The organism is Pseudomonas sp. MPB03, from assembly GCF_046605385.1.
Classification (GTDB): domain Bacteria; phylum Pseudomonadota; class Gammaproteobacteria; order Pseudomonadales; family Pseudomonadaceae; genus Aquipseudomonas; species Aquipseudomonas zanjanensis.
In genome coordinates this window covers 171,241-285,151 of sequence record NZ_CP176770.1, presented here as the reverse complement: position 1 = coordinate 285,151, position 113,911 = coordinate 171,241, and the positions used below count along the sequence as shown (strand labels likewise).

Sequence of the window (113,911 nt, the reverse complement as noted above, 5' to 3'; positions counted from 1 at the left end):
TCTTCGGCGGCATGGCGCTGCAAATCATCGTCGGCCTGTTCTTCGTCCAGCATCGCAAAATCGCCCACCAGGAACAGCCGTGTCATGTTCACCGCCTGCATGCCGGCGATCAGGGCATCCACCGCCAAGACCTGCTCCACCGGGCCGGGAATCAAGGTGCGCTCCACCTGTTCGCTGTTCATCGGCAACCCTGGCGCGTTCAACAGGCACACCACGGCGCTGGCGCCGGCGACACTTTGCTTGACCCGCTCCGGGTCGAACAGATCGCCGGTCTTGGTCCGCAGGCCCGGGCGTGGGGCCAGGGCGGTGAGGTCGTCGAGAATGGCGATGACCTCATGCTGGCGCCGTAGCAGTTCAGCCATCAACGCACTGCCGAGGCTGCTCATGGCACCATAGAGCACCACTTTGATGACCGGGGTTTCGGCGTTTTTCATGGCTGTTTTCCTCGTTGTCCCGCCTGTAAAGGCTCTGACCCGCGGCAAACGGCGAGGGTTCGGCCTCTTTTCAAGGAGAAACAGATGCAGCGGATCAAGGGCTACCACGCCCACGTGTATTTCGATGCCAACACCCTCGACCAGGCGCGGGCGCTGTGTGAGGAAGCGGCGCAGTTGTTCCCGCTGAAAATGGGCCGCGTCCATCAACGCCCGGTCGGCCCCCACCCGGACTGGAGTTGTCAGCTGGCCTTCGATCCGCAGTACATCGGCGTGGTCCTGCCGTGGCTGGCCCTGAATCGCAAGGGGCTGGTGATTTTCCTGCACCCGGAGACCGGCGATGACCTGGCCGATCACACCGACCATGCGATCTGGATGGGGGCGGTGCGGCCGTTGAATCTTTCAGCCTTTAAAGCAAAAACCTGACTGCTTTTGTGGCGAGGGAGCTTGCTCCCGCTCGGTTGCGCAGCGGCCGCAAAATCCTGGGGCCGCTGCGCAGCCCAGCGGGAGCAAGCTCCCTCGCCACAAAAGCACAGCAGCACAGCAGCACAGCAGCACAGCAGCACAAAACAACACCGCAACACAGCTCGCTTGGCCAGTCATCAACCATTGCAGCGGCGAAAGGCTGCTGAAAGCTTGCGCGATTAGGATCGCCTCACCTACCGGCAACAGACCGGTGGCCTACAACGAGTCTTTCTGATGCTCGTTCGGCCTTTTTAACAACAACAATGGTGATTCTGATGTCCGCTGCTACCCGTCCCGCTGCACCCACTCCATCCGTCCGCCCCGTGCTTTGCATCCTGCGCTGACCTGTCCGGTTCGCCTTCCATAGCCGCGCCACGCCTGGAGTATTTCCCATGCTGACTTTCCTTGGCTTCGCCATGGTCATCACGTTCATGTTCCTGATCATGACCAAGCGCCTGTCCGCGCTGATTGCCCTGATCATCATCCCGATCCTGTTCGCCCTGTTCGGTGGTTTCGCGCCGAAGATCGGCCCGATGATGCTCGAAGGCATCACCAAGCTCGCCCCGACCGGGGTGATGCTGATGTTCGCGATTCTGTATTTTGCCCTGATGATCGACTCCGGCCTGTTTGACCCGGCCGTGCGCAAGATCCTCAAGCTGGTCAAGGGCGACCCGTTGAAAGTTTCGGTCGGTACCGCCGTCCTGGCGCTCGTCGTTTCCCTTGATGGTGACGGCGCGACCACTTACATGATCTGCGTGGCCGCGATGCTGCCGCTCTACAGCCGCATCGGCATGAGCCCGCGCATTATGGCTGGCCTGATCATCCTCGCCGGCGGCGTGATGAACATGACCCCGTGGGGCGGCCCGACCGCCCGGGCGGCCAGTGCGCTGCACGTGGACCCGTCCGACATCTTCGTGCCGATGATTCCCGCCATGCTGGCCGGTGTCGTGGCAATCCTGGCAATCGCCTACATGTATGGCAAACGCGAGCGGGCGCGCCTGGGTGAATTGCACTTGGCGAGCGACGAGATCGACCACAGCGAAATCAGCGTGTCCCAGTTCCCGGACGCTCGCCGTCCGAAGCTGATCTGGTTCAACGGCGCGCTGACCCTGGCCCTGATGTGCACTCTGATCGCCGGCCTGTTGCCATTGCCGGTGCTGTTCATGGTGGCCTTCAGCATCGCGATGATCGTCAACTACCCATGCCTGCAACAGCAGAAAGACCGCGTCGCGGCGCACGCCGGTAGTGTACTGGCGGTGGTCGGGCTGATTTTTGCGGCAGGGATTTTCACCGGCATCCTGTCCGGCACCGGCATGGTCGACGCCATGTCCAAGAGCCTGCTGGCGGTGATTCCGGAGTTCCTCGGTCCTTACCTGGCGGTCATCACCGCACTGGTGAGCATGCCGTTCACGTTCTTCATGTCCAACGATGCATTTTATTACGGGGTGTTACCGGTTTTGGCCGAAGCCGCCAGTCATTACGGCATCACCGCCGTCGAAATGGCCCGTGCCTCCATCGTTGGCCAGCCCGTGCATTTGCTGAGTCCGCTGGTTCCGTCGACTTATCTGCTGGTGGCCCTGGCGGGAATCGAGTTCGGCGATCACCAACGCTTCACCTTGAAGTGGGCAGTACTGGTTTGCCTGTGCATAATGTTCGCCGCCTTGCTGATGGGGATTTTTCCGCTGTTCAGCACTCTATAAAAGCAACGCCCGCTGCGTCGCCCCTTTCGGGTAACCGAAGGCGCGGCGCGGCCTAACACTCGCTCAAAGGAACTCACATGGAATGGCTGACCAACCCGGAAATCTGGGTTGCCTTCTTTACCCTGACCGCCCTGGAAATTGTCCTGGGCATCGATAACATCATCATGATCTCGATCCTGGTCAGCCGCATGCCCAAGCACATGCAGGCGCGCACCCGGATTTTCGGTCTGGCGCTGGCCATGATCACGCGGATCCTGTTGTTGCTGTCCATCACCTGGGTCATGCGCCTGACGGCCGATTTGTTCGAAGTGTTCGGCCAGGGCATCTCCGGTCGTGACCTGATCCTGTTCTTCGGCGGCCTGTTCCTGCTGTGGAAAAGCTCCCAGGAGATGTACCACGCGCTGGAAGGCGAAGATGAAAGCAGCGACGCGCCTTCGGGCAAGGGCGGCAACTTCATCTACACCATCATCCAGATCGCGATCATCGACATCGTGTTCTCCCTGGATTCGGTCATCACCGCGGTCGGCATGGTTTCCCATGTGCCGGTCATGGTCGCGGCAATCATCGTCGCCGTACTGGTGATGATGCTGGCTTCGGGCACCATCAGCACGTTCATCGACAAGCACCCGTCGCTGAAAATGCTGGCGCTGTCGTTCCTGCTGGTGGTCGGTACCGTGCTGATCGCCGAGTCGTTCGACGTTCACGTGCCAAAAGGCTACGTCTACTTCGCCATGGCGTTCTCCCTGGCGGTGGAAGCAGTCAACATCAAGATGCGCACCGCGATGGCACGCAAGCGCAAGCAACAGGATCCGGTGAAACTGCGCAAGGACATGCCGGGTCAGTAAGGTAGAGGGCAGTGAATGAAAGGGGCTCTTGGAGCCCCTTTTTCATGCCTGCGGGAAAGCGGCCGGATGCAATACCTGTGGGAGCGAGCTTGCTCGCGATAGCGGCCTGACAGTCGAAGAAGATGTTGGATGTTATGGCCTCATCGCGAGCAAGCTCGCTCCCACAGGGGTGTTTGAGGAATTTATTTTCATGACAGTTTTGTTTCAATCAATTCTTTAGCTGTGCAATGCTGGCGCCCGTACCGTTCGCCAACTACAGCTTAAGTACAAGAACGAAGAATGTGGCATCACCCATTTGTTCCTTTGGGACGCTAACAGGGGGCCTCTCATGCTGACCCTGCTCAATTTGCTCTCCGCCGTGGCCCTGCTGATCTGGGGCACGCATATCGTGCGTACTGGCATCCTGCGGGTCTATGGCTCGAACCTGCGCCACGTCATCAGCCAGAACATGTCCCGGCGCTGGCTGGCGTTCATCGCCGGCATCATGGTCACGGCCATGGTCCAGAGCAGCAACGCCACGGCCATGCTCGTCACCTCGTTCGTCGGCCAGGGCCTGATGGCGCTGACCCCGGCCCTGGCGACCATGCTCGGCGCCGATGTCGGTACCGCGCTGATGGCGCGGGTGCTAACCCTCGACCTGTCGTGGCTGTCACCGCTGCTGATTTTCCTCGGGGTGATTTTTTTCCTCTCGCGCAAACAGACGCGCGTCGGGCAAATGGGCCGGGTCAGCATCGGCCTGGGCCTGATCATCCTCGCCTTGCAGTTAATCGTCGAAGCCGCCGCGCCCATCACCCACGCCCAAGGCGTGAAAGTGATCTTCGCTTCACTGACCGGCGACATCCTGCTCGATGCGCTGGTCGGCGCGCTGTTCGCGATGGTCTCCTACTCCAGCCTCGCTGCCGTGCTGCTCACCGCGACACTGGCCGGCGCTGCGGTGATCAGCCTGCCGGTGGCCATCGGCCTGGTGATCGGCGCCAACATCGGCAGCGGCATCCTGGCGTTCCTCAGCACCAGCATGCAGAACACCGCCGGACGCCAGGTGGCGCTTGGCAGCCTGCTGTACAAGCTGATCGGGCTGGTGTTGATCATTCCGGTGCTCGATCCGCTGGTGGGCTGGCTCGATAGCCTGGATTTCAGCCCCCAGGAAACCGTGATCGGCTTCCACCTGCTCTACAACGCCGTGCGGTGCCTGGTGTTGCTGCCCAGCGTCGGCCCGATGGCCAGGCTTTGTGCCTGGCTGCTGCCGGAGCGGCCCGAGACCAACGGCACGGCCAAGCCCCGCCACCTGGACGCCACCGCCCTCGCCACTCCGAGCCTGGCCCTGGCGAACGCGGCCCGGGAAACCTTGCGCATCGGCGACCTGATCGAAAACATGCTCGAAGCCATGCTGGACGTGCTGCGCGGAGCGCAAACGGCGGTGACCCAGGACGTCCGGCGCATGAGCGATGACGTCGAAGCGCTGTGCAGTGCCATCAAGTTGTACATGGCGCAAATGCCCCGTGAGGACCTCAGCGAACAGGACAGCCGCCGCTGGGCGGAGATCATCGAACTGGCGATCAATCTCAAGCTGGCCAGCGACCTCATCGAGCGCATGTTGCGCAAGGTCCAGCAGCAGAAAACCTCGCAACGTCGTTCCTTTTCCGAGGTCGGCCTGGAGGAATTGGCGGGGCTGCACAGCCACTTGATCGCCAACCTGCGATTGGGCCTGTCGGTATTCCTCAGCGCCGACCGGGAAAGCGCCCGGCAGTTGTTGCGTGAGAAACGTCGCTTTCGGGCGCAGGAGCGGCGCATGGCCCACGCCCATGTCAGCCGTTTGCAACGCAAAGTCGTACAAAGCATGGAGACCAGTTCCCTGCACCTGGAGCTGATCGCTGACATGCGACGCCTCAATTCGCTGTTTTGCGGCAGTGCCTACGTGGTGCTGGAAACGTCCGAGATCGGCGCCCTGGCGGCCGATGAAATTTCCGACATTACCCATTCGCCGTGAACGACTGGCGCATTGGTCAGTCAGTAACAATGTCAGTGAAAAACGTCAGTCAAAAACAATGGCTAGGGCCTGAAACCGTTCACCGGCCCGCCTGCTCCCGTTGTCATGAACACCGCATAGATTCGATAGGGGGAGCGAGCCGACTCCGGGCGACACTCCGCCGTTGACGGCCTGCCCGACACCATGGACCTCCACCCAGCCGCCAGGAAGCCTTTATGCGTTGTCTGTTGCTCGCCTTTCTTTTGCTCGGTTCATTGCCCGTGGTTGCCCTCGACCGGTTCCAGGTCGAAGGCTATACGCTGCCCAACGGCCTGCAATTGCTGCTCAAGCCGGGCACCGAGCGCGGGCACGTGGCGATCCGGCTGGTGGTGGGCGTGGGCCTGGACGACTTCAGTTGCGCCGACAAGGAACTGCCGCACCTGCTCGAACACCTGCTGTTCAGCGGCGTCGACGAAAGCGGCGAAGGCGGCCTGGAAGAGCGCATGCAAGCCTTGGGTGGCGAGTGGAACGCGTTCACCAGCAACGCCGACACCACGTTTGTCATCGAGGCGCCGGCACGCAATCAACGCAAGGTCCTGGACCTGCTGCTGGCGCTGTTGACCCGCACCCGCATCGATGAAAAAGCCCTGGAAGCGGCCAAGCGGGTGGTGGAGCGCGAAGACGGCGGCCACTACACCCACCTGCAACGCTGGCTCGATCGCCAAGACCTGGGCCACAAGGCCAGCAATCAGTTGGCGGTTGAGTTGGGCCTGCGCTGCGCGGAACGGCCCGAGGTCCAGCGCCATACCCTCGCCCGCCTCGAACAAGTGCGCAAGGACTGGTATGCGCCGAACAACATGACGCTGATCATCGTCGGCGATCTCGACCGACTGCTGCCGGCCTACCTGGAACGCGCCTTTGGCGAGCTCGAACCGGTGGAGCCCAGTGTCCACGAGGCGCTGCCGCAGATCCGCTACAAGGCGGTCACCAAGCGCAATCTGATCCGTGGCCTGGTCGGCGACAGCGCCAAGCTGCATTGGCTGTTCCCCGAGCCGGTGCTGGACGAGCAACATGACGAGACGTTCGACCTGCTCAAGGATTACCTGGATTGGGCGCTCTACCGTCAATTGCGCCTGGCCCGCAGCCTGTCCTACGGGCCGTGGACCGAGCGCGAAGTGTTCGGCGGCGTCGGCTTCTTCAGCCTGAACGCCGACCTGTCCCGCGAGGACCTGCCCGAAGCCGAACAAGCCCTCGAAGAACTGCGCAAGACCTTGCTCAAGGATGGCCTGGACCCGGCCAGTTTCGTGCGCATCAAACGCGCGGCCATCGCCCATCAGTCCTGGGCGGTTCAAGGCAACAGCGCCCTGGCCGATTACTACTGGAGCGCCCTGGGTGACTACGAAGACGGCCGCTTCGCCAACCCGGCGGTCCGCCTGCAGGGGGTGAGCCTGGAACAGGCCAACACGGCCCTGCGCGAACTGCTCAAGGACCCGGGGTATTTGCGCATCGAGAAGCCGTTGCTCAGTGATGATGAGCTTGTCTGGGGGCTGGCTGGTTTGCTGGGGTTGCTGCTGGTGGGGATTGGGTGGCGATGGAGTCGCAGGGCGCGACCGACGTCTGATTGAGCGAGCTTGCTCGCGATAACCCTCGCTCAGGAGCACTCAAATCCCGTGGCGAGGGAGCTTGCTCCCGCTCGGCTGCGCAGCAGTCGCACCCCCGGGCAATGCGGTCTGTCTGAGGAAATGCAGGGGCCTGCTTCGCAGGCCAGCGGGAGCAAGCTCCCTCGCCACAAAAGATAGCCACGGTAGGCGTCGCGCTCCTCGCCTTGTCATCGTCCTGGCGATACTCTGTCAGGGATATTTCCTACGACTTACTGTGAAACCACTGAATGCAAAACCTGACGGTCTATCTCCAGCGCATCCTTGAATTGATGAAGCGCTATCCAGGGGTCATTGCGCTCGGTGGTTTCATCTCCGGGGTCGGCAGTTTCATGCTGGTGGACCGCCAGCAGGGCCTGGCGACCTGGATCGCCATCATGATGCTGGTGAGCTGGCTCTGGCTGATGGTGGAGAACAGCATGACCCGGCTGTTCACGCGGATTTTCAAACGGGAAATCCCTCAGCCGCTGTTGCGCTATGCCACGCAGATGATTCACCAGGAAAGCCTGTTTTTTGTCCTACCGTTCTTTTTTATCACCACCACCTGGAACAGTAGCCAGCTGCTGTTCACCGGGCTGCTGACCATCGCGGCGCTGATTTCGATCACCGATCCGCTGTACTACAAATGGCTGGCGCCCCGGCGCTGGGCGTTCCTGGCGCTGCACACGCTGACGCTGTTCGCCGCCCTGCTCACCGCATTGCCGGTGATCCTGCACCTGACCACCGACCAGAGCTTCAAGCTGGCGCTGGGCACTGCCATGTTGCTGTCGTTTCCCAGCCTGGCCTCGATCTTCCCGATCCGCACCGTGCGCAACGCCCTGGCGATCCTCTGCATCACCGTGGGGATTGGGGCCGCTGGGTGGATGCTGCGCTCCTGGGTGCCACCGGCCACGCTGTGGATGACCGAAGTGGCCATCAGCACCCAGCTGGAGGACCGCACGCCGGGCGCCAGCCTCAAGCAGGTCAGCGCGGCGCAGATTCGCGGCAACGGCCTGTACGCCTACACGGCCATCAATGCGCCGCGAGGGCTCGATGAGCGGATTTATCATGTCTGGCAGTTCAACGGCAAAGAAGTCGACCGCATCGCCCTGGACATCCATGGCGGGCGCAAGGAAGGCTATCGCGCCTGGACCCATAAGCAGAACTTCCCGGAAAATTCGACCGGCAAATGGCAAGTGCGAGTGCTCACGGAAAACGGCCAGATGATCGGCGTGCTGCGTTTCGAGGTGACGGACTGAAGGTCCTTCGGACCTTATCGCGAGCAAGCTCGCTCCCACAGGGATTCGCGGCGTTCATGGCTTTGGGAGGAGCAAGCCAAGCTTGCTTGCCTTCACAGGGAATTGGCGGTGTTCATGGCTTTGGGCAGGACACTTGTCCTGTGGGAGCCGAGCTTGCTCGCGATGACGGTGTGTCAGCCAACCTCAATGCTGACTGATCCGACGCCATCGCAAGCAAACTCACTCCCACCGCTTAGCCAAAGAACCAGTAGCAAACGCCAATCGCCGCCACGACCCCGGCCAATTCCGCCAGCAGCGCGCAGCCCACGGCATGGCGCGCCCGCTGGATGCCCACGGCACCGAAATACACTGCCAGCACGTAGAACGTGGTCTCGGTGCTGCCCTGGATGGTCGCTGCCACCAGGGCCGGGAAGCTGTCCACGCCGGAGGTCTTCATGGTCTCGATCAACATGGCCCGGGCGGCGCTGCCAGAGAACGGCTTGACCATGGCGGTCGGCAAGGCATCGACGAACCGCGTGTCCAGGCCGGCCCACTGCACCAGGTGGCGGATACCGTCCAGGCCGAAATCCAGCGCGCCCGAGGCCCGCAGCACGCCGACGGCGCAGAGCATGGCCACCAGGTACGGCAGCAGGCTCTTGGCAACGTCGAACCCTTCTTTCGCGCCTTCGACAAAGGCCTCATACACCTTGACCTTGCGCAGTGAGCCCACCACCAGGAACAAGATGATCAGGCCGAACAGCGTCAGGTTGCCGAGGATCGATGACAGCCCCGCCAGCGCCGTGGCCGAGAGCGTCGCCAACAGCGCCATGAAGCCACCCAGCACCAGCGCACCCGGAATCAGGTAAGCCAGCACCACCGGGTCCCACAGGCGCAGGCGTTGCATGAACGCCACGGACAACAGCCCCATCAGGGTCGAGGCGCTGGTGGCGAGCAGGATCGGCAGGAACACCAGGGTCGGATCCGGCGCGCCTTGCTGGGCGCGGTACATGAAGATGGTCACCGGCAGCAGGGTCAGCGACGAGGCATTGAGCACCAGAAACAGAATCTGTGCGTTGCTGGCGATGGTCGGGCTGGGGTTGAGGTCTTGCAGGGCGCGCATGGCCTTGAGGCCGATGGGGGTGGCCGCGTTGTCCAGCCCCAGCCCGTTGGCGGCGAAGTTGAGGGTGATCAGGCCGATCGCCGGATGGCCGGCAGGCACTTCCGGCATCAAGCGCAAGAACAGCGGGCCGAGGGCCTTGGCCAGCCAGTCGACGATCCCGGCCTTTTCGGCGATGCGCAGGAAGCCCAGCCACAGGGTCAAGGTGCCGAACAGCAGGACCATCACCTCCACCGACAGCTTGGCCATGGCGAAAATGCTTTCCACCATGGCCGCGAAGATCCCGGCGTTGCCACCAATCAGCCACTGCGCCAGCGCCGATACGGCTGCCACGATAAAGAAGCCAAGCCACAGGCCATTGAGCATCGGTTAAGTCCCCCGGAAGATGCCGCGAATGATAGCGGGGCTGGCAGAAACGACAAACCCCGGATTGCTCCGGGGTTTGGTTGGCATCATGTACAAGTGCCGCGATTTTCGCGAGCAGGCTCGCTCCCACAGAAAATCATCCGTCATTGTGGGAGCGAGCCTGCTCGCGAAGGCGGTCTCAGCGGCTGGAAGTTTCCCCCGCTGGCAACGGCTCCTTGCTGCGCCAGTGCGGCAGGGAGTTCCAATAGCGCTGCCCCTTGGCATCGTCGTACATGCCTTCCCAACGCGCGATGACCAACACCGCCAGGGCGTTGCCAATAACGTTCAGCGCAGTACGGGCCATGTCCATGATGCGGTCGACACCGGCGATGAAGGCCAGGCCTTCCAGCGGAATGCCCACGCTGCCCAAGGTGGCCAGCAGCACCACGAACGACACGCCCGGCACGCCGGCGATGCCCTTGGACGTGACCATCAGGGTCAACACCAGCAGCAATTGCTGGCTGATGGACAGGTCGATGCCGTACAGCTGGGCGATGAAAATCGCCGCGATGCTCTGGTACAGGGTCGAACCGTCGAGGTTGAAGGAATACCCGGTCGGCACCACGAAACTGCAGATGGCTTTCGGCGCACCGTAGGCTTCCATCTTCTCGATCACGCGCGGCAGCACGGTTTCGGAACTGGCGGTGGAGTAGGCCAGCACCAGCTCATCCTTGAAGATGCGCATCAGCTTGAGCACCGAGAAGCCGAACAGGCGGGCGATCAGGCCCAGCACCACGAAGGCGAAGAAGGCGATGGCGACGTAAACCAGGATCACCAGTTTCGCCAACGGCAGCAGGGAGGCGAAGCCGAAGTTGGCGACTGTCACCGCGATCAGGGCAAACACACCGATCGGGGCGTATTGCATGATCATGTGGGTGACTTTGAACATGCTCTCCGATATGCCCTGGAACATTTTCACCAGCGGCTCGCGCAGGTCCGATTGCAGGCTGGACAGGCCCAGGCCGAACAAGACGGAGAAGAAAATGATCGGCAGCATTTCGCCACGGGCGACGGCGGCAAAGATGTTCGACGGGATCAGGTTGAGGATGGTCTCGATGAACGCATGTTCATGCTGGACTTCCGCCGCCGTGGCCTGGTACTTGGAAATATCCACCGTGCCCAGGGTGCTCATGTCGATGCCAGTGCCCGGCTGGAAGAAGTTGGCCAACAGCAAGCCGACGACGATGGCAATGGTGGTGACGATTTCGAAGTAAAGGATGGTCTTGAGACCGATACGCCCGAGCTTCTTGGCATCACCCACCCCGGCGATACCGACGATCAGCGAGGAAATCACGATCGGGATCACGATCATCTTGATCAGACGGATAAAGATATCGCCCGCCGGTTGCAGCACGTTGCTGATCCACCAGGCCTTCTCGGCACTGAAATGGTTGAGCAGCGCGCCCAATGCAATCCCTAGCACCAGACCGATGAGGATCTGCCAGGCGAGGCTTAGTCGTGCCTTCTTCATATCGTTACCCTTACTTCAGTTGGACTCGGGCAGGGGCGCGAATGCTCGTCGATGACGAAAAACATTCACGCCCCTGCCCCCGTATAAGGTCACCCCGAGCGCGCGCGAGCGGCTTACTGGCAGGCGAAAAAAGGCGCAACTATTGCGATGCCAGGGGGGATCGTCTAATGCCGTAAACGCCTACCCCATGCCGAATCGGCATGAGATTTTCCAAACGAAACCCGCCTTGCAAGCGGTTCGAATGCGCCATTTGTGCAGGCATAAGTGCCGTGAAGCGGCCATTTCAGCGTAGCTGGGCTGATTCCGCCTGGGTTGGGAAACCGATGAAATGGCGACGCAACGAGGCGCAGCCCACGAGACAATTTATCTCGGCATTCTCCGATATACGGTCGGGGAAAGGGCAATAAATTGGTGGGAGGAGACAAAATGCCGCATCGCGGCCGGCGTATGACGCCAGAAGAACCCAATCGCTCTGGCTCACGCATTGTGCGACACGAAGCTCTACGCAAGTTCGCCAAGCCGTGCGGCTTTGCGAACTTGCGTCGCAGCTTTTACCTGACCCGGCCCTTTCGCAGGCACCCCTTGTGCCCGTAGGTCACTCCGACGCTCATCCGTCAGAACATCCCGGCCCCTTGGTCATGCACCGGCCCTCCTCGGGCTGTGCAGCAGGGAAAAGCAGGGCTGCTTTTCCCATTTTCAGAATCAGTACCAGTTCGGATCTTTCTTGAGTTGTTCCATCAACAGTTCTTGCATACCTTCATTGGGATTACCGAGGAAACGGTAATCGGCATGACGGGTCGGGGACTTGTCGGCGGGCAGTCCGGCAGGGACTTCCACCAACATGGCATAGGCCTCGTCCTTGTCGAAACTGAAGGCAACGATCAGACGCTGATTAAGACACGACGCCTCAAGCTCACAGAGCGGGCCCACCAAATACTTCTCGCCGTCTTCCTCGACCGCATTCATCTGTTGTTCCGACTTGCCTGAGAGGTTCATCACCCATTCCGGCAAGCGTTCTTCTTTTTTCACGACGTGCTGCCAAGTCTCGCGGTATTGCGGGTCCGCCTGCAGCACTTGGTTGACGCGCATCTGTCCGTCATTGGCAGCCATTGCCATGGCACTGCCGCCCAGCAACAGGGCGGCGGCCAGTCCTTTGAATGAAACGCTCATGGTCAGCCTCGGCCACGACGGCCAAAGAAGAAGGAAGCAATGAACATCACCAGGAACACGACAAAGAGAATCTTGGCGATGCCCGTGGCGGTGCCTGCGATACCACCGAAGCCCAGTACGGCGGCGATGATGGCAATGATCAGGAAGGTAATTGCCCAGCTCAACATGGTGATTCTCCTTACGCTTTTCTATTTAGTGAGGGTCTGGCGGTGATGGTTCCGGCGCAGTGGACGACCGGTACATCGGGTTAAAACACCCAGCGCTCTTCACGCGGCATGTCGGTCACTGGTTGAACCTGATCGACATCCATCATGCGCATGGCAGCGGACGCTTCCTTGAGGTTGCTGACGGCGCTGAAGTGGGTTTGTGGGGCGCGATGAATCGAAACTTGCGGCGCTTCGGGTTGCTGGCGCTCTTGCCAGAGCAACCATTGCTGGCCAATCACGAGCGTGACCAACAGGGCCAGGGCAGCCCACAAGCCCTGCTGGAAGTGCAGAGAAGAGAGTCGAAATTGGGCGGCGCTTTTAAATTGGGCGGCACTTTGACGATTCATCCTGAAATTCCTCCCCACCCGGGTGTGGTGATCTGGTTTGAGGCGCTCTTACGCCACGTTGACCAGAACATTGCAGCCGGCGTGCCAGGAACTTTATTGATTTAAATTCCTTTAAAATCAACGTGTTATGAAATATTTGCGAAGCATGAGGAGCGCATCCTGCACGATGGCCCGCGCGCACGTCGTGCGTATTGCACGACGGGAAGGAAAAAGGCGTTAGGTTGTTTTGGAATGGCCTGTCAGAAACAGCCGTCGGAATCAGCGATACGAACCGTCCGACCCGTAGGAAGCAGAAAAAAAGGAACTCAAATCAGGCTTTTAGGAGTCAGACATCCACAGAGGCACGCTCGGTGGGTAATATCCCCTCAGAATCGACCATGCAACTTGCCCGATTTTTCTGACACTAACCAACATCATTCATTAAAGGAGCGTAGGAAAAATGGAATCCGCCACTGAGCACCAAGGCCGCATTCTGCTGGTAGACGACGAGTCCGCCATCCTGCGTACGTTCCGTTACTGCCTGGAAGACGAAGGCTATACCGTCGCCACGGCCAACAGCGCTGCCCAAGCCGACGCACTGCTGCAACGCCAGGTGTTCGACCTGTGTTTTCTCGACCTGCGCCTGGGGGAAGACAACGGCTTGGATGTCCTGGCACAAATGCGTATCCAGGCCCCGTGGATGCGAGTGGTGATCGTCACCGCCCACTCGGCCGTCGACACCGCGGTCGATGCCATCCAGGCCGGCGCCGCCGATTACCTGGTCAAGCCTTGCAGCCCGGATCAGCTGCGCCTGGCCACCGCCAAGCAACTGGAAGTGCGCCAACTGTCGGCAAGGCTCGAAGCCTTGGAAGGCGAGGTGCGTAAACCCAAGGACGGCCTCGACTCCCACAGTCCGGCGATGAAAGTCGTGCTGGAGACCGCGCGCCAGGTGGCCAGCACCGACGCCAACATCCTGATCCTCGGCGAATCCGGCACCGGTAAAGGCGAGCTGGCTCGAGCGATCCACGGCTGGAGCAAGCGCGCGAAGAAATCCTGCGTCACCATCAATTGCCCGTCACTGACCGCCGAATTGATGGAAAGCGAGTTGTTTGGCCATAGCCGAGGGGCGTTCACCGGCGCCAGCGAAAGTACCTTGGGCCGGGTCAACCAGGCCGACGGCGGCACACTGTTTCTCGACGAGATCGGCGATTTTCCGCTGACTTTGCAACCCAAGTTGTTGCGTTTCATCCAAGACAAGGAATATGAGCGGGTAGGGGACCCGGTCACTCGCCGCGCCGATGTGCGAATTCTCGCCGCCACCAACCTCAACCTCGAAGACATGGTGCGCGACGGGCGCTTTCGCGAAGACCTGCTGTATCGCCTGAATGTCATCACCCTGCACCTGCCGCCGTTGCGTGAGCGCGCCGAAGACATCCTGACCCTGGCTGATCGCTTCCTGGCCCGCTTCGTCAAGGAGTACGCGCGCCCGGCCCGGGGCTTCAGCGACGAGGCGCGTGAAGCGCTGCTAGGCTATCGCTGGCCCGGCAACATCCGCGAACTGCGCAACGTGGTCGAGCGGGCCAGCATCATCTGCCCACAGGAAAAAGTCGAAATCAGTCACTTGGGCATGGCCGAGCAGCCGGTCAACAATGCGCCGCGCATCGGTGCCGCTTTGAGCCTCGATGAACTGGAAAAGGCCCACATCGGTGCAGTACTGGCCACGGCCGACACCCTCGACCAGGCGGCCAAGACCCTGGGTATCGATGCTTCCACGCTGTATCGCAAACGCAAGCAGTACAACCTGTGAGCGACACCTTATGAAACTGGCGATGAAGCTGCGCACGCGACTGTTTCTCAGCATCTCGGCGCTGATCACCGTGGCCTTGCTGGGGCTGGTGCTTGGCCTGGTCAGCGTGATGCAGATGGCCAACACCCAGGAACAATCGGTACGCGACAACTTCATCCTGCTGGACCTGGGCCTCAAGCTGCGCCAGACCCTGGGCGATCAGTTGATAATCATGCTCGACGACAAGCCCGACCTGGCTGCGCTGGAGGCATCCAAGCAGCAATACCTGGCGTTGATCGACGAGGGGATTGCCCACGAACGGAAACTGGACGATGCAGCGGTCAGCTTCAGCCGGGCCAAGGCCGACTATGTCGAGTTTCTCGAGGCTTTCACCGCGGCTCGCCAGCAGGCGAGCCAGCTCACCGGCATCAAGGCGCTCACCGAGAAATTCAACGTGCTGCGTAACGGGTTGATCGAGGGTTATCGCGAGGCCTTGAGCAACATCAGTGAAACCCAGGACCGCGCCCGGAAACGTGCGTTGTGGATTTCCGGGCTGCTGGGCCTGGTGGGGCTGGCGGTGCTGATCATCGGCTTTATCACGGCCCACGGCATTGCCCGGCGTTTCGGCGCGCCGATCGAGGCGCTGGCCGCGGCGGCGGATGACATCGGCCAGGGCAATTTCGAGGTCACGCTGCCCATTTCTTCCGCCGCGGAGTTGAATCTGCTGACCCGTCGCTTCGGGGTCATGGCCCAGGCACTGCGCGAACACCAGGCCACCAATGTCGATGAACTGCTCGCCGGCCAGCAGCGTTTGCAAGCCGTGCTCGACAGCATCGACGACGGCTTGCTGATGATTGACCGCCAAGGCCAGTTGGAACACCTCAACCCGGTGGCCCAGCGCCAATTGGGCTGGGATGAGGCGCGCCTGGGCCAAGGGCTGGGCGAGGCCTTGGGACGCCTGGAACTGGATGAAGAATTGCACCTGGTATTGCGCGGTGGAACCCTGGAGCGCGCGCCGGAAGACCTGAGCATCGAGGTCGACGGCGAGTCGCGGGTGCTGACCTACAGCCTCACGCCGGTCAGTCATACCCAGGGCCACATCCTCGGCGCGGTCATGGTGCTGCATGACGTCACCGAACAGCGCGCCTTCGAACGGGTGCGCAGCGAGTTCGTCCTGCGTGCCTCCCACGAGCTGCGCACGCCGGTGACGGGCATGCACATGGCATTCGGCCTGTTGCAGGAACGCCTGCACTTCCCGCCGGAGTCCCGCGAGGCGGACCTGCTTAACACCGTCACGGAAGAAATGCAGCGGCTGATGCAACTGATCAATGACCTGCTGAATTTCTCTCGCTACCAGAACGGCCTGCAAAAGCTGACCCTGGCGCCTTGCTCCATCGACGACCTGCTGGAGGACGCCCGGTTGCGGTTCGCCGAACAGGCCCACGCCAAGGGTATCGAGCTGCTCGTGGCCATCCAGGGTCCGTTGCCACGGCTGCATGCCGACGCCGGGCAACTGGATCGCGTGCTCGACAACCTGATCGACAACGCCATGCGCCACACCGGCGAAGACGGCCAGATCCGCTTGCAGGCCCGACGCCATGGCGAGCGGGTGATCATCAGCGTGGAAGACAACGGTGAAGGCATTGCCTACGGCCAACAGGGACGGATCTTCGAGCCTTTCGTCCAAGTCGGACGCAAGAAGGGTGGCGCCGGCCTCGGCCTGGCACTGTGCAAGGAAATCGTCCAGCTCCACGGCGGCCGCATGGGCGTGTATTCAAGGCCGGGGCAGGGCACGCAGTTCTACATGGCGCTGACGGTCTGACTCACGGCTTAGGCTTCATCATCAAGGCGACGTCCGCGCAGGCGTCGGCCGCGGGTAATCAATTCGATGAGCTGCACCGCGCTAAGGGCATGGGCGAACAGCCAGCCCTGGCCGAACCTCACCCCTTCGCTGCTCAAATAGGAGGCTTGGGCTTCATGCTCGATGCCTTCGGCGATCACTTTGAGTTCCAGGGCGTGGGCCATGCGAATGATGTGCGGGGCCACACCGCTGCTGGCGGCGTCGTGGCCCAAGGCGTCGATGAAAGCCTTGTCGATTTTCAGGCAGTCCACCGGCAGAGTCTGCAGGTAGGCCAGGCTGCAATAACCGGTGCCAAAATCGTCGATCAGCACCTGATGCCCGACATCACGCAGCGATTGCAGGTTATCCCGGGCGACCAACACATCGATCAGCCCGCGCTCGGTCACTTCGAAAGCTATCTGGTTCGCCGAGACCCGATGCAGGGCCAACAGGCGCGCAATGACTTCGCCTATACGCGGCACCATTACATCGCAGGCCGCCAGGTTCACCGAGATATACAACTGCGGATTGGCTCGCAACAGCTGGCCCAATTGGTCGAACAGTCGTTGCAGCACGAAATCGGTGATCTGGCGGATCTGCCCGGTGTTCTCGGCCATCGGGATAAACAAGTCCGGGCTGGTCAGGGTGCCGTCCGGTCGTCGCCAGCGCAGCAAGGCTTCGGCGCCGACGCAGTTGCGGCTGTCGAGGTCGAAAATCGGCTGGTACAACACCTGTAGTTCACCGCGCCGAATGGCCCCATGCAGTTCGGCATCCATGGACTGGCGGTGGCGTGCCAGCAGAAACACCTGGAAACCAATCCCCAGGCCCAGCACCAGGCTGACGGGCAACATCCACCAAGCATAGGGCGGAACCTTGAAACCGTTGCGCTGGGCAATCAGCACTAGCTGATATTCCGGGCTGTCGGTGGGCATCCGATAGATCAACCGGGTCTGCGTCACCTGCAGGGCATTTTGGCTTTTCGGCGGCCAAGGCTCCGCGGGCGGCCAGCGTTGTTGGGTGCCCAACACGGGAATGGCTCGCTCGCCATGATCCAGGACCACTAGCAGGCTGCTGCCGGGTGGCAGGTCGACCACGTCGGCCAGATGTCCACGGGAGGTCGCGACGCGGAAATTGCCACGCCCTAGCATCAACGCCGCGCGGTCTTCATCGGGTTCGGTGGTGGTATTGAGCCAATAACTGTAGGTCGGGCCCCGGAGGTCGGGCGGGCGGGTCACCGACAATCCACTCGGGCGCGGGCGATTGGTACAAACGCCGCTGCCATCGATGTACACCGCTTCATAAACGAAACGGTAGTTGAAGCTGACCTCGCGCAAGGTCGCGATCATGTCATCGTCGCAGCCGCGCAAGGGCTGGTTTTGCAGGTCGTCGAGGCTTTCACGCAGTTGCCCGAAGAGCTGTTCCAGGCGGAGCAGGAAGCGCTCGCCCTGGGCATTCATCTGGTCGCTTTCACGCTGCTGGATCTGCTGCACGACCACGAACAGACTGCCCGCCAGCAGCAGGACGGTACTCAAGGCAGCCGCTATCATCGCCAGGAAAAAGGGGCGATGGAGCCAGCTCTGTAGGTTTTCGCGGGCAGCCGTCATCATCGGTAATCCGAAAGTTACCAATGAGTTATAGCCTCTGATTTGGATTTGGCCCGATTCGTCGGACGGGCGTCATTATTTTGTCTGGTTGAGCACCTGCAGAATCGCCGCGCTTTGCGCGTCCGGTGTGCCGTCGAAGCGGGTCGGACGGTAGTGCATCTGGAAGGCGGCCAGCACCTGCTGGGTGGCCACGTCCCATTCGCCGGTCCGGGGCGTTGGGTAGCCCAGGCGGGCCAGTTCGGCCTGGAACCAGCTGGCGGGCGGTAGCTGTGCTGCGAAGAGCACCTGCTGGCGCGCGACGGCCTGCTCGTCCGGCCATACTCCCAAGCCCGCCTGCGCCAGGCGCTTCCAAGGGAACAATGGCCCCGGATCGAGCTTGCGCAGGGGCGCGATGTCGCTGTGGCCGATAATGCTGCGCGGGTTGAGCCCGTTGCGCTTCAGGATGTCCTTGAGCAACACGGTCAGCGCTTGGACCTGGGCTTCGCTGTAGGGATACCAGAGACGCCCGGTGGGCGTGTCGATGAAACCCGGATTGACGATTTCGATGCCAATGGAACTGGAATTGAGCCAGGTCCGACCTTCCCATTCACTTTCCCCGGCGTGCCAGGCACGTCGGCTTTCATCCACCAACTTGTAGATGGTTGCGTCCTTATCGTCGCCAATCAGGTAATGGGCACTGACTTCGCCGTGGGTCAGCAGGGCCAGGGAACGTTCCAGGGAAGCCGAGGTGTAGTGCACCACCACGAATTGGATGCGGTTGTCATGGTTGACGGAAGGGTGACTGGTGTCGAACCGCGGGCCGCTGGTGCAGCCGGCCAGGACAATTAAAGCAACGATGAGCGAAAGAAATTTCATGGCGGAAGGCATTACGTGCTGGAAGTAATGCAACAGTGTAACGTATCGCCCCGCGATGATCCGGTGCGCGGGACGATAATAAACAAATTGGAACAATTAGCCCTCAGCCCAACTCCACGCGGTTGCGCCCGGCATTTTTCGCCCGGTAGAGCGCCTGATCGGCTCTTTTAAGCACTGAATCGCTGTGTTCGCCCGGCTTGAAGGCCGTCATGCCCACCGATACCGTCACGGTCACCGGCTCGCCCTTGAAATGGAATGGGCAAGCTTCGATGGCCAGGCGCAGCGCCTCGGCCAGCTTGGCGCCAGCGGCCAGGGGCGTATCCGGCACCAGCAGGACAAACTCTTCGCCACCGAAACGTGCAATGAAATCGCCGCCACGCAGGCGCTTGCGCAGGACTGAAGCGATCAATTTCAACACCCGGTCGCCGGCCAGATGGCCGTAGTTGTCATTGATGCGCTTGAAATGATCGAGGTCGAGCATGGCCAGCAGCAAGCTGTTGCCGTGTTGCTGCCACTGGCCAACTTCATGTTCCAGCCGCTCGGACCAGGCAGCACGGTTGGGCAACCCGGTGAGCGGATCGACCAGCGCTTTTTGCCGTTGCTCTTCGAGATTTTCCCGCACGACCTGGGCATCCTGCTCCATCAGCGCGACACGATCGGCCAGGCTTTTCAGGCGCGTCGAAACTTCCTGCTCGCGCTGATCCCGTTGTTGGCGGTGTTGGTCCATTGTGCCGAGCAAGCCTTCGAGATGATTCTCCAGCACCTGCTTGAGGCCTTCCAGGTCATCGGCTTGTTGCACGCTGCTTTGCAGCCCGTCCACCTGTTCGCGAATCTGGGTGTCCATTTCCCGGGAGGCCGACAGGTTGTCGGCGTGGTCTTCACTGGCGGCTTGCAGGCTGCTCTGGAAGGACTCCAGCCGATCATTGAGGCGCTGCAAGTACGCTTCGAATTCATGCTGGCCGGTGTCGGTGATGGCCAGCATCAATACCGCCAGATCATCGAGGATCGGCAGCAGTTCGTACCAGTTCAGCCCATTTCGCAGCCGCTCACGCATGGCTTCGGCTTGTGGGCGATGGCGTTCGGGCAAGGTCAGGTCGCCCAACAGGCCCAACAAGGTGTCTTCAATGTGTTTGGCGACCGAGCTGTAGGAAGGTTCCGGCGAGTCGGGCAGGGCGTACTGGGCGTCTACGATATCGGCTGCGCCCAGGGGTTCGTCGGGCTCGACTTCTGTTGGAGGCGGCGAGGGGGCGGCGAGGGCCTGTGGCTCCTCCTCGGGCATCAGTTCGTCGGGATTCTCCGGGCTGGACGCCGCTACCGGGAGCTCGTGGGCGACCGGGGTTTGCGGCGGGACGGGCTCGGTTGCTTCGTCCAGCTCGCTGGTTGGCTGAATCACTTCGGCTACAGGCGTCGGAGTGGGGGACGGCGCGACTTGGATCAGCGGCGCAACCGGGCCGACCGGTTCGGGCATCGCCTCGGGTGCTTGCTCCGCGACCAATGGCTGCGGTGCTGGTGCTGGTGCTGGTGCTGGTGCTGGTGCTGGTGCTGGTGCTGGTGCGACGGAGGCTGCATCATCTGCCGGCTCAACGACTACCGGCAGAGTCGTTTCTGACGCAGGCGCCACGCTGGCCTGGGCGGGCTCGTGGGACTGGGGTGCCGCTTCCTCATGGCCTTGGCCGCCAAACAGTCGTTGCAGCAGGCCGGGGCGATTCGGTTCGACAGGGGCGTCCAGGGCGCTCAGTGCCTTGCCTTGCAAACCGCTCAATTCGCTGAGCAGCAGCGGAATCTCCCGGGCCTGGCCGGCCCGCTCCTCCAGTTGCTTGGCAAACTTCTTCAGCGGCCGGCTGACTTCTTTGGGCAACGGCAGCCTCTGCAACTGGGCGACCAGGGCCGTCAACGCAGCGCTCGTCTGCTCGACCCGGGTTTCGCGGCGTTGCTCGGAATCGAGTACGGCTTTCTCCAGGCGCGGCAGCAGGGCAGCGAGGCCGGCATCCATGTCATCGGTGCGCACCACCTCGCGCATCTCTTTCATGCATTGATCGACAGCTCGGTCAGTGCCCTCGGCGGCCAGGGTGCTGCGCACCAGGCCACGACGCAGCAAGTCGAGCCGGGCATCCCAACGGCGCTCGAGCTTTTCCTGCTGTTCGATGCTCTTGAGGTATTTCTCTCTCCAACGTTCGGCGTCGTCGCTCATTCATTCGGATCCGCGAGGGCAGTACTCAGCGCGGGGAATGCATCGGCCGTGAGCGAACCCGGCAAACGAATGTCTACCGCGACCGGCAGGTGATCGGAAATGGGTTGGGCCAGCACCTCGACGCGTTCGAGGGTCAGGGTCGGGCTCAATAGAATATGGTCCAGGCAGCGCTGTGGGCGCCAGCTGGGGAATGTCGCTTCCAGTTGCGGGGCGAGCAAGCCGAGATCGCGCAAGGGCGAGGTCTGCAGCAAGTCAGTGGCGTGAGTGTTCATGTCACCCATCAGGATCTGATGTTTGTAGCCGCCGATCAGCTCGCGAATATAGGCCAGCTGCATTGTCCGGGTACGCGCCCCGAGGGCCAAATGCATCATGACCACGACCAGCGCCTCCGGCCCTTCGCCGAAACGCGCCAGGATCGCCCCGCGGCCCTTGGGGCCCGGCAGCGGATGATCTTCGATCGCCCACGGGCGCAGGCGACTCAACACGCCATTGCTGTGCTGGCCGAGGCGTCCGAGGTTGCGATTGAGTTGCTGGTACCAGTAGGGAAAAGCGCCCAGTTGGGCCAGGTGTTCCACCTGATTGACGTAGCCTGAGCGCAAGCTTCCGCCGTCGGCCTCTTGCAAGGCCACCAGGTCGAAGTCCTTGAGCAGGTCGCCGATTTTCTGCAGGTTGCCGGCACGCCCGGTGTGCGGCAGCAAATGTTGCCAGCCGCGGGTCAGGTAATGCCGGTAGCGTTCGGTGCTGATGCCCACCTGGATATTGAAGCTGAGCAGCCGCAAGCGGCTGTCGCCAGGCAGGCCCGTGGACGTGACATGATGCTCGTTGACCCGTGGTTCATGCAGGCCAACGATGCGTTCGGTACTCCAGCGGGCCATGGGCGTGGGCCGCGCTTAGTTGGCAGCAGCCTTGGTGGCCGCTCGCTCTTTGGCGATCAACTGGTCGGCCAGTTGCAGGGCTTGTTCGGCACCGCCGGCAGAGCCGATGTCAAAGCGGTATTTGCCGTTGACGACCATAGTCGGTACGCCGGTGATTTCGTATTTCTTCGCCAGCTCGCGGGCCTTCTTGATCTGGCCCTGGATAGCGAAGGAATCGAAGGTGGCGAGGAACTTGTCCTTATCGACGCCCTGGGTGGCGAGGAAGTCCGCCATCTCATCTTTCTTGACCAGCTTCTTGCCTTCTTTCTGGATCGCGTTGAATACCGCCGCGTGAACCTTGTGCTCGACACCCATCGCTTCGAGGGTCAGGAACATCTGGCCATGGGCGTCCCATGGGCCACCGAACATGGCAGGAATGCGGACGAAATTGACGTCCGAAGGCAGTTTTTCAGCCCATGGGTTGATCACCGGTTCAAAAGCGTAGCAATGCGGGCAGCCGTACCAGAACAGCTCCACGACTTCGATCTTGCCAGGCGCTGCCACCGGAACGGGGTTGGTCAATTCGACATAGGGGGCGGCGGGATTTTCAGCCGCTTGGGCAGTCATGCCGAACAGGCTGGCGGCGACGAGCGCGGCGCTGATGATCAGATTACGCATGCTTTACTCCTGGACAATGAGGGGGCCTGGCAAGGCCTGTTTCTAAGACAGACCGTGGCGGGTTCAAGTTCTCTAGTGTAACGGCAGCGGCCACAAAAAAGGGCGGCCAAAGCCACCCTTTTGATGCTCGCATCGACAGATTAATCGAGCGTTAACGTTGCAAGAGGTGTATCCCCTCGCAACGGCCTTAGTGCAGGCCCTGGATGTAGCTGGAAACGGCGGCGATATCTTCGTCGCTCAACTTGCGGGCAATGGTGCGCATGGTCATCGCGTCACCGTCGTTGGCACGACCGCCTTCTTCCTTGCGGAAATCGGTCAGTTGCTTGGTGATGTACTGGGCATGCTGGCCGCCCAAGTGTGGGAAACCGGCAGCGGCGTTGCCCTTGCCGTCAGGGGAATGGCAGCCAGTGCAGGCTGGCAGGCCTTTTTCCAGGTTGCCGCCGCGGAACAGCGCTTCACCACGAGCCACGAGTTTTGGATCGGCGGCGCCAACGCTGCCCTTCTGGCTGGCGAAGTAGGCCGCGATGTCCTCCAGGTCCTGATCGCTCAGGTTGGTCAGCAGGCCGGTCATTTCCAGCACGACACGCTTGCCGTCCTTGATTTCCTTCAGCTGCTTGGTCAAGTAGCGCTCGCCCTGGCCCGCCAGTTTCGGAAAGTTGGGCGCCATGCTATTGCCATCCGGGCCGTGGCAGGCCCCGCATACGGCCGCTTTCGCCTGACCGGCAGCGGCGTTGCCAGCGGCGTGGGCTACGCCGGATATCCCCAAGGTCAACAGCAGACTCACGATCAGTTTGTTCATCAGCTAATCCAACTACGGCTAAGGGTTAAAGAGTTATGGACCGGGTTCACTCGCTCATCCACTGGATGATGGCTCGGTAATCCTCGGCACTGCAGTCCATGCACAAACCACGCGGCGGCATCGCCTTGAAACCCTGGGTCACGTGTTGCACCAGCGTCTCCATACCTTTCGCCAACCTCGGCGTCCAAGCTTCCTGATCGCCCTTGCGGGGCGCCATGGGGAGTTGGCCGGAATGACAGGCACCACAAACACGGTTGTACACAGCTTCCGGATCCTGTGTAGCCTGAGCGCTGTAAAGCGGCATCAAGACACCGGCAGCTAGCAGCCATTTCGTCATAAAACGACCTTTTCAGGGTTGGGAACGAGCTGCGTTCTAATGCGCAATTTCGGTCGGTCGCTCCCGTGAGCTTCATCCTACGCTGGGACAAAGCGCACACAAAATCTGCGGCATTATATACTGGCGTCACTGAAACGGAAACGACACAGCTTGCCGCGTCCATTCCCGACGCCGCCCACATCGGAAATCCCATGCAACTGAAGAACCCTATCCTTGGCCTGTGCCAACAGTCCACCTTCATGCTCAGCGCCGCCAAAGTCGATCAATGCCCAGACGACGAAGGCTTTGAAGTGGCGTTTGCCGGCCGTTCCAACGCCGGCAAATCCAGCGCGCTGAACACCTTGACCCATGCGAGCCTGGCACGCACCTCGAAAACCCCGGGTCGTACGCAGCTCTTGAACTTCTTCAAGCTAGACGATGAACGGCGTTTGGTCGACCTGCCCGGCTACGGCTACGCCAAGGTACCGATCCCGCTCAAGCAACACTGGCAGCGTCACTTGGAAGCCTACCTGGGCAGCCGCGAGAGTCTGAAAGGCCTGATTTTGATGATGGATATTCGCCATCCGATGACCGACTTCGACCTGTTGATGCTCGATTGGGCGGTCGCCAGCGGCATGCCGATGCACATTCTGCTGACCAAGGCCGACAAGCTCACCTACGGCGCGGCGAAAAATACCTTGCTCAAAGTGCAATCGGAAATTCGCAAGGGCTGGGGCGACGCGATCACCATCCAACTGTTCTCGGCACCCAAGCGCATGGGCTTGGAAGAAGCCTATACCGTGCTGGCGGACTGGATGGAATTGGCGGACAAGGGCAGCGAAGAGGCCGAATAAGCCAAATCGCAGGCAAAAAAAACCCCGGACTTCTTATGGGGAGGGGGAAGTTCGGGGTCCAAGTTCCGGACCGCTAGGGCGGGGTCCAGATATCTGCCAACACTTAACACAACATAGGAGCATTGAAGGGCTTCACCAGCCATTCAGAATCTCTGAGTGGCGATTCACGGGTTTAGTTCAGATTTTTTTGGAAATAACCGTAGGAATTTTCCGAGCTAACGAAGCCATACCTGGGTTTGCGGTGATTCAATGCGGCATCGATTGCCTGGGCTGACGCTATCGCGAGCAAGCTCGCTCCCACAGTGGGGTAGGTGTTGGGCTCGATCTTCGGCTCGACACAAACCCCATGTGGGAGCGAGCTTGCTCGCGATGGCCATCTCCCTATCCTGACACCAATCCCCTGTGGCGAGGGAGCTTGCTCCCGCTGGCCTGCGCAGCAGGCCCCTGCATTTTTCCAGCAGACCGCATCGCCCGGTTTACGGCTGCTGCGCAGCCGAGCGGGAGCAAGCTCCCTCGCCACAGAAGCCCTAGGCCTCAGGACGTGGGAATCAGTGCGCCTCGTCCCAGTTATTGCCCACGCCCACTTCCACCAGCAGCGGCACGTCCAGCGTGGCGGCGGCGCTCATGTGCTGGCGGATCTCTTCGCGCACCTGGTCGACCAAGTCTTCACGCACTTCCAGCACCAGTTCGTCGTGGACCTGCAGGATGACTTTCGCATCCAGCCCTGACGCCGTCAGCCAGCCATCCACGGCAACCATGGCTTTCTTGATGATGTCAGCCGCCGTGCCTTGCATCGGCGCGTTGATGGCGGTGCGCTCGGCGCCTTTGCGCAGGGCCGGGTTTTTCGCGTTGATGTCCGGCAGGTACAGGCGACGACCAAAAATGGTTTCGACAAAACCTTGCTCGGCCGCCTGGGCGCGGGTGCGCTCCATGTAGGCCAGCACACCCGGGTAGCGGGCGAAGTAGCGGTCGATGTAGGCCTGGGACTGCTTGCGATCGACGCCAATCTGCTTGGCCAGGCCGAACGCGCTCATGCCGTAGATCAAGCCGAAGTTGATCGCCTTGGCGCTGCGGCGTTGGTCATGAGTGACGGCTTCCAGGTCGACGCCGAACACCTCGGCGGCCGTGGCCCGGTGCACGTCCAGGTCATTGCGAAAGGCGTGGAGCAACCCTTCATCCTTGGCCAGGTGCGCCATGATCCGCAGTTCGATCTGCGAATAGTCCGCCGCCAGCAGCTTGTAGCCTTTCGGCGCAACGAACGCCTGGCGGATGCGCCGGCCTTCGGCGGTCCGAATCGGAATGTTCTGCAAGTTCGGGTCGATGGATGACAGCCGCCCGGTCGCGGCGACGGCTTGCTGGTAATTGGTATGGACGCGGCCGGTGCGGCTGTTGATCTGTTCCGGCAGGCGATCGGTGTAGGTGCTCTTGAGCTTGCTCAGGGAGCGGTACTGCATCAGCACCTTGGGCAGCGGGTAATCCTGCTCCGCCAATTCGGCGAGCACCGCTTCGGCGGTGGAAGCCTGGCCCTTGGCGGTTTTGCTGAGCACCGGCAAGCCGAGCTTTTCGTACAGGATCACGCCCAATTGCTTCGGCGAACCGAGGTTGAATTCCTCACCGGCGATGGCAAACGCCTCACGCTCCAGCGCCACCAACTTCTCGCCCAACTCAACACTTTGTACGCCCAGCAGGTTGGCATCCACCAGCGCGCCCTGGCGCTCGATGCGCGCCAGGACCGGCATCAGCGGCATTTCGATGTCGTTGAGCACCGGGCCCAGGCTTGGCGTGGCGGCCAGCTTTTCCTGCAAGGCCTGGTGCAGGCGGAAAGTCACGTCGGCGTCTTCGGCGGCGTAAGGGCCGGCCAGTTCCAGGGAGATCTGGTCAAAGGTCAGTTGCTTGACCCCCTTGCCGGCGATGTCCTGGAAATCGGTCTTGCTTTGGTCCAGGTACTTGAGCGCTAGGCTGTCCATGTCGTGACGGGTCGCAGTGGAGTCCAGCACGTAGGATTCCAGCATGGTGTCAAAGGCGATGCCCTGGACCAGGATGCCGTTGTTCTGGTCACCCCCAATGGCGCAGTTGGCCAGGATGTTGGTTTCGAACTTGGCGTGCTGGCCGACCTTGAGCTTGTCCGGGTTTTCCAGCAGCGGCTTGAGCGCCTTGAGCACTGTGTCGCGGTCCAGTTGCTCCGGCACGCCCATGTAGGAATGGGTCAGCGGGATGTAGGCCGCCTCGAACGGGGCCACGGCGAACGACAAGCCGACGAGTTGCGAATGCTGGGCATCGCCGCCGTTGGTTTCGGTGACGAAGGCAAACAGCGGCGCTTTTTCCAGTTTCGCCAGCCACGCGTCGAAGCGCGCCTGGGCGAGGATGACTTCGTACTTGGCCTCGGCAGCGCCGGGCTGTTCTTCGGCCACTTCGAGGATCTCCTGGCCGGCACGCTTGGCGTCCCGCTGGTTTTCTTCGAACCAGCTCTTGAACTCTAGCAACGTATACAGCTCGGCCAGTTTCTCGTGGTCGGGCGTGCCCATTTGCAGGTCGTCGAGACCGACATCCAACGGTACGTCGGTCTTGATGGTCGCCAGTTCGTAGGACAGGAACGCCATTTCCTTGTGCTCTTCGAGCTTGGCGGCGAGGGTCTTGGCGCCACGGATCGGCAAGGTGGCGACGATGTCCAGTTGCGCGTACAACTCGGTCAGGCCGCCGTTGACGCCCACCAGCAGGCCGGAAGCGGTCTTCGGTCCGATACCCGGGACGCCCGGGATGTTGTCGGACGAATCGCCCATCAACGCCAGGTAATCGATGATCTGCTCCGGAGCGACGCCAAACTTCTCCTTCACGCCAGCCACGTCCAGGGCGCTACCGGTCATGGTATTGACCAAGGTAATGTGCCCGTCGACCAACTGCGCCATGTCCTTGTCGCCCGTGGAGATCACCACCGGACGGTCGGCCGCCGCGCTGCTGCGGGCCAGGGTGCCGATCACGTCATCGGCCTCGACGTTGTCCACGCACAGCAACGGAAAGCCCAGGGCCTTGACGCTGGCGTGCAGCGGTTCGATCTGCACGCGCATGTCGTCGGGCATGCTCGGGCGGTTGGCCTTGTATTCGGCGTACAGTGCATCGCGAAACGTCCCACCCTTGGCGTCGAACACCACGGCGAACGGACTGTCCGGATACTGCTTGCGCAGGCTCTTGAGCATGTTCAGCACGCCCTTGACCGCACCGGTCGGCAGGCCTTTGGACGTGGTCAGCGGTGGCAGCGCGTGGAAGGCGCGGTACAGATAAGAAGAACCGTCCACCAGGACGAGGGGGGCTTGGCTCATGAGCAGGATCAACCTTTTCGGCGGGTCCGGGGCTAGAATAGCGGGACCGTTGACGACAAAGGGACAAGGTTATCATGCGTACACTAAATCGCCTGTTACTGGCTGGCTTGTTTGCATTCACCCCGGTGGCCGTCATGGCGGCGGATGACGCGCCCTCGGCGGACCCGGATGTCACCATCCGCACCGAAGGCGATAAAACCATTCAGGAATATCGGCAAAACGGCTTTTTGTACGCGATCAAGGTCACGCCCAAGAACGGCAAGCCTTATTTCCTGGTACGCGCCGACGGCACTGATGCAAACTTCATCCGCTCGGACCAGCCGGATATGCTGATCCCTTCGTGGAAAATCTTTGAGTGGTAATACCGCTCGCGACTTCAACCGGCGCCCGCTGAAGGGCGCCCGTACTGGCAGTTTAACCATGTCTGTGTTCACGCCCCTGGCTCGGCCCGAGCTGGAAACCTTTCTCGCCCCTTACGGGCTCGGCCGCTTGCTTGATTTCCAGGGGATCGCCGCTGGCAGCGAAAACACCAATTTCTTTATCAGCCTGGAGCAGGGCGAATTCGTCCTGACCCTGGTCGAGCGCGGCCCGGTGCAGGAAATGCCGTTCTTCATCGAACTGCTGGACGTGCTGCACGACGCCAACCTGCCGGTGCCTTACGCCTTGCGCACCACCGACGGCGTCGCGCTGCGGGAGCTGGCGGGCAAACCGGCGCTGCTGCAACCGCGCCTGGCCGGCAAGCACATCAAGCAGGCCAACGCCCAGCATTGCGCCCAGGTCGGCGAATTGCTCGCCCATCTGCACCTGGCGACCAAAGGCAACATGATCAAGCGCAAGACCGATCGCGGCCTGGATTGGATGGAGGAGGAGGGCGGCAAGCTGCTTTCGCACCTCGACGCCGAACCGCGTCAGCTGCTGGAGGCTGCGCTGGAGGAAATTTCGTTAAAGAAGGTCGGCATCCTGGCGCTGCCCCGGGCCAACATCCATGCCGATCTGTTCCGCGACAATGCGATGTTCGAAGGCACGCACCTGACCGGGCTGATCGACTTCTATAACGCCTGCTCCGGGCCGATGCTGTATGACGTCGCCATCGCCCTGAATGACTGGTGCTCGGATGACGACGGCGTGCTCGATGGCGCCCGGGCCCGGGCGTTGCTGGGTGCTTATGCAGCGTTGCGGCCGTTCACGGCTGCCGAGGCCGAGCTATGGCCGACCCTGTTGCGCGTGGCATGCGTGCGGTTCTGGCTGTCGCGGTTGATCGCCGCCGAATCGTTTGCCGGGCAGGATGTGTTGATCCATGACCCAAAGGAGTTCCAGCAGCGGTTGGCGCAGCGGCAGACGGTTCATACGGTGTTGCCGTTCGCCCTCTGACACCTAGTGGATCTGAATGCCTTTGTGGCGAGGGAGCTTGCTCCCGCTCGGTTGCGCAGCGACCGCAAGATTTTTTAGGGCCGCTTCGCGGCCCAGCGGGAGCAAGCTCCCTCGCCACAAGAGCAGTGGGGTTATAACGACTCCAGGCACCCCGCCAAATCATTCCCCAGCTTTTCCAACAACTGCTCATACCCCTGCGCCGTCGCCGGGGTGTAGCCGCCCAGTGCATCCAGTTCCGCCAGTTTCACCGGCAACCCGGCCACCAGGGTTTCGGCCAGGCGCGGGCGCAGGGGCGGTTCGCTGAAGACGCAGGTCTTGCCCACCGCCTGCAAGCGCGTGCGCATCGCCGCCACATGCTGGGCGCCGGGCTGGACTTCGGCAGCCACGGCGAACACCCCGGCGTGCTTGAGGCCGTAGTTGTCTTCGAAATAATCGAACGCCTCGTGGAAGACGAAGTACGGCTTGCCCGCAACCCCGGCCAGGCGCGTCTTGAGGCGCGTGTCCAAGGCATCGAGGCGCTGGTTGAAGCCCTTGAGGTTGTTTTGATAGCGGGCCGCATTCGCTGGATCCGCCGCGCTCAGGTCAGCCGCCATCCTGGCAGCGATCACCCGCGCATTGTGCGGCGACAGCCACAGGTGGGCGTCCACGGTGCCGGGGCGATGGTCGTGATCGTGATCATCGCCCTCATCATGGTCATGATCCTCGTGGGACGCGCTGTCCTGGGCGAAGTGACGCAACTTGAGCCCGGGCAGCTCCTGCACCGCAACGGAGGGCAGGGTACGACCATTCAACACGCGCGGTAGGAAACCTTCCATGTCCGGCCCAATCCAGTACAACAGGTCCACCGACTGCACCTTGCGTACATCGGAGGGCCGCAATGCGTAGTGATGCGGCGAAGCCCCCGGGGGCAGCAACACTTCCGGAACGGCCACGCCGTCCTGCACGGCGGCGGCGATCAGTTGCAGCGGCTTGATGCTGGTGAGGACCTTGACGTCGGCCTGGGCCGGGCCGATCAGTAGAAAACTTGCGACAAAAGCGACAAAGAGCGAAAAAAATCGGGACACGATGACCACTCGTAGAGGCGAGAACGGGTAACATAATAACGTCTCTCACTAAACTCGTCGCTGCCCATGCCTATTACACCCCTTGCCAGTCGTCCCCACGATCACTCCCACTGCGTGCACAGCGCGCTGTCCGAGGCCGACGCCATCTGCGCGCGCCAAGGGTTGCGCCTGACCGCCCTGCGGCGGCGCGTGCTGGAACTGGTCTGGCAAAGCCACAAGCCACTGGGCGCCTACGACATCCTCGCGGTGCTCAGCGAGCAGGACGGCCGCCGCGCCGCCCCGCCAACCGTTTATCGGGCGCTGGATTTCCTCCTGGAAAACGGCCTGGTGCATCGCATTTCGTCGCTCAACGCCTTCGTCGGCTGCAACCATCCGGAGCACGCCCACCAAGGCCAATTCCTGATCTGCCGCGAATGCCACGCCGCCATCGAACTGGAACAGAAATCCATCAGCGATGCCATCGTCGCCAGCGCCAGGGAAGTCGGCTTCGTCGTCGACACCCAGACCGTCGAAGTCGTCGGCCTCTGCTCCGGCTGCCAGGGGGCCTGATGAGCAACGCGCTGATCCGCCTCGAGCAGGTGGCCGTGACGTTCGCCGGGCAGAACGTGCTGGACAACATCCACCTGAGCGTCGAGCCGGGGCAGATCGTGACCTTGATCGGCCCCAACGGCGCCGGCAAGACCACCCTGGTACGCGCCGTGCTGGGTTTGCTCAAGCCCGACAGCGGCAGCGTCTGGCGCAAGCCCAGGTTGCGCGTCGGCTACATGCCGCAAAAACTCCACGTCGACCCGACGCTGCCACTGTCGGTGCTGCGTTTCCTGCGCCTGGTGCCTGGCGTGGACCGCGCCCGGGCCTTGGCTGCGCTCAACGAGGTCGGCGCCGAACAGGTGATCGACAGCCCAGTGCAAAGCGTGTCCGGTGGCGAGATGCAACGCGTGCTGCTGGCCCGCGCCCTGCTGCGCGAACCTGAATTGTTGGTGCTCGATGAGCCGGTGCAAGGCGTCGATGTGGCGGGGCAGGCCGAGCTGTATAGCCTGATCACGCGCCTGCGCGACCGCCATGGCTGCGGCGTGTTGATGGTGTCCCACGATTTGCACCTGGTGATGAGCACCACCGACCAGGTGGTCTGCCTCAACCGCCACGTTTGCTGCTCCGGGCATCCCGAGCAGGTCAGCGGCGATCCGGCCTTCGTCGAGCTGTTCGGAAAGAACGCACAAAGCCTGGCGATTTATCACCACCACCATGACCACGCCCATGACCTGCATGGCTCGGTGGTCAGCGCCCCTTCTGCTTCCAATCATGTTCATGGAGACGGCTGCAAGCATGGCTGATTTTCTGTTGTACGCCCTGCTCGCAGGCTTGGCACTCGCCCTGGTCGCCGGTCCGCTGGGTTCGTTCGTGGTCTGGCGGCGCATGGCCTATTTTGGCGACACCTTGTCCCACGCGGCACTGCTGGGCGTGGCCCTGGGTTTTCTGCTGGATGTCAGCCCGGCCATCGCGGTGACCGTTGGCTGCCTGTTGCTGGCGGTGGTGCTGGTCACCCTGCAACAGCGCCAGCCACTGGCGTCCGACACGCTGCTGGGCATCCTCGCGCCGAGCACGCTGTCCCTCGGGCTGGTGGTGCTGAGCTTCATGCGTGACGTGCGGATCGACCTGATGGCCTATCTGTTCGGCGATCTGCTGGCAATCAGTCCGACGGACCTTGCCTGGATCCTGGGCGGCAGCGCGGCGGTGTTGCTGTTGCTGGTGGCGCTGTGGCGACCAATGCTGGCGGTCACCGTCCATGAAGAACTGGCGCGGGTCGAGGGTTTGCCCGTGGTCAGCCTGCGCTTGGCGCTGATGCTGCTGATTGCGGTGGTCATCGCCGTGGCGATGAAGATTGTCGGTGTGTTGCTGATTACGTCATTGCTGATCATTCCGGCGGCTGCGGCACAGCGTCACGCCCGCTCGCCCGAACAAATGGCCTTGGGCGCAAGCCTGCTGGGCATGCTCGCGGTGTGTGGCGGCCTGGCCCTTTCCTGGTTCAAGGACACCCCGGCCGGCCCGTCGATCGTGGTCAGCGCCGCTGCGTTGTTTCTGCTGAGTTTTGTCCTGCCCCGTCGAGGGGTGTAGACTTGCTCGCTTTTTGCGCAAATAGAGAGTCGCAGGAATGAAGCCGTTCGCCTCCCGTTATCTGCTCCTTGTCGCATTTTCCCTGCTGCTGGGCGCGTGCCAGAGTACTCCGCCGGTCACCCAGGCCCCCGATACGCGGGGCCCGGCCATCGCGCAGCTCGAACAAAGCCTGGCCAGCAATGAGCTGGCCACCGCTGAAGGCCAGCTGGCCGCCTTGCAAGCCCAGTCGCCCGAAGACCCGACGCTGGAACCCTACCAGCGGCAATTGGCCGAGGCGTATCTGCGCCGCAGCCAGATCGACCTGCAAAAAGGCGATGTCAACGCCGCCGCCACCGCCCTGAGCCGTGCCCGAGCGTTGATGCCCAAGGCCCCAGCGCTCACTGGCGAGGTCAACAGCGCCATCGCCGAAGCCCGCAAGGCCGACCTGGAAAAAGCCGAGGCCGACCTCAAGGCCGCCGAAGCCAAACCGGTCGCCAAGGTGATCGACCCGAGCGCACCGAGTACTACCGTTGCGCTCAACATAGCCGATATCCAGCAAATGCGTCGGCAATTGGACGCCATCGCCGCCGATGTGGTGAATTACCAATGCGACGTCAGCATCCAGGCGCCGCGTACCGATGATTATCCGTGGTTGGCGACGTTGTTGAGCAAACGGGTCAAGAAACTGGATCCGGGGTTTGACCTGAAGCTGCAGAAGCAGATTTTGCGCAGTGTGCCGGCGCAGGTTGTGCTGACGCCGCGTAAGCACTAAAAGCATCGCGAGCAAGCTCGCTCCCACATGAGATTTTGTGATCGACACAAAACCACTGTGGGAGCGAGCTTGCTCGCGATAGCGCCCTACCGGACAACAAATCCCTTTCAGGCAGCCATCAAGCCGGAACCGCCTTCGCCTTGGGCTCCCGCGCCCAAACCCGATGCTGAGCAATCGCCGCGAAAAACCGCGAAAAACCGCTCGCATCCGCATCTTCGATCAACCCCGCATCCACCTCCAGCTTCAACTCCACCAACAACTGCCGGGCCTCACCATGAAGCCCGATGGCTTTCAGATGCTTGTAGGCCTCCAGCACGTAATGCAACGCCACGCCGTCGCGACTCAAGGCCTTGATCGACTCCGCGCCACCGGGCACGAACACCGCGTCAAAGGCAATCGACGGCAAGCCTTCCATGGACGCATCCACCGCCAGGGTTTTCCCATCGGCCGTGGTAACCGGCGCCGAAGTCGGCCCCAGCACTTTGGCGTGGGCGCCCTCAGCCTCCAGAGCCTGCTTGAGCTTATCGATGATCGCGCCATCGACACCGTTGGCCACCAACACCGCCACTTTGCGCGTCTTGATGTCACCGGACAGCAGGTTCGCCTGGCTCAAGGCCGGGGATTGTTCCAGCGAAGGCGTCGGAACATCGACAGTACCTGCGGTCGGTGCCGGCAAGCCGAGGTTTTTTGCTACCCGCCCGGCCAGTTCCAAGTCGATGTTGGCCAGGATCTCATTGACCTGCCGCGCCCGGATGAACTCCCGCTCGACCTTGCCCAACTCGAAGCTGTAGGCGGCGATGATGTGCTCTTTTTCGTGGGGGCTCATGCTCTTGTAGAACAGCCGCGCCTGGGAGAAATGATCAGAGAACGAATCGCTGCGTTGGCGGATCTTGTAGGCATCGATACGCTCTGGGTAACTTTCGAAGCCACCGTCCTGCGGACCCGGCGGAGTTTCCTTCGGCCAACCACCGTCGATGGAGTTCGGCTCATAGGACGCCCGCCCCTTGTCGATGGTGGTGCGGTGCATGGCATCGCGCTGGCCGTTGTGCACCGGCGTAATCGCCCGGTTGATCGGTAGCTCATGAAAATTCGGCCCACCGAGTCGGCTGATCTGCGTATCGGTGTAGGAAAACAGCCGGCCTTGCAGCAGCGGGTCGTTGGAAAAGTCGATGCCCGGCACGATGTGCCCAGGGCAGAAAGCGATTTGCTCGACTTCGGCGAAGAAGTTATCCGGGTTGCGGTTCAGTACCATCTTGCCCAACGGGGTGATAGGCACAAGTTCTTCGGGAATGATCTTGGTCGGGTCGAGCAGGTCGAAGTCGAATTTGTGCTCGTCCTCCTCGGCAACGATCTGCACGCCGAACTCCCATTCCGGGTAGTCGCCCATCTCAATGGATTCCCACAGGTCGCGACGGTGGTAGTCGGTGTCCTTGCCCGCGAGTTTCTGGGCTTCGTCCCACACCAGGGAACAGGTCCCGGCCTTGGGTCGCCAGTGAAACTTGACGAAGCTACTGCGGCCTTCGGCATTGATCATACGGAAGGTGTGCACCCCAAAGCCCTGCATCGTGCGTAGGCTTTTTGGAATGGCCCGGTCAGACATCGCCCAGATCACCATGTGGGCCGATTCCGGCACCAGCGAGACGAAATCCCAGAACGTGTCGTGGGCCGAGCCACCTGTAGGAATCTCGTTATGGGGCTCGGGTTTTACCGCGTGGACAAAGTCCGGAAACTTCACCGCGTCCTGAATGAAAAACACCGGCATGTTGTTGCCCACCAGGTCGAAGTTGCCTTCGTCGGTGAAAAACTTCACGGCAAAGCCGCGCACGTCCCGCACGGTGTCACCGGAACCCCGTGGACCTTGCACGGTGGAAAAGCGCACGAACACTGGCGTCTTTTTACTCGGGTCTTGTAGGAAACCAGCCTTGGTCAGGGCCGCATGGGACTCATAGGCCTGGAAGTAGCCATGGGCGCCGGTGCCGCGGGCGTGCACGATGCGCTCCGGGATCCGTTCATGGTCAAAGTGCGTGATTTTTTCACGCATGATGAAGTCTTCCAGCAGCGAGGGCCCGCGTGGGCCGGCGCGCAAGGTGTTCTGGTTATCGGCGATCTTCACGCCCTGGTTGGTGCGCAGCGCCTGCTCGGTGGCGTCGGAGCGAAACTGTTCCAGGCTTTCGAGCTTGGCGTTAGTGTTACCGCGGTCCAGGGTGTCGGTCCCGGCCAGTTGGCTCTTGTCGACCGTGGGCTTGTTGATACTCATCAGGCATGACTCCTCTTTGCGTTCCTCGCTGTGGCCAGGACTCTTGAGTTCGATGCCGCAGGTGCAGGACCCGGGCATTTGGAGTGGCTTAATGAGTGACCCATGCCGTTTGGCTGTGTTCCTTTTTTATGGCCTTTGATCGCGTTATTGCCAAATGACTGGTCCAATCGCAAATAAATGCTAAGAACCTCTATACGGACAGGCTAAAATGCGCGCCCGGCTAACCGCTGATCCTTTTCAAACGCGCCCCACAAGGTTCGCTACGTGATCGAGTTTCAAAACGTCCATAAAACCTACCGGGTTGCCGGTAGGGATATCCCCGCCCTGCATCCGACCAGTCTGACGATTGAGAACGGTCAGGTCTTCGGCCTGATTGGCCATTCCGGTGCAGGAAAAAGTACCCTGCTGCGCCTGATCAATCGCCTGGAAGATTCCACGGGCGGCAAGATCATTGTCGACGGCGAAGAAGTCACCGCCCTGGACGCCAGCGGCCTGCGACGCTTCCGCCAGCAAGTCGGGATGATCTTCCAGCACTTCAACCTGCTGGCGTCCAAGACCGTGGCCGACAACGTGGCACTGCCGCTGACCCTGGCCGGCGAGTTGTCCCGCAGTGACATCGACCGCCGCGTCGCCGAGTTGCTGGCGCGGGTAGGGCTGTCCGACCACGCCCGCAAATACCCGGCGCAGCTGTCCGGCGGCCAGAAGCAGCGCGTCGGCATCGCCCGCGCCCTGGCGACCAAACCGAAGATCCTGCTGTGCGACGAGGCCACCAGCGCCCTCGACCCGCAGACCACCGCCTCGGTGCTGCAACTGCTGGCAGAGATCAACCGCGAGCTGAAACTGACCATCGTGCTGATCACCCATGAAATGGACGTGATCCGCCGCGTTTGCGACCAAGTGGCCGTGATGGACGCCGGCGTGATCGTCGAGCAAGGCCCGGTGGCCGAGGTGTTCCTGCATCCGAAGCACCCGACCACCAAGCGTTTCGTCCAGGAAGACGAGCAGATCGACGAAAGCGAACAGCGCGACGATTTCGCCCACGTCCCAGGACGCATCGTGCGTCTGACGTTCCAGGGCGACGCGACCTACGCGCCATTGCTCGGCACCGTCGCCCGGGAAACCGGCGTGGACTACAGCATCCTGGCCGGTCGCATCGACCGCATCAAAGACACCCCCTACGGGCAACTGACCCTCGCCATCACCGGCGGTGACATGGAGGCGGCGTTTGCCCGCTTCACCGCGGCTGATGTCCACATGGAGGTGCTGCGCTGATGGAATTTTTTGCAAACGTCGACTGGCTGGAAATCTGGCTGGCCACCGGCGACACCTTCCTGATGCTGTTCGGCTCGTTGCTGTTCACCGTGCTGCTCGGCCTGCCCCTGGGCGTGTTGTTGTTCCTGTGCAGCCCGCGCCAGCTGCTCGAAGCCCGCGGCGTTTATGCGCTGCTGTCGCTGATCGTGAACATCCTGCGTTCGCTGCCGTTCATCATCCTGTTGATCGTGATGATTCCGTTCACGGTGTTGATCACCGGCACCTCCCTGGGCGTGGCCGGCGCGATTCCACCGCTGGTGGTCGGCGCGACACCGTTCTTCGCCCGCCTGGTGGAAACCGCCCTGCGCGAAGTCGACCGCGGCATCATCGAAGCCACCCAAGCCATGGGCGCAACCACCCGGCAAATCATCGTCAACGCCTTGCTCCCAGAAGCCCGTCCGGGCATTTTTGCAGCGATTACGGTGACAGCGATTACGCTGGTGTCGTACACGGCCATGGCCGGTGTAGTCGGCGCCGGTGGTCTGGGCGACCTGGCGATCCGCTTCGGCTACCAGCGTTTCCAGACCGATGTGATGGTGGTCACGGTGGTGTTGCTGCTGGTGCTGGTGCAAGTCCTACAGACCGTGGGCGACAAACTGGTTGTGCATTTCTCTAGAAAATAAGGCCTCGGGCCAATAAACATGAGCCGGCCATTCGCTGGCAGGCGCCAAGAGCAGGCGCCCCACAAGGAGTTAGCTGAATGAAAAAACTACTGGTTGCCTTCGCTGCCGCCGCCGCGTTTTCCGCCCACGCCGCCGACACCCTGACCGTCGCGGCCACCCCGGTCCCGCACGCGGAAATCCTCGAATTCGTCAAACCGGCCTTGGCCAAAGAAGGCGTGGACCTCAAGGTCAAAGTCTTCACCGACTACATCCAGCCGAACGTCCAGGTCGCGGAAAAGCGCCTGGACGCCAACTTCTTCCAACACCAGCCGTACCTGGATGAGTTCAACAAGGCCAAGGGCACGAACCTGGTGAGCGTCGCGGGTGTGCACCTGGAGCCACTGGGCGCGTATTCCAGCAAGTACAAGGCACTGACCGAACTGCCAGGCGGCGCCAACGTGGTGATCCCAAACGACGCCACCAACGGCGGCCGTGCGCTGTTGCTGCTGGCGAAGGCTGGGGTGATCACGTTGAAGGACTCGGGCAACATCCTGTCCACCACCAAGGACATCACCGAGAATCCAAAGGATCTGAAATTCCGTGAGCTGGAAGCGGCGACTATTCCGCGGGTGCTGACTCAGGTGGATTTGGCGTTGATCAATACCAACTATGCGTTGGAGGCCAAGCTTGATCCTTCCAAGGATGCGCTGGTGATCGAAGGTAACGACTCGCCTTATGTGAACATCTTGGTGGCCCGTCCGGACGACAAGGACAGCGAGGCGATGAAGAAGCTGGTGGCGGCGCTGCATACGCCGGAAGTGAAGGCTTTTATTCTTGAGAAGTACAAAGGCGCGGTTTTGCCGGCGTTTTGAGCTGATTAGGTGGTGAAAAAACGGGGCTGCGTGGGAATGCAGGCCCGTTTTTTTATGCTCGGAAATATGCGGCGTCACGGAAAGACCCGCAAGATCACGGGCTATCGCGGATCAACGTTATCCAACACCCGATTCGCCAGCAACGAACTCAATTCAATCAACTGCTGAATGCCTAGGAGGATATGGCGCCGCTGGCCTTCCAAGTCGAAGGCCAGGTTGCTGACCATCGCATCAGCTGCCGCCAGGGTTTCGCTGAGGTTGGCGAGGAGGGATTCGTTGTCGGCGTTTTTTGCGACGGTGAAGAGTTGGCCCGGTTGGGACGCATCTTCGGATTTTTCCGGTTTCGGTAGCAGATAGTGATCCAAGACGCGCTTGGTGGCTTCGTCGTGCTTTTTTGCCTTGGATTTGGCGTGGCCTGTCTCTGGAGGGTTCGGAGTAGGTTTGAACATTGGGACTTTCCTATATAGGGCCGCCACCATCTCGCTACTAAACGAAAGGAGGCAGCTGTGCGCAAGTTAGTAGACCGGTAAAGTCACCAAACCCGGCGCGCCCGAAGGCGCCTCGCGCACAGCCACCATCAAGTGCAGGCAAACGCCTGACTGGATGACACTCATGCAACCGTAGATGACTAACCGAGCTACTAAACCCGACCACTGATGGGCAGTGGCAGGAAAACAATAGAACCCATGGTCAAGGCGCACAAGCGGGCGGATTCTGGCGTAGTTGTAGGCAATGGCGCAAGGATTCGTAGCTTGACGGAAGGATCGCGCCAGCGGAATAAACAGGGCTTGGTTTTGGCCCGTAAATTGGGCTAGACGGGTTTGTCTGTAGGTATTTTTCGGGGTGGGTGAGGGCAGCTTTGCAGCCCAGCGGGAGCAAGCTCCCTTGCCACGTTTGACCGGTTGGGGATTCGGCGAGGGCGGCGGGAACGACGCAGGCTTTTTCAGCAATCACTGGCTCCCGAACCTCTATCCGCATTTGCCCAGTGTTCGGGCCGAATGAACCCTAGGATCCGCTTCATTGTTCTACGACCCTCATGATAAATTCCCGCCGCGACCTCTAATCAATAGAGGGCATTCAGGGAGAGAAATCAGTGATCAAGTCTTTGTTGGTTGGGGCATTGCTGGCAATGGCATCCGCATCGGCATCTGCGATGAGTTGCGATAACCCTAGAAACGCCTATGACAGAACCTATTGCGCGTCGCTGAAAATGGTTCAGTCGGATCAGGACATCAACGATCAATATAAAAAGACGATGAGTGCCCTGAACCCGGATCAAAAGAAAAAGGTGAAAGCCGCTCAAATCCAGTGGATCAAAAATCGTGACAGCGCCTGTTCCAACGATGGCCTGCTCTACCTGGACTGTGCCAACGAGAAGACCGAGGCGCGTATCGTCATACTCAAGGCTGTCGAGCGCGAGTGCCGTGCTGCCGGTTGCGACGACGCCAAGCTGTCGCAAGTCGAGTAACCCGTAAACAACTTGCCCTCGCTGAAAAACCCGACGTAACGCGTCGGGTTTTTCTTTGGCGGGTTCGATGATCTGATTTTTGAGCTACCGGGAGGCAGGATTGATTCCGGCCTGGTTCCCGTAAAGAAGATGATGCAGTTTGTCTGTAGGAATGGTTGGGGCTGCTGCGCAGCCCAGCGGGAGCAAGCTCCCTCGCCACGGGGTTTCGGTTCAATCGGGGCCTTGGGTGTAATTCAGTTGTTTGCGTTGGTGGCAGGGTGCCACAATCGCCGTTTTCGTTGCGTCACGATCAGGTGGATCAAATGGATGGCCCAAGATCTCGGAACGGCCAGGCTTCTTTCATAGCCGAGCAGGTGCGAACGGACCTATTGCAGCAACTGTTTCGCCAATCCGTTTCTGCGGTTTTCGGCAGTTACCTGGCGGCCATCATGCTGAGTTGGCTGTGTTGGGACCGGTTTGAGCACAGCGTCATTCTTTGGTGGATTGCCATCCTGACCGCATCGACGCTGTTGCGTATCGCGATGTTTGTCGCCTATTTCCGCAGCGACGAAAGTGAGCGTACACCGCAACGCTGGGAGCGCCGATACTGGGTCACGCTGGTGCTGTCTGCCAGCATCTGGGGCGGCGGGGCGTTTGTGCTCATGCCGGCGGACGATCTGTTGTCCCAGGCGTTGGTCATGCTCTTTACCGTCGGAATGTCCGTCAGCGCGGTGTCCTGCTATTCGGCTTACCGCGACATGACGCTGGCTTCCATTGGCGTGGTGCTGTTCCCGTGCACCGCCTGGCTGCTGTTTCAACCGTCGCCGATCCAAGTTGGCATGGCCCTTTCGATCCTGGTGTTTGCGGCATTTGCCGCCCGGGCCACGCACAAAATGTCCCAGGCACTGGAAATCGCCTTTCGACTCACCCGTGAAATGGAACAGGCGAACAGCATTTCGACCCGTGCCGCACAAACCGATGAACTGACCGGCCTGAAGAGTCGGCGGGCTTTTTTCGAGCATGCCCAGCAGCTTTATGACGAATGTAAGAGCAGCCGGTTAGGGTTGTGTGCCGTCATGTTGGACATGGATCACTTCAAGCACATCAACGACACCTACGGCCATCAGGTGGGGGATCAGGTTTTACGCGAGATGGGGACGGTGATCAGTTCATCGTTTAGGGCAACCGATATCCACGGACGACTCGGTGGGGAAGAGTTCGCCATTCTGCTTCCGGATACGTCCATCGAAGTCGCGACCCAAATTGCAGAACAGCTCATCGATACGATTTCGGGTTTGATGATCGAGCCTGTTCAGGGCATATCCGCCAGCCTTGGCGTGGCGTCGACGGGGGCCTGTAATAAGGACCTTCACAGCTTGATGAACGATGCGGATAAGGCCCTGTATCGAGCGAAGGCGTTGGGGCGTAATCGAGTGGCGGTTGCTTAGTTGGGTTGGCTTTGCATCATCCGTTGAATTTTTATCGTTCCCACGCTCTGCGTGGGAACGATCGAAAAACCCATCATTCTGCTTTATGAATTTTCCTCTCTATGAAGGCCTGCCACTGCGCTGGCCCTGCTGATTTCCCTGGAAACTCCTTCTCCTTGGCTTACCTTGCGGCCCACGCGGGCTAGCGATACCGCAGAGCCTAAAAAATAAATTTCCTTTTAGATCAATTGTTTAATCCAAAAACGACAAATCTTTGAAAATTTATCTTGCGCGCTAATTATTCATCCGTTAACTTTATCTCAACTGGTTAGCGCACAAACATTTAGCGCAGACCTAAATTGATCAAACCCATCAGCAAGCGAGGAAACACCATGAACGTTCTCTACACCGCAGTCGCAACCTCCACCGGTGGCCGTGATGGCCGTGCTGTTTCCAGCGACAAGATTCTCGACGTGAAACTGGCCACTCCAAAAGCCCTGGGCGGCGCTGGTGGTGAAGCGACCAACCCTGAGCAGTTGTTCGCCGCCGGCTACTCGGCCTGCTTCATCGGCGCATTGAAGTTTGTCGCCAGCCAGAGCAAACGCAGCATTCCTGCTGACGCCTCGATCACGGCACACGTCGGCATCGGCCAGATCCCTGGCGGTTTCGGCCTGGACATCGACCTGCGCATCAGCCTGCCAGGCCTGGATCAAGCCGATGCTCAAGCGCTGGTCGACGCGGCTCACCAGGTTTGCCCGTACTCCAACGCGACTCGCGGCAACGTCGACGTCCGTTTGCACGTCACCGTCTAACTCACTTCATCTACGAATTAAAAGGATCAGGACATGAACACTCTCGGCAAAACTCTCGTTGGCTCGCTTCTGGCTCTGTCGCTCAGCAACGCGTTTGCGACTACTTTTGTTCAACCTACGTTCGCTGAGGGTGGTTCGGATCGCCTGATCGAAAGCCGTGTCGCTGAAGGCGGTTCGGATCGACTGATCCAAAACCGCGTCGCCGAGGGTGGCTCGGATCGACTGATCCAAAACCGCGTAGCCGAGGGCGGCTCGGATCGCCTGATCCAAAACCGTGTCGCCGAGGGTGGTTCGGATCGACTGATCCAAAACCGCGTGGCCGAAGGCGGCTCGGATCGTCTGATGGAAAACAGAGTGAGCTGAACGATCCCTTCATCACTCCGAAAGCCGGTCGAACCCACCCATGTTGCTTCCAAAACAAAAGCGCCGCTTATCTCTCACGACGAAGCGGCGTTTTTTTTCAACGTGTCATAAGTCCTAAACGATGCTATCCACCACACCGCCATCGACGCGCAACGCCGCTCCGGTGGTGGCCGAAGCCTGTTCCGAACTGGCGTAGATGATCATGTTGGCGACTTCCTCGACACGCGCCGCGCGCTGGATGATCGAGGTGCTGCGGTGCTCGTTGACGAAATCTGCCGCGACCTTTTCCAGGCTTTCCCCGCTGCGCTCGACGTCTGCCTGGAGCATCTGGGCAACGCCTTCGGAAAGGGTCGGCCCTGGCAACACCGAGTTCACCGTCACACCCGTGCCGGCAAGGCGCTTGGCCAGGCCGCGAGCGATGGACAGTTGCGCGGTTTTGGTGAAGCCGTAGTGGATCATGTCAGCAGGAATGTTCACGCCCGATTCCGACGAGACAAACACAATCCGCCCCCAACCGCGCTCGACCATGCCCTGGGCGTAGGCCCTGGAAATTCGCACGCCGGACATTACGTTGGTTTCGAAGAAGCGCTGCCATTCGCTGTCTGGCGTTTCGAAGAAGTCTTGCTGTTTGAAAATGCCCAGGTTGTTGATGACGATATCGAAGCTCGGGTGTTTGGCGATCAGTGCCTGGCAGCCAGGCGCATTGCTCAGGTCGCCCACAAAACCGGTGGCATTTGAAGCAAGGGCGCCCAAGCGCTGCAACGCGTCCTCCACGCTGCTCTCGCTGCGACCGTTGATGACCACGTGGGCGCCAGATTCGAGGAAGCCTTTGGCTGTGGCAAAACCGATACCGCTGGTGGAGCCAGTGATTAGGACGTGACGGCCGGTGAAGTCGATTTTCATGGGATGACTCCTTAGTAATGGATCAGAGGGCTGAGCGATATTTGTGAGTGCGGATACCTCCGAACAGTATGAGATGAGTTTTTACCATCTCAAATAGTCGTCCATCCCAACGTCTTCATATCGCCGGAGGTTAATCATGGACGCGATTTGCGCTTTTCGCTGGTTTGAGATCTGCTGAAATGGACTACTGAACGCTGAGATGCCAAAGCAAGAGAGAAAGGGAGAAGCATTCAGCCCCCTGGGAAATAAATCTGTTCTTGCTCACAGTAACGACAGAAACAAATGGTTCTTTTTCGGCTTTCCTAGCATTCATTTCCTAAAAACTTGCCATTAGAACCATTTTAAGATTATCTGTAGACAACTATGATGTCAAAATGGTAGCCTCCAGACCAAAATAATTTTCGAGCAAGTTACAGCGTCGTAGCTAGTCTGGTCAGTGTTAAATTAGTCATCCCGTCCAAAATTGGGCCGCTGATCAATTTAAAGATTACTCATCTAAAAAAACCATAACAAATAGCCTTCAACTAAGGCGAAAAAGGCAGAGATGCGTCATATGAAAAAAACATTGTTTGTGTTTTTGCTAACTTACCTTCTCACTGGCTGCCAATCAACAGCTCAAAACACCAACAGCTCTGGCCAGAAAAAATTCGTTTTTTCCGAGTTCAGCAGATGAAAAATATTCTGTTGGCAGGATCTTTGGCCGTAGTTGGACTTCTTGGAGGCTGCGCAGCAGACAAAAAAGAACCCAACCCGGCTTTCTCACAAGCCCAACCTTCACCCGCAACTTCGGAAGCGAGACGTGTTTCCATGCAGCGGTTTCAAGAAGATCAGGCGGGTGCTACAGCATTGGTTATGATGGGGTGCGCAGAGAAGCTGCACATCCCACCCGAGCATCCTCCGGAGTATGAGGCTGCTGCTGTACAGTGCGCGAGCGATCAGATGAAGGTCATCAGCAATGAAGCGCTGGCCCGTATAGATGCTCGAGAACTGGCTTATAACGAAGCGGGTCAATTCTTGCTCAATCAAGCAGTGAGCTTTTTAAAGGCTAACAGCGAGGCAGCGAGAATCCAGGATTCCGCAGAGCTTATTAGAGTTGCGGTACAGGAAGGGCGTAGAGTGCTTCTTTCCAAACGTAAATGATCTCCCCTAGCGCTCGTTTCTTGGTAGTGGGCTAGTACCACCTCTTACCTCCAGCCTCCTAGCCTCACTTCGGTATGCAGCAGTTAAGAGGAAACAACAGTTCAATAAAGCAAACCAAATGCAAAGTGTCAGGCTGCTTTATTGGGCGGATGTTTACCTATTATCGAGCTTCGACATTATCCAACACCCGATTCGCCATCATCGTACTCAGCTCAATCAGCTGTTGAATCTCCAGCGCGGAATGACCTCGCGAGCCATTCAGGTCAAACGCCAGATCGGCAATCATCGCCTCGGCCGAAGCCAGGGTTTCACTGAGGTTGGCGAGCAGGCATTCGTTGTCGACGTCTTTGGCGACGATGAATATCTGGCCGGGTTTGGGTACATCTTCGGGCTGTGCCGGTTTTGGCGACAGGTAGTGATCCAGGACGCGCTCGGCGGTTTCGTCGAGTTTCCTGGTATTGGATTTGGCTTGCGAGGAGGCTTGGTCCGCCTTGGGCGGATTGGGCGTTGGTTTGAATATAAGCTGAAATCCTTCAGTTAGGCCGCAACCTCTTCCCTACTAAAAGAAGGGGTGGCGGCTGTACGCAGGTTAGTAGACCGGAGATTCCAGCATTGCGGCGCGCCGAAGCGCCCTGCGCACAGCCACCATCAAAGGACAGGAATTGGGATACCTGCCTGAGTGGAGAACTCATGCATCTTGCGGGAAAACCACGGGCTACTAAACCCGACCGCTGATGGGCAGTGGCAGGAAGACAATAGAACCCGGGGCAAGGCGCACAAGCGGGCGGGTTCTGGCGTAGTTGTAGGTAAAGGCGCAAGGATGTGTGGGTGGGTGGAGGGATTTGGGCATAGGGATAAACAACAGACGATGTGTAGGGATTGTCTGTAGTAATGGGCGGGCTGGGTGGGGACTGCTGCGCAGCCCAGCGGGGATAAATCCCCTCGCCACAATGGTGAGCTTTGGGCCCATTTGGGGCACCTCAGGTCAGATGGGCTGAAGTGGCGAGGGGCTTTGATCGAGGGTGATCAGGCAGCCGACCACACCGCCAGCTCGTAGCCGTCCGGGTCGATGAAGTGGAAACGTTGACCGCCTGGAAAGGCAAATACGTCACGGCTGATGGTAGCGCCTGCGTTCTTGAGCCTGAGTTGGGTCGCTTCGAGGTCATCGGCGTACAAGATGATCAACGGGCCGCCCGGGCGCACCGGTTCGCCGGTCGTGAAGCCACCGGTCAGGCGACCGTCGCTGAATTCGGTGTAGGTCGGGCCGTAGTCGACGAAATTCCAGCCAAACACACCGCCATAGAAGGCTTTGCTTCGGGCGATGTCGTTGACATTGAACTCGATGTTATCGATCTGACGGTCTTTTCCGCGAATGCCCATTGATGCTTCCTTGGCGAGTGGGGGACAAGCAAGCTTAGGGCATCAGCCGACATTCATGTAAATGTGCCGGCCTCTTCGCGAGCAAGCTCGCTCCCACAGGGGTTGGGCAAGATTCGGTAGCCCCAACCTTTCAGGCCTGCGCGCTGAATCGCTGCGCAGCACGCCGTGCAAGCATCGCGGCTTCCGTCTCTCGCGTCGCCCGTTCGCCTTTGTAGGCCAATTGGTTGAAAAACAACCCGTCCGAAAACTCCTGGGGAGACATAGAGCTTCTGCTTTTGAGCATCGGCGCCAAGTCGATGGTGCCGGCGAAGTTTTCCTTGGTCAGGTTGTACAGGCCCAGGTAGCTGCCGGACCAGGGCGAGTCGGCGTCGACCATGTCGATAGAGGCGTCGCGGAACGCAACGGCTGAGGCTTTCAGGTCGCTGGATTCATTGAGCAAATCGGTCAGCCGCTGGGTGTCTGCGCTGCTGAGTTGGCCGGCCGTGTTGAGCACCTTGAGTCGGCCATCGGCCTCGACGGTGAAGCCGTATTTCTTGCCGGCCAGGTCCGGATGGGTTGCCGACAGCGTTGACTGGAAGGTCTCGAAAGAAGTCTTCAGGGTGTTTTTCGCGCTCTCGGCAAGTGCGGCGAATCGAGGGAAGTCTGGCGATTGGGAGCGACCGATCCAGGTTTCGATGACCACTAGCGATTCCACCATGACCTGGGCGTCGTCGCTGGGGTGGTAGATCGCCGCAGGGCCGGCGTTTGCCAACTGCTTTACGGCGTCTGCTGGCGGATGGGTTACCAGCTTCTGGTCGGAGCGGGTGAGGTTGGTGTTGGCGGGAGCGATAGCGGCAGAGCTAACAGAGAATTCCATTTCATCGGTCCATGATTGGCGGATACATCGGGTTATCGACAGCGGGGGACCGAGCTTTAGGAGCAAGGGCTGCTGCGCAGCCCAGCGGGAGCAAGCTCCCTCGCCACAGGAGGGTGGGGCCAGTTGGTTAAGCGGTGGCTGTCAGGAGCGCTATCGCGAGCAGGCTCGCTCCCACAGGGGTTGGGGATGGATGCGATGTCTGTGAGCTACCTGGAAAAACTGTGGGAGCTGAGCTTGCTCGCGATGGCGGCGGCACATTCAACATCGACGCAAGCAGACCCACCGCTATCGCGAGCAAGCTCGGCTCCCACCGGGGGCTTGGGTGTTCACAGTTTCTGCATCCACCACAAATCCCAAGCAGCCTCGCTCATATGAAGCAACAGGCCCTCAGTACCACCGCGCCTCGCCCGGTGGGCGTTTCTTGAAGCGTTTCATGCTCCACATGTACTGGCTTGGGTAGGCCCGTACATAGCGCTCCACCACTTGGCTCATGGCTGCGCACGAGGTTTCGGTGTCGGTGCTGTACATCGCGTCCGGGGCGGCTTCGAGGATGACTTTGTAGCCCGAGCCGTCCGGCAGGCGCAGGGCATGAAGGAACACGCCGACTGCTTTGCCGCCGGCAAGCATGTTCGGTACGAACTTGCTGGTCAGGGCCTGGGTGGCGAAGAAGGGCACGAAGATACCGGCGGACTCGGACGGTTCCGGGTCGGCGGGAATGCCCACCTGGCCGCCTTTGCGCACTTCCTTGATGACGCTGAGGATGCCTTCCTTGGTCGACGCCGCGACTTTGTTGCCCAACTGTACGCGTTGTTTTTGCAGCAGTTCATCCACCGCCTTGAGCTTGGGCGGACGGTAGAAAATGATCGGTTTGCACTGGCTGCAATAGAAGTGGTTGAGCACTTCCCAATTGCCCAGGTGGCTGGTGATGCCAACCACGCCTTTGCCGGAGGCCAGGGCTTCTTTCAGCACGTCCAGGCCTTCGACTTCGCGCACCAGTTCGATGGAGCGCTGGGCCGGCCAGATCCAGGCGCAGGCGCTTTCGGTCAGGGATTTGCCGATGTCCTTGAGGCTCTGGCCCACCAGGCGTTCGCGCTCGGCCGGGTCCATCTCGGGAAAGCACTTGGCGAGGTTGATCCGCACCACGTCGCGGGAACGGTTGGGAAATTTCCACATGAGCCAGCCAATCGCCGAGCCCACTGCCTGCACTGCCCTCCAGGGCAGCAGCGCAAACAACCGCAGAGCGCCGACCAGCAAGGCGCCTTTCAACTTATCCACAGGTCACTCCTGAATGTATGGGCCGTGTTGCGAGCCGGCTATTCTAACCGCCGTTTACCAACTCGGCGTAGCGGTCGCAGTCCTGGGTGTGGTCCATGACCATGCCCGAGGCCTGCATCAACGCATAACAAATGGTCGGGCCGACAAAAGTGAATCCGGCTTTCTTCAGGCCTTTGCTCATCGCCACTGCCTCGGGCGTGATGGCCGGCACTTCGGTGCGGTCCTTGAAATGATTGATGATGGGTGTGCCGCCTACGTACGACCAAAGGAACGCCACCGGGTCTTCCAGGGCCAGCCAGGCCTGCGCATTGCGGCGGGCGGCCTTGAGCTTGAGACGGTTGCGGATGATGCCGGGGTCGAGCATCAGTTCATCGATTTCCGCATCGCTCATCTGCGCCACCCGCTGCACATCGAAGCCGTACAACACTTCCCGGTAGCGCTCGCGTTTGCGCAAAACGGTGATCCAGGACAACCCGGCCTGGAACCCTTCGAGCAAAAGCAACTCGAACAAACCCTGCGCATCGCGCAGCGGCGTGCCCCACTCCTGATCGTGATAAGCCATGTACAACGGATCGTCAGAACACCAAAAGCAGCGTGGCATAAGGCTCCAGGGGGCGTGCGCACGAACGAATCGGGTATACTCCCGCTCTTTAAATCGCAGCCCAAGAAACAGGTGAATTTCGTGAGCCAGCCTACGCCAGCCGTGCGTACCTTCCAAGACTTGATCCTCGCCCTCCAGCAATACTGGGCCGAGCAAGGTTGCGTGGTACTTCAGCCCTACGATATGGAAGTAGGCGCCGGCACTTTCCACACTGCCACGTTTCTGCGTGCCATCGGCCCGGAAACCTGGAACGCCGCTTATGTGCAGCCCAGCCGCCGCCCGACTGACGGCCGCTACGGCGAAAACCCGAACCGCCTGCAGCACTACTACCAGTTCCAGGTCGTGCTGAAGCCGAACCCGGAAAACTTCCAGGAACTGTACCTGGGCTCCCTCAAGCACGTCGGCCTCGACCCGCTGGTGCACGACATTCGTTTCGTCGAAGACAACTGGGAATCGCCAACCCTGGGCGCCTGGGGCCTGGGCTGGGAAGTCTGGCTCAACGGCATGGAAGTGACTCAGTTCACTTACTTCCAGCAAGCGGGCGGCATCGAGTGCTACCCGGTCACCGGCGAGATCACCTATGGCCTGGAACGCCTGGCCATGTACCTGCAGGGCGTGGATTCGGTCTACGACCTGGTCTGGGCCGACGGCCCGTTCGGCAAAGTGACCTACGGCGACGTGTTCCACCAGAACGAAGTGGAGCAATCCACCTACAACTTCGAACACGCCAACGTCGAGAAGCTGTTCGAGCTGTTCGATTTCTATGAGAGCGAAGCCAAGCGCCTGATCGAGCTGGACCAGCCGCTGCCGTTGCCGAGCTATGAAATGGTGTTGAAGGCGTCCCATACCTTCAACCTGCTGGACGCACGCCGGGCGATTTCCGTGACCGCGCGCCAGCAATACATCCTGCGTGTACGCACCCTGGCACGTTCCGTTGCGCAAGCCTACCTGCTGGCCCGTGCCAAGCTGGGCTTCCCGATGGCGACCCCGGACCTGCGTGATGAAGTGTTGGCTAAGCTGGAGGCTGCACAATGAGTGCTCAAGATTTTCTGGTTGAACTGGGCACCGAAGAACTGCCACCCAAAGCCCTGAACACCCTGGCCGATGCGTTCCTGGCCGGTATCGACAAGGGCCTGCAAGCCGCCGGCCTGAGCTACGAAGCCAAACAGGTGTACGCCGCGCCGCGCCGCCTGGCCGTGCTGATCACCGCCCTGGCGACCCAACAACCGGACCGCAGCATCAACCTCGATGGCCCGCCACGCCAGGCCGCGTTCGATGCCGACGGCAACCCGACCCAGGCCGCCCTGGGCTTCGCTAAGAAGTGCGGCGTGGACCTGAGCGAAATCGACCAGAGCGGTCCGAAGCTGCGCTACAGCCAGAGCATCAAGGGCAAGCCGACCGCCAGCCTGTTGCCGACCATCGTCGAAGACTCGCTCAATGACTTGCCGATCCCCAAGCGCATGCGCTGGGCTGCGCGCAAGGAAGAGTTCGTACGTCCAACTCAATGGCTGGTCATGCTGCTCGGTGACCAGGTCATCGATTGCACGATCCTGGCCCAGAAGGCCGGTCGCGATTCCCGCGGTCACCGCTTCCATCACCCGCAAAGCGTGCGCATCACCTCGCCGGCCAACTACCTGGCCGACCTGCGTGCCGCCTACGTGCTGGCCGACGCCAACGAGCGCCGCGAACTGATCAGCAAGCGCACCGAAGAGCTGGCCACCCTGCAGGAAGGCACCGCCATCGTGCCGGCCAACTTGCTGGACGAGGTGACCGCGCTGGTGGAATGGCCGGTGCCGCTGGTGTGCTCGTTCGAGGAGCGTTTCCTTGAAGTGCCCCAGGAAGCACTGATCACCACCATGCAGGACAACCAGAAGTACTTCTGCCTGCTAAACGCCGAAGGCAAGTTGCTGCCGCGCTTCATCACGGTCGCCAACATCGAAAGCAAGGACCCGCAGCAGATCATCGCCGGTAACGAAAAAGTCGTTCGCCCGCGCCTGACCGATGCCGAGTTCTTCTTCAAGCAAGACAAGAAACAACCCCTGGAAAGCTTCAACGAGCGCCTGCGCAACGTGGTGTTCCAGGAGAAACTCGGCAGCGTCTACGACAAGGCCGAGCGCGTGTCCAAACTGGCTGCGTTCATCGCCCCACGCATCGGCGGCGATGCCCAGCGCGCCGCCCGTGCCGGCATCCTGTCCAAGTGCGACCTGTCCACCGAAATGGTCGGTGAGTTCCCGGAGATGCAAGGCGTCGCCGGTTACTACTACGCCCTCAACGATGGCGAGCCGCAAGATGTGGCCCTGGCACTGAACGAGCAGTACATGCCTCGCGGTGCCGGCGCTGAGCTGCCGACCACCCTGACCGGTGCGGCCGTGGCGATCGCCGACAAGCTCGACACCCTGGTGGGCATCTTCGGCATCGGCATGTTGCCCACCGGCAGCAAAGACCCGTATGCCTTGCGTCGCGCGGCGCTGGGCGTGTTGCGGATCCTGATCGACAAGCAATTGGACCTGGACCTGAACGACGCCGTGGCGTTCGCCGTCAATGCGTTCGGCAGCAAGGTCAAGGCCGCCGGCCTGGCCGATGCGGTGCTGGAATTCATCTTCGACCGTCTGCGTGCGCGTTATGAAGATGAAGGCGTCGAGGTTGCGACCTACCTGTCGGTGCGTGCCCTGAAGCCGGGCTCCGCCCTGGACTTCGACCAGCGCGTACAAGCGGTGCAGGCGTTCCGCAAGTTGCCGGAAGCGGCAGCGTTGGCGGCGGTGAACAAGCGGGTGTCGAACCTGCTGGGCAAGGCCGAAGGCAACATCGCGGCCACCGTCGAAGCCAAGTACTTCGACAATGCCAACGAGTTCTCCCTGTATTCGGCGATCCAGCAGGCGGACCAGGCGGTCCAGCCAATGGCGGCAGCGCGTCAGTACAGCGAAACCCTGGCACGCCTGGCGGCACTGCGCGAGCCGGTGGATGCGTTTTTCGAGGCGGTGATGGTCAATGCCGAAGACGCCAAAGTACGGGCCAACCGTTACGCGCTGCTGGCGCGTCTGCGTGGGCTGTTCCTCGGCGTCGCCGATATTTCGCTGCTGGGGTAACGCTTGAAACTGCTGATTCTCGATCGGGACGGGGTGATCAATCACGACTCCGATGCTTACATCAAATCGGTGGAGGAGTGGCTGCCGCTGCCCGGTTCGATCGAAGCCATCGCGCAGTTGAGCAAGGCCGGCTGGACGGTGGCAGTGGCCACCAACCAGTCGGGCATTGCCCGCGGTTACTATGACCTCGCCGTCCTCGATGCCATGCACGAGCGCTTGCGCGCCCTCGTGGCGGAGCAGGGCGGGGAAGTCGGCTTGATCGTCTATTGCCCGCACGGGCCGGACGACGGCTGCGATTGCCGCAAGCCCAAGCCGGGCATGTTGAAAACCATTGCCGCGCATTACGATGTGGCTTTGGCAGGTGTGTGGTTCGTCGGTGACAGTCTCGGTGACCTGGAGGCGGCCAAGGCCGTCGATTGTCAGCCAGTTTTGGTAAAGACCGGGAAAGGCGAGAAGACTCTGGGCAAGACCCTGCCGGTGGGCACCTTGATTTTTGACGACCTGGCGGCGATTGCCGCTGAACTTATCCACAATTAGAGCTCCCAAGACATCCTGATCAAGGACTGTTCGGGAAGCGCTTAAACAGGCGGGCAGTGCCCGCAACGGTAAACGCCGCTATGTCGATATTGCAGGCCATCAGAAGCTTCCTCTTTTACCTGCTGCTGGGCACCAGTTCCTTGTTGTGGTGTTCCTTGAGTTTTTTTATCGCGCCTTTTTTGCCGTTCCGGGCGCGCTACCGTTTCATCAACGTGTACTGGTGCCGCTGCGCACTGTGGCTGAGCAAGGTGTTCCTGGGCATTCGCTATGAAGTGAAGGGCGCCGAGAACGTGCCGGACCGGCCCTGCGTAATTCAGTCCAACCATCAGAGCACCTGGGAGACGTTCTTTCTCTCGGCCTATTTCGAGCCGTTGAGTCAGGTTCTCAAGCGTGAACTGCTGTTCGTACCGTTCTTCGGCTGGGCCATGGCGATGCTGCGCCCGATTGCCATCGATCGCGACAACCCCAAACTGGCGCTCAAGCAAGTGGCGAAGAAGGGTGACGAGCTGCTGAGGGACAACACCTGGGTGCTGATCTTCCCCGAGGGCACCCGTGTTCCTTACGGGACGGTTGGAAAGTTCTCCCGCAGCGGTTCCGCATTGGCGGTGAACGCTGAACTGCCGGTGCTGCCGATTGCACACAATGCCGGCAAATTCTGGCCAAAGGCTGGCTGGATCAGGACGCCGGGCGTCATCACCGTGGTGATCGGCGCGCCGATGTATGCCGAAGGCACTGGCCCCCGCGCCATCGCCGAGCTCAATGACCGCGTACAAGCCTGGAATGAACAGGCACAACGGGACATGGGCTCGCTTCCTCCCGGCCCTGTGGCGGAAGTCCCCACGGAACAAGCCGCTGTTTGAGATCTGTGGATAACCTGTGTACCGTTTTTTCGGAATTCGTTGTTTTTATGCTCTATGTATTTGTTTTTAATACATATTTCCTAAACACATAAAAGCCGTGTTCAGGTGCATAAGTTTTTATAGCACTCAAAAGATCGCAGCCTTCGGCAGCTCCTACAGGACCTATCCAATCCTCGTAGGAGTTGCCGAAGGCTGCGATCTTTAATCTTCCAGCAACGGGAAGCGCAGGCTGAACGTCGTCCCCTTGCCCACTACGCTGTGGCACTCGATTTTCCCCTCGTGATGGTCCACCACCGCCTTGACCATCGATAATCCCAGGCCAATGCCATCCACCCCTTGGGCCGACGAAAATCGTCGGTACTGGCTGAACAGGTCCGGCAGTTCTTCGGCGCTGATGCCTTTGCCCTGGTCGGCGACATTGCAGATCAACCAGCCCGACGCACAATGCACCTGCAGGGAAATGCAGGCGTCGGGCGGGCTGTATTTGATGGCATTTTCCAGCAGATTGAACAGCGCACGGGTCAGCAACGATTGATCCGCCCTCACCATCGCCTCTTCATCTTCCAGTTCATGAACCAACTGGATGCGCTTTGCCTGGGCGATGGGTAGCGCTTGGTCGAGCACATCCAGCACCAGCATCGCGAACAGCGTGGGCTGGAACTGATACGCCTCGGATTCCGCCTTGGCCAATTGCACGAAGCCCTCGGTCAGGTCCAGCGCGCGACGTACCTGGCGCTCGATCTGGTCGAACAACGGATGATCGCCGCCCGCCTGGTGCCGCTGCACATCGAGCAGCGCAAGGATTGCCGAGTGAGGCGCGCGCAAATCATGGGAGAGGAAACGCAGCATGACGCTACGCTGTTCTTCCGCCTCACGTTCGGCGCTCAGATCCGTGAGGCTCAGCAACCAGCCAATCGGCGCATCGCCATCAACCGGGAACAGTGCCGCCCGTTCCAGGCGCAAGCTGCGCTCGCGAATATCGCGAAACTCCACCAAGGGCAGTGTGGATAACCGGTGATGCGCCCCATGCTCCAACCCGGGATAACCCAATTGCGCGAGATGCTCGAGCACATCCCCGCCCGCCAGGCCATGGCCGAACAGCTCACGGGCCTTGCGATTACCGAGCAGCAACTTGCCTTGAGGATCGCTGATCATGGTCGCCACGGGCAGGTATTCCAGGCCGTCGGCGATGAAGCGCCGGGTGTCGCGGGTTCGGCTCATGGCTTGTTCCAGGGCCATGATCTGCCCCTGCAAACGATCGCTGCCGGTGTATGAAGTACGACGACGTTCCGGAAAAACCTTGGGCTCCGCGTCCAGACGCGCCAGCTCCCAGCCGAAATAGGCCAGCACCACACTCAGGCGTCGCCAATTCCAAATCAAGTAGCCGAACATGATGCCCAGCACACTGGCCATGGGCGACCACCACCAACCCTGCGCGCCCAGTACGGCGCTGATCAGCAAGGCCAGGCTCATGCCGCCCACGGTTGTCCACAAGGCCAGGCGCGGGCGCAGCAGCAACAAACCCAATACGCCCCCCACCAGGCATACCGACAACAACGCAGCACCTGAATGGTCGCCCGTTGATTGGCTGCTCAATGACAGCAAGGCCGTCAACGGCAACAGCAGCAGACTTATCCACAACCACTCCCGCACCAACTGGCGGAACAACCGCTGGACCTGGGTGGGCTCACGACTCTCACGGCGACGCTGGTTACTCATAGGCCTCCTGGCCGAACTCAAGAACTGGGGATCTCTTCACAGGTCTGTATCAAGCCCACGACTATAACGAACTCGATGGGTGGCGCGCTGCTGCCTTTCCCTGCGGGCGGCGAGCCGGTATTGTCGCAGCCAGCGACAGGTCAATGGATCAGCCCCTGGCGGCCTTTCATTCCCACCTGAAGATGTCCGTTATTTTCGAGATCAAGGAATCGCATTCCATGCGTGTCGCCATACTGGACGATGAACCGGCCGAGTTGCGCCGGGTAGAGCAGACCTTGCAACAAATCCCCGGCAGGAACGAGCCAGCCTGGACGCTGCACAGCTTTGAGCGAGGCGAAGACCTGTTGCGGCAATTGCGCCGGGAAACCTTCGACTTGTTGATCCTCGACTGGCAACTGCCCGACCTCAGCGGGCTCTCGCTACTGCGCTGGACCCGCGAACACATGGATTCGCCACCGGCCGCCATCATGCTGACCAGCCGCGACGGCGAACACGACATCGTCCAGGCCCTCAACGCCGGTGCCGACGACTACGTGAGCAAACCCTTCAGGCCCAACGAGCTCAAGGCCCGGGTCACCGCTGTGCTGCGCCGTCATAACCTGCAACGCGCGCCCGCCAGCGACGTGCTGGTGTTCAATGACCTGGCATTCGACGACGCCGAACTGACCATCACCCGCGCCGGCATTCCCATCAGCCTGACCGAACGGGAATACCGCCTGGCCCGGTGCCTGTTCGCCAACCTGGGCCGGCCGCTGTCCCGGGAATACTTCTACGAACGCTTCTGGACCCATGAGGAAATGACCTCGTCCCGCCCGCTCGACACCCACATCTACCGTCTGCGCAACAAGCTCGGGCTGACGGCGGATCGGGGTTGGCAGTTGCTGACGATTTATGGGTATGGGTATCGGTTGGAGAGTGTGGCAGCGGGGAGTGAGGCGTCTGTCGCAAGTTAAAAAAGGTCAGTTGGATACCTCTGTGGCGAGGGAGCTTGCTCCCGCTGGGCTGCGCAGCAGCCCCTTTTTTGTGAGTGCTCCGTCCTCAAGCGGGAGCAATCTCCCTCGCCGCAATGGATATCAGCTGACCGTCCGCACCAAGCCCCCAGCCTTTGCGATCCGGCGGCGCTGTATCAGCAATCCGGACACGACCACCAGCATGCTGAGCAGCCCCGTCGCCAGGATCTCCACACGGTGGGCTTCCTGGAACAGCATGATGGTCAAGGCCCCGACGATGAAGAGAATCACCGCGTAGGTCAGGCCAGGGAACAGCCACATGCTGAAGGCGATTTTTTCACCACGGGCTATACGTTGCTTGCGCATACGCAGCTGCGAAACCGCGATGACCAGGTACACCAGCAACGCAATGGCACCCGAACTGGCCAGCAGGAATTCAAAGACCGCCGCCGGTGCCACGTAGTTGGCAAACACCGCGAGGAAGGCCGCACCGGTCGACAGCATCACCGCCCAATAAGGCGTACCGCTCTTGTTAGTGCGCTGGGAAACGGCCGGCGCATCACCGCGCTTGCCTAACGAGAACATCATCCGGGAGGCCGTGTACAGCGCCGAGTTCAAGCAACTGGTGACCGCCACCAACACCACGATATCGACGATCAGCTTGGCATTGGGAATGCCCATGCGTTCCAGCACCGTCTGGTAGGAGCCGACGCTGGCCAGGAGCGGGTCGTTCCAGGGCACCAGGGCCACGACGATGAAGATGGAGACGAGGTAGAACAAACCAATCCGCCAGATCACCGAGTTGGTCGCCTTGGAAATCTGCTGGCCTGGGTTCTTCGATTCGGCCGCGGCGATGGTCACGATCTCGGTGCCCATGAACGAAAACATGGTGGTCAGGATCGCCCCCAGCACCGCGCCCATACCGTTGGGCAGGAAGCCCTGGGTGTCGAACAGGTGCGAAACGCCGCTGACCTGGCTAGTGGGCAGCCAGCCGAATATTGCCATCACACCCAGCCCGATGAAGCCGATGATTGCCAGCACCTTGACCAAGGCGAACCAGAATTCGAACTCGCCGTAATTCTTCACGCTGAACAGGTTGGTGACCGTCAACAGCAGGGTAATGACCAGCGTGAAGGCCCAGATTGCAATGTCCGGGAACCACGCATGAAGAATCGTTGCGGCAGCGTTGGCCTCCAGCGGAATCACCAGGACCCAGAACCACCAGTAAAGCCAGCCGATGGTGAAACCGGCCCAGTGCCCAATCGCTCGGTCCGCATACGTCGAGAAGGAGCCGGTGTCCGGCGAGGCTACTGCCATTTCGCCGAGCATCCGCATCACCAGCACCACCAAGGCACCTGCGGCAGCGTAGGCCAGCAGCACGGCGGGACCGGCCGCAGCGATCGCGTGACCGGAGCCGACGAACAGGCCGGCACCAATCACACCGGCGATGGAAAGCATCGTCACATGACGGGGCTTGAGCCCTTGCGTCAGATTATCGGAAGTTTGCGTACCACTCATTGAGACAACCCTTGGCATTTGGATTTATTCGTACCACCTCGATCCCATCGTTTCCTGTAAATTTAAAAAAACGATGTGTAAGTTATTAAACACGCAAGTTTTACGCCAGAAAACCTGAGGCCCGCGGTAACCGGGGCTCTTCACAGATTCCTAACCCATTGAGAATGAAGGCTTTATGCCAGGTTGTTACCCAGCTACCCTGTTTGTGACCGATGGGTCTTAAGGACGCGGACATTTCAAGCGTAAAAAAAAGCCAACGCATGTGCGTTGGCTTTTTGTTGGAGCGGAGCGCTGCAGAAGAATCAGAAATCCAGGTTGGATACCGCCAGCGCGTTGCTCTCGATGAAGTCACGACGAGGCTCGACCGCATCACCCATCAAGGTGTTGAAGATCTGGTCCGCGCCAATGGCGTCTTCGATGGTGACTTTCAGCATCCGGCGCGAGCCCGGGTCCATGGTGGTTTCCCACAGCTGATCCGGGTTCATCTCACCCAGACCTTTGTATCGTTGGATGGTGTGGCGCTTGGTGCTTTCGGCCATCAGCCATTCAAGGGCTTCCTTGAACTCGGTCACGGCTTTCTTGCGTTCGCCACGTTGGATGTAGGCACCTTCGTCCAGCAGCGTGCTCAGTTGCGCGCCGAGGGATACCACGGTCTTGTAGTCGTTGCTGCCGAAGAAGTCGCGGTTGAAGGTGACGTAGTTCGACAGGCCGTGGGAGATCAGTTCGACCTCCGGCAGCCAGACGTTACGCTCACGGTCTTCACGCAGGCTGGCTTTGTAGACCAGGCCGGATTTCTCGACAGTGCGCAGGCGTACTTCGTACTGGGCCAGCCAATCCTGCATTGCTGCGTGATCGGACAGTTGCTCCAGGCTCACGGCTGGCAGGTAGATGAAGTGCTCGGTCAGTTCCTGTGGGTACAGGCGCGACAGGCGCTTGAGGGTCTTCATCACCAGGCGGAAGTCGTTGACCAGGCGCTCAAGGGCTTCGCCGGAAATGCCTGGGGCATCTTCGTTCAGGTGCAGGCTCGCGTCTTCCAGGGCCGACTGCGTCATGTACTCTTCCATGGCGTCGTCGTCTTTGATGTATTGTTCTTGCTTGCCTTTCTTGACCTTATACAGCGGCGGCTGGGCGATGTAGATGTAGCCGCGCTCGATCAGCTCGGGCAACTGACGGAAGAAGAACGTCAGCAGCAGGGTACGGATGTGCGAACCGTCGACGTCAGCATCGGTCATGATGATGATGTTGTGATAGCGCAGCTTGTCGATGTTGTACTCTTCGCGGCCGATGCCACAGCCCAACGCGGTGATCAAGGTGCCGACTTCCTGGGAGGAAATCATCTTGTCGAAGCGCGCCTTCTCCACGTTGAGGATCTTGCCCTTGAGCGGCAGGATGGCCTGGGTGCGGCGGTTGCGGCCCTGCTTGGCGGAACCGCCAGCAGAGTCACCTTCCACGAGGTACAGTTCGGACAGGGCAGGGTCCTTTTCCTGGCAGTCAGCCAGTTTGCCCGGCAGGCCGGCGATGTCCAGCGCACCTTTACGGCGGGTCATCTCACGGGCCTTGCGCGCGGCTTCACGAGCACGGGCGGCGTCGATCATCTTGCCGACCACCAGCTTGGCTTCGTTCGGGTTCTCCAGCAGGAAGTCGGAGAAGTACTTGCCCATCTCCTGTTCAACTGCGGTCTTCACTTCGGAAGACACCAGCTTGTCCTTGGTCTGGGAACTGAACTTCGGATCCGGCACCTTCACCGAAATGATCGCGGTCAGGCCTTCACGGGCATCGTCACCGGTGGTGGCGACTTTATGCTTCTTCGCCAGGCCTTCCTGTTCGATGTAGTTGTTCAGGTTACGGGTCAGCGCCGAACGGAAGCCCACCAGGTGGGTACCGCCGTCACGCTGGGGAATGTTGTTGGTGAAGCACAACAGGTTCTCGTTGAAGCTGTCGTTCCACTGCAGGGCGATTTCCACGCCGATGCCGTCTTCACGCTGGACGTTGAAGTGGAACACCTGGTTGACCGCAGTCTTGTTGGTGTTCAGGTATTCAACGAACGCACGCAGGCCGCCTTCGTACTTGAACAGTTCTTCCTTGCCGCTGCGCTCGTCCTTGAGGACGATGCCGACACCGGAGTTGAGGAAGGACAGTTCACGAATCCGCTTGGCCAGGATGTCCCAGCTGAAGTGGATGTTCTTGAAGGTTTCGCTCGAGGCCTTGAAATGGATCTGGGTGCCCGTGGACTCGCTGTCGCCAACGATTGCCATCGGTGCCTGGGGCACGCCGTGGACATAGGTCTGTTCCCAGATCTTGCCGCTACGGCGAACCGTAAGAACAAGCTGTTCGGACAGTGCGTTCACTACCGATACACCTACGCCGTGCAGACCGCCGGAGACCTTGTAGGAGTTGTCGTCGAACTTACCGCCTGCGTGGAGGACGGTCATGATGACCTCGGCGGCGGAAACGCCTTCCTCTTTGTGCACGTCTACCGGGATGCCACGGCCGTTGTCGCGAACGGTGATGGACTCATCCGGGTGGATGATGATGCTGATGTCGTCGCAATGGCCGGCGAGGGCTTCGTCGATGGAGTTGTCGACCACCTCGAACACCATGTGGTGCAGACCGCTGCCATCGTCGGTGTCACCAATGTACATACCGGGACGTTTGCGTACGGCATCCAGGCCTTTCAGCACTTTAATGCTCGTTGAGTCGTACGTATTTTCTTCGCTCAATGCCTTCACTCCCGATGGTCGTGGGTCTGGGTGATACGGCCCTGTTCCACGTGGAACAGGGCGACTGGCGTTTCCGTCTGCCAGCCTTCCCTCAATAATTCGTGGTCTACACAGGTAATGAACACCTGGCAGCGTAAGTCTTCCAGCAAGCGGCACAGGGCGCGACGGTGGGCTTCGTCCAGCTCGGACGGCAAGTCATCCACCAGATAAATACACTGACCGCGACGGGCCTGGCTAACCAGATGCCCCTGGGCGATACGCAAGGCACACACCACCAACTTCTGCTGCCCCCGGGACAAGATGTCCGCGGCATTGTGTGCGCCCAATCTGAGGCGCAAGTCAGCGCGTTGTGGTCCAGCCTGGGTATGGCCCATCTGCTGGTCTCGTTGCAGCGAGCCAGCCAGCACGGTGCTCAGTTCCCGGTCCTTGTCCCAGCCTCGGTAATAGCTGAGCGTCAGGCCCTCAAGCTCAACCAGTTCGCTCAAGGTCTGCTCGAAGACCGGTTTCAAGGCTTTGATGTAAGCGCGGCGGTATTCATCGATTTCAGCGCTGGCCTGGCACAGTTCCCTGTCCCAAACCGCTTGCGAAACGGCGTCAAGTGTACCATGCCGCAGCCAAGAGTTTCGCTGGCGCAGCGCCTTCTGCAAGCGTTGCCACGTCGACATGAAACGCGGTTCCACGTGGAACACGCCCCAATCGAGAAACTGCCGGCGAATCTTCGGTGCGCCTTCCAGCAGACGGAAGCTGTCCGGGTTGATCAGCTGCAACGGCAGGATCTCGGCCAGCTGCGCCGCACTGCGAGCGTTCTGCCCATCGATGCGGATCTGAAACTCGCCTTGCCGATCTCGCGATATCCCCAGGGCGCTGTGGCCGCCTTCCGCCAGCTCCACCTGGCCAAACACCGTGCACGCCAACTGATCGTACTGGATGACCGGTAACAGGCGGGTGCTGCGAAACGAACGAGCAAGCCCGAGCAGGTGCACGGCTTCCAGGACGCTGGTTTTGCCGCTGCCGTTGGCGCCGTAAAGGATATTGATGCGGGGGGAAGGGGAGAAGGTCACCGGGTGCAGATTGCGCACCGCGGTGACCGAGACGCGACTTAAGGACATCTAGCTGATTCTGATTACAGACGCATCGGCATGACAACGTAAGCCGAGTCGTCGTTGTCGGACTCTTGCACCAGCGCACTGCTGTTGGAGTCGGACAGGATCAGACGCACTTGCTCGGTGGTCATCACGCCCAGTACGTCCAGCAGATAGCTGACGTTGAAGCCGATTTCCAGAGAGCCGCCGTTGTACTCAACGCCTACTTCTTCTTCCGCTTCTTCCTGCTCCGGGTTGTTCGCCTGGATCTTCAGCTGACCATTGGCCAGTTGCAGACGAATGCCGCGGTACTTCTCGTTGGACAAGATCGCGGTACGGCTGAAGGCTTCGCGCAGCGCTTGGCGATCGCCCAGCACCAGCTTGTCGCCGCCTTTTGGCAGCACACGTTCGTAGTCCGGGAACTTGCCGTCCACCAGTTTCGACGTGAAGGTGAACTCGCCCGTGGTGGCGCGGATGTGGTGCTGGCCCAGCACGATGCTGACATTGCCGTCCGGCTCGGTCAGCAGGCGGGCCAGCTCCAGGATACCTTTACGCGGCACGATCACCTGGTGGCGATCCGGCTGACCGATATCGGCCTGCATCGAGCACATCGCCAGGCGGTGCCCGTCGGTGGCAACAGCGCGGATAACGCCAGCCGACACTTCCAGCAGCATGCCGTTGAGGTAATAACGCACGTCCTGCTGGGCCATGGCGAAACTGGTGCGTTCGATCAAGCGACGCAGTTTGCTCTGGTCCAGGCTGCAAGTCAGCGAACCCGGGCCTTCTTCAACGGTCGGGAAATCGTTGGCTGGCAGTGTGGACAAGGTGAAGCGGCTGCGACCGGCCTTGACCACGAGCTTCTGCTCATCGACCTTGATGTCGATCAGCGCGTCGTTGGGCAGGCTCTTGCAGATGTCCATCAGCTTGCGCGCCGGCACGGTGATGGAACCCGGATCCGCCGGTTCCTCAAGTTGCACACGACCGACCAGCTCGACTTCCAGGTCGGTACCGGTCAGCGACAATTGCTGGCCTTCGACAACCAGCAGCACGTTGGAAAGTACCGGCAAGGTCTGGCGGCGTTCGACGACGCCTGCGACCAGTTGCAGGGGTTTCAACAGGGCTTCGCGTTGAATGGTGAAATGCATGGTCTAGTCCCTTGCCTTAAAAGCTGCGCTGGTGGTCATCAAGTGGTCAGTGTACGCAGCAGGTTCTTGTAGTCCTCGCGGATGTCCGCGTCGGATTCCTTAAGTTCGTTGATCTTGCGGCAGGCGTGCAACACGGTGGTGTGGTCGCGTCCGCCAAACACATCGCCGATTTCCGGCAGGCTGTGGTTGGTCAGTTCCTTGGACAGGGCCATGGCCACCTGGCGTGGACGTGCCACCGAACGCGAACGGCGTTTGGACAGCAGGTCGGAGATCTTGATTTTGTAGTATTCGGCAACCGTTCGCTGAATGTTATCCACAGAAACCAATTTGTCCTGGAGCGCTAGCAGGTCCTTCAAGGATTCGCGAATCAGCTCGATGGTGATATCGCGGCCCATGAAGTGCGAGTGAGCGATCACCCGCTTGAGGGCACCTTCGAGTTCACGCACGTTCGAGCGAATACGCTGGGCAATGAAGAAGGCGGCGTCATGAGGCAGCTCGACCTTGGCCTGGTCGGCCTTCTTCATCAGGATCGCGACCCGGGTTTCCAGTTCCGGCGGCTCGACGGCCACCGTCAGGCCCCAGCCGAAACGCGACTTGAGGCGTTCCTCGAGGCCCTCGATCTCTTTCGGGTAGCGGTCACTGGTGAGAATGACCTGCTGCCCGCCTTCAAGCAATGCGTTGAAGGTGTGGAAAAACTCCTCCTGGGAACGTTCCTTGCGGGCGAAGAACTGAATGTCATCGATCAGCAAGGCATCCACCGAACGGTAGAAACGCTTGAATTCATTGATGGCGTTCAGTTGCAGCGCCTTGACCATGTCGGCCACGAAACGCTCGGAATGCAGGTACACGACCTTGGCATTCGGGTTCTTCTTTAATAAGTGGTTGCCCACGGCGTGCATCAAGTGGGTCTTACCCAAGCCTACGCCGCCATACAGGAAGAGCGGGTTGTAGCCGTGCTTGGGGTTATCCGCCACCTGCCAGGCCGCCGCGCGGGCCAGCTGGTTGGATTTACCTTCGACGAAGTTCTCGAAGGTAAAGGTCCGGTTCAGGTAGCTGGTGTGCTTGAGCGCGCCTTCGACCTGGACGGTGCGCTGTTCGGCCCGCACCGGTGCCTGCTGGGAGCTGGCGCCGGCCATAGGGTCGAAGCTGTCCCGGGAAGGCTCTTCGCTGACTTCGGCAACCTTTTGTGTATTGCGCTTGCTCGAGGCAGGCGCGGGCGCCGGGGCGGCATGGTTGTTGACCGGTGCCGGCGCAGCCTGCTGGGCCTGTGACGCGGCGGCAGCCAGCGGCGCATTGGGCGCGGCGCGGGGTGCCGAGCTGCGTTTGCTGCCTATTAATAAGGACAACGCAGGCGCCATGCCATTGCCATGCTCGTCGAGCAGTTCCATGACCCGGCCCAGGTACTTTTCGTTGACCCAGTCGAGAACGAAACGGTTCGGTGCATAGACACGCAACTCGTCGCCTTCGGCTTCGACCTGTAGTGGACGGATCCAAGTGTTGAATTGTTGGGCAGGCAGCTCATCGCGCAAAAGCTCCACGCACTGCTGCCAAAGTTCCACTGACACGGATATCCCCTAAGTTGAAAGCCGGTGAGGCAAAAACAAGCGGCCATTGTAGCGAGCAGACGTGCACTTATCCACACGCAGCTTGCTCATCGGCCATGATTTATCAGTACGTTAACCGAGAGAAAGACGACCAGCGGTCGGTGGATAAGCTCTGTGGATAACCGCGCCTGAGGTCGTTGCACAACTGGGGGAGAAACTCGGTGGATAACCGGCCTGTGGATAACCAGGCATTTCACCCACAGCTTATCCGACAGCGCAGCACAGGCTGGCCACTGCTTTCCCGTGTAGTTGTCATTCTCTGTACATGGCGGATTACAAGGTCTTGGCATGGTTATCCACAGACAAGTGGCGGCCTAGCTTTTATAAGCTTTACAGAAAAGCTTTAAATAATTCCCTTCTTTATATCTATATCTAGCGCTCGGTGATGAATCCGCGAAAAACGGCCTGGATATCTATTTAAAGGAAACGCTGGTTGGAAATTGACCTAGAGGCTTGCTTTCTCTAGAATCCCCGGTCTCTTAAAACGGGGGCCATTCCGGCCCGTTGTGGACGAACCAGGTAACACGACAATGAAACGTACTTTCCAACCAAGCACTATCAAACGCGCTCGTACCCACGGTTTCCGTGCTCGCATGGCTACCAAGAACGGTCGTGCCGTCCTGTCGCGTCGTCGCGCCAAAGGTCGTGCGCGTCTGGCAGTTTGATAATCCGGCACTGGAGGTGAGTCAGGACTTCAGTCGGGAAAAGCGTCTGCTTACCCCCCGGCATTTCAAGGCAGTCTTTGACTCCCCTACCGGCAAGGTTCCGGGGAAAAATCTCCTGCTCCTTGCGCGCAGTAACGATCTCGATCACCCCCGACTAGGGCTGGTCATCGGGAAAAAGAGCGTCAAGCTCTCCGTTCAGCGCAATCGCCTCAAACGTCTGATGCGCGAATCGTTTCGCCTGAACCAGGATTCACTGGTCGGATGGGACATCGTTATCGTCGCGCGCAAAGGTTTGGGTGACGTAGAAAACCCCGAATTGATTCAGCATTTCGGCAAGCTCTGGAAGCGTCTGGCACGCAACAAGCCAGTACCAGCAGTCAACACCGAAACTGTAGGGGTAGACAGTCCCGATGCGTAAACTGGCACTCGTTCCGATCCAGTTTTATCGCTATGCCATTAGTCCTTTGATGGCCAGTCACTGTCGTTTCTACCCCAGTTGTTCCTGCTACGCGTACGAAGCCATAGAAAATCATGGCCTCCTGCGCGGTGGCTGGCTGACCTTTCGTCGTTTAGGTCGCTGTCATCCGTGGAATCCCGGCGGTTATGACCCGGTTCCGCCTATCCCTACCTCCCGTTCTTCTTCGATGGCCGAGTAATCATGGATATCAAACGCACGATCCTGATCGTCGCCCTGGCAATCGTGTCCTACGTCATGGTCCTTAAATGGAACCAGGACTATGGCCAGGCTGCCCTGCCGACTCAGAATGTTGCAGCCAGCAATACCGCACCGAGCCTGCCGGATGCTCCAGTTGGCAACAACGCTGCCAGCAATGACGACATCCCACGCGCGGCAAGCGATACCAGCGCTCCTGCCGAAGCCCCGGTGGCCGTAAGCAAAGATCTCATCCAGATCAAGACGGACGTGCTCGAGCTGGCAATCGATCCACAAGGTGGTGACGTCGCCCAGCTGAAGCTGCCGCTGTACCCACGTCGCCAGGATCATCCGGAAATCCCGTTCCAGTTGTTCGACAACGGTAACGAGCGCACCTATCTGGCCCAAAGTGGCCTGATCGGTACCAACGGTCCGGATTCGAACCCGGCCGGTCGCCCGATCTACTCTGCCGAGAAGAAGACTTATCAACTGGCTGATGGTCAGGACCAACTGGTCGTGGACCTGAAGTTCAGCAAGGATGGCGTCAACTACACCAAGCGTTTCACTGTGAAACGTGGCATGTACGACGTAACCGTCTCTTACCTGATCGACAACCAGAGCGCCCAGCCTTGGTCCGGTGCGATGTTCGCGCAACTCAAGCGTGACGCCAGCGACGATCCTTCTTCCAGCACCGCCACCGGCACCGCGACTTACCTGGGCGCAGCCCTGTGGACAAGTTCGGAACCGTACAAAAAAGTGTCCATGAAGGACATGGACAAGGCTCAGCTGAAGGAAACCGTCCAAGGTGGCTGGGTTGCCTGGCTGCAGCACTATTTTGTAACAGCCTGGATCCCGCAGAAAGGCGACAGCAACGTCGTCCAGACGCGTAAAGACAGCAAAGGCAACTTCATCATCGGTTACACCGGCCCGACATTGACTGCCGCGCCCGGTGCAAAAGCCGAAACCAGTGCCGTCCTGTACGCCGGTCCAAAAAGCCAGGCCGTGCTGAAAGAGTTGTCCCCAGGCCTGGAACTGACCGTTGACTATGGCTTCCTGTGGTTCATTGCCCAGCCTATCTTCTGGCTGCTGCAACATATCCACAGCCTTGTCGGCAACTGGGGTTGGTCGATCATTTTCCTGACCATGCTGATCAAGGGGATCTTCTTCCCGTTGTCGGCCGCCAGCTACAAGTCGATGGCGCGCATGCGTGCAGTGGCACCGAAACTGGCCGCCCTGAAAGAACAACATGGCGATGACCGGCAGAAAATGTCCCAGGCCATGATGGAGCTGTACAAGAAAGAGAAGATCAACCCGCTGGGTGGTTGCTTGCCAATTCTTGTCCAGATGCCGGTTTTCCTCGCGCTTTACTGGGTTCTGCTGGAAAGCGTGGAGATGCGCCAGGCGCCGTTCATGCTGTGGATTACCGACCTGTCGATCAAGGATCCGTTCTTCATCCTGCCGATCATCATGGGCGCGACCATGTTCATCCAGCAGCAGCTGAACCCAACGCCTCCGGATCCGATGCAGGCGAAGGTCATGAAAATGATGCCAATCATCTTCACCTTCTTCTTCCTGTGGTTCCCGGCGGGTCTTGTGCTGTACTGGGTTGTGAACAACGTGTTGTCCATCACTCAGCAGTGGTACATCACGCGTAAGATCGAAGCGGCGACGAAAAAAGCCGAGGCGTAACTTGCTCTGTGGATAACCACACAAAACGCCCCCTAGTGGGGCGTTTTGCTATCTGCCACTTTTGTCTGGATACCGGTTTATGAGCGCACCGCGTGAAACCATCGCCGCTGTTGCCACCGCCCAAGGTCGCGGTGGGGTCGGCATCGTCCGTATTTCCGGGCCGTTGGCCAGTGTCGCGGCCAAGGCCATCAGCGGCCGTGAGCTCAAGCCGCGGTTCGCCCATTACGGCCCGTTTTTCAGTGATGACCAACAGGTGCTCGACGAAGGACTGGCCTTGTATTTCCCGGGGCCGAATTCGTTCACGGGCGAAGACGTGTTGGAACTGCAAGGGCATGGCGGCCCTATCGTGCTGGACATGCTGCTCAAGCGTTGCCTTGAACTGGGCTGCCGCCTGGCCCGGCCGGGGGAATTCAGTGAACGCGCCTTTCTCAACGACAAGCTCGACCTGGCCCAGGCCGAGGCGATTGCCGATTTGATCGAAGCCAGTTCCGCACAGGCCGCCCGCAACGCCTTGCGTTCCTTACAGGGGGCGTTTTCCCAGCGTGTGCATAACCTCACCGAACAATTGATCGGCCTGCGGATCTACGTCGAAGCCGCCATCGACTTTCCGGAGGAGGAAATCGACTTCCTCGCCGATGGCCACGTGCTGAGCATGCTCGATAAGGTGCGCGATGAGTTATCCACAGTACTGCGCGAAGCCGGGCAGGGTGCCTTGTTGCGCGATGGCATGACCGTGGTGATCGCTGGACGACCGAATGCCGGCAAATCCAGCCTGTTGAATGCCCTGGCCGGTCGCGAGGCGGCGATTGTCACCGAGATCGCCGGCACCACCCGGGACATCCTCCGTGAACATATCCACATCGACGGCATGCCGCTGCACGTGGTGGATACCGCCGGTTTGCGCGACACCGAGGACCAGGTGGAAAAAATCGGCGTTGAACGGGCACTCAAGGCCATTGGCGAAGCCGATCGGGTATTGCTGGTGGTGGATGCCACCGCACCGGAAGCGGACGATCCCTTTGCCTTGTGGCCGGAGTTCCTGGAGGTGCGCCCGGATCCGGCGAAAGTCACACTGATTCGCAACAAAGCCGATTTGACCGGGGAAGCGATTGCCCTCGACGTCAGTGATGACGGGCACGTGACCATCAGCCTGAGCGCGAAGTCTGCAGGTGAAGGCCTGGAGCTGCTGCGCGAGCATCTCAAGGCCTGCATGGGCTATGAACAGACCTCGGAAAGCAGCTTCAGCGCTCGCCGGCGGCACCTTGAAGCGTTGCGCCATGCCAGCGCGGCCCTCGAACACGGTCGCGCGCAGCTGACCTTGGCAGGGGCAGGGGAGTTGTTGGCTGAAGATTTGCGCCAGGCGCAACAGTCCCTGGGGGAAATTACCGGCGCATTCAGCTCCGATGACTTGCTGGGACGAATCTTTTCCAGCTTCTGCATCGGTAAATAACCCTACCGGACTGACGACGAACCCGTGGCGAGGGAGCTTGCTCCCGCTGGGTCGCGAAGCGGCCCCAAAAGCTGTCGAATGCGGATTATCTGATACACCGCACCCGCCGGTTTACGACTGCTTCGCAGGCGAGCGGGAGCAAGCTCCCTCGCCACAGGCCTATCGAGCGCAACACAAACCCGCTACCTCCTCTCTTTTTTGAACGGATTGCCCTTAATGGCGGCTTGCCTGTGGGCGCTTCGGCGACCCCTTGCCGGCTGTTTTCTGTGGATTAAGCCCTGTGAATAACTGCCATTGAGGTCGGTTGATAAACCGCCTTCAAAACTGAAGATAACCGCCTCTGTGGATAACCACCTCATTCATCCACAGGCTTACACCGGTTATCCAAGCCCCTCAGTGGCACATGACCACAGGGTTTTGAATCTCTGTACACATTGAAAATAAAGGCCTATAGGAGGTTATCCACAGATATTTGGCTCAGTAAGAATAAACATAAAAACAAAGATTTTATAAATTTCTTTCTTTTTTATTTTTTTAACCGCGAGTTCTCCACAGCTGGTTAAATTTTGTGCAAAGGGTTCTTTAGAAAGGGCGAAGTCCCTATACTTGCCGACCTGGTTCGAAAAACGCCCAGGGCCAGACTCAAAACCTAATTCCGAATTACCTGAATAAAGCAGGCACGAGGTGCGTGGTGGATTTCCCTTCCCGTTTTGAAGTGATCGTCATCGGCGGCGGTCATGCCGGTACCGAGGCAGCACTTGCATCAGCGCGCATGGGGGCAAAAACCCTGTTGCTGACGCATAACGTGGAAACCCTCGGCGCCATGAGCTGCAACCCTGCCATTGGCGGGATCGGCAAAAGCCACCTGGTCAAGGAGATCGATGCCCTTGGGGGCGCGATGGCCATGGCCACCGATAAGGGTGGTATCCAGTTTCGCGTATTGAACAGCCGCAAAGGCCCGGCCGTGCGCGCCACTCGCGCCCAGGCCGACCGAGTCCTCTACAAGGCCGCTGTCCGCGAAATCCTGGAAAACCAGCCGAACCTGTGGATATTTCAACAAGCGGCCGATGACCTGATCGTCGAGCAGGACCGGGTACGTGGTGTCGTCACACAGATGGGCCTGCGTTTCTTCGCCGATTGCGTGGTGTTGACCACCGGGACCTTCCTCGGCGGACTTATCCACATCGGTTTGCAGAATTTTTCCGGCGGTCGCGCCGGTGATCCGCCATCGATCGCTCTGGCTCACCGTCTGCGTGAGTTGCCATTGCGTGTCGGGCGCCTGAAAACCGGTACGCCACCTCGCATCGATGGCAAGTCCGTGGATTTCTCGGTGATGACCGAGCAGCCTGGCGATACGCCGATCCCGGTGATGTCGTTCATGGGCAACAAGGAACAGCATCCACGGCAAGTCAGTTGCTGGATCACCCATACCAACGCCCGCACCCACGAAATCATCGCGGCGAACCTTGATCGATCGCCGATGTACTCCGCTGCCGGTGAAATCGAAGGTGTCGGCCCGCGCTATTGCCCGTCGATCGAAGACAAGATCCATCGCTTTGCCGACAAGGAAAGCCATCAGGTGTTTATCGAACCGGAAGGCTTGACCACCCATGAGCTGTATCCGAACGGGATATCCACAAGCCTGCCGTTCGACGTGCAGTTGCAGATCGTGCAATCGATCCGTGGCATGGAGAACGCGCACATCGTGCGTCCGGGTTATGCGATCGAGTACGACTACTTCGATCCGCGCGACCTGAAGTACAGCCTGGAAACCAAAGTTATCGGCGGTTTGTTCTTTGCCGGGCAGATCAACGGCACCACCGGTTACGAAGAAGCGGGGGCCCAGGGTTTGCTCGCCGGCGCCAACGCCGCACTGCTCGCCAAGGGCAAAGAAGCCTGGTGCCCGCGCCGCGATGAGGCGTACATCGGTGTGCTGGTGGACGACCTGATTACCTTGGGTACCCAGGAACCGTATCGGATGTTCACCTCCCGCGCGGAATATCGCCTGATCCTGCGGGAAGACAACGCGGACCTGCGCCTGACCGAGAAAGGTCGCGAACTGGGGTTGGTGGATGACGCGCGCTGGGCCGCGTTCTGCCAGAAACGCGAAAGTATCGAGCTGGAAGAGCAGCGCCTGAAAAGCACCTGGGTGCGTCCCGGTACCGAGCAGGGCGATGCCATCGCGGCGAAATTCGGCACGCCGCTGACCCACGAATACAATTTGCTCAATCTCTTGAGCCGCCCGGAAATCGATTACGCCGGGCTGGTGGAAGTGACCGGCCAGGGCGCGGAAGATCCACAGGTCGCCGAGCAGGTCGAGATCAAGACCAAATACGCCGGTTACATCGACCGCCAGCAGGACGAAATCGCCCGTCTGCGCGCCAGTGAAGACACCAGGCTTCCTGTGGATATCGATTACACCGGCATTTCCGGGTTGTCGAAAGAAATCCAGGGCAAGCTCGGTGCGTCCCGTCCAGAGACCCTGGGCCAGGCTTCGCGCATTCCCGGCGTCACGCCGGCGGCGATTTCGCTGTTGATGATTCATTTGAAAAAACGCGGCGCGGGCCGCCAGTTGGAGCAAAGCGCTTGAGTTCGATGGTCACCTCGCAACACGCTGAAGAGTTATCCACAGGTGCCCGTCAGCTCGGTATCAGCCTGACCGAGGCCCAGCACGCCCAATTGCTGGGCTATCTGGCGCTGTTGATCAAGTGGAACAAGGCCTACAACCTGACCGCCGTGCGCGATCCGGATGAAATGGTCTCGCGGCATCTGCTCGACAGTCTCAGTGTCATGTCCTTCATCGAAAACGGTCGCTGGCTGGATGTTGGCAGCGGCGGTGGCATGCCGGGGATCCCGCTGGCCATCCTGTTTCCCGACTCGCAAGTGACCTGTTTGGACAGCAATGGCAAGAAAACCCGCTTCCTGACCCAGGTCAAACTCGAACTCAAACTGGATAACCTGCAAGTTATCCACAGCCGCGTCGAAGCGTTCCAGCCTGCCGAGCCGTTCAACGGGATCATCTCCCGGGCGTTCAGCAGCATGGAGAACTTCAGCAACTGGACTCGCCACCTGGGCGATACCAATACGCGCTGGCTGGCAATGAAGGGCGTTCATCCGGCCGATGAGCTGGTAGCATTGCCGGCAGACTTCCACCTCGATAGCGAACACGCCTTGGCCGTACCCGGTTGCCAAGGCCAACGCCATCTGCTGATACTGCGCCGCACGGCATGATTGGGAACACAAGCAAGAATGGCTAAGGTATTCGCGATAGCGAACCAGAAAGGTGGTGTGGGCAAGACCACCACCTGCATCAACCTCGCAGCATCCCTGGTCGCGACCAAGCGCCGGGTGCTGTTGATCGATCTCGATCCACAGGGCAACGCCACCATGGGCAGCGGTGTGGATAAGCATGGCCTGGAAAACTCCATCTACGACGTCCTGATCGGCGAATGCGATCTGGGCCAGGCCATGCACTTCTCGGAACACGGCGGTTATCAACTGCTGCCGGCCAACCGTGACCTGACGGCAGCCGAAGTGGTGCTGCTGGAAATGCAGATGAAGGAAAGCCGCCTGCGCAGCGCCTTGGCACCGATCCGGGAAAACTACGACTACATCCTGATCGATTGCCCGCCGTCGCTGTCGATGCTGACCCTCAACGCCCTGGTGGCCGCCGATGGGGTCATTATCCCCATGCAGTGCGAGTACTTCGCCCTGGAAGGGCTGAGCGACCTTGTGGATAACATCAAGCGCATCGCCGAACTGCTGAACCCGGAACTGAAGGTCGAAGGCCTGTTGCGGACCATGTACGACCCGCGCCTTAGCCTGATGAACGACGTTTCGGCCCAGCTCAAGGAACATTTCGGCGAGCAGCTCTACGACACCGTCATTCCGCGAAACATCCGTCTGGCCGAAGCCCCTAGCTACGGCATGCCGGCCCTGGCCTACGACAAACAATCCCGTGGTGCGCTGGCTTACCTGGCCCTGGCGGGCGAGATGGTTCGCCGTCAGCGCCGCAACCCACGCACCGCTGCAGCCCAGCCAACTTAAGGAAACCCCATGGCCGTCAAGAAACGAGGTCTCGGACGTGGACTGGATGCACTGCTCAGCGGTCCGACTGTCAGCTCGCTGGAAGAACAGGCCGTGCAGGCCGACCAGCGCGAGTTGCAGCACCTGCCCCTGGACCTGATCCAGCGCGGCAAATACCAGCCGCGCCGGGACATGGACCCGCAGGCGCTGGAAGAACTGGCCCAGTCGATCAAGAGCCAGGGCGTGATGCAGCCGATCGTGGTCCGGCCGATCGCCAATGGCCGCTTCGAGATCATCGCCGGAGAACGTCGCTGGCGCGCCAGCCAGCAGGCCGGCCAGGAAACCATCCCGGCAATGGTCCGCGACGTCCCGGATGAAACGGCCATCGCCATGGCGTTGATCGAGAACATCCAGCGCGAAGACCTCAACCCGATCGAGGAAGCCGTGGCCCTGCAGCGCTTGCAGCAGGAATTCCAGCTGACCCAGCAACAAGTTGCCGAGGCGGTGGGCAAATCCCGCGTGACCGTGGCCAACCTGTTGCGCCTGATTGCGTTGCCGGAAGTCATCAAGACCATGCTGTCCCATGGCGACCTGGAAATGGGTCATGCCCGGGCATTGCTCGGTTTGCCGGAAAATCAACAGGTTGAAGGGGCGCGACATGTTGTCGCACGCGGACTTACTGTGCGCCAAACCGAGGCACTGGTTCGTCAATGGTTGAGCGGTAAACCCGCCCCTGTCGAAGCGCCAAAACCTGATCCGGATATCGCCCGTCTTGAACAGCGCCTGGCCGAGCGCCTGGGCTCTGCGGTGCAGATTCGCCACGGAAAGAAGGGCAAAGGGCAATTGGTGATTGGCTATAACTCTCTCGATGAGCTGCAAGGTGTTCTTGCGCACATTCGCTGAAACAATTGCTCTTGTAGCGCGCAGTCGGAAATCACTACCTGAAGGTTGAATAGGGGCAGAACCGCCCCTATACTCTGCGCGCATTTTGTCGGCACAAATTATGCCAAGTTATTGAATTATGGCGGCCGACTATTGGAGAGCAAAAGCGATGGAAACCCGCACGCCAAACCGCTTGCCGTTCCATCGTCTGGCAGTTTTCCCGGTTCTGATGGCTCAATTTACCGTCGTACTGATCGCCACATTGGCGCTCTGGCAATGGAAAGGAGTCGTCGCCGGATACTCAGGGCTTTGCGGAGGCCTGATAGCCTTGCTTCCCAATATTTACTTTGCTCACAGGGCCTTTCGGTTTTCCGGCGCCCGAGCAGCCCAGGCTATCGTCCGGTCTTTTTATGCCGGCGAGGCGGGGAAACTGATTTTGACGGCAGTGCTGTTTGCATTGACGTTCGCAGGTGTGAAGCCATTGGCGCCGCTGGCTGTATTCGGCGTCTTCGTGCTGACCCAACTGGTCAGCTGGTTCGCTCCCCTGCTAATGAGAACAAGACTTTCGAGACCTTAGGGCGTTTGAGGCAACCATGGCAGAGACAACCGCTTCGGGCTATATCCAGCACCACTTGCAGAACCTGACCTTCGGTCAGCTACCCAACGGCGGCTGGGGCTTCGCCCATACCGCAGCAGAAGCCAAGGAAATGGGCTTCTGGGCTTTCCACGTCGATACCCTCGGCTGGTCGGTCGCACTGGGCCTGATCTTCGTTCTTCTTTTCCGCATGGCGGCCAAGAAGGCGACTTCCGGTCAGCCAGGTGCACTGCAGAACTTCGTTGAAGTACTGGTCGAATTCGTCGATGGCAGCGTGAAAGACAGCTTCCATGGGCGCAGCCCGGTGATTGCACCGCTGGCACTGACCATCTTCGTCTGGGTGTTCCTGATGAACGCCATCGACCTGGTACCGGTCGACTGGATTCCTCAGCTGGCCATCCTGATCTCCGGCGATGCACACATCCCATTCCGCGCCGTGTCGACCACCGACCCGAACGCGACACTGGGCATGGCGTTCTCGGTTTTCGCACTGATCATTTTCTATAGCATCAAGGTCAAGGGCATCGGCGGCTTCATCGGCGAACTGACCCTGCACCCGTTCGGCAGCAAGAACATCCTCGTTCAAGCCCTGCTGATCCCGGTGAACTTCCTGTTGGAATTCGTGACCCTGATCGCCAAACCGATTTCTCTGGCACTGCGTCTGTTCGGCAACATGTATGCCGGCGAACTGGTGTTCATCCTGATCGCTGTGATGTTCGGCAGCGGCCTGCTGTGGCTCAGCGGCCTGGGTGTAGTCCTGCAATGGGCGTGGGCTGTGTTCCACATCCTGATCATCACCCTGCAGGCGTTCATCTTCATGATGCTGACCATCGTCTACCTGTCGATGGCGCACGAAGAAAACCATTAAGACCAGTCTCGACTAGTCTGATGTCCTTCCCGGTCAAACGGGAAGGAGCCCGAACCGGGCTGAGAAACGATTTGTTTTACCGCTTTAATCTAAAAAACCTAAACCATACGACGTAAAAGTCGGGAGGAAAGATGGAAACTGTAGTTGGTCTAACCGCTATCGCTGTTGCACTGTTGATCGGCCTGGGCGCACTGGGTACCGCAATTGGTTTCGGCCTGTTGGGCGGCAAGTTCCTGGAAGGCGCAGCGCGTCAGCCAGAAATGGTTCCAATGCTGCAAGTCAAAATGTTCATCGTGGCCGGTCTGCTCGACGCCGTGACCATGATCGGTGTTGGTATCGCGCTGTTCTTCACCTTTGCGAACCCGTTCGTTGGTCAAATCGCTGGCTAATTACTCGGATGTCTCGAGTAGATTGGTGTGATGGACAACGTAACTGCGAGGTGTTGGCGTGAACATTAATGCGACCCTGATTGGCCAGTCCGTTGCGTTCCTGATTTTTGTACTGTTCTGCATGAAGTTCGTATGGCCTCCGGTCATTGCGGCATTGCACGAACGTCAAAAGAAGATCGCTGATGGTCTGGACGCTGCCAGCCGTGCAGCTCGCGACCTGGAGTTGGCCCATGAGAAAGTGGGTCAGCAACTGCGCGAAGCGAAAGCTCAGGCAGCTGAAATCATCGAGCAAGCCAAGAAACGCGGTACCCAGATTGTCGACGAAGCCCGTGAACAGGCTCGCGTCGAAGCTGACCGTGTGAAGGCTCAGGCTCAAGCCGAGATCGAACAGGAACTCAACAGTGTCAAAGACGCGCTGCGTGCCCAAGTGGGTGCCCTGGCCGTTGGCGGTGCTTCGAAGATCCTGGGTGCCACAATCGATCAAAACGCGCACGCAGAGCTGGTTAACCAACTGGCTGCTGAAATCTAAGCGAGGGCGATCATGGCAGAACTGACCACGTTGGCCCGACCTTACGCTAAGGCGGCCTTCGAGCACGCTCAGGCCCACCAGCAACTGGCCAATTGGTCAGCCATGCTCGGCCTGGCTGCAGCGGTGTCGCAAGACGACACCATGCAGCGCGTGCTCAAGGCCCCGCGACTGACGAGCGCAGAAAAGGCCGCCACGTTCATTGACGTGTGCGGCGACAAGTTCGATGCCAAGGCACAGAATTTCATTCACGTCGTTGCCGAAAACGACCGTCTCCTGCTTCTGCCGGAGATCGCCACTCTTTTCGACCTGTACAAGGCCGAGCAAGAGAAGTCGGTAGACGTGGAAGTGACCAGTGCTTTCGCATTGAACCAAGAACAGCAAGACAAACTCGCCAAGGTTCTCAGTGCACGACTCAACCGGGAAGTGCGCCTGCAAGTCGAGGAAGACAAGTCCCTGATAGGGGGCGTTGTAATCCGCGCCGGCGACCTGGTTATCGATGGCTCGATTCGCGGCAAAATCGCGAAACTTGCCGAAGCATTGAAATCTTGAGTTTGAAGGGGCAGCAGAGCAATGCAGCAACTCAATCCTTCCGAAATAAGTGAAATTATCAAGGGCCGCATCGACAAGCTCGATGTGACCTCCCAAGCCCGTAACGAAGGCACTGTCGTCAGCGTATCTGACGGTATCGTGCGGATTCACGGTCTGGCCGACGTCATGTACGGCGAGATGATCGAGTTTCCGGGCGGCGTCTACGGTATGGCCCTCAACCTGGAGCAAGACTCCGTTGGTGCCGTTGTACTGGGTTCCTACCAGTCGCTGGCCGAAGGCATGAGCGCCAAGTGCACCGGCCGCATCCTCGAAGTTCCGGTTGGTAAGGAACTGCTGGGTCGCGTCGTCGACGCACTGGGCAACCCTGTTGACGGCAAAGGTCCGCTGAACAACACCGAGACCGACGCGGTCGAGAAAGTTGCTCCTGGCGTGATCTGGCGTAAGTCGGTAGACCAGCCTGTACAGACTGGCTACAAGGCTGTCGATGCCATGATCCCTGTCGGCCGTGGCCAGCGTGAGCTGATCATCGGTGACCGTCAGATCGGTAAGACCGCTCTGGCGATCGACGCGATCATCAACCAGAAGAACAGCGGCATTTTCTGCGTCTACGTAGCCATTGGTCAGAAGCAATCGACCATCGCCAACGTGGTTCGCAAGCTGGAAGAAAACGGCGCCCTGGCCAACACCATCATCGTGGCGGCCAGCGCATCGGAATCTCCTGCGCTGCAGTTCCTGGCACCGTACTCCGGTTGCACCATGGGCGAATACTTCCGCGACCGCGGTGAAGACGCGCTGATCGTTTATGACGATCTGTCCAAGCAGGCAGTGGCTTACCGCCAGATCTCCCTGCTGCTGCGCCGTCCACCAGGCCGTGAAGCCTACCCAGGCGACGTGTTCTATCTCCACTCCCGTCTCCTGGAGCGCGCATCCCGCGTTTCGGAAGAGTACGTAGAGAAGTTCACCAACGGCGCAGTGACCGGCAAGACCGGCTCCCTGACCGCTCTGCCGATCATCGAAACCCAGGCTGGCGACGTTTCCGCGTTCGTTCCGACCAACGTGATTTCCATCACCGACGGTCAGATCTTCCTGGAATCGGCCATGTTCAACTCCGGGATCCGTCCTGCTGTGAACGCCGGTGTTTCGGTATCCCGTGTGGGTGGTGCCGCTCAGACCAAGATCATCAAGAAGCTGTCCGGTGGTATCCGTACCGCCCTGGCCCAGTATCGTGAACTGGCGGCATTCGCCCAGTTCGCTTCTGACCTGGACGAAGCGACCCGTAAGCAACTTGAGCATGGTCAGCGCGTTACCGAGCTGATGAAGCAGAAGCAATACGCACCAATGTCGATCGCTGACATGGCGCTGTCGCTGTATGCCGCTGAGCGTGGGTTCCTGACTGACGTTGAAATCGCCAAGGTCGGCAGCTTTGAACAAGCGCTGATTGCTTACTTCAACCGCGATCACGCCGACTTGTTGGCCAAGATCAACGTGAAGGGTGACTTCAATGACGAAATCGACGCTGGCATGAAAGCCGGTATCGAGAAGTTCAAGGCCACCCAAACCTGGTAAGCCGCAGCGGGAGTCGCAAGGCTCCCGCTTGCTAACCTGATAGGTGTTACATGGCAGGCGCAAAAGAGATTCGCAGTAAGATTGCGAGCATCAAAAGCACGCAAAAAATTACCAGCGCCATGGAAAAAGTGGCGGTCAGCAAAATGCGCAAGGCTCAAATGCGCATGGCTGCTAGCCGCCCTTATGCGGAGCGCATCCGCCAGGTTATTGGTCATCTGGCCAACGCCAACCCGGAATATCGCCACCCGTTCATGATCGACCGTGCTATCAAGCGCGTCGGTTACGTCGTGGTGAGCAGTGACCGTGGTCTGTGTGGTGGCTTGAACACCAACCTGTTCAAGGCCCTGGTCAAGGACATGGCTGTAAACCGCGAACAAGGCGTCGAGATCGATCTGTGCGTGATTGGTAGCAAGGGTGCGGCTTTCTTCCGCAACTTCGGCGGCAACGTCGTCGCTGCTATCAGCCACCTGGGTGAAGAGCCGTCGATCAATGACCTGATCGGCAGCGTCAAGGTGATGCTGGATGCTTACCTGGAAGGCCGGATTGACCGTCTTTCCGTGGTATCCAACAAGTTCATCAACACCATGACGCAACTGCCAACCGTGGAGCAATTGGTTCCACTGGTGGCGACCCCGGAACAGGAACTCAAGCACCACTGGGACTACCTCTACGAACCGGATGCCAAGGAGCTGCTCGACGGCTTGATGGTCCGCTACGTGGAGTCGCAGGTCTACCAGGCGGTGGTCGAGAACAACGCAGCTGAACAAGCGGCGCGGATGATCGCGATGAAGAACGCTACCGACAACGCCGGTGATTTGATCAGCGATTTGCAGCTGATCTACAACAAGGCGCGTCAGGCTGCGATCACCCAAGAGATCTCGGAAATCGTCGGCGGCGCTGCCGCGGTTTAACGGTTCAAATATTCAGAGGATCCAGCTATGAGTAGCGGACGTATCGTTCAAATCATCGGCGCCGTTATCGACGTGGAATTCCCACGCGACAGCGTACCGAGCATCTACAACGCGCTGAAAGTACAAGGCGCGGAAACTACCCTGGAAGTTCAGCAGCAGCTGGGCGACGGCATCGTTCGTACCATTGCGATGGGTTCTACCGAAGGCTTGAAGCGCGGTCTGGACGTTGTCGACTCTGGCGCTGCCATCTCCGTACCGGTCGGTAAAGCGACCCTGGGCCGGATCATGGACGTACTGGGTAACCCGATCGACGAAGCGGGTCCGATCGACACCGAAGAGCGCTGGGGCATTCACCGTCCTGCGCCATCCTTCGCTGAACAGGCGGGCGGCAACGACCTGCTGGAAACCGGCATCAAGGTTATCGACCTGGTTTGCCCGTTCGCCAAGGGCGGTAAAGTCGGTCTGTTCGGTGGTGCCGGTGTAGGCAAGACCGTAAACATGATGGAACTAATCCGTAACATCGCCATCGAGCACAGCGGTTATTCCGTGTTCGCGGGTGTAGGTGAGCGTACTCGTGAGGGTAACGACTTCTACCACGAGATGAAGGATTCCAACGTTCTGGACAAAGTGGCACTGGTCTACGGCCAGATGAACGAGCCGCCGGGAAACCGTCTGCGCGTAGCCCTGACCGGCCTGACCATGGCCGAGAAGTTCCGTGACGAAGGTAACGACGTTCTGCTGTTCGTCGACAACATCTACCGTTACACCCTGGCCGGTACCGAAGTTTCCGCACTGCTGGGCCGTATGCCTTCGGCAGTAGGTTACCAGCCGACCCTGGCTGAAGAGATGGGCGTTCTGCAAGAACGTATCACTTCGACCAAGGAAGGTTCGATCACTTCGATCCAAGCGGTATACGTACCTGCGGATGACTTGACCGACCCGTCGCCAGCGACCACCTTCGCCCACTTGGACGCCACCGTCGTTCTGTCCCGTGACATCGCTTCCCTGGGTATCTACCCAGCGGTTGACCCACTGGACTCGACTTCGCGCCAGCTGGACCCGAACGTGATCGGCCAGGAGCACTACGACACCGCTCGCGGCGTCCAGTACGTGCTGCAGCGCTACAAAGAGCTGAAGGACATCATTGCGATCCTGGGTATGGACGAGCTGTCGGAAGCCGACAAGCAGTTGGTATCCCGCGCTCGTAAGATCCAGCGCTTCTTGTCGCAGCCGTTCTTCGTGGCTGAAGTCTTCACCGGTGCCTCGGGTAAATACGTTTCCCTGAAAGACACCATTGCTGGCTTCAAAGGCATCCTCAACGGTGACTACGACCACCTGCCAGAACAAGCGTTCTACATGGTCGGCGGCATCGAAGAAGCGATCGAGAAAGCCAAGAAACTGTAATCCCGGCGCCCGGCAACGGGCGCTAATTTAGGTTGAGGCAATCAGATGGCTATGACAGTCCATTGCGATATCGTCAGTGCGGAAGGGGAAATCTTCTCCGGTCTGGTCGAGATGGTGATTGCGCATGGTGAGCTGGGGGATCTTGGTATCGCTCTGGGTCACGCACCGCTGATCACTAATCTGAAACCGGGTCCGATCCGCTTGATCAAGCAGGGCGGGGAAGCCGAGGTGTATTACATCTCCGGTGGTTTCCTCGAGGTTCAGCCGAACATGGTCAAGGTCCTTGCCGACACTGTGCAACGTGCTGCCGACCTGGACGAAGCCTCCGCTCAGGAGGCCGTCAAGGCCGCCGAGAAGGCCCTGCACGAGCGAGGCGCGGAGTTCGACTACGGTTCTGCTGCTGCACGTCTGGCAGAAGCCGCAGCCCAGCTGCGTACGCTTCAGCAGATCCGCAAGAAGTAAGCGGCTAAGCCGTCTGCTTTCTGTGCGATTGATTAAAAAGGGTAGCCTCGGCTACCCTTTTTTCTTTTCCCGACATTCATTACCTGGTCGCAGCCGCTGACCACCCAGGATTGGTAGCCAGTCATGTCTCTTGAAATCGTTATCCTCGCGGCCGGCCAAGGCACCCGCATGCGTTCGGCGTTGCCCAAGGTCTTACACCCGATCGCCGGCAATTCCATGCTCGGTCATGTTATCCACAGCGCCCGGCAACTTGATCCACAGCGCATTCACGTGGTGATCGGCCATGGTGCCGATGCGGTGCGCGAGCGCCTGGCGGCGGATGACCTGAATTTCGTCCTGCAGGACAAGCAACTGGGCACTGGCCATGCCGTGGCCCAAGCCGTGCCGTTCATCACGGCCAATACGGTGCTGATTCTCTACGGCGATGTGCCGCTGATCGAAGTCGAGACCTTGCAGCGCTTGCTCAAGCAGGTCGCGCCACAACAGTTGGGCTTGCTGACCGTCGAGCTGGATGATCCCACCGGTTATGGCCGCATTGTGCGCAACGCCGACGGCCAAGTGACGGCAATCGTCGAGCAAAAAGACGCCAACGAAGCCCAGCGCACGATTACCGAGGGCAACACCGGGATTCTCGCAGTGCCGGCCGAGCGCCTGGGTGACTGGATGAGTCGTCTGTCGAATAACAACGCCCAGGGCGAGTACTACCTGACCGATGTGATTGCCATGGCCGTTGCCGACGGGCTGGTCGTCGCCACCGAGCAGCCGCTGGACGCCATGGAAGTGCAGGGCGCCAACGATCGCCGGCAACTGGCCGAGCTGGAGCGCCACTACCAGCTGCGCGCCGCCCGCCGCCTGATGGCCCAAGGCGTGACCCTGCGCGACCCTGCCCGTTTTGACGTACGCGGTGAAGTCAGCGTAGGTCGCGACGTGGTCATCGACATCAACGTCATTCTCGAAGGCAAGGTCGTTATCGAAGACGACGTGATCATCGGCCCGAACTGCGTGATCAAGGACAGCACCCTGCGCAAAGGCGTGGTGATCAAGGCCAACAGCCATCTCGACGGCGCGGTCATGGGCGAAGGCAGCGATGCCGGCCCGTTTGCCCGCTTGCGGCCAGGCTCGGTGCTGGAAGCCCGGGCCCATGTGGGTAACTTCGTCGAGCTCAAGAACGCTCATCTGGGCGAAGACGCCAAGGCTGGCCACCTGACCTACCTGGGTGATGCTGAAGTCGGTGCGCGCACCAATATCGGCGCTGGCACCATCACCTGCAACTACGATGGCGCCAACAAGTGGAAGACTGTGTTGGGTGACGATGTGTTCATTGGCTCCAACAACTCTTTGGTGGCGCCTGTGGATATCTCCAATGGTGCAACCACGGCCGCCGGATCCACCCTGACCCAGAATGTGGATAACGGCCAATTGGCAGTCGGACGTGCCCGCCAGCGCAACATTGATGGCTGGAAGCGACCAGAGAAAATAAAGAAGCCCTGAAGTTATCCACATCCCCCTTGTGGGAGCGGGCTTGCTCGCGAAAGCGGTGGTTCAGCCAATTAATTCGTTGCTGACCCAACGCATTCGCGAGCAAGCCCGCTCCCACATTCGATTTGCGTGATTTCTGAATTTTTCTATCGGCGCCTTGACGATATCGCTGCAATAGGTTTTGATTGCTTACGTTATCTTTCGAATCGAAACTTAAGCCGCCATGTCGAAACGCAACACGCCACAGCGCCGTCACAACATCCTTGCTTTGCTCCAAGAGCAGGGCGAGGTCAGTGTGGATGAGCTGGCCAAGCGCTTCGAAACCTCGGAGGTTACGATTCGCAAGGACCTCGCCGCCCTGGAGACCAATGGCCTGCTGCTGCGTCGCTACGGTGGCGCGGTGCCGATGCCGCAGGAGTTGGTGGCCGATAACGGGCAAACCGTTTCCAAGTACAAACTCGCCATTGCCCGGGCCGCTGTGAAGCGGATCCGCGAACATGCGCGGATCATCATCGACAGCGGCAGCACGACCGCCGCCATGATCCCTCAACTCGGCCAACAGCCGGGCCTGGTGGTGATGACCAATTCCCTGCATGTCGCCAATGCCTTGAGCGAACTGGAGCACGAACCGGTGCTGTTGATGACCGGCGGTACTTGGGACCCTCACTCCGAGTCGTTCCAGGGGCAAGTGGCCGAGCAAGTGCTGCGTTCCTACGATTTCGACCAGTTGTTCATCGGTGCCGACGGCATCGATCTGGTTCGAGGTACCACCACCTTTAACGAACTGCTGGGCCTGAGCCGCGTGATGGCTGAGGTGGCCCGGGAAGTGATCGTGATGGTGGAGGCCGACAAGATCGGCCGCAAGATCCCCAACCTGGAACTGCCGTGGAGCAGCGTCCATACCCTCATTACCGATGATCGCCTGCCCGTAGAGGCCCGCGATCAGATTCAGGCCCGCGGCATTACCGTGATCTGCGAGCCTGTCAGCCAGGAGAAATAGCATGTGTGGAATTGTCGGCGCCGTTGCTGAACGCAACATCACAGCAATCTTGCTCGAAGGCCTAAAGCGCCTCGAATACCGCGGCTACGACAGCGCGGGTGTAGCGGTGTTTACCCAAGACGAGAAGCTCGAGCGCATGCGTCGCCCAGGCAAGGTCAGCGAGCTGGAACAGGCGCTGGACGCCGAACCGCTGCTCGGTCGCCTGGGCATCGCTCACACCCGTTGGGCCACCCATGGCGCGCCATGCGAGCGTAACGCTCACCCGCATTTCTCCGGCGACCTGGCGGTGGTGCACAACGGCATCATCGAAAACCATGAAGCCCTGCGTGAACAGCTCAAGGCGCTCGGTTATGAGTTCACTTCGGACACCGACACTGAAGTCATTGCCCATCTGCTCAACCACAAGCTCAAGGATCTGGCAGACCTGACTGTCGCCCTCAAGGCCACCGTCAAGGAACTGCACGGTGCCTACGGCCTGGCGGTCATCAGCGCGAAACAACCTGATCGCCTGGTGGCGGCCCGCAGCGGCAGCCCCTTGGTGATCGGCCTGGGCCTGGGGGAAAACTTCCTCGCTTCCGATCAGTTGGCGCTGCGTCAGGTAACCGACCGCTTCATGTACCTGGAAGAAGGCGACATCGCCGAGATTCGCCGCGACAGCGTGCAGATCTGGGACCTGGATGGCAAAAGCGTGGAGCGTGAAACCGTCCAGTACCGCGACGGTGCCGAAGCCGCCGACAAGGGCGAGTTCCGCCACTTCATGCTCAAGGAAATCCACGAGCAACCGGCCGTGGTGCAACGCACCCTGGAAGGCCGCATGAGCCAGAGCCAGGTGTTGGTCCAGGCGTTCGGTCCACAGGCGGCCGAGTTGTTCGCCAAGGTCCGCAACGTGCAGATCGTCGCCTGCGGCACCAGTTACCACGCCGGCATGGTCGCCCGTTACTGGCTGGAAGAGCTGGCGGGTATTCCGTGCCAGGTCGAAGTCGCCAGCGAGTTCCGTTATCGCAAAGTGGTGGTGCAACCCGACACGCTGTTCGTCACCATTTCCCAATCCGGCGAGACCGCCGACACCCTGGCTGCCCTGCGCAACGCCAAGGAACTGGGTTTCCTCGCCAGCCTGGCGATCTGCAACGTGGGCATCAGTTCGCTGGTGCGTGAGTCGGACCTGACCTTGCTGACCCAGGCCGGCCGTGAGATCGGCGTGGCGTCGACCAAGGCGTTCACCACGCAACTGGTGGGCCTGCTGTTGCTGACACTGTCCCTGGGCCAGGTCCGCGGCACGCTGGGTGAGGGCGTCGAGGCCAAGCTGGTGGAAGAACTGCGTCGCCTGCCGGCCCGCCTGGGCGAAGCCTTGGCCATGGACAGCACCGTGGAAAAAATCGCCGAGCTGTTCGCCGAGAAGAACCACACCCTGTTCCTGGGCCGTGGCGCGCAATTCCCGGTGGCGATGGAAGGAGCCCTGAAGCTCAAGGAAATCTCCTACATCCACGCCGAGGCCTACCCGGCCGGCGAGCTCAAGCACGGTCCGCTGGCGCTTGTGGATAACGACATGCCCGTCGTCACCGTCGCGCCGAACAACGAACTGTTGGAAAAGCTCAAGTCCAACCTGCAGGAAGTGCGCGCCCGTGGCGGCCAGTTGATTGTCTTTGCCGACGAGAAGGCCGGCATGACCAACGGCGAAGGCACCCACGTGGTGCACATGCCGCACATCCACGACATCCTGTCGCCGATTCTCTACACCATCCCGCTCCAACTGCTGTCCTACTACGTCGCCGTTCTCAAGGGTACCGACGTGGACCAGCCGCGTAACCTGGCAAAATCGGTAACGGTTGAGTAAGGACGTCGCGCGCAGGAACAGCCTCCCAGCTCGACGGTTTGTGGCTAGCTTTCTGGCCAAACTAACCCCCTGAGTCCAGGGGGTTTTTTATGGGCGCAGCTAAACGCTCTGGCGATTTGGATCAGCGCTCACGCTGGACCCGGCGGGGCTGATGAATCCTGGCAAGGTCTTTACTGGTGGGCTGGAGTGACTGAAGGTATTTCTCGATTATTCCCGCAATTATGAAAAAATACTTTCATATGATGATCTGACCGACATTCACCGAGAGCTGGAAAGCGCTAGAACAACAGCGTTCATTGCAACTGGTGGCCGATGGCTGGCAGCGATACGAGGCCTTGCAAGAGAAATTACATGAATGAAGCGACAGCGCTGCAAGTGTCAACAGCTTTAGAATCAGAAAAAACTGGCGCTGGGAAGGTTCAGGGGAACAGTCTATAGTCGCTCTATAATTGTCTATAATTCCCAAGGAGAAGCCGAAATAATTGGTCTATAGTCGCTCTATAATTTTCTATAGAATCCCGCCAGAGGTACCCAATGGTCGAGATCGTTTATCACCGTCCCGTTTTGGCTGCCCGCCTTTCAAAACTGATCATGCAGGTTGCCATTGGTAGCGCTGCCAGTTCGGGCGTCTTTCTGGCTGCTCCTCGGCGTACGGGAAAGTCGACCTTCGCTCGAGAAGATTTGCGGCCAGCATTGGAGGCAGCGGGAGCGATCGTACTGTATGCCGATCTTTGGAAAGACCTGACGAAAGATCCTGGCTTGGTCATCGTAGAGGCTGTCCGAGAAGCCGTTGGCCAGAGCGAGGGATTCGTGACCCGTCTGGCGAAAAGTGCTGGCATGGAAAAGGTGACTGTCGGCGGCCTGAGTTTCAGTCTGGACAAGATTGGGCTGGGCAGGGATATCGACTTGACCACCGCGCTCGCGGCGCTTTCGGATGAGTCGAAGAAGATCATCGTCCTGATGATCGACGAAGCTCAACATGCGATCACCACGGATGAAGGCGTTGCGGCGCTTTTCGCACTGAAAGCGGCAAGGGACGAGCTAAACAGTTCGAAGCACCACGGTCTTCGCATCGTGTGCACCGGATCGAACCGGGACAAGCTCGCCATGCTCCGCAACAGTAAGGACCAAGCTTTCTTTGGGGCCTCCATGGTTCAATTTCCAACCCTGGATCAGGATTTCATAAACTGGTTCTGCGCGAATATCGATCTCTCCTATCCGCTCGATCCCTCTAATGTGTTCGAGTTGTTCAAGGAGAGTGGTTATCGCCCTGAGTTGCTAGGTGCCGCGGCCGATGAGATCAGGTTCGATTTTGCGCTGGATCCTGCAACCATCCCCGAGCGATTCGCAACGTTGGTTCGGGCGCAAGCTGACGAGCTCAACGCAAACCTCAAGAAAGTGATTCATAGCCTGACCCCTATCCAGTCCGCCGTTATCCGCGTCATGAGCGCCAAAGGCGATAACTATGCGCCTTTCGAGGCTCCTACCATGGAGCTCTACGCGAAAGCGATGGAGCAGGCCGGTATCGCAGAGCGCGATATAAAGGTCGAAGTACCGGGTGTTCAGCAAGCACTCATTGCCCTTCAGGAAAAGAAGCTGGTCTGGAAAGCCTCTCGTGGTGTCTACGCGGTTGATGAGCATGTCATCGTGGATCTGCTGGGTGAGGCCGGATTGCTCGAAGGCCTCTCCTAGGCTGTTCTCGAATCCGGCAGAGACCCCATAGCCTTTGGTGTCGGGGTCAGGAAGGTGTGCTGGCCGCACGCACAAGTCACTCCAGAAAACACCGATCAAAAAGATAAACGCTGGCCGGTTTGAGATTTTCCACCGTGCGTTGCGGGCGTCCGCCGTCGCCGGCTTTTTTGCGGCCGGTTTCCTGCAAATAGCCCGCCTCGGTCATCTTCAGCAAACGCTGGCGCATGCTGGTCTTGAGCACCGGGCGGTCGAGTACTACGGAGAAGATGTTCACCGCTTCCGGCGCGCTGAATTCCGGGCCCAGGAACATCAGCGGCAGGCTGCTGTAGAGGGCTTTGGACAACAATCGCTCCTGTACCGCCGCCACCAGGCTGTTGTGATCGAAAGGAAGTTTGATCGAGGCGTTCGCGACGTCCTTGAATGGGAGAAAGCCCTGGTGTTCAGCGAGCTGGACCGCTTCGCTGACAATCGCCAGGTAGAACGTCGAGGACGACCAGCAGCGCGGATCGCGGAACGCGTCGCCGACGGTGCCGACCTGTTCGATCCACGCCAGCGGCATGCCGACCTTGTTTGAATTGCGCAGGCGCTCCACGGCGTCGTTCAGCGTGAGGTCTTCGACGTCCCCGTTGACCACGATCCCGGGCAGCGCCCAATGGCCGGCGAACGGCTCGGCTTCCCGTCTGTTCAGGAGGATTTCCAGCGCCTGGGTTTCCCGGCAGAAGCGCAGCACACAGAGGTCGATAGTGTGCAGATAACCGCGCGCAGGGGCTGTGCTAGTGGGCATGTCGATTTCCGTGGGTAGCGTAAAGGTCATAGTTTAACGGGTTCATGCCGGGTGCCATCCAGTCGGTGGGAAGCGGCTTGCCCAAGGCCAGGCGTTCGCGAACCCCCGTGCTGCGCACGTGGATCTTTTCCTCCACGCGAAGGATGGAAAACCGCTCCAGCAATTCCTGGCCGCGATAGAAGGTCGGCAGCGAATCCGCGACATCCTGGCCCACCACCAACGCGATCCGCTTGCCGTTCAGGGCCAGGCTGTCGGCGAGGTGGGCGAGCAGGGTGTAACTGTAGATAGCGCCTTCCACGCCACGGGCCACGACTTGCTCCACCCGGCTTGCACGTACTTCGGCGCAACACAGCGGCTGCACGTTCTCGACGATCGATTCCAGCCAGTTCAGGCGCACCTCATAGTCGACCATTGGCTTGCCATAAGGATGCCGGAAGCTGGGGACCACCAGAACGCGCCTGGCCTGGCGTGAGGCCTCGATCATCACTTGGGCGTGGCCGGCGTGAGGGGGATTGAAGGCGCCGCCATACAGGGCAATCTCGAACATGGCTTATCCTCTTTTGGTACATGACATGTACTCTAGCAGCAAAGTCTTTCTGATGAAAACCTGCTTTTGCTCGCTAAACTTAATTGGTCAAGAATGACTCATCAAAAATATTTCTCCGAATGGCTTGTTATGAAAGTACACCTTATGTACTCTCGTGGCCATGAAGAGGAGAAACCCAGCATGAACAGCCTGACCCGGAAAACCGCTTCCTTCGATGTCGATGCGCAAAAGAGCTTCACGCCGCTATGCCCCGATGAGCTTCCGGTGCCGGGCGGTGACCAGATTGCCGGTGAGCTGAATTTCATCGCGTCCCTGGCCAGCCTCCGCATCGGCAGCAAGGACGCCCATTCGCCCAAAGCCCCTTGGGTGGTCGCCGATCACGCACAGATGTTCGTGCCGACCGGGCTGGAGCACGCCGACATAACCTGGGTCAGCCACTGCGTTCCCGGCACCGAAGGTTTCGCCTTGCTGGACCAACTGCCGATCCCCTACGACTACGACTATTTCGTCTGGAAGGGCGTCGAGCCGGATTTGCACCCGTACGGCGCCTGCTACCACGACTTGCACGGCAAGCTGTCCACCGGGGTGATCGAGTACCTCAAAGGCCAGGCTGTGGAGCAGGTCATCGTTGGCGGGCTGGCGCTGGACTTCTGCGTCAAGACCACCGCGCTGCAACTGGCCGCCGCTGGCTTCAAGGTGATCGTTCACCTTCCGGCCTGCCGGGCCATCAGTGAGCAGGGGGCCGTTCAAGCCACTGCCGACATGCAGCAAGCGGGCATCTTGGTCGCCGCGACACGCGAAGACATCCTCCGCCTGGCAAACGCATAAGGAACAGACATGGACAGTGCATTCGATACAAACAGCGGCACCATCCAGAGTCTTCTGGATACCGACTACTACACCTTCACCATGATGCAGGCGGTCTTGCACCAGCACCCGAATGTCGAGGTGGAATACCAGTTCATCGTGCGTTCCAAGGAGCGGCTCGGTCACCTGATCCCGGACATTCGTGTCGAACTGGAAAAACTCGCCGGTTTGCAACTGCGTGAGGGAGAGCAGCGGTTTTTGTTCAACAAGCGTTTCCGTGAGTACCTGACACCGGACTTCGAGCAGTTTCTCGGCCTGTTTCGCTTCAATTTGCGCTACATCCACGTTTCGGAAGTCGACGGCCAGCTGCACATCCGCGTCCGTGGGCCGATGCTGCACTGCATCATGTTCGAGCAACCGGTATTGGCGATGGTCAGCGAACTGCGCAACCGCGAGAAGTACCCCGAAGTCGAGTTGGCCGACGTCACTCGCAAGCTGTACCAGAAGTTCGAATGGCTGGAGAAGCATGCCAGCCGCGAAGAGCTCGCCGAGTTTCGCGTTTCAGACTTCTCCACCCGGCGGCGGCTGTCGTTCAGGGCCCAGCGTGAAGTGGTGAACGTCATGCGCAGCGATTTCCCTGGCGTCTTTGTCGGCACCAGTAACGCGCACTTGGCTTACGAGTTCGATCTCCCCCTGATCGGCACCATGGCCCACCAATGGCTGATGGTTCACCAGCAACTCGGGCGTTTGCGCGAGAGCCAGAACGCGGCGTTGGAAAACTGGGTGCGCGAGTATCGCGGCCGGCTCGGTATCGCCTTGACGGACTGCATCAGCACCGATTTTTTTCTCAAGGATTTCGACCTGTACTTTGCCAAGCTCTATGACGGCCTGCGCCAGGATTCCGGTGACCCGATCGTCTGGGCGGACAAGGTGCTGGGGCGTTACCAGGCGCTGGGCATCGACCCGCTCACCAAGGACCTGATGTTTTCCGATGGCCTCAATTTCGAGAAGTGCCTGCCGATCCTGCGTCATGTTCGCGGCAAGGCCAAATTCGGTTTTGGCATGGGCACCAGCCTGGCCTGTGATGTCGACGGTGTCGAACCGCTGAGCATTGTCATGAAACTGGTGCGGGTCCACGGCGAACCGGTGGTGAAGTTCTCCGACGATCCGATCAAGAACGTCTGCGAAGATGCCTCGTTCCTGCGCTACGCCGCCCAAGTGTTCAACGTCGCCCTGATCAATCCACAAATGGGAGCCTGATATGACTACGCTTGTGCAAGAACGCATTGCCCGGGAACTGGGCATCGACCGCCAACTTACCCGGGGTGGCGAAGCCACTGAGATTGCCCGCCGGGTCGAGTTCATCAAGCAAATCCTGCGCGAGTCGGGCTGCCAGTCCCTGGTGCTGGGGATCAGCGGCGGCGTCGACTCGCTCACCGCCGGCCGCCTGTGCCAGTTGGCGGTGGAGCAACTGCGAGGGGAGGACTACGCGGCGCGGTTTATCGCCGTCCGACTGCCGTACAAGGCCCAGGCCGATGAGCAGGACGCCCAGGCGTCCCTGGACTTCATCCGACCGGACGCGATCACCACCAGCAACATCGCCGCGTGTGTCGACGGGCTGATGGGCAGTATCGCCATCGACGGCTTGCAGCCTTCGGCCGAACTCACCGACTTTACCAAAGGCAACGCCAAGGCCCGGGCACGGATGCTGGCGCAATACGCCATTGCCAACTTGAGCAATGGATTGGTGGTGGGAACCGATCATGGGGCGGAGGCGGTGATGGGGTTCTTCACCAAGTTTGGCGACGGCGCGTGCGACCTGGCACCGCTGTCCGGGCTGACGAAAACCCAGGTGAGATGGTTGGCGGACGCGATGGGTGCCCCCGCGCACCTGGTGCGCAAGGCGCCGACCGCGGATTTGGAAGACCTGGCACCCGGTAAGTTGGATGAAGTGGCGTATGGCTGTAGCTATGAGGAAATCGATGCGTACCTGATGGGCGAAGAGGTGTCGCCGCAGGCGCGACAGATCATTGAAGGCGCCTACCTCAAGACAGCCCACAAACGAGCATTGCCACGCGCCCCTGCATCGTTGTAATAGGGTCCTAATGCAATGCCGTTCACTTAAGGCAACCGACAAACCCGTGGCGAGGGAGCTTGCTCCCGCTGGGCCGCGAAGCGGCCCCAAAACCTGCCCAATGCGGAGCATCAGGCATACCGCCTCCGCCGGTTTACGACTGCTTCGCAGCCGAGCGGGAGCAAGCTCCCTCGCCACAGGTCCATCATTTCTCTTAAGTGAACAGCATTGAGTTCCAAAGGGGACCTTTGACCTTGAACGGAGTGGGTAAATGACACAGGCAATGGGCATCAAGGATCGCGTACGCATCAAGCACGTCGAAGTGCTCTCGGACGATTGGTACGTGCTGCGCAAGACCACCTATGACTACCTCGGCCGCAATGGCCAATGGCGCGAACTGACGCGCGAAACCTATGACCGCGGCAACGGCGCCACCATCCTGCTGTACAGCAAGGCCAAGCAAACGGTGGTGTTGACCCGGCAATTCCGTTTCCCGGCCTTCGTCAACGGGCACGATGACCTGCTGATAGAAACCTGCGCCGGCCTGTTGGACAACGACGATCCACACACCTGCATCCGCAAGGAAACCCAGGAGGAAACCGGCTATATCATCCAGGACGTGCGCAAGGTGTTCGACGCCTTCATGAGCCCGGGTTCAGTGACTGAGCGGGTGCATTTTTTCGTCGGCGAATATTTCGACGAAGACAAGCAGCACGAAGGCGGTGGCCTGGAAGCCGAAGGCGAGGAGATCGAAGTGTTGGAGCTGTCCCTCGACCAGGCTTTGGGCATGATCGAGACCGGAGAGATTTGCGACGGCAAGACCATCATGCTGTTGCAGTACGCCAAGCTGCATCGGTTGCTGGATTAGCCCCGGGCTGCTGTGGGCGGGGCGCGCCGCTGCCGAATCGTTCGCGATAGGCAGTGGGCGGCAAACCCATAGCGTTGCGGAACGCGGCACGGAAACTTTCCACCGACCGATAGCCACAAGCCTGGGCGATGCCGGCCGTGCTCTGGTCGGTGCTTTCCAGCAACTCCCGGGCTCGGTTCAAGCGTTCCTGTTGCAGCCAGGTCTTGGGCGGCAGGCCGGTGGTCTCGACGAAGCGCCGCAGGAAGGTGCGCTCGCTCATGGCGACGCGGGCCGCCATGTCGCAGACGCTCAAGGGTTGATCCAGGTGCTCTCGAAGCCACTGCAGGACGCGGCTCAGTTCGTTGCGTGGTGACTTGCTTACGGGGGCGACGATGAATTGCGCCTGGCCACCGGTCCGTTGCGGCGCCATGACCAGGCGACGGGCCACGGAGTTGGCGACATGCGTGCCGAAGTCCCGGGCGATCAGGTGCAGGCAGGCGTCAATGCCCGCCGCGCTGCCGGCTGAGGTGATCAACGGTCCGGAATCGACATACAGCACGTTTGGATCAACCTTGATCAACGGGAATCGCTCGGCCAGTTCCACGCAGAATTGCCAATGGGTGGTCGCTGTCTTACCGTCGAGCAGCCCGGTGGCGGCCAGGGCAAACACCCCCGAGCAGATCGACAACAGGCGTGCGCCGCGGGCGTGGGCGCGGCGCAGTGCTTGCAACAACGCCTCGGGCGGTGGTTCGTGGTGGCTGCGCCAGCCGGGGATGATGACGGTTCGCGCGCTGTCCAGGGCTTCGAGCCCCGCGTCGACGGCTATCCGAAGGCCACCCAGCGCATGCATCGGTCCTGGATCGACGGCGACGATTTGGTGGTCATACCACGCTACATCCAGTTCTGGGCGCGGCAGGCCGAAGATCTCCAGGGCGATGCCAAATTCGAATACGCACAAGCCTTCATAAACCAGGATCGCCACGGTTCCGGGGTGAGCGTGCATTTGGCGCGATTCCACCGTTTATTGTCTTGTGCCGCACTGTAGCGGACGGGCCCGTCTCCCTACAATCGATCGCAGGCAATCAGGGACACCAAGACGGTTGAGCCTTGCAAAGGTGGATAAGGGACGGAAAATGAAGAAAGTCGCCGTGGTGGGCTGCACCGGTGCAGTGGGCATGACCATGCTGCAGTTGCTTGAAGATACCGACTATGAAGTGGTCTGCATGGCTTCGGGGCGTTCGGCCGGCAAGCGCTTGGCGGTGGGGCGGACGCGACATCTGATCGAGCCTTTTTCCCTTGAAGGTTGCGCCGCGTGCGATATCGTTTTCCTGTGTGTTTCCGGGGCCTTTGCCTTGGAATACGGTGAGCGCTTGGCGGAAAATTCCTACGTCATCGACAACTCATCGGCGTTCCGCTATCACAACGAGATCCCTTTGCTCGTACCGCCCATCAATGGGCAGCGCTACAGGGACGAGAAATTGGTCGCCAATCCCAATTGCTCGTCAGCCATCGCACTGATGGTGCTGGGTCCGCTGCATGACGCGTTCGGGCTGCAGAGCGTGATCATTTCTACGTACCAGGCGGCCAGTGGGGCGGGACAGCCGGCGATGCTGGAGCTGCGGGAGAAGGCCAAGTCCTTCAGCGACTATGGCGATCGCGATGACAGCGAGCACTTCGCCCATAACCTCGCCTTCAACGTGATTCCCCAAGTCGACTCGTTCGAAGCCAATGGTTACACCCGTGAAGAAATGAAAGTGGTCTGGGAGTTGCGCAAGGTGCTTGATGAACCAGCATTGGCGATCAGCACCACCGCAGTCCGGGTGCCGACCTTGCGTTCCCATGCCGAAAGTCTCAGCCTGCGCTTCAACACCCCCATCCAGTCGCTGGAGCAGGTGCGTGAGCTGTTACGCAACGCGCCAGGGGTTGAAGTGGTGGATGAGCCGGAATACGGCGCTTATCCGATGCCCATGACCTCGACCTACAAACACGCGGTGGAAGTCGGACGGATTCGCTACAACCTGATCTACGGCGAGTACGGGTTGGACTTGTTCATCAGCGGCGACCAGCTGCTGCGCGGAGCGGCATTGAATGCATTTGAAATCATGCAATTGATCAAGCATTGATCAAATCCAACCCGAACATTGAGACGCGCAGCCATGGCTGCGCGTTTTTTGTTCAGCTGGATTGGGCCTCGCTGTCTTCCTGCATATCGTCCAGGTATTGCGGCTGGTCCGTCTGGCCTGCCTGATCCGGCAGTTCGGTCACGACGCTGAAGTCGCTGATCTCTATGGCGCCGACCCCATGACCGAGCAGATGGAAGGAAAACGCCTTGCGCTGCTGCGGGTTGTCGAAGCTGATGTTCATCACCAGCGGCTGGTCGGGTGTCACCGCCACCTCGGTCGGCAGGTCCATCGGCACATCCTGCTCGAACTCCTTGGCCTTGAGGGAAATGTAGGCGGCATGGTCAGCTTCCACGGCTCGGATGGTCAGGCTGACACGGGTCTGCGAGCCCTTGGGCATTTCCAGGTACTGGGCACCGATCAGGTTGTCGGCCCAGTCGTCGATGACCTGGGCCGGCAGTGGGATTTTATCGGCGCTGCCGAACTGATAATGCTGGTTCAAGGGCGTGCGCAGCAGTGTCTGGTCCAGGGCGGTGGCCCGGGCGCTGATCAATCGGGCGCGCTGGCCGCTGTATTGCCCGCCATAGATGGCGCGGTCGGCGATGAAGCCTTCGCTGGTGTAGTCACGGCAATGCTGGAGGAAATCGCATTCGGTAAACGTGCGCTTGCCATCGTGGTAGCGCAGCTTGCCGTTGGTGAACGACATGATTTCCCGACCCGTCGGGTAATCCCTGAACATCGAGCGGCCGGACAACGATTTGGGCACCGCAAAGCCGAAGTAATCGAGGATCGAGGCGGTCAGGTCCACATGCCCGTAGGTGCCTGACTTGATCCGGGGCAAGGGGTCCGGCGCCAGTGTCAGGTTGAACCCCCAGGACGAGGCCAGCCGCACATCGTCGATGCCATGGGATTCGTCCGAGGTGATGACCACCAGGGTGTTATCCAGGATGCCCTGGCGTTCCAGGCCCGCCAGGAAGTTCGCCAGTGCGTCGTCCAGGTAACCCACCGCCGCCTGCTTGGCCGTGTCGTAGCGTTGCAGGTAGTCGTCCGGCGCGGAGTAGGGCTGGTGCGTGCCCACGGTCAGCAGAGTCAGCATCCAGGGCTTGTCCGCCTGTTGCAGTTGCCCGACGTAGTCCAGCGCGCCTTCGAAGAACGTCTTGTCGTCCTTGCCCCAAGGAAATTCCAGATAGGCGGGGCGCGTGAACCACTCCATGCCCAGGGTCGTGTCGAAGCCGATATGCGGCATGATCCGGTCCTTGGCCATGAAGCGCAGGCCTGCGCCCTGCAGGAAATGCGTGGAAAAGCCGTTCTGGCGCAACTGGGCCGGCAGGCAGGCTTGGTTGCGCTGGGTCTGGTTGAGCATTTCGACGCCTTTGGGCGTGCCGTCGTCGAGCTTGTCGTAATCGCCACACAGCATTGCGTACAAGCCACGAATGGTCTGGTGACTGTGCAGGACGTAATCGGGGGTGTTCATGCCGCGCTCGGCCCAGGCGCTGAGGTGTGGCATCAGGTTTTCCTGGTAGCTGCTTTTCAAGGCCTGGCGATTGGCACTCACATAGGCGCCGGGAATGCCTTCCAGGGCGATAACCAGCACGTTGCGCGCACGCCCCGGTTCGGCCAGCAATTTGCGGCCATCGAGGTCCAGGCGGGTCAGCCCTTCCATGGGCGGGATTGGATCTACGGTGTCGCCATCGAGCCATTGCCGGGCCTGGTCCTGCCCGGCGGCGATCCCCGCCGTGACGAGTTGGTGGGGCAGGTTGAAGACATTCCATTGATCCGCCTCACTGGGGCGCCAGGCTTGCAGTGCGCCGTGGCTCAGCAGGAGCAACACCGGCACGGCCCAGGCGCGGCGCGGCAAGCGTGGCGCATGGTGGGGGCGGCAGGTCCATTGGCTCACCAGCCACAACGCCAGTGCTGCCAACTGGATCGCAGCCAGCCACGGATGGGCGAAGCCGCCGCTGGTGGAGTTTTCAACGAACTGCGGGTCGGTCAGGTAATGAATATCCGAAGGACTGGGCATCCGTCCCACCGCGCTGACCAGCTCGATGCTGGCCAGGGTCAATGCGCTCCAGGCCAGTAATATCGGGAATGCCAGCCACCCGGGACGGCGATGGAGCAGCACGATCAACAACCCGCCGATACCCAGGTCCGAGAGATAACCCAACGGGTCGGACCAACCCAGGGCGAGACGCAGGCCAATGGGGACCATCAATACGCAGCCAATCAGGGCGATGAGCGAGGCGCGGGGATGGGTTGAAGCGCGATAAAGAACGTTCACAAAAGCAGGCCTTTCGGTTGAAATCATTCTACTGAACGGACACTGCCCCTGTGGGAGCGAGCCTGCTCGCGATAGCGCCGGATCAGCTGAGTTCATAGTGACTGACACACCGCCATCGCGAGCAGGCTCGCTCCCACAGGGTTCTTCCGTCGGTCATGAAACTGTCATGAAAAGAGATGGTAGCAAGGCCCGTCGCCCCTGGCCGGGCCAATGGCCCGGTGTTCGGCTGCGCTACGCTGTGGTTCACTGGCGCAGGCCCCTACAATGGCCGTGTCGCGTTGCTTTGAGGCGCGCAGAAAACTTGTATCAGGATTTCTCATCGGGGGATGGATGGACAGGTTCCAGGAAATGCAGGTTTTTCTCGCCGTGGCCCAGGCGTCGGGGTTTTCGTCGGCGGCGCGGCGCCTGGGCCTGTCGGCGGCCAGCGTTACGCGGGCGGTGGCGGCGTTGGAGCAACGCATCGGCACGCCACTGCTGGTCCGTACCACTCGCAACGTGTACCTGAGCGAAGCCGGCCAGCGCTTTCTCGAGGACTGTCGGCGGATCCTGAACGATTTGCAGGAGGCCGAGGATTCGGCGGCTGGCAGTCACGTCCAGCCCCGCGGGCAGTTGACGATTACCGCGCCGGTCCTGTTCGGGCAATTGTTCGTCACGCCGCTGCTGGTGGATTACCTGAACCGATTCCCCGAGGTCAGCATCAACGCCTTGTTGTTGGACCGCACGGTCAGTCTGGTAGAGGAGGGCATCGACGTTGCCCTGCGCATTGGCGAGCTGCCGGATAGCAACCTGCACGCCGTGCGGGTCGGTGAAGTGCGGCGGGTGGTGTGCGGCTCCCCGGATTTCTTCGTGCGCCACGGGCGGCCCCGGCATCCGGATGACCTGGAGCGAATGCCCGTGGTGGCGTCATCGGCCATTGGCCAGGTCAAAAGCTGGACCTTCATCGATTCAGGCCAACCGTTGGCCGTCCGGCCCGTGCCGCGGTTGGTAGTGACGGCCAACCAGGCGGCGATTACCGCCGCTTGTCAGGGGCTGGGGATGACGCGAATCCTGTCTTATCAGGTGGCGGGCAACGTGGCCGCCGGTGAGCTGGAAATCGTCCTGGCCGATTTCGAATTGCCGCCGCTGCCGATCCATGTGGTGTACCAAGGCGGGCGCAATGCGCCGGCGCGGGTCCGCAGTTTTGTCGATTTTGTTGTCAGTGCATTGCGCGAACATCCCGCCTTGAGCGGCTGAAGCATTGTTTCTCTGGCTGAAACAATGGATTGCATCTGCAGGTGATTCTCTTGTTTTTGCCTTGGGCGGAAGATGACCCCATCGACGCCGTTGTGCTGATGGCGTCACTTGCAGCGGAGTCGACCATGAACCCGATCAAGCACTATCACTTCCCGCTTTCCGGCCATTCCCATCGCGTTCAACTGATGCTGTCGTTACTTGAACTGCCGGTCGAGGAGATCTTTGTCGACTTGGCCAAGGGCGCGCACAAACAGGCGGATTTCCTTGCGCTCAATGCGTTTGGCCAAGTACCGGTCATCGATGATAACGGTGTGGTGCTGGCGGACTCCAACGCGATCCTCGTGTACCTGGCGCAAAAATATGGCCAGGGCCGCTGGCTGCCCACCGATCCAGTCGGTGCCGCCCGGGTGCAGCGCTGGTTGTCGGCGGCGGCCGGGCCGATCCATGCGGGGCCGGCCACGGCGCGCTTGATCACGGTGTTTGGCGCGGCCTACAACGCTGAGGACGTGATTGCCCGGTCCCACACTGTGTTGAGCGTCATTGATCAAGAATTGAGCGCCCGTGCTTTCCTGGCGGGTGACGCGGCGACCGTCGCGGACATCGCCGGCTACAGCTACATCGCCCATGCACCGGAAGGCAATGTGTCGTTGGAGGACTACGCCCATGTGCGGGCCTGGCTGGCGCGGATCGAAGCCTTGCCCGGGTTCGTGGGCATGCCGCGTACGGTTGTCGGGTTGCAAAAGCACGCCTAAGCATTTGAGTGGGTAGGCTGTGTGGCGAGGGAGCTTGCTCCCGCTGGGTTGCGAAGCAACCCCCTGAAAAGGGCGCGCGGTGTGCCTGGCATGGCTGCGGTGTCGGCTCTGGGGCTGCTGCGCAGCCCAGCGGGAGCAAGCTCCCTCGCCACAGGGGTTAATGATGTCCCGGTCTAAACAGGGATTTCATTGGAATATCAGGCGTAGGAAAGCGCCTTTTCCTCCAGCAGTTCCTCATACAACCGCACCCACTTGTGGCCCATCTCTTCGGACGTGAATAACTGGCGGTAGCGGGCTTCGGCCCTGGCACCCATTACCTGAGCCTGCGCCGGGTTTTCCCACAGGGTACGCATCGCTTCGCGGAAGGCCTCTGGGTTGCTCGGTGGCACCACCAGGCCGGTTTCGTCGTGGATGTTGATGTAGCTGGTGCCGGTGCCGATTTCGCTGCAGATCATCGGCTTGCCGAACATCGCGCCTTCAAGCAGTGAAATGCCAAAGGCTTCAGAGCGCAAATGCGAAGGGAATACGATGGCATAACTCAGTTCCAGCAATGCAACCTTGTCTTCGTCCCCGAGGCGGCCGAGGAAATGCAAATTGCGCAAGCCCAATGCCGCGGCTTGGGCATGCAGTTGTTTTTCCAGAGGCCCGGCACCCACGATGACCACGGGGTAATCCACGCCTTTGAGGGCGTCGAGCAGAATGTGCAGGCCTTTGTAGTACCGCATCACCCCCACGAACAAAAAGAAGCGTTCGCCCAGTTTTGCCTTCCATCCCGCCATGCGCTCGGCATCAGGCTGTGGATAACTCGTCTTGTTCAGGCCGTAGGTGATGACCCGGGTCTTGGCGCTGTATTCCTTGAGCACATCGCTGGTATGCACATAGTTAGGCGAGGCCGCGACGATGCGATCGGCGCCGTCCAGGAAACGTTTCATCAGCGGCCGATAAAGCTTGAGCAGTTGCCGCTGGCGAACGATGTCCGAATGGTAGGTTACGACGTAGGGTTTTTTCACGGCACTGCAAAAGTGCACCAAGTCCATGAATGGCCAAGGGAAGTGGAAATTGATGATGTCCGCTTCGGCGGCCAGCTCACGGAATTTCTTGAACACGCTGTAGGAGAAACCCGTGGACGCCAGTTGGAAGTCCATTCGGGCTTGATGGACGACATGCTGTCGAAGCTGGATCGGACCCGGTGCGGGATGTTCGCTCAATGTGAGCACGGTGTTATCGATACCCAGTTGGTCGCTGCTGTCGCACAGTTGGAAAATGACCTGTGCGATACCGCCCATGGAGTCAGTCAAATAACTTTTGTAAAAGTGCAGGACTCGCATTCAACCTCCCAAGACCTGGCGATACGCCTGAGCCGTGACCTTTGCACAGCGCTCCCAGGAAAACAGCGCAGCCTGTTGTAAGCCTGCTTCCCGACACGCCTGCCAGTGCGGGCGATCCTCAATCAACCGCTGCATGGCGTCGCGCATGCCTTGTGGATCGTCGGGCTCGCAATAAATGCCAGCCGCCCCGGCCACTTCAGGCATCGCCGAGCAGCGGGTGGTCATCACCGGCGTGCCGCTGGCCATGGCTTCAAGCACCGGTAGGCCAAAGCCTTCGTAGAACGACGGGAAAACCAATGCCCGTGCCCCCGCCAACAACTGGGCGACCTGTTCGTCAGGCAGGTAACCCGCCAGGCAGACATGACCATCAGCCAGGGCGCGTTTCAACTCATCATTGAGCTGTGCCTGTTGCCATCCGCTCATTCCTACAATGAACAAAGGAAAAGCCTGACGTATGGACTCAGGAAGCCCGGCATGGGCGCGCAAGGCCAATAACAGGTTCTTGCGTGGCTCCAGGGTGCCGACACAGAGAAAATATCGACCGTGCTCCAGCCCATGGGCCTTGAGCACGTTGTCGATCGCTTCCGGTTCGCGCGGGTGGAAACGTGCCGCCACCCCAAGCGGCGCGACCCTCAGGCGCTCGGCGGGAACGCCGAAATATTGCTGGGCTTCATCGGCGATGAACTGCGAATCGGTCAGAATCAATTGGGCCTGTTCCACTGCGCGGCTGAGCCGTCGCTCGATTTCCTTCAGGCGTGCCGGTGGCTGCGTCTCGGGGTAGCGCAGGTGCGTGAGGTCATGGAGGGTGATCACCGTCGGCCCTTCGAAAGCCAACGGCCACAGGCTGGGTTCGTGATACAGGTCGATAGCCTTTGAACGGCCTTGGTCGAAGCGTTTCTGCTCCAGCCAGCGCCGCGCTTGGTAGGCGCCCGGAACCCGTCGCAGCAACGGGCTCAGCTTGGAATAGCCTGGCTTGGCTGTTGGTGGCAACTGCGGGCTCCAGCCCCAACCGTGGAACAACGACAACTGTACGTCCGGCTCCCGCGCCAAGGCAGTCGCCAGTTCCGCTACGTAGTGGCCGATGCCCGTGCGGGGCGCCTGGAGAATGCGTGCGTTGAGGGCTATCCGCATGTTGTTTCCCTGTCGACGATCGCTGCACCAATAATGTGGCCCTCGATTCGCTCCACCAATTGCGCACTGGCCTGGCGCCAGCTCAGCCATTGCCATTGATCCAGATTGCGCTTGGCCGGGAATAGCCCGGTGTGTTCCATGTCGATGACCAGGTTCGCCAGGCTTTGGGGGTCGTCAAGATCGAAGTAGGCCATGAAATCACCGCCGATTTCCCGAAACACTTCAATGTCGCTGCCCATCGCTGGCAAGCCGCGTTGCATGGCCTCTACCAATGGCAGGCCGAAGCCCTCCACATAGGACGGGAACACCAGCGCAGTGGCGTGTCGGTAGGCGTGTTCCAGGCTTTGGTCCGCCAGGTTGTTGAACATGAACAGGCGGCTGTCGAGCTGCGGATGGCGTTGAATGCGCTCGATCAGGGCTTCGCATTTCCAGCCGATCTTGCCGACGATGCAGAGCCGCGCTTGTGAACCGGCGGCCCAGGCCCGCTCGAATGCATCGATCAGGTAGGCGTGGTTTTTCCGCGGCTCGATGGTGCTGACCATCAAGAACACTGGCTCGGGGCGCTTGAACAGCCGCAGCAAGTCCGGGTCGAGGGCCTGAGTGGCGTCAACCAGGTCCAGTTCGCTGCCCAGGTGGAAATAGTCAAACCAGCGCTTGCGCACCTCTTGCTCGCCAATGCGCCGGACCATTTCCTGGCGAAGCTGGTCGCGGATGGTGGTGGAGATGGCGATGTAGCCGTCGGCGGTGCGGGCGATCCAGTCGAACCAATGGTTGAACACCTTGACCAGTCCGGCATCGCAGAATTGCGGATGGGTCAGGGGAATCAGGTCGTAGACCACTGAGATGATCCCGACGCCATCACGCTTGAGCTGTTCGGCCAGGGGGAAGAAACCTGAGTGCCAGGAAGAGTCCAGCAACACCAGTTGATCGCCGGCCCGATGTGCCAGCGGTACGCTGCGTGCCGGGACTGGCTTGCGCTTGAGGAGACGATCGAGGATTCGAATGGGGAGGCTCAAGCACGCCAGGGCGAACAGTCGGCAAGCCACGTACAAGAAGCGGCGAGCCCAGATCGACTGGCTGAAGGGGCGCCGTTGTTCGAGGGTCCGCTGCCTGAGCCAGAACAGGTTGGCGAACTGTACCAGCCGTGCTCGCAGACTGGCCAGATCCAGTCCGTTCGTGGGCAGAGGGGCCAGGCTTTTCACTTCGTACAGCTTGCCCTGCAGCATCACCACGGGAATGCATTCGCGCCCCCGATCCTTGGCCGGCAATTCACGAATGACGTTGCGCACCACTCGCTGGATGCCGGAGTTGTCATTCGGGTGGTCATATACATAGGTGCAATCCACCAACAGACGGCTCATGGCAACTCCTTTTGCGGCACCGCCTCGACGGCCGTCTGGCTCGAACGCTGGATACTGGTCCGGGCCTGGAGCCAGGAACAGCCGACGAAATCTTCCTGGCGATTATTGATCACGTGGAACACCAATCCGTAGTCGCGCCATTCGAAGTTACGGTCCAAGTGCGAGTCCAGCCGCGACAGGCTGAGCGCGACGGAGTAATTGCCCTTGCCCAGGCGCATGTCGAAACTGAAACGGAAGGTGATCTGTTCGCCGGCCTTGAGGTCGGTCACGGCCTTGTCCTGGCGATGGGTGTTGATGCCGTACATGGGCTGGCCAAGGCGGTCCTTGATCAAAAAGCCCAGCACCAGCCGCTCGATGTCCTGGCGGATTTCAATCCGCACTTGCAGCACCATCGGCTGGCCGATCTCGGCCACTTCCACCGATTGCCCTTGGTTGTTGAGCAAATGCACATCGACGATGCCGGCCTCGCCGGTGCCGGAAATGGTCCGCACCTGACCGTTGGCGAGCATTTCCTGGCGGACCACTTGGCCTTCGCGCTGGGCCAGCATCGCATTGTAGTAATCCATCACCTCTTCCGGTTTGCCGCGCATGGCCATGCGCCCGTGTTCGAGCAGGATCGCGGTGTCGCAGATCGACTGGATCGCCGAGCGATCATGGGACACGATCAGCAGCGTGGTGCCGGCCTTGCGGAAGCTGCGGATGCGCTCGAAGCTCTTGTGCTGGAAGTAGGCATCGCCCACGGACAGCGCTTCGTCGACGATCAGGATGTCCGGGCGCCGGGCGGTGGCGACACTGAACGCCAAGCGCATCTGCATGCCGCTGGAATAGGTGCGTACCGGCTGGTCGATGGCCTCGCCGATTTCGGCGAAGCCCTCGATCTCGGGCATCAGGGCTTCGATTTCCTCCACCTGCATGCCCAGCAACTGACCGGCCATGAACGCGTTCTGGCGACCGGTGAAGTCCGGATGAAAGCCCATGCCCAGTTCCAGCAACGCGGCAACGCGGCCTTGTAGCTGGATGTGGCCGCAGGTGGGTTGGGTGGTGCCGGTGATCATCTTGAGCAACGTACTTTTGCCGGCACCGTTGACCCCGACGATGCCGACGGCTTCCCCGGGCTGGATCTCGAAATCCACGCCCTGGAGGATCCAGTGCAGTTGATGGCGCTGGCGGGAAAAGGGAACCAACCACTCCAACAGCCGGCTCCAGCGGTTCGGATACTGCTTGTAGGCCTTGCCCAGGCCGGTGACACGCAAATGTCCCATCAGAGTTCATCCACCATTTCACCGCCGCGCCGGCGAAACATGCGCAAGCCCAATACGCACAACAGCAGGGCGAGCACCAGCAACGGCACCAGCGAACTCCAGACCGGCCACTGGTTATAGAGAAACAGGTTCTGGTAGCTCTGCATCAGGGCGGTCATGGGGTTGAATGCGAGCAGTTGCTGGATCGACGGCGGCAGGATCGTCATCGGGTAGACGATCGGCGTGAGCCAGAACCAGAATTGCAGGCAAATGCCGAACAGTTGCCCGACATCGCGGAAAAACACATTGAGGATCCCCAGCAGCATGCCCAGCCCGGCGGCGAACATCACTTGCAAGACCAGCAGCGGCACCAGGGCCAGCAAGGTGACGCCTGGCCAGCGTCCGGTGATCAACAGGAAACCGAGAAACAGCCCAAGGATGATCGCGAAGTTGATGCCCGCGTTGAAGAGCACGATCACTGGCAGGCAGATCCGGGGGAAGCTGATCTTTTTCAGCAGGTTGGCGTTTTCCAGGAACATGCCCTGGCTGCGGGTGGTGATCTCCGCGAACAAGCCCCAGGTCAGCAGCCCGGCGCAGAGGTAGACGCTGTAGGCCATGCCATCTTCGACCCCCGGCAGGCGGGCACGCATGATGTGGGAAAAAATCACCGTGTAGACGAGGATCATCGACAACGGGTTGAGCACCGTCCACAACGCGCCGAACAACGAGTTGCGATACCGCGCCTGGAATTCGCGCTTGACGCTGCCCAGGACGAAGCCGCGGTAGTTCCACAGGGAGTGGGGCAGGCTCAGCAACATGCGTCGACCCTGCCGTAGTGGTCTTCGAAGCGAACGATGTCGTCTTCCCCCAGATATTCGCCACTTTGCACTTCGATGATCACCAGATCGATCACGCCGGGATTCTCCAGGCGATGCTTGTGTCCGGCCGGGATGAAGGTCGATTCATTCTTGGCGACCAGGTGCGAACCCGAGCCATTGTTGGTGACCTTGGCCATGCCTTCGACCACCACCCAGTGTTCGTTGCGATGGTGGTGCATTTGCAGCGACAGCGACGCGCCAGGCTTGACCACGATGCGCTTGATCTTGAAGCGCGGCCCCTCTTCGAGCACGGTATAACTGCCCCATGGACGGCTGACCGTGCGATGCAGGCGATAGGCTTCGTGCGCCTTGTCCTTGAGTTGCCGGGCGACGCGGCGCACATCCTGGGCGCGGTCGGCATGGGCCACCAGCACGGCGTCGGCGGTGTCGATGATGATCAGGTTTTCCACGCCCAGGGCCGCCACCAGACGGCCTTCGCTCTGGACGAAGTTGTGCTGGCTGTCGATGAACAGGGCCTCGCCGGTGGCGCGGTTGTTCTGCGCGTCGGCGGGCACCAGGCCGGCGACGGCGCTCCAGGAACCAATATCGCTCCAATCGAATGTGGCCGGGATCACCACGACATTGGCGGAGCGCTCCATCAAGGCATAGTCGATGGAGATGTCTGGCATGTCGGCGAAATGCGCCGCGGACAATTCCTGCTGCACGCACCCTGAGGTTTCCACCGCCGTGCTGGCCGCGACACAGGCGCGCGCCTGTTCCAGCAGCTCGGGCGCGTGGGCTTGCAGCTCCGCCAAGAGGGTCTTGACCGAGAAGCAGAACATTCCTGAGTTCCACAAGAAACGGCCGCTTTCCAGATACTGCGTGGCGGTCGGCAAGTCGGGCTTTTCGACGAAGCGAACGACCTTGGCTGCGCCCTTGGTGTCCAGCGGCTGGCCCCGTTCGATATAGCCGAATCCGGTTTCCGGCGCCGAGGGCAGCACGCCGAAGGTCACCAGGTGACCGCTCTTCGCCAGTTCCACGGCGTGCGCCACCGATGCCTGGAAGGCCGCCTCGTCCTGGATCAGGTGATCGGCCGGCATGACCACCAGGATCGCCTCGTCACCATGCAAGGCCTGAATGGCGAGGGTGGCCGTGGCAATGGCCGGCGCGGTGTTGCGGCCCGTGGGTTCGAGGACGAAGTGCCCACGGTGACGCTCCAGGTGAGCACTTTGATAGTGATCGCGGCTCTGGAAATAGTATTCGCGATTGGTGACCGTGACGATATCGCCCCGGCCATCGAACAACCCCGCGGCACGCCGGTAGGTTTTGCCCAGCAACGATTGGCCGTCGGGCAAGCGCATGAAAGGCTTGGGATGACCCTCGCGGGACACTGGCCACAACCTCGTCCCGGCTCCGCCGGAGAGAATCACAGGGATGAGCATGGCCTACTCCTTGGCGACGCGTTTCATGTCCGCATCCATCATCATGCGGATCAGGGTGTCGAGGTCGGTCCGGGGCTTCCAGCCCAGGACCCGTTGGGCCTTGGTCGGGTTGCCGAGCAAAACCTCGACTTCGGCCGGGCGGAAAAACGCCGGGTCGATCTTGACGAAGTCACGGTAGTCCAGTCCCACGTGTTCGAAGGCGATCCTGCACATCTCGCGCACGGTGGTGGTGACGCCAGTGGCCACTACGTAATCGTCGGGGGTGTCCTGTTGCAACATCAGCCACATGGCCTCGACGTAATCGCCGGCAAAGCCCCAATCGCGCTTGGCGTCGATATTGCCCAGGCGCAACTCCTGCTGCTTGCCCTGCTTGATGCGCGCGGCGGCGTCGGTGACCTTGCGGGTCACGAACTCGATGCCGCGCAGCGGTGATTCGTGGTTGAACAGGATGCCGCTGCTGGCATGCAGGCCGAAGCTTTCCCGGTAATTGACGGTGATCCAGTGGCCGTACAGTTTCGCGACGCCATAGGGGCTGCGCGGGTAAAACGGGGTGTGCTCGTCCTGTTGCTCGGCCTGGATCAGGCCGAACATTTCGCTGGTGGAGGCCTGGTAGAAACGGGTCTGCGTACTGAACTGGCGAATGGCTTCGAGCAGGTGAGTGACCCCCAGCCCGTCGACGATGCCGGTGGTCACCGGCTGGTCCCAGGAGGCCGCGACGAAACTTTGCGCGGCCAGGTTATACACCTCGTCCGGCGCCGACTTGATCACCGCCCGCTGCACCGAGCAGGCGTCGGCCATGTCACCGTCCAAGTAAACGATGTCTTGTTCGATGCCGATCTCTCGCAGCCGCCAGCGCGAGTCGCTGCTGCGTCGCGCTACCAGACCGTGGACTTTGTAACCCTTGTCGAGCAGCAACTTGGCCAGATACGCGCCGTCCTGGCCGGTGATCCCTGTGATCAATGCACTTTTCATTCTTGTCGTACCCGTATCTCCCAGTCGGACAGGATCGCCCGCAAGGATTGTTGTGTTGTTGTTTCGGGCGTCCATCCGGTGGCCTGTCGTAGCTTGGCAGGGCTACCACAGACGCGACGCTGTTCTGCGCGGCGAAGACGCGCAGGGTCCTGGATCAGTTGCACGTCGACCTGGGCGATATCGCCCAGTTGTTCGATCAGGCTGCGAATGCTCTGCTCGCGACCCGAACAGATGTTGTAGACCTGCCCCGGGGCGCCTTTTTCCAGCAGCCCCAGGTAGGCCGAAATCACATCGCCGACATCGAGGAAGTCGCGGGTCACGTCGATATCGCCCACCTGCAACCGGGCCGGTTGCAGGCCCAGCTTGATCCGGCTGATTTGCCGGGCGGCGCTGGCAATGACGAAGCTGTCCTTCTGGCCGGGGCCGATGTGATTGAACGGGCGAGCCACCAGCACCGGCCAGCCTTCGCTCATGCCCCATTGCAGGCTCAGCAGCTCGGCCGACAGCTTGCTCACGGCGTACGGGTTGCGCGGGGCGGGTGCTTGCAGTTCGGTAATCGGCAGCCGGTCTTCGCTGACCTGACCATAGACGTCACCGGAGCTGACATACAGGAACGTGCCGGTGAACCCCCGGGCCTTGAGGGCCTGGAGCAGGTTCAAGGTGCCCAACAGGTTGATGTTCAGGGTGCGTGCCGGGTCGCGGAAGGCTTCAGGGACAAAGGTCTGGCCCGCCAGGTGGATCACGGCGTCGGGAACCTCGGGCCAGAGACCCTCCAGGGTCTTGGCATCCGTCAGGTCGTAGCGCGCGGCGACAGGCATCACCTGCCAGGCCGAATCATGACCGCTCAGTCGAAATCCGAGGTGACGTCCAACGAAACCGCTGAGGCCCGTAACGAACAGACGTTTTTTCAAGCACCAGCCCCCTTGACGGTGACCTCGTCTATCGCGAATTGAGTAGGAAATTTCCGTAAGATCGGGGAAATGTCACTCAACAATCAGCTTAGCGAAGCATTTGTTGTAGTTGTTTGGTTGCCAATCTGTGCCAATTTCGCAGCAATTTCAACAGCGCAAACCGTGACTGACCAGTTCTCATATTTATAGCGGGTTTATTCACATCGAGCGGTTCACGAACCCTTGGCGGATGTGTTTAGAATGCCCCTCGTCACACTTGCCCCTGGTTCCGATCTTCGGATCAAACCGCAAGGGACGGGACCATAAAAAAACAAGAACGAGACGGGTAGCAAGATTAACGACGCGTGGCGGCTCCCGGGCCGGCTCGATGCGTGACTCGACCGTCATGAAGTTGGGGCTGCCGGGATGGCGGCGCCATGATGGGATGCCATGAATTTCATTCTTTACTCGGATGTAAACGATCACTCCATCAGTCAGAGCCTCGGTCGCCCTGAGTACAGCTATTACTTCGTGCTCAAGGCCTATCGCCCCGTGCTGGAAAGCCTGGGACCCGTGCATGTGGTGTCGTCGGTCGCAGAGGTCGATCCGCTTTATCAAACGTTGCGGCAGGCCGGACAGGACTGCTTGTTCCTTTCGTTTTCCCCCCCGCACAAGACCCCGCTCGACCTGCTGTGCCCGATGGTCTGCGTAGTGGCCTGGGAGTTCGATTCGATCCCGGCCGAGCACTGGGATGACGACCCGCGGCATGACTGGAGCCGCACGCTGGCCCGTCATGGCCGGGTGATTACCTTGTCCAGCCACACGGCCGAGGCGATCCGTCGGACGTTGGGTGAGGATTTCCCAGTGCTGGTGTTGCCCACGCCACTGTGGGAGCGTTTCGCGGCGGTTCGTGAGCAACACCCAAGCCGGCCGGTCAACCCCGGAACGACCTTGCAGATCAAGGGTTGCATCATCGACAGTCGGCCCCTCGGGTTGTCGGCGGATGGCTTGATCGCGCCGATTTTCGAAGGTGAGCCGGAACCAGAGCCTAGCGTTGATCCAGACATCGTACCGCCGCCGCTGACTTGGCGGCGGCGGGCATTCATTTCCCGTCATTACCTGCGCGAAGTCGTCCGCGCCTTCACCGGCAGGAGCGAGCAGGGCCCCGTCTGGCTGTTCAAGCACAACCTGCTGTGCTGGTATCGCGAGGCGGTCCGCGACCTGATTCCGGTGCCGGTACGCGTTGCCACCAGCCGGGTCCTGAGGGGGCCACCGCCGCCGTTAGTCGTCGAGCCCGTTCCTGAGCCCGCGCCACCGGAACATCCCCAAGCCGTCCTGCCGGACACCAGCCAGATGGCGGGAACCGACGTCAGCGGGGTGGTGTACGTCAGCGTGTTCAACCCTGATGACGGTCGCAAGAACTGGCATCAGTTGATCACCGCCTTCTGTTGGGCGCTACGCGACGTCGAAGACGCCACGCTGGTGCTGAAGATGACCCAGAACGATTTGTCGACCTACTACGTCGAGCTGCTGACGCTGCTGTCCCAGCTATCGCCATTCAGTTGCCGGGTGGTGGTGATGCACGGTTACCTGGAGGACGAACAATTCGCCCGGCTGTATGGCGCGGCGAGTTTCTACGTCAACGCGTCCCGTTGCGAAGGCCTGTGCCTGCCCCTGATGGAATTCATGTCCTGCGCGCGCCCGGCTATCGCGCCGGACCACACGGCGATGCGCGACTACATCGACGCGCAAGTGGCCTTCATCGTCAAATCCAGCCGCGAACCCACGATCTGGCCGGAAGACTCGCGCATTTTGTATCGCACCCTGCGCCATCGGCCCGACTGGGGATCATTGAAACTCGCCTATGAGCAGAGCTACGCCATGGCCAAGCAGCAGCCGCAGGCCTACCAGGCCATGGCCGTTGCCGCAAGCGAGCGGATGCGCCGCTATTGCGGGTTCGCCCCGGTGCAGCAGCGCCTGGCGGATTTCCTGGCGGCGCCAGGCTGTGATGAAGGGCTGTCGCGGGTGGCCCAGGCAGGTACCGCCTCATGTTGATCATCATTTATTCGGAAACCAACCAGAGCAACATCCTGGAAAATCTCGGCAAGCCCGAGTACAGCTATTACTTCGTGCTCAAGGAGTTCCGCCCGGTGCTGGAGCGGTTGGGGCAGGTCGTCGAAGTGACTCGACCTGACGAAGAGGTCGACGAGCTTTATGCCGATTGCCTGGGGCGCGGCGAGGATTGCGTATTCCTGTCGTTTTCACCGCCGCACCGCACCGCCGCCCACTACGCCTGTCCGACGATCCCGGTGTTTGCCTGGGAGTTCAGCACCATTCCCACCGAAAGCTGGCAGGGCGAGCCCCGGCACGATTGGCGGGTGGTCTTGGGCGCAACCGGCATGGCGATCACCCATTCCAGCTTCACGGTCAAAACCGTTCGCGAGGTGATGGGGGCGGACTTCCCCATCGCCGCCGTCGCCGCGCCGGTATGGGACCGCTTTGCCGCCCGTGGGGCGGCGCTGGCCCAGCGGCCGACAGTGGATCACATGCGCCTGCAATTGCACGGCCTGTTGATCGACAGCCGCACCACCGACCTGCGGCCGTATGGCCCACCGGCGCATCAGGCCGGTATGCCGCTGGTGCTGGACGGCCCGGCCGAGGATTGCGAGTTACTGCTGGACGGTGTGATCTACACCTCCGTGTTCAATCCTTACGACGGTCGCAAGAACTGGAAAGACATGATCAGCGCATTTTGCGCGACGTTTCGCGACGTTGCCGACGCAACCCTGGTGCTCAAGTTGACTCACCATGATGTCACCGCCGCGCTCACCGACATGCTTCACCACGTCTACAAGAACCAGTCGTACCGCTGTCGCATTGTGCTGATACACGGTTACCTGGCAGACGCGGACTACGAACGACTGGTGGAAGCCACCCGGTATGTGGTCAACAGTTCCTACGGCGAAGGGCAGTGCCTGCCGTTGATGGAGTTCATGTCTTGCGGCCGTCCGGCGATTGCGCCGCTGAACACGGCGATGGCCGACTACATCGACCCTGACAACGCCTTCATCGTGGAGTCGACCGAGGAATTGACCGCCTGGCCCCACGACCCGCGTGCCGCGTACCGCACCCTGCGGTATGTCACCGATTGGGACTCGCTGTGTTCGGCCTATCGCGCCAGTTATGACGTGGCCAAGAACGACCCCGAGCGTTATCGCCGGATGTCGGCCCACGCCGTGCGCAGCCTGGAAAAATTCTGCAGCCAGGCCAACGCCGAGCAGCGTTTGCGGGCGTTTTTCGAAGCCATACCCGAGCGGCGCCGGAACGCGCAGCAACCATGATCCGCCGATGGCTGGCCGGGCTCAGGCCACCGGTCGAACCCTCGCCACCGCCGACGGCGGCCGTTTCGCCCCGGGATGCCGGCCTCTACGACGCGATGCTCGACGGTTGGTTTTGCAGTGAAACCGGTGAGTTGCTCAAGGGCTTTGCTATCACGGCCGAGGATACTTTGCTGGATGTCGGCTGTGGCGAAGGCGTGGCGACCCTGTTTGCAATGCGCCAGGGCGCGTCCGTGATCTTTACCGACAGCGAACAGGACAAGGTGCGCGACCTCGCCCGCCAGGTCGAAGCCCAGGCCGCCGCGCCGTTCCTGGGCCTGGTCAGCAACAGCCTGCCGCTGCCCCTGGCCGATGGCTGTGCGAACAAGATCGTCTGCATGGAAGTGCTCGAGCATATCCCTGATCCAGCGCCGTTCATGGCCGAACTGGTGCGCATGGGCCGGCCCGGGGCGCAGTACCTGCTCAGCGTGCCGGCCTCGGTGGGCGAGCATTTGCAGCAAGGCATCGCGCCGCCGGGCTACTTTCAAGCGCCCAACCATGTGCAGATTTTCACTGCCGAACGATTCGCTGCGCTGGTGGAAGACGCCGGGCTGGTGATCGAGCATCGTCAGGCCAACGGATTTTTTTGGGTCATGGGCATGATTTTCTTCTGGGCTAGCGAGCGAGCGGCGGGCCGGGACCTCGAGGGGGCCGTGCGCGACCGTATCCAGGCGCCGTACCCACCGTTGATGGAGCGCTGGGCGAGCCTCTGGCAGGACTTGCTGGCGCAGCCCGACGGCTTGGCGATCAAGCAGGGGCTGGACCGGTTCATGCCCAAGAGCCAGGTCATCATCGCGCGTAAACCCGATCGTTCTTCCGGGAGTCCTTCATGAGCAGCAAGCGGATCATGGACATCGAGTTGTTGCGCGCCGTTGCGGTGATCGGCGTGTTGTTCCATCACCTGCAAGGCATGCCGTTTCCGGGCGGATGGCCGCGCCTGGCGGCCCTGGCCGACAGTTTCCAGTTGTGGTGGGGCGTGGACCTGTTCTTCGCGATTTCCGGGTTCGTCATCGGACGCAGCCTGATCCCGCAATTGCGGCGCTGCGATAACCCCCGGCAATTCTGGGCCGTCACCCGGGACTTCTGGATTCGCCGCGCGTTTCGCCTGTTGCCGTCGGCCTGGCTCTGGCTGCTGCTGGTGCTGTTCGCGGTGTTCTTCCTGAACCGCTCCGGGGCGTTTGGCAGCGTGCAGGCCAACCTGCAGGCGACGCTGGCCGGTTTCCTGCAATTCGCCAACCTGCGTTTTGCCGATGCGTTCATGCAGTATGAATACGGCGCAAGCTTCGTGTACTGGACGCTGTCGCTGGAAGAGCAGTTCTATCTGATCCTGCCGTTGCTGGTGTTCGTCTCGCGTCGCTACCTGGTGTGGGTGTTGCTGGCGGTGGTGCTGGTGCAATTCTTCACTTGGCGGGCGCTGTGGTTGTCGGTGATCCGTACCGATGCCTTGGCGCTGGGTGTGTTGTTGTCGATCTGGAGCCTGCGGCCCAGCTACTGGCGCTTCGAGCCCACGTGGTTGCGCCGCCCGCCCTTGGGCGTGCTGCTGGTGCTGGGCCTTGGCAGCGTGATGGCCGGGATCGCCACCGAGCACTTCAATTTGTCGTTCTACCGTCTCGGGGTCATTGCCGTGCTCAGCGCCGTGCTGGTCTGGGTGGCCTCGTATGATCGGGATTATCTGTTGCCCCGCGGTCGACTGAAAACGGCGCTGACTTGGGTGGGCAGTCGTTCCTATGGGATCTACCTGATCCACATCCCGGTGTTTTTCCTGCTGCGTGAGTTGTGGTTTCGTTTCGCCCCCTTGGGCTCGCCGGACCCTGCAAGCCATCCCTGGCCGGCGCTGGTGTGTGCGTTGTTATTGATCGGGCTGTTGAGCGAGCTCAATTACCGCTGGGTCGAAATGCCCATGCGCAACCGTGGTGCCCGGCTGGTTGAACGCCTGTCCGCCGCCCGAACCGTCCTTCCTCTCCCTGGAGCCCCGACATGCTGAGCCTTTTGAAGAAACTCACCACGGGCATGCCCGCGCCCGCCGAGCCGGCCGCCGAGAAAGTCGACCCGTATATGCTCGGGCTGCACGATGCGATGCTCAGCGGCTGGTTCAACCAGCGAACCGGCGAACTGTTCACGGGTTTCCCGGTGACGCCTGAAGACACGCTGCTGGACGTGGGCTGCGGCGACGGCGGCAACGTGCATTTTTGTGGAATGCGCGGGGCGAAGATCATCATTGCCGACATCGACGCGGCCAAGGTCGAAGCCACTCGCCAGCGCTTGAGCGACACCCCCGCGCGCGAAGTCGAGTGCCACGTGACCGACTGCAACCCGCTGCCGATTGCCGACGCCACGGCCACCCGGGTGGTGTCCACCGAAGTCATCGAGCACGTCGACGACCCGGCGCAATTCCTCGCCGAGCTGGTGCGGGTCGGCCAGCCCGGTGCGCTGTACCTGCTGAGCGTGCCGCACCCCAGTTCCGAAGACCTGCAAAAGGACATCGCCGCGCCGGAGTACTTCCGCAAGCCCAACCACATTCGCATCATCAGCGAAGAGCAGTTCAAGGCGATGGTCAGCGAGGCCGGCTTGGAAGTGTTGAGCCACAGCCAATACGGATTCTATTGGTCGATGTGGATGCTGTTGTTCTGGGAGGCCAAGGTCGACTTCAGCAACCCCGACCACCCGTTGCTCAATCATTGGGCCGACACCTGGCAAGCCGTGCTGAATTCGCCGCGTGGCGCGCAGATCAAGCAGGCGCTGGACGCGGTGGTGGCCAAGAGTCAGGTCATTATTGCGCGTAAGCCTGGCGCGCTCTCCTAGCAGCAAGGGCGCCTTTTGTGGCGAGGGAGTCCCCGCCGCGTCGCCGACGCTGCGCTGTCGCGCAGCAAACAAGTGCTCGGCTTAAGATTGGGTGCGCGCGGGGAAAGAGGCCGTAGCTATCACTGGTGTGTCCGCACCCGCGAGGGAGAGTGGCCGGCACGGTATCGGCGTGGAGTCGTTGTAGGCACAGCAAGCTGTGACCACGTATGAGAGAGTGAATCCGTTCGCCACCGTGTTCCCCGCGCGCCATTCAATCCTGCGAGGAATTGTCATGGCGCGCAAGAAGCAGCAGAAACGATTTGAAGTGATTCACCCTCATTGTGCCGGTATCGATATCGGCAGCCGCGAGCACTGGGTTGGCGTCAATCCCGATCAAAGCGACAAGCCTGTTCGCTGTTTTCCGGCCTTCACTGAGGATTTGGTGAGGCTGGCCGAATGGCTGGAATCGCTGAAAATCAAGGTCGTGGCGATGGAGGCCACTGGCGTTTACTGGATACCCCTGTTCGAGCTTCTCGATTCAAGGGGCTTTGAGGTGTACCTGGTCAACTCCCGTGCAACTCGTCAGATAAGCGGGCGTAAATCCGATGTTCTGGATTGCCAGTGGATCTGGCAACTCATGACCCATGGCT

General features: G+C 60.3%; 105 protein-coding genes (2 of these 105 running past the window's edge). 64 read left to right on the top strand and 41 right to left on the bottom strand.

Annotated features, from left to right (window positions below):
• Positions 1-434, bottom strand: partial view of an NAD(P)-dependent oxidoreductase gene (locus ACLH0I_RS01180; RefSeq protein WP_411386072.1) — the 5' portion only. 226 nt of this gene lie to the left of the window's left edge; 434 of the gene's 660 nt are visible here — the first part of the coding sequence; the start codon lies at positions 432-434; its stop codon lies beyond the left edge, outside the window.
• Between the two features lie 84 nt (positions 435-518).
• Here ACLH0I_RS01180 and ACLH0I_RS01175 point away from each other — a divergent pair, with 84 nt between their 5' ends.
• The 6 genes from ACLH0I_RS01175 to ACLH0I_RS01150 all read left to right on the top strand — a co-directional run bounded on the left by ACLH0I_RS01175 (position 519) and on the right by ACLH0I_RS01150 (position 8,303).
• Positions 519-857, top strand: a complete 339-nt coding sequence (locus ACLH0I_RS01175; protein WP_186706413.1) for a DOPA 4,5-dioxygenase family protein — start codon at positions 519-521, stop codon at positions 855-857.
• 431 nt (positions 858-1,288) lie between these two features.
• A complete protein-coding gene (locus ACLH0I_RS01170; protein WP_411386071.1) occupies positions 1,289-2,596 on the top strand; it encodes a CitMHS family transporter in 1,308 nt (435 codons plus the stop codon).
• 77 nt (positions 2,597-2,673) lie between these two features.
• Entirely contained in the window at positions 2,674-3,441 is a 768-nt protein-coding gene (locus ACLH0I_RS01165) for a TerC family protein (RefSeq protein WP_186706414.1), read from the top strand.
• A gap of 328 nt (positions 3,442-3,769) precedes the next feature.
• Positions 3,770-5,428 carry a Na/Pi cotransporter family protein gene (locus ACLH0I_RS01160; protein WP_186728492.1) on the top strand — a complete coding sequence of 553 codons (1,659 nt, stop codon included), beginning with the start codon at positions 3,770-3,772 and terminating at the stop codon, positions 5,426-5,428.
• 215 nt (positions 5,429-5,643) lie between these two features.
• Positions 5,644-7,032, top strand: a complete 1,389-nt coding sequence (locus ACLH0I_RS01155; RefSeq protein ID WP_411386070.1) for a M16 family metallopeptidase — start codon at positions 5,644-5,646, stop codon at positions 7,030-7,032.
• A 263-nt stretch (positions 7,033-7,295) separates the two neighbouring features.
• On the top strand, positions 7,296-8,303 hold the full coding sequence (locus ACLH0I_RS01150; protein ID WP_186706417.1) for a DUF5924 family protein: 1,008 nt from the start codon (positions 7,296-7,298) through the stop codon (positions 8,301-8,303).
• A 232-nt stretch (positions 8,304-8,535) separates the two neighbouring features.
• Here ACLH0I_RS01150 and ACLH0I_RS01145 read toward each other — a convergent pair whose 3' ends face one another.
• The 5 genes from ACLH0I_RS01145 to ACLH0I_RS01125 all read right to left on the bottom strand — a co-directional run bounded on the left by ACLH0I_RS01145 (position 8,536) and on the right by ACLH0I_RS01125 (position 12,998).
• A complete protein-coding gene (locus ACLH0I_RS01145; RefSeq protein WP_411386069.1) occupies positions 8,536-9,765 on the bottom strand; it encodes a nucleoside recognition domain-containing protein in 1,230 nt (409 codons plus the stop codon).
• 178 nt (positions 9,766-9,943) lie between these two features.
• Positions 9,944-11,275, bottom strand: coding sequence for a glutamate/aspartate:proton symporter GltP (gltP, locus tag ACLH0I_RS01140; protein ID WP_411386068.1), 1,332 nt, complete (start codon positions 11,273-11,275; stop codon positions 9,944-9,946).
• A 702-nt stretch (positions 11,276-11,977) separates the two neighbouring features.
• The gene (locus tag ACLH0I_RS01135) at positions 11,978-12,445 is read right to left on the bottom strand and encodes an inhibitor of vertebrate lysozyme family protein (RefSeq protein ID WP_250961563.1); all 468 of its coding nucleotides are present in this window, start codon (positions 12,443-12,445) and stop codon (positions 11,978-11,980) included.
• 2 nt (positions 12,446-12,447) lie between these two features.
• Positions 12,448-12,612: a DUF1328 domain-containing protein gene (locus tag ACLH0I_RS01130; RefSeq protein WP_003177151.1), complete on the bottom strand. Its 165-nt coding sequence runs from the start codon at positions 12,610-12,612 to the stop codon at positions 12,448-12,450.
• An 80-nt stretch (positions 12,613-12,692) separates the two neighbouring features.
• Complete coding sequence (locus tag ACLH0I_RS01125) at positions 12,693-12,998, bottom strand: hypothetical protein (protein WP_250961564.1); 306 nt, start codon at positions 12,996-12,998, stop codon at positions 12,693-12,695.
• Positions 12,999-13,437: 439 nt separating this feature from the next.
• On the opposite strand from ACLH0I_RS01125, the gene algB reads away from it, so the two are divergent.
• Together algB and ACLH0I_RS01115 are read left to right on the top strand one after the other, a co-directional pair.
• The gene (gene algB, locus ACLH0I_RS01120) at positions 13,438-14,784 is read left to right on the top strand and encodes a sigma-54-dependent response regulator transcription factor AlgB (protein WP_003177149.1); all 1,347 of its coding nucleotides are present in this window, start codon (positions 13,438-13,440) and stop codon (positions 14,782-14,784) included.
• A gap of 10 nt (positions 14,785-14,794) precedes the next feature.
• Positions 14,795-16,585 (top strand): ATP-binding protein, encoded by a 1,791-nt coding sequence (locus tag ACLH0I_RS01115; RefSeq protein ID WP_411386067.1) that lies wholly within the window; start codon positions 14,795-14,797, stop codon positions 16,583-16,585.
• 8 nt (positions 16,586-16,593) lie between these two features.
• On the opposite strand, the gene ACLH0I_RS01110 is transcribed toward ACLH0I_RS01115, so the two are convergent.
• From ACLH0I_RS01110 to ACLH0I_RS01080, 7 genes are all read right to left on the bottom strand, one after another.
• Positions 16,594-18,207, bottom strand: coding sequence for an EAL domain-containing protein (locus tag ACLH0I_RS01110; protein ID WP_411386066.1), 1,614 nt, complete (start codon positions 18,205-18,207; stop codon positions 16,594-16,596).
• Positions 18,208-18,282: 75 nt separating this feature from the next.
• The gene (locus tag ACLH0I_RS01105; RefSeq protein WP_411386065.1) at positions 18,283-19,062 is read right to left on the bottom strand and encodes an N-acetylmuramoyl-L-alanine amidase; all 780 of its coding nucleotides are present in this window, start codon (positions 19,060-19,062) and stop codon (positions 18,283-18,285) included.
• A gap of 103 nt (positions 19,063-19,165) precedes the next feature.
• Positions 19,166-21,253, bottom strand: a complete 2,088-nt coding sequence (locus tag ACLH0I_RS01100) for a diguanylate cyclase (protein WP_411386064.1) — start codon at positions 21,251-21,253, stop codon at positions 19,166-19,168.
• Positions 21,250-22,128 (bottom strand): endonuclease/exonuclease/phosphatase family protein, encoded by an 879-nt coding sequence (locus tag ACLH0I_RS01095; protein ID WP_250961570.1) that lies wholly within the window; start codon positions 22,126-22,128, stop codon positions 21,250-21,252. The genes ACLH0I_RS01100 and ACLH0I_RS01095 overlap by 4 nt, the downstream gene beginning before the upstream one ends.
• A gap of 15 nt (positions 22,129-22,143) precedes the next feature.
• A complete protein-coding gene (locus ACLH0I_RS01090) occupies positions 22,144-22,785 on the bottom strand; it encodes a thiol:disulfide interchange protein DsbA/DsbL (protein WP_411386063.1) in 642 nt (213 codons plus the stop codon).
• Between the two features lie 187 nt (positions 22,786-22,972).
• Positions 22,973-23,584, bottom strand: coding sequence for a c-type cytochrome (locus ACLH0I_RS01085; protein WP_053189415.1), 612 nt, complete (start codon positions 23,582-23,584; stop codon positions 22,973-22,975).
• Between the two features lie 46 nt (positions 23,585-23,630).
• Positions 23,631-23,921, bottom strand: coding sequence for a c-type cytochrome (locus ACLH0I_RS01080; protein WP_003196231.1), 291 nt, complete (start codon positions 23,919-23,921; stop codon positions 23,631-23,633).
• A 191-nt stretch (positions 23,922-24,112) separates the two neighbouring features.
• Between ACLH0I_RS01080 and yihA the strand changes: the two genes are divergently transcribed.
• On the top strand, positions 24,113-24,754 hold the full coding sequence (yihA, locus tag ACLH0I_RS01075) for a ribosome biogenesis GTP-binding protein YihA/YsxC (protein ID WP_003196227.1): 642 nt from the start codon (positions 24,113-24,115) through the stop codon (positions 24,752-24,754).
• Between the two features lie 548 nt (positions 24,755-25,302).
• On the opposite strand, the gene polA is transcribed toward yihA, so the two are convergent.
• Positions 25,303-28,071, bottom strand: a complete 2,769-nt coding sequence (gene polA, locus ACLH0I_RS01070) for a DNA polymerase I (RefSeq protein ID WP_411386062.1) — start codon at positions 28,069-28,071, stop codon at positions 25,303-25,305.
• A 74-nt stretch (positions 28,072-28,145) separates the two neighbouring features.
• Here polA and ACLH0I_RS01065 point away from each other — a divergent pair, with 74 nt between their 5' ends.
• Together ACLH0I_RS01065 and ACLH0I_RS01060 are read left to right on the top strand one after the other, a co-directional pair.
• Positions 28,146-28,433, top strand: a complete 288-nt coding sequence (locus ACLH0I_RS01065) for a DUF2782 domain-containing protein (RefSeq protein ID WP_411386061.1) — start codon at positions 28,146-28,148, stop codon at positions 28,431-28,433.
• Between the two features lie 58 nt (positions 28,434-28,491).
• On the top strand, positions 28,492-29,442 hold the full coding sequence (locus ACLH0I_RS01060) for a homoserine kinase (protein WP_186706431.1): 951 nt from the start codon (positions 28,492-28,494) through the stop codon (positions 29,440-29,442).
• Between the two features lie 131 nt (positions 29,443-29,573).
• Here the strand turns inward: ACLH0I_RS01060 and znuA are convergent, their stop codons facing one another.
• Positions 29,574-30,506: a zinc ABC transporter substrate-binding protein ZnuA gene (znuA, locus tag ACLH0I_RS01055; RefSeq protein ID WP_411386060.1), complete on the bottom strand. Its 933-nt coding sequence runs from the start codon at positions 30,504-30,506 to the stop codon at positions 29,574-29,576.
• A gap of 66 nt (positions 30,507-30,572) precedes the next feature.
• On the opposite strand from znuA, the gene zur reads away from it, so the two are divergent.
• Genes zur through ACLH0I_RS01035 form a run of 4 tightly spaced genes read left to right on the top strand, consistent with a single transcriptional unit; the run spans position 30,573 to position 33,369 of the window.
• Complete coding sequence (zur, locus tag ACLH0I_RS01050) at positions 30,573-31,055, top strand: zinc uptake transcriptional repressor Zur (protein ID WP_186706433.1); 483 nt, start codon at positions 30,573-30,575, stop codon at positions 31,053-31,055.
• Positions 31,055-31,837: a zinc ABC transporter ATP-binding protein ZnuC gene (znuC, locus tag ACLH0I_RS01045; protein WP_060739886.1), complete on the top strand. Its 783-nt coding sequence runs from the start codon at positions 31,055-31,057 to the stop codon at positions 31,835-31,837. The genes zur and znuC overlap by 1 nt, the downstream gene beginning before the upstream one ends.
• On the top strand, positions 31,830-32,618 hold the full coding sequence (gene znuB, locus ACLH0I_RS01040; RefSeq protein WP_411386059.1) for a zinc ABC transporter permease subunit ZnuB: 789 nt from the start codon (positions 31,830-31,832) through the stop codon (positions 32,616-32,618). The genes znuC and znuB overlap by 8 nt, the downstream gene beginning before the upstream one ends.
• Positions 32,619-32,655: 37 nt before the next feature.
• The gene (locus ACLH0I_RS01035; RefSeq protein ID WP_411386058.1) at positions 32,656-33,369 is read left to right on the top strand and encodes a PA5502 family lipoprotein; all 714 of its coding nucleotides are present in this window, start codon (positions 32,656-32,658) and stop codon (positions 33,367-33,369) included.
• 118 nt (positions 33,370-33,487) lie between these two features.
• Here the strand turns inward: ACLH0I_RS01035 and katE are convergent, their stop codons facing one another.
• Positions 33,488-35,704 carry a catalase HPII gene (katE, locus tag ACLH0I_RS01030; protein ID WP_411386057.1) on the bottom strand — a complete coding sequence of 739 codons (2,217 nt, stop codon included), beginning with the start codon at positions 35,702-35,704 and terminating at the stop codon, positions 33,488-33,490.
• 186 nt (positions 35,705-35,890) lie between these two features.
• Here katE and ACLH0I_RS01025 point away from each other — a divergent pair, with 186 nt between their 5' ends.
• The 3 genes from ACLH0I_RS01025 (at position 35,891) to ACLH0I_RS01015 (ending at position 38,411) form a co-directional block, all read left to right on the top strand.
• Positions 35,891-36,898 carry an ATP-binding cassette domain-containing protein gene (locus tag ACLH0I_RS01025; protein WP_186706437.1) on the top strand — a complete coding sequence of 336 codons (1,008 nt, stop codon included), beginning with the start codon at positions 35,891-35,893 and terminating at the stop codon, positions 36,896-36,898.
• Positions 36,898-37,560, top strand: a complete 663-nt coding sequence (locus ACLH0I_RS01020; RefSeq protein ID WP_030139002.1) for a methionine ABC transporter permease — start codon at positions 36,898-36,900, stop codon at positions 37,558-37,560. The genes ACLH0I_RS01025 and ACLH0I_RS01020 overlap by 1 nt, the downstream gene beginning before the upstream one ends.
• 77 nt (positions 37,561-37,637) lie before the next feature.
• Positions 37,638-38,411 (top strand): MetQ/NlpA family ABC transporter substrate-binding protein, encoded by a 774-nt coding sequence (locus tag ACLH0I_RS01015; protein WP_411386056.1) that lies wholly within the window; start codon positions 37,638-37,640, stop codon positions 38,409-38,411.
• Positions 38,412-38,512: 101 nt separating this feature from the next.
• Here the strand turns inward: ACLH0I_RS01015 and ACLH0I_RS01010 are convergent, their stop codons facing one another.
• Positions 38,513-38,860, bottom strand: coding sequence for a DUF6124 family protein (locus tag ACLH0I_RS01010; RefSeq protein ID WP_411386055.1), 348 nt, complete (start codon positions 38,858-38,860; stop codon positions 38,513-38,515).
• Between the two features lie 644 nt (positions 38,861-39,504).
• On the opposite strand from ACLH0I_RS01010, the gene ACLH0I_RS01005 reads away from it, so the two are divergent.
• From ACLH0I_RS01005 to ACLH0I_RS00990, 4 genes are all read left to right on the top strand, one after another.
• Entirely contained in the window at positions 39,505-39,879 is a 375-nt protein-coding gene (locus tag ACLH0I_RS01005; RefSeq protein WP_033062452.1) for a lysozyme inhibitor LprI family protein, read from the top strand.
• A 302-nt stretch (positions 39,880-40,181) separates the two neighbouring features.
• The gene (locus ACLH0I_RS01000) at positions 40,182-41,306 is read left to right on the top strand and encodes a diguanylate cyclase (RefSeq protein ID WP_411386054.1); all 1,125 of its coding nucleotides are present in this window, start codon (positions 40,182-40,184) and stop codon (positions 41,304-41,306) included.
• 371 nt (positions 41,307-41,677) lie between these two features.
• Positions 41,678-42,097, top strand: a complete 420-nt coding sequence (locus tag ACLH0I_RS00995) for an organic hydroperoxide resistance protein (protein ID WP_411386053.1) — start codon at positions 41,678-41,680, stop codon at positions 42,095-42,097.
• A gap of 33 nt (positions 42,098-42,130) precedes the next feature.
• Positions 42,131-42,460: a hypothetical protein gene (locus ACLH0I_RS00990; RefSeq protein WP_250961590.1), complete on the top strand. Its 330-nt coding sequence runs from the start codon at positions 42,131-42,133 to the stop codon at positions 42,458-42,460.
• Between the two features lie 114 nt (positions 42,461-42,574).
• Here the strand turns inward: ACLH0I_RS00990 and ACLH0I_RS00985 are convergent, their stop codons facing one another.
• A complete protein-coding gene (locus ACLH0I_RS00985; protein WP_411386052.1) occupies positions 42,575-43,363 on the bottom strand; it encodes an SDR family NAD(P)-dependent oxidoreductase in 789 nt (262 codons plus the stop codon).
• 544 nt (positions 43,364-43,907) lie between these two features.
• On the opposite strand from ACLH0I_RS00985, the gene ACLH0I_RS00980 reads away from it, so the two are divergent.
• Together ACLH0I_RS00980 and ACLH0I_RS00975 are read left to right on the top strand one after the other, a co-directional pair.
• Positions 43,908-44,036 carry a lipoprotein gene (locus ACLH0I_RS00980; RefSeq protein WP_411386051.1) on the top strand — a complete coding sequence of 43 codons (129 nt, stop codon included), beginning with the start codon at positions 43,908-43,910 and terminating at the stop codon, positions 44,034-44,036.
• Positions 44,033-44,503 (top strand): hypothetical protein, encoded by a 471-nt coding sequence (locus ACLH0I_RS00975; protein WP_411386050.1) that lies wholly within the window; start codon positions 44,033-44,035, stop codon positions 44,501-44,503. Before ACLH0I_RS00980 ends, ACLH0I_RS00975 begins: the two co-directional genes overlap by 4 nt.
• A 160-nt stretch (positions 44,504-44,663) precedes the next feature.
• Here ACLH0I_RS00975 and ACLH0I_RS00970 read toward each other — a convergent pair whose 3' ends face one another.
• From ACLH0I_RS00970 to ACLH0I_RS00950, 5 genes are all read right to left on the bottom strand, one after another.
• Positions 44,664-45,023: a DUF6124 family protein gene (locus ACLH0I_RS00970; RefSeq protein WP_411387571.1), complete on the bottom strand. Its 360-nt coding sequence runs from the start codon at positions 45,021-45,023 to the stop codon at positions 44,664-44,666.
• A 506-nt stretch (positions 45,024-45,529) separates the two neighbouring features.
• The gene (locus tag ACLH0I_RS00965) at positions 45,530-45,883 is read right to left on the bottom strand and encodes a VOC family protein (RefSeq protein WP_411386049.1); all 354 of its coding nucleotides are present in this window, start codon (positions 45,881-45,883) and stop codon (positions 45,530-45,532) included.
• A 130-nt stretch (positions 45,884-46,013) separates the two neighbouring features.
• Positions 46,014-46,739 carry a hypothetical protein gene (locus tag ACLH0I_RS00960; protein WP_411386048.1) on the bottom strand — a complete coding sequence of 242 codons (726 nt, stop codon included), beginning with the start codon at positions 46,737-46,739 and terminating at the stop codon, positions 46,014-46,016.
• 387 nt (positions 46,740-47,126) lie between these two features.
• Complete coding sequence (locus ACLH0I_RS00955; protein ID WP_411386047.1) at positions 47,127-48,014, bottom strand: lysophospholipid acyltransferase; 888 nt, start codon at positions 48,012-48,014, stop codon at positions 47,127-47,129.
• A 43-nt stretch (positions 48,015-48,057) separates the two neighbouring features.
• Positions 48,058-48,615, bottom strand: a complete 558-nt coding sequence (locus ACLH0I_RS00950; RefSeq protein ID WP_250961595.1) for a DNA-3-methyladenine glycosylase I — start codon at positions 48,613-48,615, stop codon at positions 48,058-48,060.
• 81 nt (positions 48,616-48,696) lie between these two features.
• Here ACLH0I_RS00950 and glyQ point away from each other — a divergent pair, with 81 nt between their 5' ends.
• From glyQ to ACLH0I_RS00930, 4 genes are all read left to right on the top strand, one after another.
• Positions 48,697-49,650: a glycine--tRNA ligase subunit alpha gene (glyQ, locus tag ACLH0I_RS00945; protein WP_003177094.1), complete on the top strand. Its 954-nt coding sequence runs from the start codon at positions 48,697-48,699 to the stop codon at positions 49,648-49,650.
• Positions 49,647-51,701 carry a glycine--tRNA ligase subunit beta gene (glyS, locus tag ACLH0I_RS00940; RefSeq protein WP_411386046.1) on the top strand — a complete coding sequence of 685 codons (2,055 nt, stop codon included), beginning with the start codon at positions 49,647-49,649 and terminating at the stop codon, positions 51,699-51,701. The genes glyQ and glyS overlap by 4 nt, the downstream gene beginning before the upstream one ends.
• Before the next feature lie 3 nt (positions 51,702-51,704).
• On the top strand, positions 51,705-52,238 hold the full coding sequence (gene gmhB, locus ACLH0I_RS00935) for a D-glycero-beta-D-manno-heptose 1,7-bisphosphate 7-phosphatase (RefSeq protein WP_411386045.1): 534 nt from the start codon (positions 51,705-51,707) through the stop codon (positions 52,236-52,238).
• Positions 52,239-52,318: 80 nt separating this feature from the next.
• Positions 52,319-53,098, top strand: coding sequence for a lysophospholipid acyltransferase family protein (locus ACLH0I_RS00930; protein WP_250961599.1), 780 nt, complete (start codon positions 52,319-52,321; stop codon positions 53,096-53,098).
• 201 nt (positions 53,099-53,299) lie between these two features.
• Here ACLH0I_RS00930 and ACLH0I_RS00925 read toward each other — a convergent pair whose 3' ends face one another.
• On the bottom strand, positions 53,300-54,817 hold the full coding sequence (locus tag ACLH0I_RS00925) for a sensor histidine kinase (RefSeq protein ID WP_186706454.1): 1,518 nt from the start codon (positions 54,815-54,817) through the stop codon (positions 53,300-53,302).
• A gap of 218 nt (positions 54,818-55,035) precedes the next feature.
• Between ACLH0I_RS00925 and ACLH0I_RS00920 the strand changes: the two genes are divergently transcribed.
• The gene (locus ACLH0I_RS00920) at positions 55,036-55,770 is read left to right on the top strand and encodes a response regulator transcription factor (protein ID WP_186706455.1); all 735 of its coding nucleotides are present in this window, start codon (positions 55,036-55,038) and stop codon (positions 55,768-55,770) included.
• Between the two features lie 120 nt (positions 55,771-55,890).
• Here ACLH0I_RS00920 and gabP read toward each other — a convergent pair whose 3' ends face one another.
• The 5 genes from gabP to dnaA all read right to left on the bottom strand — a co-directional run bounded on the left by gabP (position 55,891) and on the right by dnaA (position 63,797).
• Positions 55,891-57,285: a GABA permease gene (gene gabP / locus ACLH0I_RS00915; protein WP_411386044.1), complete on the bottom strand. Its 1,395-nt coding sequence runs from the start codon at positions 57,283-57,285 to the stop codon at positions 55,891-55,893.
• Positions 57,286-57,587: 302 nt separating this feature from the next.
• On the bottom strand, positions 57,588-60,005 hold the full coding sequence (gene gyrB / locus ACLH0I_RS00910) for a DNA topoisomerase (ATP-hydrolyzing) subunit B (RefSeq protein ID WP_186706457.1): 2,418 nt from the start codon (positions 60,003-60,005) through the stop codon (positions 57,588-57,590).
• Positions 60,006-60,010: 5 nt separating this feature from the next.
• Positions 60,011-61,114: a DNA replication/repair protein RecF gene (recF, locus tag ACLH0I_RS00905; protein ID WP_092167953.1), complete on the bottom strand. Its 1,104-nt coding sequence runs from the start codon at positions 61,112-61,114 to the stop codon at positions 60,011-60,013.
• Positions 61,115-61,128: 14 nt separating this feature from the next.
• Positions 61,129-62,232: a DNA polymerase III subunit beta gene (gene dnaN, locus ACLH0I_RS00900; protein ID WP_003196145.1), complete on the bottom strand. Its 1,104-nt coding sequence runs from the start codon at positions 62,230-62,232 to the stop codon at positions 61,129-61,131.
• Positions 62,233-62,270: 38 nt separating this feature from the next.
• A complete protein-coding gene (gene dnaA / locus ACLH0I_RS00895) occupies positions 62,271-63,797 on the bottom strand; it encodes a chromosomal replication initiator protein DnaA (protein ID WP_186728442.1) in 1,527 nt (508 codons plus the stop codon).
• 569 nt (positions 63,798-64,366) lie between these two features.
• Between dnaA and rpmH the strand changes: the two genes are divergently transcribed.
• The 22 genes from rpmH (at position 64,367) to ACLH0I_RS00785 (ending at position 86,478) form a co-directional block, all read left to right on the top strand.
• Positions 64,367-64,501 (top strand): 50S ribosomal protein L34, encoded by a 135-nt coding sequence (rpmH, locus tag ACLH0I_RS00890; protein ID WP_003213577.1) that lies wholly within the window; start codon positions 64,367-64,369, stop codon positions 64,499-64,501.
• Between the two features lie 16 nt (positions 64,502-64,517).
• Entirely contained in the window at positions 64,518-64,919 is a 402-nt protein-coding gene (gene rnpA / locus ACLH0I_RS00885) for a ribonuclease P protein component (RefSeq protein WP_003207107.1), read from the top strand.
• Complete coding sequence (gene yidD / locus ACLH0I_RS00880; protein ID WP_010465488.1) at positions 64,912-65,157, top strand: membrane protein insertion efficiency factor YidD; 246 nt, start codon at positions 64,912-64,914, stop codon at positions 65,155-65,157. Before rnpA ends, yidD begins: the two co-directional genes overlap by 8 nt.
• Before the next feature lie 2 nt (positions 65,158-65,159).
• Positions 65,160-66,842: a membrane protein insertase YidC gene (gene yidC / locus ACLH0I_RS00875; RefSeq protein WP_411386043.1), complete on the top strand. Its 1,683-nt coding sequence runs from the start codon at positions 65,160-65,162 to the stop codon at positions 66,840-66,842.
• 79 nt (positions 66,843-66,921) lie between these two features.
• Entirely contained in the window at positions 66,922-68,292 is a 1,371-nt protein-coding gene (gene mnmE / locus ACLH0I_RS00870) for a tRNA uridine-5-carboxymethylaminomethyl(34) synthesis GTPase MnmE (RefSeq protein WP_411386042.1), read from the top strand.
• A gap of 691 nt (positions 68,293-68,983) precedes the next feature.
• On the top strand, positions 68,984-70,882 hold the full coding sequence (mnmG, locus tag ACLH0I_RS00865; RefSeq protein ID WP_411386041.1) for a tRNA uridine-5-carboxymethylaminomethyl(34) synthesis enzyme MnmG: 1,899 nt from the start codon (positions 68,984-68,986) through the stop codon (positions 70,880-70,882).
• 5 nt (positions 70,883-70,887) lie between these two features.
• Positions 70,888-71,523, top strand: a complete 636-nt coding sequence (gene rsmG, locus ACLH0I_RS00860) for a 16S rRNA (guanine(527)-N(7))-methyltransferase RsmG (RefSeq protein WP_411387570.1) — start codon at positions 70,888-70,890, stop codon at positions 71,521-71,523.
• Positions 71,524-71,541: 18 nt separating this feature from the next.
• Positions 71,542-72,339 carry a ParA family protein gene (locus tag ACLH0I_RS00855; RefSeq protein WP_003187199.1) on the top strand — a complete coding sequence of 266 codons (798 nt, stop codon included), beginning with the start codon at positions 71,542-71,544 and terminating at the stop codon, positions 72,337-72,339.
• 9 nt (positions 72,340-72,348) lie between these two features.
• Positions 72,349-73,221, top strand: coding sequence for a ParB/RepB/Spo0J family partition protein (locus ACLH0I_RS00850; protein WP_053126822.1), 873 nt, complete (start codon positions 72,349-72,351; stop codon positions 73,219-73,221).
• 148 nt (positions 73,222-73,369) lie between these two features.
• Positions 73,370-73,777, top strand: a complete 408-nt coding sequence (locus tag ACLH0I_RS00845; RefSeq protein ID WP_053126821.1) for a F0F1 ATP synthase subunit I — start codon at positions 73,370-73,372, stop codon at positions 73,775-73,777.
• A 16-nt stretch (positions 73,778-73,793) separates the two neighbouring features.
• Positions 73,794-74,663 (top strand): F0F1 ATP synthase subunit A, encoded by an 870-nt coding sequence (gene atpB / locus ACLH0I_RS00840; protein WP_039593180.1) that lies wholly within the window; start codon positions 73,794-73,796, stop codon positions 74,661-74,663.
• 131 nt (positions 74,664-74,794) lie between these two features.
• Positions 74,795-75,052 (top strand): F0F1 ATP synthase subunit C, encoded by a 258-nt coding sequence (gene atpE / locus ACLH0I_RS00835; RefSeq protein ID WP_003097235.1) that lies wholly within the window; start codon positions 74,795-74,797, stop codon positions 75,050-75,052.
• A 58-nt stretch (positions 75,053-75,110) separates the two neighbouring features.
• A complete protein-coding gene (locus ACLH0I_RS00830; RefSeq protein WP_003187193.1) occupies positions 75,111-75,581 on the top strand; it encodes a F0F1 ATP synthase subunit B in 471 nt (156 codons plus the stop codon).
• Between the two features lie 12 nt (positions 75,582-75,593).
• On the top strand, positions 75,594-76,130 hold the full coding sequence (locus tag ACLH0I_RS00825; RefSeq protein WP_003207094.1) for a F0F1 ATP synthase subunit delta: 537 nt from the start codon (positions 75,594-75,596) through the stop codon (positions 76,128-76,130).
• Positions 76,131-76,151: 21 nt separating this feature from the next.
• Complete coding sequence (atpA, locus tag ACLH0I_RS00820; RefSeq protein WP_003207093.1) at positions 76,152-77,696, top strand: F0F1 ATP synthase subunit alpha; 1,545 nt, start codon at positions 76,152-76,154, stop codon at positions 77,694-77,696.
• 50 nt (positions 77,697-77,746) lie between these two features.
• Positions 77,747-78,607: a F0F1 ATP synthase subunit gamma gene (gene atpG, locus ACLH0I_RS00815; RefSeq protein ID WP_411386040.1), complete on the top strand. Its 861-nt coding sequence runs from the start codon at positions 77,747-77,749 to the stop codon at positions 78,605-78,607.
• Between the two features lie 27 nt (positions 78,608-78,634).
• Positions 78,635-80,011: a F0F1 ATP synthase subunit beta gene (gene atpD / locus ACLH0I_RS00810; protein WP_014340987.1), complete on the top strand. Its 1,377-nt coding sequence runs from the start codon at positions 78,635-78,637 to the stop codon at positions 80,009-80,011.
• 45 nt (positions 80,012-80,056) lie between these two features.
• Positions 80,057-80,473, top strand: a complete 417-nt coding sequence (locus ACLH0I_RS00805; protein WP_186706462.1) for a F0F1 ATP synthase subunit epsilon — start codon at positions 80,057-80,059, stop codon at positions 80,471-80,473.
• Positions 80,474-80,596: 123 nt separating this feature from the next.
• A complete protein-coding gene (gene glmU, locus ACLH0I_RS00800) occupies positions 80,597-81,964 on the top strand; it encodes a bifunctional UDP-N-acetylglucosamine diphosphorylase/glucosamine-1-phosphate N-acetyltransferase GlmU (RefSeq protein WP_411386039.1) in 1,368 nt (455 codons plus the stop codon).
• Between the two features lie 211 nt (positions 81,965-82,175).
• Positions 82,176-82,952 (top strand): DeoR/GlpR family DNA-binding transcription regulator, encoded by a 777-nt coding sequence (locus ACLH0I_RS00795; protein WP_411386038.1) that lies wholly within the window; start codon positions 82,176-82,178, stop codon positions 82,950-82,952.
• Position 82,953: 1 nt separating this feature from the next.
• Positions 82,954-84,786, top strand: coding sequence for a glutamine--fructose-6-phosphate transaminase (isomerizing) (gene glmS, locus ACLH0I_RS00790; protein WP_411386037.1), 1,833 nt, complete (start codon positions 82,954-82,956; stop codon positions 84,784-84,786).
• A gap of 534 nt (positions 84,787-85,320) precedes the next feature.
• Entirely contained in the window at positions 85,321-86,478 is a 1,158-nt protein-coding gene (locus tag ACLH0I_RS00785) for an ATP-binding protein (RefSeq protein ID WP_411386036.1), read from the top strand.
• Between the two features lie 76 nt (positions 86,479-86,554).
• On the opposite strand, the gene ACLH0I_RS00780 is transcribed toward ACLH0I_RS00785, so the two are convergent.
• Both ACLH0I_RS00780 and ACLH0I_RS00775 read right to left on the bottom strand, forming a co-directional pair.
• Positions 86,555-87,262, bottom strand: coding sequence for an NUDIX hydrolase (locus ACLH0I_RS00780; RefSeq protein ID WP_411386035.1), 708 nt, complete (start codon positions 87,260-87,262; stop codon positions 86,555-86,557).
• A complete protein-coding gene (locus ACLH0I_RS00775) occupies positions 87,252-87,809 on the bottom strand; it encodes an adenylyltransferase/cytidyltransferase family protein (RefSeq protein WP_250961625.1) in 558 nt (185 codons plus the stop codon). The genes ACLH0I_RS00780 and ACLH0I_RS00775 overlap by 11 nt, the downstream gene beginning before the upstream one ends.
• Positions 87,810-87,989: 180 nt before the next feature.
• Between ACLH0I_RS00775 and ACLH0I_RS00770 the strand changes: the two genes are divergently transcribed.
• The 4 genes from ACLH0I_RS00770 to nudK all read left to right on the top strand — a co-directional run bounded on the left by ACLH0I_RS00770 (position 87,990) and on the right by nudK (position 91,558).
• Entirely contained in the window at positions 87,990-88,637 is a 648-nt protein-coding gene (locus ACLH0I_RS00770) for a nicotinamidase (protein WP_250961626.1), read from the top strand.
• Between the two features lie 9 nt (positions 88,638-88,646).
• Entirely contained in the window at positions 88,647-89,876 is a 1,230-nt protein-coding gene (gene pncB / locus ACLH0I_RS00765) for a nicotinate phosphoribosyltransferase (protein ID WP_411386034.1), read from the top strand.
• 1 nt (position 89,877) lies between these two features.
• Positions 89,878-90,711 carry an ammonia-dependent NAD(+) synthetase gene (gene nadE, locus ACLH0I_RS00760; RefSeq protein WP_411386033.1) on the top strand — a complete coding sequence of 278 codons (834 nt, stop codon included), beginning with the start codon at positions 89,878-89,880 and terminating at the stop codon, positions 90,709-90,711.
• Between the two features lie 250 nt (positions 90,712-90,961).
• Complete coding sequence (gene nudK / locus ACLH0I_RS00755; protein ID WP_411386032.1) at positions 90,962-91,558, top strand: GDP-mannose pyrophosphatase NudK; 597 nt, start codon at positions 90,962-90,964, stop codon at positions 91,556-91,558.
• On the opposite strand, the gene ftrA is transcribed toward nudK, so the two are convergent.
• Positions 91,515-92,540: a transcriptional regulator FtrA gene (ftrA, locus tag ACLH0I_RS00750; protein WP_411386031.1), complete on the bottom strand. Its 1,026-nt coding sequence runs from the start codon at positions 92,538-92,540 to the stop codon at positions 91,515-91,517. The two genes, nudK and ftrA, sit on opposite strands and share 44 nt — an antisense overlap.
• A 130-nt stretch (positions 92,541-92,670) precedes the next feature.
• On the opposite strand from ftrA, the gene ACLH0I_RS00745 reads away from it, so the two are divergent.
• Positions 92,671-93,660 carry an aspartate-semialdehyde dehydrogenase gene (locus tag ACLH0I_RS00745; protein WP_411386030.1) on the top strand — a complete coding sequence of 330 codons (990 nt, stop codon included), beginning with the start codon at positions 92,671-92,673 and terminating at the stop codon, positions 93,658-93,660.
• A 52-nt stretch (positions 93,661-93,712) separates the two neighbouring features.
• On the opposite strand, the gene ACLH0I_RS00740 is transcribed toward ACLH0I_RS00745, so the two are convergent.
• Positions 93,713-95,935, bottom strand: coding sequence for an LTA synthase family protein (locus ACLH0I_RS00740; RefSeq protein WP_411386029.1), 2,223 nt, complete (start codon positions 95,933-95,935; stop codon positions 93,713-93,715).
• A 330-nt stretch (positions 95,936-96,265) separates the two neighbouring features.
• On the opposite strand from ACLH0I_RS00740, the gene ACLH0I_RS00735 reads away from it, so the two are divergent.
• Both ACLH0I_RS00735 and ACLH0I_RS00730 read left to right on the top strand, forming a co-directional pair.
• Positions 96,266-97,168 carry a LysR family transcriptional regulator gene (locus tag ACLH0I_RS00735; protein WP_250961631.1) on the top strand — a complete coding sequence of 301 codons (903 nt, stop codon included), beginning with the start codon at positions 96,266-96,268 and terminating at the stop codon, positions 97,166-97,168.
• A 125-nt stretch (positions 97,169-97,293) separates the two neighbouring features.
• Complete coding sequence (locus ACLH0I_RS00730) at positions 97,294-97,920, top strand: glutathione S-transferase family protein (RefSeq protein WP_411386028.1); 627 nt, start codon at positions 97,294-97,296, stop codon at positions 97,918-97,920.
• Between the two features lie 197 nt (positions 97,921-98,117).
• On the opposite strand, the gene ACLH0I_RS00725 is transcribed toward ACLH0I_RS00730, so the two are convergent.
• Genes ACLH0I_RS00725 through ACLH0I_RS00690 form a run of 8 tightly spaced genes read right to left on the bottom strand, consistent with a single transcriptional unit; the run spans position 98,118 to position 107,124 of the window.
• Positions 98,118-99,248 carry a glycosyltransferase family 4 protein gene (locus ACLH0I_RS00725; protein ID WP_411386027.1) on the bottom strand — a complete coding sequence of 377 codons (1,131 nt, stop codon included), beginning with the start codon at positions 99,246-99,248 and terminating at the stop codon, positions 98,118-98,120.
• A complete protein-coding gene (locus tag ACLH0I_RS00720) occupies positions 99,249-100,379 on the bottom strand; it encodes a glycosyltransferase family 4 protein (RefSeq protein WP_411386026.1) in 1,131 nt (376 codons plus the stop codon).
• Positions 100,370-101,740, bottom strand: a complete 1,371-nt coding sequence (locus ACLH0I_RS00715; protein ID WP_411386025.1) for a glycosyltransferase family 4 protein — start codon at positions 101,738-101,740, stop codon at positions 100,370-100,372. The genes ACLH0I_RS00720 and ACLH0I_RS00715 overlap by 10 nt, the downstream gene beginning before the upstream one ends.
• The gene (locus tag ACLH0I_RS00710) at positions 101,737-103,002 is read right to left on the bottom strand and encodes an ABC transporter ATP-binding protein (RefSeq protein ID WP_411386024.1); all 1,266 of its coding nucleotides are present in this window, start codon (positions 103,000-103,002) and stop codon (positions 101,737-101,739) included. The genes ACLH0I_RS00715 and ACLH0I_RS00710 overlap by 4 nt, the downstream gene beginning before the upstream one ends.
• Positions 103,002-103,799, bottom strand: a complete 798-nt coding sequence (locus ACLH0I_RS00705; RefSeq protein WP_411386023.1) for an ABC transporter permease — start codon at positions 103,797-103,799, stop codon at positions 103,002-103,004. Before ACLH0I_RS00705 ends, ACLH0I_RS00710 begins: the two co-directional genes overlap by 1 nt.
• Entirely contained in the window at positions 103,790-105,241 is a 1,452-nt protein-coding gene (locus tag ACLH0I_RS00700) for a mannose-1-phosphate guanylyltransferase/mannose-6-phosphate isomerase (protein WP_411386022.1), read from the bottom strand. The genes ACLH0I_RS00705 and ACLH0I_RS00700 overlap by 10 nt, the downstream gene beginning before the upstream one ends.
• 3 nt (positions 105,242-105,244) lie before the next feature.
• Positions 105,245-106,213 carry a GDP-mannose 4,6-dehydratase gene (gene gmd / locus ACLH0I_RS00695; RefSeq protein WP_411386021.1) on the bottom strand — a complete coding sequence of 323 codons (969 nt, stop codon included), beginning with the start codon at positions 106,211-106,213 and terminating at the stop codon, positions 105,245-105,247.
• Entirely contained in the window at positions 106,210-107,124 is a 915-nt protein-coding gene (locus ACLH0I_RS00690) for a GDP-mannose 4,6-dehydratase (RefSeq protein WP_411386020.1), read from the bottom strand. Before ACLH0I_RS00690 ends, gmd begins: the two co-directional genes overlap by 4 nt.
• 429 nt (positions 107,125-107,553) lie before the next feature.
• Between ACLH0I_RS00690 and ACLH0I_RS00685 the strand changes: the two genes are divergently transcribed.
• From ACLH0I_RS00685 to ACLH0I_RS00660, 6 genes are all read left to right on the top strand, one after another.
• Complete coding sequence (locus tag ACLH0I_RS00685; RefSeq protein WP_411386019.1) at positions 107,554-109,158, top strand: glycosyltransferase; 1,605 nt, start codon at positions 107,554-107,556, stop codon at positions 109,156-109,158.
• Positions 109,152-110,444, top strand: coding sequence for a glycosyltransferase (locus tag ACLH0I_RS00680; RefSeq protein ID WP_411386018.1), 1,293 nt, complete (start codon positions 109,152-109,154; stop codon positions 110,442-110,444). Before ACLH0I_RS00685 ends, ACLH0I_RS00680 begins: the two co-directional genes overlap by 7 nt.
• Complete coding sequence (locus ACLH0I_RS00675; protein ID WP_411386017.1) at positions 110,441-111,313, top strand: class I SAM-dependent methyltransferase; 873 nt, start codon at positions 110,441-110,443, stop codon at positions 111,311-111,313. Before ACLH0I_RS00680 ends, ACLH0I_RS00675 begins: the two co-directional genes overlap by 4 nt.
• Positions 111,310-112,464 carry an acyltransferase family protein gene (locus ACLH0I_RS00670; protein WP_411386016.1) on the top strand — a complete coding sequence of 385 codons (1,155 nt, stop codon included), beginning with the start codon at positions 111,310-111,312 and terminating at the stop codon, positions 112,462-112,464. The genes ACLH0I_RS00675 and ACLH0I_RS00670 overlap by 4 nt, the downstream gene beginning before the upstream one ends.
• On the top strand, positions 112,458-113,282 hold the full coding sequence (locus ACLH0I_RS00665) for a class I SAM-dependent methyltransferase (RefSeq protein WP_411386015.1): 825 nt from the start codon (positions 112,458-112,460) through the stop codon (positions 113,280-113,282). Before ACLH0I_RS00670 ends, ACLH0I_RS00665 begins: the two co-directional genes overlap by 7 nt.
• Positions 113,283-113,553: 271 nt before the next feature.
• Positions 113,554-113,911, top strand: partial view of an IS110 family transposase gene (locus tag ACLH0I_RS00660; protein WP_411384783.1) — the beginning only. 974 nt of this gene lie beyond the right edge of the window; only the first 358 of its 1,332 coding nucleotides appear in the window; it begins with the start codon at positions 113,554-113,556; its stop codon lies off the right edge, out of view.

Excerpts from the sequence above, each read along its gene's own strand:
- ACLH0I_RS01175 (WP_186706413.1), top strand. The coding sequence starts at position 519 with ATGCAGCGGATCAAGGGCTACCACGCCCACGTGTATTTCGATGCCAAC.
- ACLH0I_RS01170 (WP_411386071.1), top strand. The coding sequence starts at position 1,289 with ATGCTGACTTTCCTTGGCTTCGCCATGGTCATCACGTTCATGTTCCTG.
- ACLH0I_RS01165 (WP_186706414.1), top strand. The coding sequence starts at position 2,674 with ATGGAATGGCTGACCAACCCGGAAATCTGGGTTGCCTTCTTTACCCTG.
- ACLH0I_RS01160 (WP_186728492.1), top strand. The coding sequence starts at position 3,770 with ATGCTGACCCTGCTCAATTTGCTCTCCGCCGTGGCCCTGCTGATCTGG.
- ACLH0I_RS01155 (WP_411386070.1), top strand. The coding sequence starts at position 5,644 with ATGCGTTGTCTGTTGCTCGCCTTTCTTTTGCTCGGTTCATTGCCCGTG.
- ACLH0I_RS01150 (WP_186706417.1), top strand. The coding sequence starts at position 7,296 with ATGCAAAACCTGACGGTCTATCTCCAGCGCATCCTTGAATTGATGAAG.
- ACLH0I_RS01145 (WP_411386069.1), bottom strand. The coding sequence starts at position 9,765 with ATGCTCAATGGCCTGTGGCTTGGCTTCTTTATCGTGGCAGCCGTATCG.
- gltP (WP_411386068.1), bottom strand. The coding sequence starts at position 11,275 with ATGAAGAAGGCACGACTAAGCCTCGCCTGGCAGATCCTCATCGGTCTG.
- ACLH0I_RS01135 (WP_250961563.1), bottom strand. The coding sequence starts at position 12,445 with ATGAGCGTTTCATTCAAAGGACTGGCCGCCGCCCTGTTGCTGGGCGGC.
- ACLH0I_RS01130 (WP_003177151.1), bottom strand. The coding sequence starts at position 12,612 with ATGTTGAGCTGGGCAATTACCTTCCTGATCATTGCCATCATCGCCGCC.
- ACLH0I_RS01125 (WP_250961564.1), bottom strand. The coding sequence starts at position 12,998 with ATGAATCGTCAAAGTGCCGCCCAATTTAAAAGCGCCGCCCAATTTCGA.
- algB (WP_003177149.1), top strand. The coding sequence starts at position 13,438 with ATGGAATCCGCCACTGAGCACCAAGGCCGCATTCTGCTGGTAGACGAC.
- ACLH0I_RS01115 (WP_411386067.1), top strand. The coding sequence starts at position 14,795 with ATGAAACTGGCGATGAAGCTGCGCACGCGACTGTTTCTCAGCATCTCG.
- ACLH0I_RS01110 (WP_411386066.1), bottom strand. The coding sequence starts at position 18,207 with ATGACGGCTGCCCGCGAAAACCTACAGAGCTGGCTCCATCGCCCCTTT.
- ACLH0I_RS01105 (WP_411386065.1), bottom strand. The coding sequence starts at position 19,062 with ATGAAATTTCTTTCGCTCATCGTTGCTTTAATTGTCCTGGCCGGCTGC.
- ACLH0I_RS01100 (WP_411386064.1), bottom strand. The coding sequence starts at position 21,253 with ATGAGCGACGACGCCGAACGTTGGAGAGAGAAATACCTCAAGAGCATC.
- ACLH0I_RS01095 (WP_250961570.1), bottom strand. The coding sequence starts at position 22,128 with ATGGCCCGCTGGAGTACCGAACGCATCGTTGGCCTGCATGAACCACGG.
- ACLH0I_RS01090 (WP_411386063.1), bottom strand. The coding sequence starts at position 22,785 with ATGCGTAATCTGATCATCAGCGCCGCGCTCGTCGCCGCCAGCCTGTTC.
- ACLH0I_RS01085 (WP_053189415.1), bottom strand. The coding sequence starts at position 23,584 with ATGAACAAACTGATCGTGAGTCTGCTGTTGACCTTGGGGATATCCGGC.
- ACLH0I_RS01080 (WP_003196231.1), bottom strand. The coding sequence starts at position 23,921 with ATGACGAAATGGCTGCTAGCTGCCGGTGTCTTGATGCCGCTTTACAGC.
- yihA (WP_003196227.1), top strand. The coding sequence starts at position 24,113 with ATGCAACTGAAGAACCCTATCCTTGGCCTGTGCCAACAGTCCACCTTC.
- polA (WP_411386062.1), bottom strand. The coding sequence starts at position 28,071 with ATGAGCCAAGCCCCCCTCGTCCTGGTGGACGGTTCTTCTTATCTGTAC.
- ACLH0I_RS01065 (WP_411386061.1), top strand. The coding sequence starts at position 28,146 with ATGCGTACACTAAATCGCCTGTTACTGGCTGGCTTGTTTGCATTCACC.
- ACLH0I_RS01060 (WP_186706431.1), top strand. The coding sequence starts at position 28,492 with ATGTCTGTGTTCACGCCCCTGGCTCGGCCCGAGCTGGAAACCTTTCTC.
- zur (WP_186706433.1), top strand. The coding sequence starts at position 30,573 with ATGCCTATTACACCCCTTGCCAGTCGTCCCCACGATCACTCCCACTGC.
- znuC (WP_060739886.1), top strand. The coding sequence starts at position 31,055 with ATGAGCAACGCGCTGATCCGCCTCGAGCAGGTGGCCGTGACGTTCGCC.
- znuB (WP_411386059.1), top strand. The coding sequence starts at position 31,830 with ATGGCTGATTTTCTGTTGTACGCCCTGCTCGCAGGCTTGGCACTCGCC.
- ACLH0I_RS01035 (WP_411386058.1), top strand. The coding sequence starts at position 32,656 with ATGAAGCCGTTCGCCTCCCGTTATCTGCTCCTTGTCGCATTTTCCCTG.
- katE (WP_411386057.1), bottom strand. The coding sequence starts at position 35,704 with ATGCCCGGGTCCTGCACCTGCGGCATCGAACTCAAGAGTCCTGGCCAC.
- ACLH0I_RS01020 (WP_030139002.1), top strand. The coding sequence starts at position 36,898 with ATGGAATTTTTTGCAAACGTCGACTGGCTGGAAATCTGGCTGGCCACC.
- ACLH0I_RS01015 (WP_411386056.1), top strand. The coding sequence starts at position 37,638 with ATGAAAAAACTACTGGTTGCCTTCGCTGCCGCCGCCGCGTTTTCCGCC.
- ACLH0I_RS01010 (WP_411386055.1), bottom strand. The coding sequence starts at position 38,860 with ATGTTCAAACCTACTCCGAACCCTCCAGAGACAGGCCACGCCAAATCC.
- ACLH0I_RS01000 (WP_411386054.1), top strand. The coding sequence starts at position 40,182 with ATGGATGGCCCAAGATCTCGGAACGGCCAGGCTTCTTTCATAGCCGAG.
- ACLH0I_RS00995 (WP_411386053.1), top strand. The coding sequence starts at position 41,678 with ATGAACGTTCTCTACACCGCAGTCGCAACCTCCACCGGTGGCCGTGAT.
- ACLH0I_RS00990 (WP_250961590.1), top strand. The coding sequence starts at position 42,131 with ATGAACACTCTCGGCAAAACTCTCGTTGGCTCGCTTCTGGCTCTGTCG.
- ACLH0I_RS00985 (WP_411386052.1), bottom strand. The coding sequence starts at position 43,363 with ATGAAAATCGACTTCACCGGCCGTCACGTCCTAATCACTGGCTCCACC.
- ACLH0I_RS00980 (WP_411386051.1), top strand. The coding sequence starts at position 43,908 with ATGCGTCATATGAAAAAAACATTGTTTGTGTTTTTGCTAACTTACCTT.
- ACLH0I_RS00975 (WP_411386050.1), top strand. The coding sequence starts at position 44,033 with ATGAAAAATATTCTGTTGGCAGGATCTTTGGCCGTAGTTGGACTTCTT.
- ACLH0I_RS00965 (WP_411386049.1), bottom strand. The coding sequence starts at position 45,883 with ATGGGCATTCGCGGAAAAGACCGTCAGATCGATAACATCGAGTTCAAT.
- ACLH0I_RS00960 (WP_411386048.1), bottom strand. The coding sequence starts at position 46,739 with ATGGAATTCTCTGTTAGCTCTGCCGCTATCGCTCCCGCCAACACCAAC.
- ACLH0I_RS00950 (WP_250961595.1), bottom strand. The coding sequence starts at position 48,615 with ATGCCACGCTGCTTTTGGTGTTCTGACGATCCGTTGTACATGGCTTAT.
- glyS (WP_411386046.1), top strand. The coding sequence starts at position 49,647 with ATGAGTGCTCAAGATTTTCTGGTTGAACTGGGCACCGAAGAACTGCCA.
- ACLH0I_RS00930 (WP_250961599.1), top strand. The coding sequence starts at position 52,319 with ATGTCGATATTGCAGGCCATCAGAAGCTTCCTCTTTTACCTGCTGCTG.
- ACLH0I_RS00925 (WP_186706454.1), bottom strand. The coding sequence starts at position 54,817 with ATGAGTAACCAGCGTCGCCGTGAGAGTCGTGAGCCCACCCAGGTCCAG.
- ACLH0I_RS00920 (WP_186706455.1), top strand. The coding sequence starts at position 55,036 with ATGCGTGTCGCCATACTGGACGATGAACCGGCCGAGTTGCGCCGGGTA.
- gabP (WP_411386044.1), bottom strand. The coding sequence starts at position 57,285 with ATGAGTGGTACGCAAACTTCCGATAATCTGACGCAAGGGCTCAAGCCC.
- recF (WP_092167953.1), bottom strand. The coding sequence starts at position 61,114 with ATGTCCTTAAGTCGCGTCTCGGTCACCGCGGTGCGCAATCTGCACCCG.
- dnaN (WP_003196145.1), bottom strand. The coding sequence starts at position 62,232 with ATGCATTTCACCATTCAACGCGAAGCCCTGTTGAAACCCCTGCAACTG.
- rpmH (WP_003213577.1), top strand. The coding sequence starts at position 64,367 with ATGAAACGTACTTTCCAACCAAGCACTATCAAACGCGCTCGTACCCAC.
- yidD (WP_010465488.1), top strand. The coding sequence starts at position 64,912 with ATGCGTAAACTGGCACTCGTTCCGATCCAGTTTTATCGCTATGCCATT.
- yidC (WP_411386043.1), top strand. The coding sequence starts at position 65,160 with ATGGATATCAAACGCACGATCCTGATCGTCGCCCTGGCAATCGTGTCC.
- mnmE (WP_411386042.1), top strand. The coding sequence starts at position 66,922 with ATGAGCGCACCGCGTGAAACCATCGCCGCTGTTGCCACCGCCCAAGGT.
- rsmG (WP_411387570.1), top strand. The coding sequence starts at position 70,888 with ATGGTCACCTCGCAACACGCTGAAGAGTTATCCACAGGTGCCCGTCAG.
- ACLH0I_RS00855 (WP_003187199.1), top strand. The coding sequence starts at position 71,542 with ATGGCTAAGGTATTCGCGATAGCGAACCAGAAAGGTGGTGTGGGCAAG.
- ACLH0I_RS00850 (WP_053126822.1), top strand. The coding sequence starts at position 72,349 with ATGGCCGTCAAGAAACGAGGTCTCGGACGTGGACTGGATGCACTGCTC.
- ACLH0I_RS00845 (WP_053126821.1), top strand. The coding sequence starts at position 73,370 with ATGGAAACCCGCACGCCAAACCGCTTGCCGTTCCATCGTCTGGCAGTT.
- atpB (WP_039593180.1), top strand. The coding sequence starts at position 73,794 with ATGGCAGAGACAACCGCTTCGGGCTATATCCAGCACCACTTGCAGAAC.
- atpE (WP_003097235.1), top strand. The coding sequence starts at position 74,795 with ATGGAAACTGTAGTTGGTCTAACCGCTATCGCTGTTGCACTGTTGATC.
- ACLH0I_RS00825 (WP_003207094.1), top strand. The coding sequence starts at position 75,594 with ATGGCAGAACTGACCACGTTGGCCCGACCTTACGCTAAGGCGGCCTTC.
- atpA (WP_003207093.1), top strand. The coding sequence starts at position 76,152 with ATGCAGCAACTCAATCCTTCCGAAATAAGTGAAATTATCAAGGGCCGC.
- atpG (WP_411386040.1), top strand. The coding sequence starts at position 77,747 with ATGGCAGGCGCAAAAGAGATTCGCAGTAAGATTGCGAGCATCAAAAGC.
- atpD (WP_014340987.1), top strand. The coding sequence starts at position 78,635 with ATGAGTAGCGGACGTATCGTTCAAATCATCGGCGCCGTTATCGACGTG.
- ACLH0I_RS00805 (WP_186706462.1), top strand. The coding sequence starts at position 80,057 with ATGGCTATGACAGTCCATTGCGATATCGTCAGTGCGGAAGGGGAAATC.
- glmU (WP_411386039.1), top strand. The coding sequence starts at position 80,597 with ATGTCTCTTGAAATCGTTATCCTCGCGGCCGGCCAAGGCACCCGCATG.
- ACLH0I_RS00795 (WP_411386038.1), top strand. The coding sequence starts at position 82,176 with ATGTCGAAACGCAACACGCCACAGCGCCGTCACAACATCCTTGCTTTG.
- glmS (WP_411386037.1), top strand. The coding sequence starts at position 82,954 with ATGTGTGGAATTGTCGGCGCCGTTGCTGAACGCAACATCACAGCAATC.
- ACLH0I_RS00785 (WP_411386036.1), top strand. The coding sequence starts at position 85,321 with ATGGTCGAGATCGTTTATCACCGTCCCGTTTTGGCTGCCCGCCTTTCA.
- ACLH0I_RS00780 (WP_411386035.1), bottom strand. The coding sequence starts at position 87,262 with ATGCCCACTAGCACAGCCCCTGCGCGCGGTTATCTGCACACTATCGAC.
- ACLH0I_RS00775 (WP_250961625.1), bottom strand. The coding sequence starts at position 87,809 with ATGTTCGAGATTGCCCTGTATGGCGGCGCCTTCAATCCCCCTCACGCC.
- ACLH0I_RS00770 (WP_250961626.1), top strand. The coding sequence starts at position 87,990 with ATGAACAGCCTGACCCGGAAAACCGCTTCCTTCGATGTCGATGCGCAA.
- pncB (WP_411386034.1), top strand. The coding sequence starts at position 88,647 with ATGGACAGTGCATTCGATACAAACAGCGGCACCATCCAGAGTCTTCTG.
- nadE (WP_411386033.1), top strand. The coding sequence starts at position 89,878 with ATGACTACGCTTGTGCAAGAACGCATTGCCCGGGAACTGGGCATCGAC.
- nudK (WP_411386032.1), top strand. The coding sequence starts at position 90,962 with ATGACACAGGCAATGGGCATCAAGGATCGCGTACGCATCAAGCACGTC.
- ftrA (WP_411386031.1), bottom strand. The coding sequence starts at position 92,540 with ATGCACGCTCACCCCGGAACCGTGGCGATCCTGGTTTATGAAGGCTTG.
- ACLH0I_RS00745 (WP_411386030.1), top strand. The coding sequence starts at position 92,671 with ATGAAGAAAGTCGCCGTGGTGGGCTGCACCGGTGCAGTGGGCATGACC.
- ACLH0I_RS00735 (WP_250961631.1), top strand. The coding sequence starts at position 96,266 with ATGGACAGGTTCCAGGAAATGCAGGTTTTTCTCGCCGTGGCCCAGGCG.
- ACLH0I_RS00730 (WP_411386028.1), top strand. The coding sequence starts at position 97,294 with ATGAACCCGATCAAGCACTATCACTTCCCGCTTTCCGGCCATTCCCAT.
- ACLH0I_RS00725 (WP_411386027.1), bottom strand. The coding sequence starts at position 99,248 with ATGCGAGTCCTGCACTTTTACAAAAGTTATTTGACTGACTCCATGGGC.
- ACLH0I_RS00720 (WP_411386026.1), bottom strand. The coding sequence starts at position 100,379 with ATGCGGATAGCCCTCAACGCACGCATTCTCCAGGCGCCCCGCACGGGC.
- ACLH0I_RS00715 (WP_411386025.1), bottom strand. The coding sequence starts at position 101,740 with ATGAGCCGTCTGTTGGTGGATTGCACCTATGTATATGACCACCCGAAT.
- ACLH0I_RS00710 (WP_411386024.1), bottom strand. The coding sequence starts at position 103,002 with ATGGGACATTTGCGTGTCACCGGCCTGGGCAAGGCCTACAAGCAGTAT.
- ACLH0I_RS00705 (WP_411386023.1), bottom strand. The coding sequence starts at position 103,799 with ATGTTGCTGAGCCTGCCCCACTCCCTGTGGAACTACCGCGGCTTCGTC.
- ACLH0I_RS00700 (WP_411386022.1), bottom strand. The coding sequence starts at position 105,241 with ATGCTCATCCCTGTGATTCTCTCCGGCGGAGCCGGGACGAGGTTGTGG.
- gmd (WP_411386021.1), bottom strand. The coding sequence starts at position 106,213 with ATGAAAAGTGCATTGATCACAGGGATCACCGGCCAGGACGGCGCGTAT.
- ACLH0I_RS00685 (WP_411386019.1), top strand. The coding sequence starts at position 107,554 with ATGAATTTCATTCTTTACTCGGATGTAAACGATCACTCCATCAGTCAG.
- ACLH0I_RS00680 (WP_411386018.1), top strand. The coding sequence starts at position 109,152 with ATGTTGATCATCATTTATTCGGAAACCAACCAGAGCAACATCCTGGAA.
- ACLH0I_RS00675 (WP_411386017.1), top strand. The coding sequence starts at position 110,441 with ATGATCCGCCGATGGCTGGCCGGGCTCAGGCCACCGGTCGAACCCTCG.
- ACLH0I_RS00670 (WP_411386016.1), top strand. The coding sequence starts at position 111,310 with ATGAGCAGCAAGCGGATCATGGACATCGAGTTGTTGCGCGCCGTTGCG.
- ACLH0I_RS00665 (WP_411386015.1), top strand. The coding sequence starts at position 112,458 with ATGCTGAGCCTTTTGAAGAAACTCACCACGGGCATGCCCGCGCCCGCC.